We start from the raw sequence: 115,343 nt of genomic DNA, 5'->3' as shown, positions 1-115,343 counted from the left end.
TGCAGCCTTCCAAATTAATCAGCGTCGCTGAGCCGCAAGACGGACATAGATCAATCTCCTGATAGGAGGAGATCTCCTCCTTCTGTTCCTCGCTTTCCAACTCAGGAGAGTAATCAAACTCACTCGAACCGGAACTATCAGCCTCCACACTCACCGATGCCTCTGTCTCCATCCCGGCCGCTACGCTGTCCCCATGCATCTCCAGTGCCTTCGCGACCGCATCTGCGATCGACTCCACGCGGTTTACGCCGAAGCCGATGGCGCCGGAGCCTCCGATGCCCTTCAAATGCTTAATCAAAAGCCGGATCTTCTCGCCGTGATCGCCGTAGCGCAGGAACAACGAACAAACGCGTCCAAGCGCCTCCGCCATAGCGAATACATCAGAGCCTGCTTTGCCGACGTTCAGGAAAATCTCCGCAGGCGAGCCGTCCAAATCATTGATTGTAATATAAGCCATGCCGAACGGCGTATTAATCTTGTACGTCGCGCCGCGCAGCACCGACGGCCGCTTCTTGTACTGTCTGTCAACTCCCGGAACAGGCTTGGCGTCTGCCGCCGGCAAAGCCTCAGCTGTTACCGTCGCTTCCTGCGCCGCCCATACGGCTTCGCTTGGCGCTGCGGACACAGCTTCAGCAGCTTCTCTGTCAGACTCTGCGGCTTCTACCATTTCCGTCACCGGAGCTTCCACAGGCAGATCGTCTAGCCTCTCTTCGCTGGCAGTCCCTTTGCTGTCCTCGCTCTTATCGGCCGTAGACAGCACCTGCACATCACGGCTGCCGTCGCGATAGATCGTAACGCCCTTGCACCCAAGCTCGTATGCCAGCTCATACAGCCGCTCTGTCTCTTCCACTGTGAAATCAGCCGGGCAATTGGCCGTCTTGGAGATTGAGCTGTCTACCCAGCGCTGGATAGCAGCCTGGGTACGAATATGATTTTCGGCGGATAATTGCATCGCTGTTACGAAGTAGTCCGGCAGCTCCTCGCCGGGATGCGCATCCTTCCACTCCTGCGCAATCGGAACAAGCTGCTTGTCGAAGCCAAGTCGACTCTGGCGGAAATATTCGAAGGCAAAATACGGCTCGATCCCCGTCGACGTGCCGACCATCGTCCCCGTGCTGCCCGTCGGCGCTTGCGTAATGATCGTCACGTTGCGGATGCCGCTTTTCCCAATCGCCTCTCCTACTTCGGGATACGCCTTGATCATTTCTTTCATAAAGCCGCTCTGAACGTATTTCTCCCGATCGAAGGCAGGGAACGAACCTTTCTCCGATGCAATGCGGGACGATGCCACATAAGCTTCCTTCGCCATAAAGCCGTACAGCTTATCCAGGAACGCCAGCGATTCCTCGCTGCCGTATCGGATCTTGAGCTTAATCATCAGCTCCGCAAGTCCCATCGTACCGAGCCCGATCCGTCTTTCGTTTTTCTGATTTCGCTCGTTCTCCTCGAAGTGGTAAGGCGTCTTGTCGATGACATTGTCGAGGAACCGGACGGACCACTGCGTCACTTTCCCTAGCTCTGCCCAATCGACATCCCTTTTCCCTGCATCGTAGAACTTGGACAGGTTAATCGCGGACAAGTTGCATACGCCCCAACCAGGCAAGCCTTGCTCGCCGCACGGATTCGTCGAGACGATGGGGTTGAAGTACCAGCTGTTCGACATCTTGTTGTAACGTTCCATAAAGACAACACCCGGCTCTGCCGACTTCCACGCCGAGCCGATAATCCGATGCCAGATTTCCTTTGCCCGGAGCTTGTTATAGGTCACCACATTTTTGCCAAGGCTGCGCCACGCCTCCAGATCGCCCGTCCACACCTCGTCATAATCCGGGTCCTTCGTATCCGGGAAGACGAGCTCCCATTCCAGATCGCGCTTGACCGCGTCCATAAAGGCGTCGCTCACACAGACGGACAGGTTCGCATTGGTCACCTGGCCCATTGTTTCCTTCACCGTAATAAATTCAAGCAGGTCGGGATGCCAATCATTCAGCATCAGCATTAACGCGCCCCGGCGGCTGCCGCCTTGCTCAATCAAGCCCGTCGTATAGCTGAACAGCCCGCCCCAGGAGACTGAACCGCTGGAGCTGCCATTGACCCCTGCGACAATGGCTCTGCGAGGCCGGAGCGAAGAGAGATTCATGCCTACACCGCCGCCGCGCGCCATGATCTCGGTCATATCCGTGAGCGTATTCATAATGCCGCCCCGGCTATCATGCGGAGATGGAACAACATAACAATTGAATAAGGTGAGCTCATCGCTCGCCCCGGCTCCCGCTGCAATGCGTCCCCCAGGCACCAGCTTCCAATCATCCAGGATCTCCCGGAACTTCCGCTCCCACTCTACCCGCTTGGCAGGCGTACGCTCCACCGATGACATCGCTTCGGCAAGCCGGTCCCACATCTGCTCCGGCGACAGCTCGATGGGGTGGGTCAGCCGCATGGTCGTCGTCTGCAGCAGTTCGCCTTCACCAGTCTTCACGGTCACCTGCTCCCCATCCCGGCTGACAACTTCAACAACCTCCTTCACAGGAAATTTAGCATCATCCTTCAGCAGGGCAAGTACCGTATCCCCAGCTTTCACCCGACGCGCGTCTTCATGCTTGCGCGCATACCGGTCCAGAAAGATTTTTTCGCTCAAACCTGTTAATCTCCGCATTTCGATTCTCTCCCTTCACACCTATGAATCACACTATAATCAACATATTGTATGTAAATAAGATTATAACACACTATATATAGATATTCTTATGACAGAACCGTGAATCTTATTAATATGTCTCCGGAAGGCTATACTAATGACAACTAATCGCTGCAAGTAGTGAAAGGAGCACTAACATGACCTTCGACTCTAAGACGCAGAGCACAGCGGACAACGATTCGACATTCGCAAGACGCAAGCTGCATCCGCATGTCGACCTGCAGATTGACCGCTCCTGGTTTGATGAGCTTCAGCACCGGATGAGCCGCAACGGCCCTTGGGATGATTGGACACTCTACCAGCTGGCTATGGAAGCAGAGCAAGCGAAGCGGGTTGAGAGCTTCGAGCAGCTGCAATGCCTTCGAACCCTGCCATCCTTCGAACCTATGCCCCATCAAATCGATACAGCCAGCAAAGTGCTGCACGAAATGGGAGGCCGGGCCATTCTGGCCGACGAGGTAGGCCTCGGCAAGACGATTGAAGCCGGGCTGGTGCTGAAGGAATATATGGTGCGCGGTCTCGTGAAACGCGTGCTTATTCTTGTACCCGCCTCCCTGGTGCTCCAATGGGTGAGAGAGCTGAACCAGAAGTTCGGCATTTCCGCCGTTGCCCAGAAAAAAGAACATACATGGGGCTATGACATTGTCGTCGCCTCGATGGATACAGCCAAGCGTGATCCGCACCGCGAGCGCGTGCTTGGCACCGATTATGACCTCATTATCATCGACGAGGCTCACAAGCTGAAAAATAAAAAAACGACCAATTACCAATTCGCGACGCAGCTTCGCAAAAAATATTGCCTGCTGCTGACAGCTACGCCGATCCAAAACGATCTGGACGAGTTGTACAACCTGATTACACTGCTGAAGCCTGGTCAATTGGGCGGGCAAAGTGATTTTGCCGCGAATTTCGTAGTCGACAAACGGCTCCCGAAAAACGAAGACCAGCTGCAGGAAGCGTTGTCCTCTGTCATGATTCGCAACCGGAGAGGCGATGGCGGCATTCATTTCACCAAGCGCTTCGTCAAAAATATCCCGCTCTCCCTCTCTCCAGAGGAGAAAGCGCTCTACGATGCCGTAACCGGCTTCGTGAAGGAACGTTACGACGAAAGCGGCGGTGATCTGACCAGCATGCTGTCGCTTGTGACGCTGCAGCGTGAAGTATGCAGCAGCAGGGATGCTGTCTTCCTTACCTTAGTCAATCTATTCAAGAAAACAACGGAAGACTCCCCTCTTCGTCCGAAGATTTGGGAGCTGGTAGAGAAAATTAAAGGCATCACGGCCAATACGAAAGCCGAAAAAGCGATGGAACTCATCAAGGAAATGAATGAGAAGGTCATCATCTTTACGGAATACCGGGCGACGCAGGAATATTTGCTGCAGTTTTTCCGCTCCCACAATTTGATGGCCGTTCCCTATCGCGGCGGCATGAACCGGGGCAAAAAAGACTGGATGATGGATCTCTTCCGCGGACGCGCTCAAATTCTGATTGCAACCGAAGCCGGCGGTGAAGGAATCAACCTGCAATTTTGCCACCATATGATCAACTTTGACCTGCCTTGGAATCCGATGCGGGTGGAGCAGCGGATCGGCCGCGTCCATCGACTTGGACAGACTGAGGACGTCAAGATTTATAACCTGTGCACACTAGGTACAATTGAAGAACATATCGTTAATCTGCTGCATGAGAAAATCAATCTATTCGAGCTGGTCATTGGGGAGCTGGATCATATTCTGGAGAAGCTGGAGGGCGGCGAATCCCTGGAGCAGCGGCTTGCCAAAGTATTGCTGGAATCCGGCAACGACCAGGATTTGAAGCGGCAATTAAACTCTTTGGGCAGCTCAATCAGCCAAATTCGCAACGAAGTGAAGTCATCCGGCAACAACCCTTATTCCGCCGGCCCTGATCTTCTGGTGAAAATGGATAAGCTCGGTCAGTCCGTGGAGGTGAAGCCGTGAACACGAAACAGATTCATAAGTATGTGAACCGTTATTTGGAGGCGACGGACTGCTCTATTATTGAGAAATCGCCAGCCCACTTTACCGTTAAGCTATCTCCGGATGCTGATCGCGAGCTCACCAATCGGCCCTATTATTGGAGCTTTGTGGACCGGGTAGGCGCGGAACCGGAGACGATGACCTTCCTGTTCGTCACAGATAAGGAGAAGTATGAGGCAGGACTGGTAAGCGAAGCTCCGCCAGAGAAAACGGAAGCGCCTGACAGCCAAGCCGCTGCTGCCGATGCAGCTCTTGTCCGCTCCTTCGGCTTCATCAACAGCTCGGTCACTGCGCCGCGCATTCCCAGGCAAGACGTCTACTTCGGCTCGCAAAAGCTGGAGCAGCTGTTCGGCGCCGCGAAGTCCCGCGGAAGCTTCGTTTATTTGTTCCAGGAGCCGGACAAGCGGGGAGCAAGCCCGTTCAGCTCGACACCCTATACCGCATGGCTTGGCGTCAACATACGGGTGGAATTCGCTTGCGACCGTAAACGCGAGGAAATTCACAGCCTCGGTGTATCGCTTGTAACGGGCTATTGCGCCGATCACTTCCATGACCGGCTGCTGGAGCTGCGGCTTACTCCCCGCCTGCCCGCCAATATTCATGTGACGAAAAACGGGATTTCGTTCGCCAAAGCGCAAGCGATTGTAGAGCAAGCGCTGGAACGCAAGCTGAAAAACTATGATTATACGTGGGCAGGAGACGCCTCCGCCAGGCTGCAAGAAGAGCTGGATCGAATCGACGCTTATTACAAGACGCTTCTGCAGCATGCGACAGATGAGAACAAGCTTGCCATTCAAGAGCAATACGAGCAGCGCCAAGCCGAGACAAGGTGGCAATTCGAGCCGAGAGTGACGGCTTCCGTCATTAACTGCGGCGTTTTTCATCTGGAGGGGATCGATTGAATAGAAATAGACGGGAATCGCATCTTTGCGGCAAAAAAACCTTCAATATTCATCGTGCTGCGCGACAGGTTGCAACAGCCTTCTTCGAGCCCGTCCGCTACACTAAGTATTGAGGTGATGACGAAATGTCAAAAATCGTATCCAAATCATGGATCGCAGCTCTACTAATCCTCTGGTGTCTTGCCGCAGGAATCGGCAGCTTTCAGGCTGACGCGTCGACGACCGGACAAGCATCCGATTCGGCAAGCTCTGATGTGCAGAAACAAGCAAAGTTCTGGGTGGACGAGCTTTCAGCCAAACCCGGATACAAAAGCTGGCAGGGGACAACGATCTCCGTATCTCCCCTTGGTCCAGGTACACATAGCTGGCTTGCCGTTATTCAAAATACCACGCAAGCTTCCGTCGGATATTTGGTCATACATGCGACGGAGGAAGGCAGCTTCCAACTGGGCGAATACGGTACTGGTTCTTACCCTTTATTCAATGAACAATCGCTGCAGCTCTCGCTGCTGCAGCTTGAACTTATATATAAGCAGATCAAAGCGGAGCGCGTATACACTCATCCCCTTCATGCCGCCTGGCGGATCACATCCAAATCGAGGGTCCATTACGCCGATGCCGTATCGGGAGAGCAGCTTCCTGTCAGCAAGGATGACGAATGGAATCAGACTGGCGAGGATAATAATTCTCTGCCTGCAGGCTTGACTGAAGCCCAAGCAAAAGTGAAAAAGTCTACCGTGATCCCCTCTTTTAATCCATATGGCCGGCTGCCGTGGCTCACGAAGGCACCTATATCGTTCACCGATCAGAAATATTCCGCATTGTTGAAGTGGATTGGAGAAAAGAAAGAAATTCGTTATACAGTGGAATCCTATGAGGGCAAGCTGCTTCAAGTGTGGTCGATTGTGGGCTATGATACGTGGGAAGGCGGCCAGCTTTATCTTGCCTTAACCAAGGAAGAGTCAGATGACCGCCGTTATATGCCAATTGATCTTCTAACGAAGCAAGGGAAGTTTTATCGTTAAGAATTACGCTCCGTACGGTTTTTGCTGCGCCACCAGATAAGCAAGCTTGCAGGTCCCCATCCGAACCAGCGCGTAAGCCAGGGCTCTCTTAACGCTTTGGCTGTTGTTCGTGCTTGCTTCCGTTCTTCAGCAGGCGTCTCTATATATTGCACCAATTGTTCGGTCATATACTTAACCAGATCATTGCCTCCCGCCATATCCGTCACCTCCCGTAATGTCTTGCTATCTAAAGCTTTCCCCATTCTTTTTGCGCCTAACCATGCATGAGTTTACCTCTGAATAGCCACGATAATGTAAAGGCAGGCTAGTTCGTCATGGTGGACTGATTGGTGAATACAAACAGAATGCGGGAGGCTGCAATCATGTATCGGTTGCTTGTCATAGGTTTTATTGCGCTAACATACGCGATATGGGGATATGCCCCTGCGGCTAGTGCTTCACAAGAAGATCGTTCCGAACGTTATGACGAGGAGCAGAACTGGACGCTCCCTCATACTACCGTCATTATTGATGTGGGCCATGGCGGCATTGACGGCGGCGCATCGCATGGCTCTACCCTGGAGAAGGATATTAATCTTGCTGTCGCAAGCAAGCTTTATCTCATGCTGAGAAGCCAAGGCATTCCCGCCATCATGAATCGGACGGGCGACTATGCGCTCAGCGAAGAGAACAGATGGCATAATACCCGCTCGCGCCATCGTAAGGATTTGTCCCAGCGCAGACAATTAACCGAAGAGATTGGAAGCGAGCTGCTGGTCAGCCTTCATGTGAACGCCGCGCGAAACAGCACGAAGCGCGGGCCGCTTGTGCTGCATCAGAATGCTGGGGAAAGCGCCTTGCTGGCCTTCTGCCTGCAAGACGCGCTGAACAGACAGCAAGCAACCCTCGGCCTACCACGGCTTGGAGAGCCTTTTTATTTGCTCCGGCGCGTCGACCAGCCCTCCGTCATTATCGAGATGGGGTTCATCAGCAATGCGGAGGACAGAGCGATGCTGACCAACCCGGCTAAGCAGAATGAAATCGCACATGCCATCGCTTCAGGGATTCGGCAATATAAATGGGTCGCTCATTGAACCGTTCACCATATCGGATAGCTTCACGAAGGTAGCAATATCCTGCATTCGAGGAATAGACTGCTTCAGCACGGAAGCGGTCTTCTTGCCCGGTGGGCCGACATGGCCGATCGTCACGGCGCTATCATGGGTTTCCAGATGCTTGCGCAATACGGATACTTGCTTCGAGATATGCTGCTCGGTGTACACATCATCGAGAAACACATCGTTCGAGAGCAGCGTAATGCCGACCTCCTCGGCAATCTTCGGCACAACCGTCTTGAATGTCGTGCGACTGTCCAGGAAGAACAAGCCGCGCTCCTTGCATACCGTCAGTACGACGCGCATAATGCGCTCGTCCGCTGTTATTTTGGAGCCCATATGGTTGTTCATCCCGATAGCGTGAGGCACATTGTCGATCGCTTCCTCAACCCGTTTTCGCACCTCTTCATCGTTGAGATCCGCTGTGATCGCACCTGGTCCAAGCCACTTCTTCAGCCCTTTGTTCGGCTCCATCGGCATATGTACAATTACATCATGTCCAAGCTGGTGGGCAGCCTCCGCATCCTCTTTGGTCGTTGGCATGAACGGCATAACGGCAACGGTGATATGCACCGGAAGCTTCAGCATCTCCTCTGTGCCGGGCATTCCGTTGCCGAAATCATCAATAACGATAGCCAAACTCCGGCTGTCTGCAGCTTTGCTCCCAATCTCCGCCAACCCTTGAATAACGGAAGCGTCAGCTCTTGCAGGTGCCGTCAACGATGCCGCAAGCATCAGTAAGCCGATGAACCACTTCACCAACAAGCTTGCTTGAATTAGCTGCTTTCGTTGTCCGTTGTTCCGGTTCATTTTCATGAGCAAGACTCCTGTTCTTTAAGTATAGGTTCTGCAATGTCTCGCTTATTATTTCCTTTACAGGAATGAATTATGAAAAGCTGGCTTGTTTGAACTAAGGGACTAGACTGAAAATTTAAACTTCAGGCAAATGGTTGACTTGTCCTCCAATAACATGCGACAATAAGGTTCGTCAGTAACATATGCGGTCGTGGCGGAATTGGCAGACGCGCTAGATTCAGGTTCTAGTGGTGTAACAGCCGTGGAGGTTCGAGTCCTCTCGACCGCACCAACCATGCATGATAAGCTCATCCATTGCGGAGACGCAACCGGTGAGTTTTTTTGTGCTTTTATTAGATCAGACTCAGCCACTCATATCGCATGTTTTTTTATTTCGGTCCCAAAAGAGCAGCTTGAAATTATTTATATTCGTTGACTAATTTTACATCATTTGCTAGATTTAATTTGAAGGTGAACGCCTCTTCATCCCCTTGCTGGCCAGCATCTGTCTAGACATCCCCTTCAGATATCGGATTGGAAAGGACGATGATCGATGAGAACCAAAAGAGCTATGCTGACCATGCTGGCAGTTATAATGGCGTTTATATTAGCAATGCCCGCTTCCGCTTCGACACCTGCGCTGCAATACCCTTATGGCTATACCCTTGTAGGCGGAGGAGATCTTACGATTACCGGCTACTCGACACGAGGCGCTTATCCGGGTGATAATGACGTTAAGCTTTACAAAGGCAGCTCTTTGTACAATCAAACAAGTATGTTTGGAATCGGTCATTTCAGCTATACCTATCATAATTTGCCGCAAGGCACGTATTACTTCTTCTTCCCCGGCCAGCCATGGTCCATTTCCGATGTTACCTTTACGTTTAACTAATGCTTGAACCTTGCCCGGGAACTTTGCTCCCGGGCTTTTTTGCTTCCCGACTATTTTTAGTATCAGGAAATAAATGCTTGACCTGCATTCAAGCTTTATGGTAAGATCATTTTCGTTGACGTCAAATGACATGCGGTCGTGGCGGAATTGGCAGACGCGCTAGATTCAGGTTCTAGTGGTGTAACAGCCGTGGAGGTTCGAGTCCTCTCGACCGCACCATAACGTAATCAACAGGTTTCCAATCTGGCTTCACCAGATCGGGAACCTTTTTTGTTACTCTGAGAAACTCCCCCTCCTGTCAACGCCATCTAGCCTCTTGTTTTGATAAATAAAAAAGGCGCTAATCATTTAGCGCCTTCCGTTCGATAATCCAATTGGACTAACTTCCGGGGTAATAGTATACGTTTGTTCCACCTTCTCCTCCATAACTGTAGTAACGCATAGGATCGTCATCCTCCAGAGAAGCATCACGTATCTTGCCCCACTTCATATTCGATACCAAAAAGGGAATTCCATCTCTCTGCTCATCATTTTCCACAGGACCATACTTGTTATAAGAAAAGTTCTCAGCTAATAATAGCCCCTCATTAAGTCCAATTGTGTATAAGTCAGCGCTCTTGCCCCCATATTCAGTAAGCTCACGATACGATACGGCCGGGAAATCCCGTATTGCACGGAATAGGTCGATCAGAGCATAACCGGTAGTCGGATGAGGGATTTCATTTGGTAGCCCTTCAAATTTAATTTCATTTCGGTATAAGATATGAAGCTCCCCGCTTGGAAGAATTTGCAGTTGATAGGATAAGCCAAGATTTTTTTCGGGTACACGGATCGTGAAATTGGACGTTAAGCTATGCCATTTCATATCAAGCTCTTGTTGATGGGGATGATTATATAATACAACCCTGAACGTATCTGCTTTTGTGACAATCGGAACGGCATTCGGATATCCAATTGCGAACAGGATCTCGTTGGTTAGCGTTTCGGGATCTATATGGTCTGCATGCGTATAAGGAAATGGAATAGTTGTTGAATGTGCGTTACTGTTAACCTTCACCGCCCAAACAGATAGACAAACTGCAAACAAAATGAAAACAATCCAACCGCTTGTTTTATGGAATATTTTCTTTACATGCACAGGAATCCCCCTTTGCCAACATGCAGCAGACCTTTTTTCCATTCATCCCTATTTTGAAGCAATTACCAATGAATGTAAAGTTAAAAACGTTCATTAGAAGCAGTAAGTTGATAAAAGTTAAATAAATAGCGCAAGCTTTGCGGCTGACATCGCCTGAAAGCTTGCGCTATTTTCATTCCTAGCATGGGGGCTTTGCTCATGTGCGCCGCTATTCTCCGTAACGCTCCAGCACCCGATAGATTGCATCTGTGCCGAAGTCGATTGCGTTCACCGGAATACGCTCATCCGCCGCATGAATCAGCTTGGTGAACTGCAGCTCCTTGGGCAGCGGCATGGGGAGAAACCCGTAGGTTTGAATGCCGAGCCTCGCAAATAATCTTCCGTCCGTTCCCCCAGGCAGCAGCATCGGCACCGGTACAGCCTCCTTGTCCGCTTCTTTCAAGACATCAGACAAGAGTCCGAACATACCCATATCAGGAGCGGCAGCACAGGGATCATGGCGAAGCACTTCAAGCTGGATAGACGTATCTAACACATGCTCATACAGCTCCTCGATGAACTGCTCTGGCGTTACGCCCGGCAGCGTTCTGCCGTCCAGCTCGACCGAAATTTCGCTGGGATGAACGTTAATCTTCTCACCGCCGCGAACAACGGTAGCGTTCACGGTATTGCGCAGAAGCGGGGCAAACATGCTCCCTTTCTCTCCCAGCAGCTTCAAGATCACATTGCCCAGCCGCGGCCGCAGCAGCCCCTTCAGGAGCAAGGCTGGCAGAATCGGCAGCGCAGCAGCCATGCCTTCAATCATATATCGGGCTGCCGGATGGGGGCGAATCGGCAGCTTGTTCTGGCTCAGCGACTGAAGCATCCGGCCAAGCTGCGCCATGCAATCGGCGCCTGATTTGCCCATCGAGCCGTGCCCGCCGTCTCCGCGGATCGTCGCTTTCAGCCAGCAAAGCTGCTTCTCCGCCACCATAACGGGATAAAAGGTTTTTCCGAGCGCATGGAATGAAAACCCGCCAAACTCGCCAATTGCGTAACGGACATCCTTAAAATAGTCGGCATGTTGGTTGACCAGAAAGGAGGCGCCGTATTCGCCGCCTGCTTCCTCATCGCTCACAATCGCCAGAATAAGGTCGCCGCGCAGCGGCAGCTTGCGGGCATGTGCCCGAAGAAAGGCGGACACCAGCATCGCCACGCCACCTTTCATATCGAGCGCGCCCCGTCCCCAGACGAAGCCGTCATGGATCTCTCCGCCGAAGGGGTCCCGGCTCCACACTTGCTTGTCGACACCGACGACATCCACATGACCGTACAGCAGCAGCGGAGGAGCAGCTCCGCTGCCCTTCAGCCTTGCCAGCAGATTGGGCCTGCCGGGATCCAGCGCTTCAATCCGCGTCTCGATGCCCACATCCTCCAGCAATTGCCGGATATACATGATGCATGCGGCTTCCTCTCCCGGCGGATTGGTCGTATTGAAGCGGATCAGCTCCTGCAGAATTTCGACGGGAGCAGGCAGTGATGCGGAGCTGTCGCTTATATCTCGTTCATCCCAATCTAGAGCTTGCCGGATCACTATACCCAGCTCCTTCCTATTGAAGACTGCTTGCATATTGTGGTGCGTAAGATGATAAGTCTGGCAGCTCATGCAATCCGAACTCATCCCGCAGGCTTGCGAGCCGCCGCTCCCTCTCTTCGGCAGGCGCGCCTTTGGTGCGGAACACCGATTCCAGCATCAAGAGCGACTCTGCCACATGCTCTTCCAGCACTCGCTCGTCCGTCTCGCGCAGCCGCTCGATAAGCTGCTGCACCTTGCGGTAAGGTGCAGCAACGCCTTGCTCGTACTCATCAGTATTCCAGTTCCGGTTGCGGATGCAGGTAGCAATCGCGAGACAGCGATTCAGCAGCTCAATCGAATAAGCGCTTTTTTGCCGGCTCGCCGCCACCAGATGCGCTTCATCCTCCCTGTCATCGAATGCAAATACGCTTAGACGATCCGATTGCGACAATCGCTTTAACACCGTGCCCGGCCCAAGCTCGACAGCGGCAGTAATATGATGGCTCTGCAGAAACTGGACAACCGCTATCCAATTAACGGGGTCAGTCAGCCCTCTCGCCAGCAGCTCTGGAATTTCACCCGCATTCCCGTAAGGCAAGCCTGTCAAGGAAGATACTACGGGAAAGCTCAGCTCTCGGAAGGAAATACGGCTCAGCTCCTCAGCGAATTGTGCTGCGGCAGGCGCCATCAACGGACTATGGAACGGCGCGCTCACCTGCAAAGGAATGACAGAGGCCCCGTACTGAATCAGCCTCTCGGTCGCTTCCTTGACCGCCTCCTGATGCCCGGATATGACCGTTTGCTTCGATGAATTCAGATTGGATACCACGACGACGCCATTGCCGCCCGCAGCATCTGAGCTGATGACCGAGCAAGCAACCTCAACCGTTTCAGGGCTAAGACCGTTTACAGCTGCCATCGCACCGATGCCCGAAGCCGCAGCCCCCTGCATCAGCTCTCCACGTCTGCGCACAAGCCTGAGCGCATCCGGGAACGCAATGGCTCCCGCACAAGTTAATGCCGTGATCTCGCCCAGGCTATGTCCGGCTGCCAGCACGGGCGCATATCCCCACTCCCTGCAGTACACGCGGTACATCGCTACCCCAAGCGCAAGAATAGCCGGCTGGGCATTCTCCGTCTTGGTCAGCTCAGCCGTCGGCCCCTCAACCATCAAGCGATCCAGCCGCAGCCCAAGCGCTTCATTCGCTTCATCCATCGTTTCTTTGACGATCCCGTAGCGCTCGCTCAGCGATTTCCCCATTCCGACGCGCTGTGAGCCTTGCCCCGGAAACCATATCGCATGTTTGTCCAGCATCATCCGTCACGCTCCTTCCGGGATCATAGTAAGGCAGGAACCTGCGTTAGCGTCTTGTTCAGCAGCGCCACAACATCCTTTTCCTGCTCATGCACAAAAAAATGTCCGCCTTCGAACAGAAACCGATCGCAGCCTCCTGCCGCATAAGGCTCCCAATCGCTCAATGAACCTTTCACCGTGCTGTCTGTCTTGCCGCTAAGTATCGTCAGCCGGAGCGGCAGCGGCTTCCGCGGCTGAGCCTCGTATTCGCCAACCAGCTTGAAATCGGCTCTCAGGATGGGCATGAACAGCTCCAGCAGCTCACGATGCTGGAACAGCTCGGCGGGCATCCCGCCAAGCCCCTTCACCTCTTCCAGAAACGCGTCATCCGGCAGCTCGTGTATGCAGCGCCTCTGTTCATGCTCGCAATGAGGCGCGCCTCTGCCCGAGAGAAAGGCCGCGACTGGCAGCGGCCTATTCTCCTCTCTCAGCGCATGGAGCAGCTCGTAAGCCAGCAAGCTTCCCATGCTGTGTCCGAATAAAGCATACGATCCGCCGCCAAGCGCCGCTTCCCGCACCAGGGGCAATACATCCTGTACAGCCTCCGCTACATTCCTGTAGAACGGCTGCCCCATCCGGCTTCCCCTGCCCGACAGCTCGACAGGGACTAAACGCACGGAGGGATGAAGCTTTCCCGTCCAGCGTTTGTAGACTTGAGCGGAGCCTCCTGCATAAGGCAAACAAATTAAAGTGACCATCATAACGCCCGCCTCTCGGGTAGCATGATTGAACGATTGATCTTAAGCGCCTGCAGCAAGCGTTGCCCAGAACGCTTTTTCTTTTGCGAACAAATCGTTTGCCAATTCCAGTTCTCTTCCGCGCTCGAAATCGCCGGTCACAAACCGGTCCTTCACCAGATCCCATCCGTCGCGAACTACACCGAGCTGTTCGGACAACGACTGGCAGAGCGGCTCGCTTATCAGCTTCTTCTCCTGCATGGAACGGAGCAGCGAGGTGTTGGCGACATGCCGGTTGCATATAATGTTAACGCCGACTAGGCCGTACGTCAGATGGGCTTGCTTCTTCTCCGGGTCCGGATCTACATTCCACATGCCCTCAATCGAAAATGCGCCAAGCTCCTTCACAAGCCGCTCCGCATTTTCTACCACCTCGGCCAGCTTCAGCTCGTAGGGTTGAATATTGTCCTGTAAATTGTATACGTAGTAGGCTGGTCCCATGTAGTTCGGATTCACATTGTACTCAGCATTGCCATACGCCTTAAGCAGCCTTTCCGACGGCACTTCATGCTCCTCGTATCCCGCTAGCGTATCGTCAATGACATAGAAGGTGCCGCGTTCCTCGTCATATCCGTTAAACAGCGAATAATGATACCAATGAAACTTCTTCCATGCCATGCTGCCCGGCAGCCAATCATATAAATCGACGTTTACGCTCAGATTTCGACCACCCCGCAGCATGTCCCTAATTTCCTCCAACACCGTGTCCTTGCTGCGGAAATGCCCGGGCTCAATAAAGCGGATCGCTTGCGACAAAGGAAACTTCGCCGGATTATCCAGGTAATACAGCGTGTCGATCGTCGGATAGCGGAAGTCCTTGTCCGTTGCGGCCTCCCACGGATAATAACGGTAAATATTCAGATAAGCCGCATCCCTGTAGCTGGGCTCCTCCGACACCGCAATAGAAAACGCCTGATTTAGCATACAGTTCATCCAAAACTCGTTAAATGGTTTTCTCTCCATCGACTGCTTCATGTCTTGCCGCCTCCTTCAATTCAATGGATAGGTTCAGCCCCCGTTAGGGCCTGCTAGAATTGCGCTGATTTTACGGCTTCCGCCGCCTTCGACCATGGCATGTACGATTGCTAGATAATCATCTATCATCGCTTGTGCCGTCTCTCTCCGGAAGAGGCTGGTTGCATACTCCAATACGAATCCGATGGCGCCATCGCGATCTCCCGCTTCAAGCGTCAAATCAAATTTACTGACCCCCGGGTCAAATTCCTTCGGCTCAAATTCGATTCCGCCCGAGCGGTATGCGACACGGTCCATATTTTGCAGGATAAACATTGTGTCGAACAACGGATTACGGCTCCGGTCTTGTTCAAGCTCCAGCTTTTGCACCAAATCCTCAAACGGGTAATCCTGATGCTCCAATGCCCGCAGTACATCCTCATGCAGCTCGGATAGATAATCGCCAATCGTTCTGTACGCCTCCGGGAAGCTGCGAATAGCTACCGTGTTGACGAACATCCCGATCAGCTCTTCCAGCTGCGCATGATTGCGTCCCGCTACCGGCGTACCCACAATAATATCCTCTTGCCCGCTCCATTTGCTCAGCATGAGCGAATAGGCTCCCAGTAATACCGTATACAATGTCGTGCCGCGCTCGCGCGCATACGTCCGCAGCTTGTCGGACATCTCCGCATCTAACGTGAACAAAATCAGATTGCCCTCGAACCGCTGCAATTCCGGCCTTGGCGTGTCCGTCTTCAGCTCCAGCGTAGGCAATTCGCCGTCGAACGCCTCCAGCCAATAACGTTCATGTCCCTTGTAAACTTCGCTGCCGATTCTGCTATCTTGCCATACCGTATAATCACGATACTGAACGCTGAGCTCCGGCAATTCGTTGCCGCCGTACAGGCTCGTCAGCTCCTTCAGCAGCACGCTGACCGATACGCCATCGGTGATGATGTGATGCATATCCAACAGCAGCAGATGACGCTCTTCGCTAAGCTGGATCAACCCAGCCCTGAACAACGGAAGGCTTCCCAGATCAAATGGACGGATAAAGCGCTCCATCAGCATGCTGATTCCGTTATCAAACCCTTTATCTCCGCCTTCCGCAAGCAGCTTGACTGCCGCCATTCTCAGCCTTGCGTTGCGCTCCAGTGTAAAGACCGGCTCCGCATGCACACGCTGACGGAACTCGTCCTCCTCATGATGGAACGTCGTCCTCAGCGATTCATGACGCTTCATGATTGCGAGGAAAGCCGCCTCCAGCCGGTCCACATCAAGCTTTCCTTGCATATGGACGGCGAACGGAACATGATACATCGTCGCCTCGCCCGATATGAGCCCCATCATATATTGGCGGCGCTGCGCCCGGGACATCGGGTAGTGCTCTTGTTCGGGCTGCTTCGGAATGCGTTCGCCCGCTTCTGTTCCGCTGTTGTCCAGCAAAGCGGCCAAACCTTCCAGCGATGGATTCATGAATATATCGCGCAATGTCACTTGCAGGCCGAATCGTTCCGCAATGCGGCCCACCATGCTAGCCGCCTTCAAGGAATGTCCGCCAAGCTCGAAGAAGCTGTCTTTGGCCCCGATTGCATCGGTCCCCAGCAGTTCCCGCCAGATCGCCGCCAGCTTGCGCTCCGTATCCTTCGACAGCGGAGCAAGCTCTCGCTTGCCTGCATCAGCCTCTCCTGGCTTCGGCAGCGCCCTTCTGTCGATCTTGCCCGTTGGCGTAAGCGGAATGGCATCCAGAAACATCATAAAGGCCGGTACCATATACCCTGGAAGCTTATCCCCCAAATAATCGCGCAGCGTTCCGATCATCCTGCGGGTGTGATCGTCCCCTTCCGACTCCGCAGCCTGAGGATTATTCAGGACGATATAGGCGCATAGCGCATAATCTCCGTCCTCCTCCTGGAAAGCCGTAACAACCGTTTCTTTCACTTGCTCGTGGCGCAGCAGCAGCTGTTCAATTTCCCCGATTTCAATCCGATGACCTCTGATCTTGACTTGAAAGTCACGGCGGCCAGCGTAGACGAATTCGCCGTTTTCAAGCCTGCGGCCGAGGTCGCCCGTACGGTACATCCTCTCGCCCTGCGCATAAGGGTTCGTCACAAAGGCGACATCCCACTCCGGATGGCTAAGATACCCTCGTCCGACGCCAGCGCCGCCAATGCATATCTCGCCGACAACGCCTGTCGGCTGCAGCTTCAATCCCTCGTCAAGCACCATCATGACGGAGCCTTCAATCGGGGTTCCGATCGTAATATCCTCGCCTTCGGTCACTTCGCGGATCGAGGTCCAGACCGTCGTCTCCGTCGGTCCGTACAGATTAAACAATCGGGCTCCCGTTGTAGCGCGCAGCCTGGCCAGCAAATCCGCTGTCAGCGGCTCCGCGCCGATCATGAGCACGCTTAGTCCCTGCAAGCCGTCGGTTTCACCCGTTTGGTTCCTCCACCATTTGAAGCGGGATGGCGTTATTTGCACCACATCCACCCCATGAGCAGCGATTAATCCTTGCAGCAGGATGGCATCATTGCGCTCTTCCTCACTTGCCAGTACGATCCGCATTCCCAGCGTTAGCGGAAGCAGATTTTCCACGACGAAGATATCGAAGGAGACCGATGCCATCGCCAGAATGCCCTGTCCCCGCTCAAGAGGAATTCTGTCCTTGAAGCCGCTGATGAAATGGGACAAGCCGCGATGCTCGATCATCACGCCTTTGGGACGTCCGGTCGAGCCTGACGTGTACAGCACATAGGCCAAATCCCCAGGTTTATTAAGCGGCTCCGGGTTGCCTCTGTCCATAGCGTAAAGCTCAGGGTCGTCCAAGTACCACTCGACAATCGCCCCGGATACCTGCCCGGCATACGCTTTTTCGGTCAGCAGCAGCGCTTCTCCGCAATCCTCCAGCATCCAGTCGATTCTCTCCTTCGGATACGCCGGATCAATAGCTACGTATGCGCCGCCCGCTTTCAGCACGCCGAATATGCCGATGAGCATAAGCGGACTGCGGTCGACCATTAGCGCTACAACACGTTCCGGCCCTACTCCCTGTGCTCTAAGGGAATGAGCCAGCCGATTCGCACGCTCGTTCAGCTCGGCATACGTCACCGTTACTGCGCCGAATTGAATCGCTGGAGCATCCGGCGTACGCGCAGCTTGGCGCTCCACTTCCTGCACAATTCCGATCCATTCTGCCGTAGCTTGCGGTACCACCCGGGCGCTGTCTCCTTGCAGCTCCGATATCCCCTCTTGCGCTTGTTGTTCCATCCAGTCATTGCTCCTCTCTCTGTCCGCGCCCAGTACCGGCACGCTCCTTCCAGCTAATACCGCCAACAGCTGCTCGCGCTCGTCCGCACTAATCAGCTCCAGCTCGCCGATCGTCCCGTCCCGATTGCCGCACATCTCCCGCAGGAGCACAGCATAGCTTCCCGCCATGCGGCGGGCCGTGTCCTCATGGAACAAATCCAATGCGTACTCCAGCTGCAGCTCAATCTCATGCTCCTGCTCCACCGCTTCCAAAGTCAGGTCAAACTTGCTGGTTCCGGCATCGAACGGCATCTCGCCAAATACGACGCCATCCCCCTCCATGACAGCACGATCCATATTCTGCAATACAAACATGACATCAAACAAAGGATTGCGGCTGTTATCCTGATCCAGCTTCAGCTTCTCCACCAGCTCCTCGAACGGATACGCCTGACGCTGAAGCGCCTGCAGGACATGATCATGCAGCTCTGCCACATAATGGCGCACCGTTTTGCCGTTTTCCGGTCGTGTTCGCAGCGCAAGTGTATTGACGAACATCCCGATCATGCCATGCGTATCGGCATGCTCCCTGCCTGCTGCGGGCGTGCCGACGATCACCTCGGACTGGCCGCTGTATCTCGCCAGCATCGCGGCAAACGCGCCAAGCAGCACCGTATATAACGTCGCCCCGGATTCCCGCGCCAGCTTTCGCGCCATCGCTGTTGTCCCGGCATCCAAGGTGAACGCAAGCCTGTGGCCTCTATAACTTTGCATAGGCGGCCTTGGACGATCCGTCTGCAGCTCCAGCACTGGCAGCTTGCCCTCGAAGGTATCCAGCCAGTAGCGTTCATCCTCCTCATAGACAGAATCCGCAAACCTGGCTTCCTGCCATACCGCATAATCGCTGTACTGCACACGAAGCTCCGGAAGAGCGCGACCGGAATAAAGCTCCGTCAATTCCTTCACCAATAGGCCGGAGGACACGCCATCCGTCACAATATGGTGAATGTCCAGCAGCAGCAGATACTCTTCTTCATGATCCAGCCGCATCAATCCCGCCCGCAGCAGCGGCAGCTGATCCAGACGGTACGGCCGCTTGAACGCCTCCATCAGATCCGTCACCGGCATCTCGCTTGGCCGGTCTTCACTAACCGCGCCATCCACGGACCATACTGCTTGATGCAGCCTTTCCAGATGGAACGAATAAGGCTCATGCACCACTTGCATGAACTGCTCATCGGTCAGATGAAATGTCGTCCGCAAGCTCTCATGCCGGCTAATGAGCGACGTGAATGCCGCTTCCAGCCGGTCTGCATCGAGTCTTCCCTGCAGCCGGATAACAAACGGTACATGATACATCGTGGCTTCACCGGCCAGCAGCTGCATCATATATTGCCGGCGCTGGGAGCGCGACATCGGATACCACTCGCGGCGCTCCACCTTTGGAATCGGCTGAATCGCTTCTGCGGAGATGTCCTGCTCCTGCAGCCACGCAGCTATGTCCGCAATCGTCGTGCGATCGAACATGACGCTGAGCGGCACTTCAATGCCTGTAGCCTGCTGCAATTTCCCTGCGACAACAGCGGCTTTCAGGGAATGGCCCCCTAGCTCGAAAAAGTCGTCGTAAATGCCGAACGGCCCTATTGTATCGCCAAGCACTTCACTCCATATCGCGGCAACCCGCTCCTCCGCCTCGTCGCGCGGCAGCTCCAGCTCCGAACGCTCCCGCGTCTGGGCTTCCGGCTCCGGCAAAGCGCGCCGGTCTACTTTTCCATTCGGGGTAAGCGGGATTGCATCAATCGCCACGACATAAGCAGGAATCATCGCTTCCGGGAGCTTATCCTTCAGCTTCCTTCTCCACTCTCGCGATGGTAGCTTATCGGAAGCTACCACATACGCGCATAGCTCCTTCTCGCCGTGCTCGTGCATGCGGACCACAACGGCCGCATCTTCCACTTCGGGAAGGGTGAGAAGCTGGGAGCGAATTTCGCCCATCTCGATTCTGACGCCCCTGATTTTGATTTGCTGGTCGGCACGGTCCACATACATGGCGTTGCCGTCCGGCAGCCACTTCGCAATATCTCCGGTGCGGTACATCGCGCGTCCTTGCTGCTCCGGATGAGGCAGGAATCGGCTGGCTGTCATTTCCGGATTATTCATATAACCGTGGGCAAGGCCGTCCCCGCCAATATACAGCTCTCCGGCTACGCCGAAGGGAGCGAGCTGACCGCCATATCCATAAATGAAAATCTGAACGTTATGCATCGGCCCGCCAATCGGCACATAACCGCCGCGGTAAGCGCCCGGCTTATAAACATACATATTGGAGCAGACCGTCGCCTCCGTCGGACCGTATCCGTTAATAATGCGAATAGCGGGATTCAGCCCCGTATACAGCGCAAGCGTCTCGTCCTTGATCGGCTCTACGCCAACGAGCATCTTGTCCAGCTTAATGCCGCCGTCCTCTTGCTCTAGCAGACGGGCTACCTCTTTCAATAGAGAAGGAGGGATGTAGGCAAAAGTAATTTGTTCCTCCGCTATAATCGCAGCTATCCTGCGCGGATCAAGATGCTTCGGCTCAGGATAAAGCACCGTGCAGGCGCCGAACATAAGCGGCATAAACAACTCCGCTACGCTGACATCAAATGAAATGTTAGTCAGGCTTAATGCTCTGTCCCCCGCTCCATATTGCCCGTCAAAAAACGTCCTCAGCGAATGTCCGAAGTTGAAGAAGCTGCGGTGCGGCACAATAACCCCTTTCGGCTGACCAGTCGAGCCGGATGTATAGATCACATACATGGGATCATCTGCGCTTGCCGCATTTTGCGCCAAAGAGATCAAGGCATGTTCTTCGTTCGAATACAGGGCTTCATCCGCCAAATCCAGCATGTGAAGCGCTGCAGGCACGCAAGCTGCCGCATCGGGACAAGAGCCGTCTGTGAATGCCAGCTCCGCGCCGCTGTCCGACAGCATATAACGGATGCGCTCCTCTGGATAATGAGGATCCACGGGCAGATAAGCGCCTCCCGCCTTCATGACGGCAAGCATCGCAGTGAACATCGGTATGGACCGCTCCGCCATAATCCCGACCACGCTGCCGCGTCCAACGCCTTTGGCACGCAGCGTTCGGGCAAGCGCATCCGTACGGGCATCCAGCTCCCGATACGTCAAGGCATCTCCGCCGAATGATACGGCCGGCAAGTCGGGTACAGCTGCCGCCTGCTCCGTGAAGACTTCATGCAGGCATCGCGGCGGCGGAAATTCCGCTTCGCGCCTCCCTACCGTAAGCAATTGCTTGCGCTCTTCTTCCGTCTGCATGACCGCTTCGCCTAGCGCAGCGCCCGGCTGGAGCGTCAAGCTGCGCAGAAGCTGCACATAATGCTTCATGAACCGCTCCGCTGTCGCGCGGAGGAATAAATCTGTATTAAACTCCACGACAAGGCGCAATCGATCGCCATTTTCCACTGCTTGAATCATCAAATCGTATTTGGCCGTGCCATGCTCGAATCGCTTATGGCGGTACGACAAACCTTCCGTTGAAGAAGCCGGAATGCCTAAGTTTTGCATGATAAACATCGTGTCGAACAACGGGCTTCTGCTGGCATCCCTTCTATCCATCCAATGCGTCATTTCCTCAAACGGATAATCCGCATGCGCATACGCTCCGGTGGCTATCTCTTTCACTTCATTCAAAAAAGCTTTGAACGGCTTATTCGCCTCGGGATAAGCGCGCAGGACCAGTGTGCCGGTGAACATGCCCGCCACCGCTTCCAGCTCGCGCCTCGACCGTCCCGCAATCGGCGTTCCTACTGCGATATCCTCGGCGCCCGTGTAGTGGGCGAGGAACGTGTAATACGCCGCCAGCAGCACCATAAACGGCGTTGCGCCCGACTGCGCAGCGAGGCTTCGTACTTCCGCCATGAGATTGGCATCCACATAAAGCTCGAACGTTTCACCTCGATTGCCTTTGACAGGAGGACGGGGAAAGTCGGTCGGAAGTTCCAGTACCGGCCAGTCTCCCTGGCATTGCTCCCTCCAATATCGCTCCGCTGCTTCGGCAGGTGGCCTTGACTCCTGCCACACTGCATAATCCTTATATTGCAGCTCAAGCGGCGGCAACAAATGACCTTGGTATAAGGCCATCAGCTCTGACAGCAAAATGCCCGCGGACATGCCGTCAGAAGCAATATGATGCATATCCAGAAACAGCATATGCCGCTCCGGTTCCAGTGTCAGCAATGCTGCGCGCAATAACGGCGCCGTATCGAGCTTGAACGGCTGGTACAGGTTTTGCAGCACACTGCCGGCTTCCTGCTCCTCCGCTTCCATGCGAACTAATTGAAATGGGATGCTGGCGTGAACACGCTGCCTGATCTGTCCGTCTATCACATGGAACGTGGTCCGAAGCGTTTCATGCCGCTCCACAATGATTTGCAAGGCGGTCTCCAGCCGGTCCGCGTCCAATTCCCCGGCCAGCTCCAGCAATTCGGGCAAATTATAGCTTCGGTCATCCGGCATCGCTTGCTGTTGCAGATACATGCGCTTTTGCGGTGAAGAAACCGGATAATGCTCTTGCCAGTCGGCCTTCGGTATGGCTTCGTTCTCAAGCCCGGCGACAGATGCAACGGTGCTTTCCGATCCAAGGCCAGAAGGTTCCCCGCCCGCAATAGCAGCATTCTTCTCCCGCAGCCGCTGTTCAATAACTGCTGTAAACGCAGGCAAATCCGAATGGGCCAGCAAATCCACGACCTGGATGCGGACACCCGCAAGCTCGCTAATCCGGTTCACAATTTTGAGCGCGATGATAGAATCACCGCCAAGATCGTAAAAACCGGCATCCGCAGGCATTTCGGCGTAGCCGAGCAATTCTCCCCATACATCCGCAACAGACTGTTCCCACTTCAGGCCGGAACACACTCCAGTTAACATCACACGCTTGCCGCTATGCTCAGGCTGTCCCTGCTCCGCTTCCAGTGCCGCTTGCCATCTGGCAAAGGACTCCTCCATCTCCTGCCTTAGCTGCTGGGGCATATCCTCGATCAGCCACCTGTCACTCCACATGGCCGACGGCGTTCGAAACGCTGCTGCATGCGGATCCTCCTCCACCCAGCAACGATGAAGATCGAACGCATAAACCGGGAGCGACAGCCTTTGTCGGCGTTTTCCCTCATAAACTTTCTTCCAATCGATGGCATGACCGGCAGCAAAGCGACGGCCGAGCTCCGCGGCTTCCAGCTCCCGTTCGTGCTCATCCTGCTGCCTGCGCAAATCCCCGGCCGTCTGTGAATCCGCTACGCCGTAATAGACGCGAGGCAGCGCAAGCTCGGACAGTTCGCCTTCGGCTGCGGCATGCAGCGCTTGCGCAAGCTCTTCCCGGCCGCTCACCGCAATGGCAAGCCGGTAGCGGTGCGCGCCTCTGCCTACCGCCAAGGTGTAGCAGACATTGGCAAGGTCCCAGCTCTCATCGTCGTTGTGCTGTGCAACCCAGTCCCGGTACAGCCGCACAAGCCGCTCCAGTGCCGTCTTGCTATGAGCAGACAAACAGAACAGCTCTGTCCCGGCGGAATCCGGTTGCAATGCGGCAGCTGTCACAGCTTGCCTTGTCCCGATTCCTCCCATGCCACCTCGTCCCGCTTGCCGCTTAGCCGGAGCTTCCTCCAGAATGACATGGCAGTTAGTTCCGCTCATGCCAAACGCGCTGACTCCGCATCTTCTGGCTCCGCCGTCTTCCGTCTCCCATGGGCTTAATTCGTCATTCACATACACCGGGGAATCTACAAATGGAATTTTGCGATTGGGCGAACGGTAATGGAGCGTAGGGGGAATCTGCTTATGCACTAGCGATAATATCGCCTTTAGCAGACCTGCAATGCCTGCCGCATGATCCAGATGCCCGATATTGGTCTTCAGCGAGCCGATCGCGCAAAACTGCTTTTTATCCGTATATCTTCGGAAAGCGCGCGTAAGGCCGTCGATTTCGATCGGATCGCCCAGCGAAGTTCCTGTGCCGTGAGCTTCCATATACGTCACCGTCTCGGGATCAATGCCCGCATCCTGCCATGCGCGTACAATGACGTCTTCCTGCGCCAGCGCATTCGGCGCAGTGATGCCGACCGAGCTGCCGTCCTGATTCATCGCGCTGCCTTTGATGACAGCATAGACGTGATCCCCTTCCTCCAAGGCTCGGGCGAGCGGCTTCAGCAGCAGCGCCACAACGCCGTCGCCGATTCCGGTGCCGTCCGACGACTCATCGAACGTTTTGGCCCGGTTGTCGCTCGATTCGATGCCAAGGCGAATGCCCGTATCCATCGGCAGCACATTCAGCTTCACGCTGCCGGCTATTGCCGCCTCGCATTCGCCGCTGCGAATGGATTGGCAAGCGAGATGCAGGGCCACCAGCGAGGAAGAGCATGCCGTATCCACGCTGATCGCTGGCCCCCGCAAGTTAAGCAGATAGGAGATTCGGCTTGGAATCATAGAGCTTAAATTGCCGGGAGCCGCCATGGATAAAGCGTCCGGGTTCAGCGTTTCAATCAGCCGCTTATAATCATGAAGCGCATCCGCGTTATGCCCGATGAAGATTCCGGTACGCGAGCCGTGCAGCGAATCTCCGCCATACCCCGCATCCTCAAGCGCCTGCCAGGCTGTCTGCAGAAACAGCCGCTGAGCAGGGCTCATTAACGACGCTTCTTTGGGTGAAAGCCGAAAAAAAGAATAATCAAAACCAGATATATCGTCCAAATACGCTCCGTCAAAAAAGGAGATGGAGCCGTATTGCGCCTCCATGAGGCGCAAATACGGCTTCAGTTCCTCCTTGCGTGATTCAGGGAATCCGCCTACAAGATCTCGCCCGCTTCGCAGAAGCTCCCAGAAAGCCTCATGCGATTCTGCGCGCGGCAGCTTGGCGGATATCCCGACAATGGCAATATCCTTGAGGGAAATATCGGAGATGGAACCTCCACTCCGCCCTTTCCGCCCGGATGTGTCATACTCTTTTTTGGCATCCAGCAGATCCAGTTGAAACATGGCGCCAATCCCTCCTAGCTAGTAGTAGTACCGCTGATGGCTTTTCCCTTGTCCACGCTTCTATTAGACCGGCGCAGCAGCAAGCCTGCATGCGCGACAATGCCAAGCCCGCTAATCAGGGCCAGCAAGCCGAGCGTGCCGGATGGCCAATCGCCAGACCATTTCAATAGGATGTAGAGGCTGCCCGTACTGAGGATATGAGCCGCAAGCGACGCCCAGAGCGAATGCGATCCGGCGCGGACAATGCCGTATACGACAGCGCCTAACGCGGCGAACGCCCCCACCGTCACATTCATAAATACGGCGCCGAACAATACGGCCTGAATCAGAATCGTCCACGTCACGGACAAGCGCTGCCTTAAAGTATGGAAGATCATCCCCCGGAACAGCCATTCCTCCAGCAAGGAACCGAGCAGCAGGCTGCCCAGCAGGAAGATGATGAATCGACCTCCGGCTACGAATGCGACCAAATCCGCAATCGCCGGGAAGTTAACCTTGATCCAAGGCAACCGGGTAAACGTGGTGATAAACAGACCCAGCCATATCCCTGTTCCGGCGGCTAGCCAGAACGAACCGCTGCGCGGCGGGACAAAGCCCAAATCCTTTAGCGTCATTTTTTGCCATCGCATTATCGGGATGTATACCGCCAGCACGATGATATTAGAGACAATCAGCACAATGCCGGAGTTGTTCACGATCCAGTCGTGAAGCTTGGGATCGCTGATCCAGTTGTACATCGCTTGATTGACCAGCATCACGATCGCCGCATAGATGACCAAATACAGCACGGCCTTTGCCGCTATCAGGAAACCCTTCAAGCCGATGTCACCGCCTCGTCAGGCAACGACGCGGCAACCCGTCCGCGATGCTTCACGGCGAAGAATATACCGGCTGCAATCATAACGGCCGCAATGGCCATGACGACAGACAGGACGGCTACATTGTCCGACTCGGGCCCGTAATGCCATAGCAGATATTGGCTGCCCTGACAGGCGATTTGCGCAGCAATCGGCGCCCATATGGATTTGAACCATACGTACAGCAGCGCGAAAATAACCGCTCCGAGGAACCCGTACAACGACAGCGGGATATCCCCGAAGAAAAACAGGGCTCCATACAGCACACCTTGAATGCCGATTGCCAGCCAGACCGGAAATACGCGGCTGAACTCATTCATCAGAACGCCTCTGAACAACGTTTCCTTGTAGATGTTGCCGAGAATTAAGAAGGTAAAGAACACATACCATTCCGCACGATTCAGATAATCAAACAGTTCGCGGAATTGATATTTATCCGACGCGATTGCAGGAAGCTGGGAGAAGGCGACGGTAAACAGACCCGCTCCAAGCCCGATCCACAAGGCGATCCCGACCGATCTGCGATCCATGACGCGGAACTTGGCGGCCTTGAACAAATTCCCTTTGAACAAAAAGCGCCAAGCCAGAACCATTAACGGCAGACCTACAATATCATTCAAAATAATGACCGTAACCGTGTTTCGCTCAAACCATGGGCTTAACGGATAAATGTAATCAAAAAACAGCGTCGTAACGGTGAAGAACCAGGCAAAATACAGGCCAATAATGACCACAACGCGAGACAGCATAATTCCCCAAGGCTTCATATCGTTAGATCCCCTTCCTTACCGGCGGCGCATCTGCCGTCAGCGTATGAACTGCGTGCCCATCCTTGCCGCTGCCTGAGGTCCGCCATACATAGAGGGAGCCTCCCAGCAGTGCAGCCAAGAACAATGCTGTAAGGATATACAGCGCAACATCGCCCAGCTTGTCGTACCATTCGTAGAATCCAACGTATTTGAATAGGAAAATCGTGCCCATAGCCGTGTTCTGCACCAGAATCGGCGCCCATAAGGACCCCGTACGCAAATACAGCACGCCGTATATCAGTCCCGATCCGATACTAATAACCGAAAGCACAGCGCTAGGCTGGAAATAAGCGTAGGCCGCGGCTTGCAGCACCAAGGCAACATACAAAGGCATGATTCTGCGAAGCTCGCCAAAGATAAGACCCCTGAACAAAACTTCTTCGAATGCCGGCGCAATCAAGCCCGCTCCCAGAATGACATAAAGAATCGAATCGCCTCTGATCAAATCGTCGACCAGAAAAGGGATGGACGGGAATAGATTCGCAATGTCGTCAATGACGATAAGTCCAATGCTGAACAAGCTTCCCGCCAGTCCTAACCCAATCATCAGCAGAACGCGCGAGGCGCTTAGCTTCTTGAAGCCTGCGGCGCGGAACAAATTCCTCTCCGCATTCGGCCAGATCCAGGCCTTGATTCGAAAGATGAGCATATACACCAGCGTAATGAGCGTAAATAGCACGGCCATAAACATAGCCGGGTTGCGGTCCAGAAACTTGGCGAAGGACAATGTCACTTCGTAATTGTAAGTGGAGCGAAGCAGATAGAGCAGCGCATAAAAGACCCCGAGATACAGCGCAATATTCCCTATCATCGTTAAGACTTTTTTCACAGGAAAGCTCCTTTCTTCCTTCTGTATTGAAATTCTCTGGGGTCCGGTGCAACCCGGCTATGCCGTCTTATCCCCCTGTAGCGGCGCTATTTGCTGCGGCCCGATATTGCTCGACAACCTTGGAGAGCAGCTCCAAGTAATCAGAGGCAAAGTCCATTACCGTATCTCTCTCCAAGCGCCGGGCATTATAGGACCATATGCCGCCGATTTGCGGCTCTCCCGTGTCGCTTGAAGCAGTATCTTCCCCTATATACAACACTAGATCAAATAACTCGAAGAGCTCCTCCTGCTCTTGGAAGCCATGCCGCGCTCCCCCTGCGAATAACGGGAACAGGGCAAATTCATGCTCAGCTTGCGAACGTTTCTTGATTTGCCGTACTGCATAAGAATCGCTCGCAGCAGCCTGCTGGCCTGCAAGGCGCAGCAGCAGATCAAAGTCGCGAACCTCCCCAAAGTCGATAGCCTTTGGTGCGATCAGCCCTTTGTCCGTCATCCAAGGAAGAACAAGCTCCGTTAGGCCGGATTGCCCTCGCCAGAAATACAGGTAAACGGCGAATGCGGCGGCTTCCACCGACAATGATTGAGCCTTCGCAAGCTCAGCTAACCCTCCCGCCACAGCTTCGTCCAGCACAAACCGGATGCTGCCGGAGCGCTCTGCGGCATAGCCGTCATTCGCGAAATCGCGGGACATCGGCAGTCCGCTCCATTCCCAGCTCGCCAGCTCGCGGCTCTTGGAGTCCAAGTAGGCCGCAAGGGAGGCGATCGTCGGATACGTGAACAAATCCGTTACGCTTAATGCGCCGGGATATCGCTCCTCCAGCCGTTGATGCGCACGCACCAGCAGCAGGGACTCTCCCCCGACATCGAAGAAACGATGATGAATGCCGAAGTCGTCTCGCTGCAAGAGCTCGCGCCATATCGCAGCAATGGCCTGCTCGGTATCGCTTGCCGCTTCCGCAAATTCCACTCCGCGGTCTGCCGCAATCTCCGGCTCGGGCAGCGCCTTCCGATCAACTTTGCCGCTGTGGGACAGCGGCATGGCCGAAAGCTCTACCACGACCGACGGAACCATGTAATCCGGCAGGTGAACCGCCGTAAAGTCTCGCAATGCCTGATGCTCCGTTTGTTCGTCGCAAACGACATAGGCGCATAAATATTCGCTGCCGCTAGCCGCCGTCCGCTTCATAACGACCGCTTCCGAAACTGCTGGATGGCGAAGCAGCACATGCTCGATTTCTCCGCATTCAATGCGCAGGCCTCTCAATTTCACCTGATGGTCGATCCGTCCCAAATACTGAATCGCCCCATCCGGCAGCCATCTGGCAAGGTCGCCGGTCCGGTACATCAGGCTGCCCTTCCGGAACGGATTGCGGACGAACCTCTCTTCCGTCAGATCCGGCCGCCCTATGTAACCTCTCGCCAGGCCAACGCCGGATATGCATAGCTCCCCGGCTATGCCTACGGGCTGAAGCGCCATCGCTCCACTCACGATGTAGAGCGCGATGTTGTCAATCGGCTTGCCGATCGGCACTTGAATCGGAACAGGTCCGGTGGAGCAGTCATAATACGAGACGTCAACCGTCGCTTCCGTCGGACCGTACAAATTAATTAGCTTGGCTCCGAACGGAACGCCGATTCGCTCGCGGAACCGCTCCGCCTGATCGGCGGTCAGCGCTTCGCCGCTGGCGAATACATGCGTCAGGCTCTCCATCCTGGCCTCGCCGCGCAGCAGATCGGGATGCTCCAGGAACAGATGGAGCATGGACGGCACAAAGTGCATCGTTGTCACGCTGTGGCGATTGATTGTGTCCAGCATAAGCGCCGGGTCCTTCTCGCCGCCCGGAGGCAGCAGCACCAGCCTGGCTCCAGCGAAGCTCCACCAGAACAGCTCCCACACCGAAACGTCGAACGTAATCGGTGTTTTCTGCAAGATCACACTGCTTGCGTCCAGCCCGTACTCCTTCTGCATCCAGCCGATTCGGTTCACGACGGAATGATGCTCAATCATGACGCCTTTGGGCTGTCCGGTCGAACCCGACGTATACAGAACATACGCAAGCGAGCTGGGATCATGCAGCTTCTCCACCGGGGATGCGTCCCGCTCCAGCGCAATCGCCTCATTCACTTGCAGCACAGGGATAGAATCGCCCAGTCCCTCTGGCGTTTCACCTTGAACCAAGGCAAGCTTGGCGCCGGAATTGTCCAGCATGTACTGGATTCGCTCCTGCGGCAAGCCTGGAGCGACCGGCACATAAGCGCCGCCTGCTTTCAGCACGCCAAAGATCGCTATCATCATCGTCAGGCTGCGGTCCATAACGACCGCCACACGCTCCTCGCGCATGATGCCTTGCTTCCTGAGCGCTCTGGCCAGACGATTCGCTTGCTCGTCCAATTCCGCGTAGGTCAATTGTCCGTCTTCCGCTTGAATCGCAACCGCCTGCGGCGTCTCTGCCGCCTGCTCCTCCATATAAGCTTCAACCGTCAAATGGCTTGCATAGGGAACTGTCGTCCCATTGAACGCTTCCGCTTGCTCCTTCGCCTCCATAGGATCGAGCAATCCGATTGTTCCCAGCGGACGCTCCGGCTCAGCAAGTGCAACTGTCAATAGACGCAAGTACCAATCAGCCATTCTCTGTATGCTGTCTGCGTTAAACAGCGAATCTGCATATTCAATCGTCAAAGCGATTCCTTTGGCGCCTTGGTCCGCGATCTCAAACGTTAAATCCAGCTTCGATACGCGATTGTCCGGTACTTCAGCCTCGAATTGCAGGGAGTCGGCAGCCTTCTGACCGGACTCCGAATGCTGCATGACAAACATCGTGTCGAACAACGGATTACGGCTTAAATCACGCGGCACATCCAGCATGGTCACCATATGCTCAAACGGGAGCATGCCGTTGTCCAGCGAGGCAAGAGCCGCTTCCTTCAGCTGCTCGGCAAATGCTCTGAACGGAAGCTCGCCAGTCGGCCTGCTGCGAATCGGCAGCGTATTGACGAACATGCCGACCAAAGCTTCGGTGCCGGGATGGAAGCGTCCGGCAACCGGCGTTCCGACGATCAGATCGTCTTCTCCTGTCATCAGATGCAGCAGCGTGTGATAGCCTGCAAGCCAAATATGAAACGGCGTCATTCCCCATTGCTCCGCTTCGGACTTCACTAGCCCGGCAAGCGCTCCAGGAATCGGAAGCGCAAGCTTGGCTCCGGTGAAGCTTTGCTCAGCCGGCCTTGGATGATCGGTTGGCAGATGAAGCACGGGAAGCGTACCCGACAGCAGGGAGACCCAATAGTGCTCCTGTTGCTTCCTCTCGTCTGAAGCCATCCACTCCTGCTGCCAGACGGCAGCATCCTTGTACTGAATGGATAGCGGGGCCAGAGCTTGGCCGCCGTACAATTGCTCGAAATCACGTGCCATGACGTTCATGGACACCCCGTCAGCTACAATATGATGAATATCCAGCAGCAGCGTATGGCAGCCAGCGCCATCCGTGGCCAGGAACGCCCGGATCAGCGGAGCCTCGCGCAGATCAAACGGCCGAATAAGCTCACGGGCCCAGGCATCCACATCCATATCAGCAGACAGGCGTTGCAAATCCAGTTCAATCGAAATCGAATCATGAATACGCTGCATCGGCTTGCCGTCCACCCAATCAAAGCTGGTGCGCAGCGGCTCATGACGGTCGATCAGCCCTTGGATGGCTTCCCGAAGCCGATCCGCGTCCAGCAACCCGTTGATCCTTAACATGAGCGGCAAATTATACGCCGTGCTCGCAGGATACAGCTGCTGCAGGACAAACAGTCTGTTTTGCGCCAGCGATAACGGATAATGCGTCCGGCTTGCCGCCCGTACAATTACGGCAGCTGCCTTCTTCTCCGCAGCGTCGATACGGCTAGCCATATCGCGCAGCACCGGTGCCTCGAATACATCCTTCATCGCATACGCTACGCTGTAGCGCTGCTCGATTAGCCCCGCCAGCTGTGCGGCGCGCAAGGAGTGGCCGCCCAACTGGAAGAAATGATCGTCTCTGCCGATAGTGCTGGCAGATGCGGCAGCTTCATCTCCGTCCGTGATACCAAGGACGTTGGTCCATAGCTCGGCTAGACTGACTTCCGTTGCGGTAGCCGGAGCTTCGCCAGAGGATGCTACCGTCTCGGCAAACAACGGCTGTGGAAGCCGGCCCCGGTCCGCTTTGCCGCTCGGGCTAAGCGGGAAAGCTTCCAGAGCTGCAAAATACGAAGGCACCATATAGTCGGGCAAAAGTCCCTTAAGCGAGGCCCGCAGCGCCGACTCATCCGGCATGATGCCACCCGCAGTGACAAGATAAGCGCAGAGCGCCGCCTCGCCAGCCCGGTCTGCAACAGCCATCACCACGGCGTCGCGAATGCCTTCTTGCATGAGCAGCGCATGCTCGATCTCGCCGCATTCGATGCGCAATCCGCGCAGCTTGACCAGATGGTCAAAGCGTCCCAAATATTCAATGGTGCCGTCCGGCAGCCATCTTGCCCGGTCGCCTGTTCGGTAGAGTCTCTCGCCATCGGCAAACGGATTCGGAACGAAGCTTTGCTCCGTCAACTCCGGCCTGTTGCGGTAGCCGCGAGCAAGACCAACGCCCGCAATGCAGAGCTCGCCGGATACGCCGAGCGGCTGCGGCCTCATTCTCTCGTCCACGATATGGAGCGAGATGTTATGGATCGGCTGGCCAATCGGAACCGGTCCCGATGCGTGGCCGGTACAATCGTAATAGCTGACGTCAACTGTCGCTTCCGTCGGACCGTATAGATTAATAAGTCGGGAGCTATGACCTTCCAGCTCCATCATGCTGTAGAAGGCTGAGACATGCGCCGGCTTAAGCGCCTCTCCGCTTGCGAAGACAAACCTCAGCGTTCGTAACTCGCTGCCTCGTCCGGTATCCCTCACATAAGGCAAGAAGACGCCTAGCATAGACGGAACAAAATGCATAACCGTAACCGCTTGCTCCTCGATCACGCGCAGCATGACGGACGGCTCCTTCTCCCCGTGAGGCTCCAGCAAATAGAGCGAAGCGCCGGCAAAGCTCCACCAGAACAGCTCCCATACCGATACGTCGAATGTAATTGGCGTTTTTTGCAAAATCACATCATGCTCGTCCAGCGGATATGCCGCCTGCATCCAGTGGAGTCGGTTAATAACCGACCGATGCTCCACCATCACGCCCTTGGGCTTGCCGGTAGAACCCGATGTATAGATCACATAAGCCAAGTTGTCCGGCCCAGCCGCTTGTGACAACGGCAAGACAAGCTCTTCTCGCTCTGATGCTGCCTCATCCGCAAGCGCATCGAGGTCCAGCACCTCTCCATGGAATGCTGGAAGGGTGTGCGTCCATCTGGCTCCTGCAAGAACCAAATGAGCTCCGCTATCCTCCAATATGCCGCGAATCCGCTCCGCCGGATGCTCCGGGTCGATCGGCAAATAAGCCCCTCCCGCCTTCAGCACCCCCATAATCGCAACCATCATCGACTGCGAACGGTAGGCAGCAATCGGTACCACCGTTTCGACCGTCACACCTTTGCTTTTGAGTAGAACAGCCAGGCGCTCCGCCCGATCATTCAGTTCTCTGTACGTCAGAAAGCCTTCACTTGACTTTACTGCAATCCGGTCCGGCCACCGCTCCGCCGACTGGGCGAACCAGCCATGAATCGTCCCGTCCTGCGGATAGGGATGCGCGGTATCATTCCATTCAGCAAAGCTGGCCTTATCCGCAGGCGTCGCCATCGACACATCGCCGCAGGTTAATTCCGGCTTGGCAGCCGTCTGCTCCAATAGGTGCAGCAGCCGATGCGCCAATCGCTCCATCGTGCTTCGGTGAAACAGCCCCGTATTGTATTCCAGCTCTGCCCTTAAAGCCCCATCGCCGTCATTGTAGATATCCAGCTTCAAGTCCAGCTTGGACGTTCCGTGGCTGACAGAGAGGGGTTCCATGCTCCAGCCGTTGCCGCGAACAATCAGCTGATCGTCCTCAAATTGGTTGTGGACGATCAGCATCGTATCGAATAACGGGTTGCGCGACGGGTCATGCGGAAGCTTGACCGACTCCATCACCCGCTCAAATCCGATATCGCCGTGCTCGTAAGCGGCAAGCAGCCTCTCATGCGTCTCGCTTACAAAATCCTGAAAAGCAAGCTCATCGGCAACTGTCATCCGAATCGGCAGGAACTGATTGAACATGCCGATCATCCGGGCCGTATCGGGATGCGTTCTTCCCGCAGCCAATGAACCAATAATGAATTCATGCTGATGCGAGGTCCCCTTGAGCAGCAGCGCATAGGCCGCAAACAGCAGGCTGTTCAAGCTGGCGCCGGCTCTCGACGACATCTCCTTCAGCCGTTCCGCCAGCTTGGACGAAATGCTGAACGTATACGTATCTCCAGCAAAGATCTGACGCTCGCCGCGCGGATGATCAAGCGGCATATCCAGCAGCGGCAATGGACCGGCAAGCTGCGCCGTCCAATAGGCAAGGTCTGCCTTCTCCCGCTCCGAGCCGAATTGCCGTTCAAGCCATGCGGCATAATCCCTGTAATGCAGCGTAATCGGAGCAAGCTCTGCTCCATCGATCAATGCCGCCAGATCCTCCAGCAGCAGCTTGACGGCAATGCCGTCCGCCACAATGTGATGAAGATTCAGCAGCAAATAGGCATCCTCCCCATCCGCTGCAGGACGGCAATAACATGCAGCCAGCACTGGAGCTGCAGCCAGATCCAAGGGGCGGTAAAACCCGCCGAAGCATTCCTCCAAGGACTGATAAGAGAGATCGGCCCTTTGCAGCGCGAATGGAGCATTGGATTGAACAATTCCACTTGGAACGCCGTCTATGAACCGGTATGAGGTGCGCAGCGGTTCGTGACGGGCAATCAATGCACGTATCGCCCCCTCAATCCTGGCCGCTTCCACGGTGCCAGACAATCTGAGGGCGAGCGGTATATGATAGGCCATTCCGATATTCGCCATGCCCTCCGCCAAAAACATGCGCTGCTGCGGCGGACTAAGCGGATAAGAAACCGCCTCGGGAATAGCGGTAATGGGCTCATAGACTTCCGTTGCCGCTTCGTCAATCCAGGCCGCCTGCTCTCGAACCGTCGGCAGGGCGAATACTTCCCGAATCGGCATGCGCACCCGGCAATGCTTGTAGATTCCCGCTGCCAGTGCGGCAGCCTTCAAGGAATGCCCCCCATGCTCGAAGAAATCATCCAGCGCACCGACCTGATCGGCATGAAGCACCTCTTGCCATAGGCTCGCAACGATTCTCTCCGTCTCCGTAGCCGGCGCTTCATAAGGAACGGACCGCGTTGCTCCGGCAATGATATCCTCCGGTGCAGGCAGCAGCTTCTTGTCCACCTTGCCATTGGCATTAAGCGGAAGCTTCTCCAGCGGGACAAATGCGGACGGAATCATAAAGGACGGGAGCTTGCCCGCCAATTGACTCCGAATGTCCGGCTGCGCCTCAGCTTGCTCTGCAACGACATACGCGCATAGATACGGCGCGCCTTCGCCCTCCACAAGCACCACAACCGCTTCCTTGATACCCGGACAGTCTACTAATCGGCTTTCGATTTCGCCCAGCTCGATCCGGTAGCCTCTCAGCTTGACCTGACTGTCGATCCGGTCCAAAAATTCCAGATTGCCATCAGGCAGCCTGCGCACCAGATCGCCGGTTCGGTACACAAACGACCCTTCTCGAAAAGGATGCGGCTTGAATTTCAAAGCGGTCTGCTCCGGCAAATTCACATAACCGGCCGCCACTCCGTCTCCCGCTATCCATAACTCGCCCGGCACAAGCGACGGCAGCAGTCTGCCGCTCTCATCCAGCACAAGCGTCTCTGAACGGGCAATCGGCGCGCCGATCGGCACCGTAGCCGCCGACTCACCGTCCCAGTTCTCCGCAATCGGATAACAAGTGGCGAAAACTGTCGTTTCCGTAGGTCCGTACACATGAAGCAGCACACCTGGCCCCAGAGCCTGGAGAGCCTTGCGGATATGCCGTACAGAAGCCCGTTCCCCGCCAAACAAGATGTGGCGCAGGCTGCGCAGCGACTCCAGTCCATGATCAACTAAAGTATTAAATAATGCCGTCGTTACAAAAAAGACCGTAATGCCCCGAGCTTCGATCAGCTCGGTCAGACGCAAAATATCGGCTACTTCCTCTTCGCCGACAAGCGTCAGCTTGGCTCCGTTCAGGAGCGCTCCATATATATCAAACGTTGATCCGTCAAACGCATAATTCGATAGCTGCAATAGCGCATCGCTTTCAGTGATGCGCACATAATCGGTATGGATAGCAATTCTGGACACATTGCGATGTGACGTCATAATTCCCTTCGGCCTGCCCGTCGAGCCGGAGGTGTACATCATATAAGCCAAGTCGTCCGCAGCTCCGTCAATGGCCAAGTTATGGCTGGACTCGCCGGCCCAGCTCGCACCCGCCTCCTCCAAGTCGATGACACTGATGCTGTCATCGGCTAACCGGGCGCATAGCTCCCTTGTCGATGCCGCAGCCACGATAGCCCGAGCTTCTGTATCCTGCAGCATAAACCGCATCCGATCCTCGGGATATTGCGGATCAATCGGCACATAGACGGCCCCAGCTTTCAACACAGCAAGTATCGCCGCAATCATATCGCGCGAGCGCTTCATCAGAAGCGCGACCTTGAAGCCCGGCTGAACGCCGCTTCGCACAAGTGCATGCGCGATTCGGTTGGCTCGGCCGTTCAGCTCGCTGTAGGTATACGATTGCTCGCCCATCTCTACGGCAATACGATCCGGAATGAGAGCCGCCTGTCGCTCGAACAGCCTGTGCAGCGACAGCTCCTGCGGAGAAGCTGCGCCTGAGCGGCTAAGCTCCAGAATATGCTCTCTCTCTTGACTGCCGAGAGGATCGAGCTCGGCCAATGTCATTTGCGGCTTGGCAGCAACCGCTGCTGCAAGCGCTACATAATGCCGCGCCAGCTGCTGGGCAGCCACCTCGTCGTACAAATCAAGCGCATATTCCAGCGTGAAGGCGATGCCAGCTCCGGTATCAATGCATTCCCAAGTCAGATCGAATTTGGCCATCCCGGTATCCATCGCTCTTGGCGCATAAGCCACATCCCCGCTCCGCCATTCGGGCAGCTCCATATTCTGCAGCGTAAAGACCGTATCGAATAGCGGATTCCGACCGAACTCCCGTCTGGCATTCGCCAGCTCTGCAATGTCCTCGTACGGCACATCTCCATTACCGATAGCCGCAAGCACCTCACCATTAGCGAGCTTCAGCCATTGATTGAATCCTGTATCGCCTTCAGCGCGCAAACGGATCGGCACCATATTGACGAACATCCCGACCATGTGCTGCTGCTCCAGTCGCATCCGTCTTGCAGCCGCCGTTCCGACCACAAGATCGGATTCGCCTGTATACTTCGAAAGCAAAGAATAATAAAGCGAAAGCAGCACCGTGTACAAGGTAACGCCTTCGCGTTCAGCCAACGCCCGAAGACTTGCCGCTAGCGCAGGCTCAAGCTCGAATCGCTCAATAGCCCCCCGATAGCTCGGAGACTGCGGTCTTGGGCGGGTAGTCGGGATGACCAGAGACGGCACTCCGTCTTGATAGGCTTCGCGCCAATAACGCTGCTGGCGCTCCAGCATGCCGCTGTCCCTGCCCGCTTCCTCCCATAACGCGATATCCCCGCTATGGATCGTTAAGGGCTCAAGAACCGTCCCGTCATAGAGCGCCGCAAGATCGCGCATCAGGATGCCCATCGACGTGCCGTCGGTAATGATGTGATGCATGTCCAGCAACAGCAGGCTGGATTCCCCTTCCCGCTGCACCAGCTCCATACGGAATAACGGGGCTTGCTCCAAACGGTATGGCTTCAGGAAACCGCGCCGCCGCGCTGCCAGCTCCGATTCAGACCAGCCGCGACCGTCAACCATCGTAAGCGGCAGGCAGACTTCTTCTTCGATGCGCTGCATGACAGTGTCTTCCTCCATGAAGAAGGAGGTTCTAAGCGCCGGATGCCGGCGGATAAGCGCTCTCCACGCATCGCCGAATCGATCTATATCCATCGGGCCGCTCACCTCAATTGCAAACGGCAGGTGGTAATTAAGCAGCCCCGGATTCAGTTCTTCCAAAATATACAGCCGTTTTTGCGCGGAAGTCGCCGGATAGTACGCACGCTCCGCCGCTTTGGTAAGCGGCAGCGTCACAGCCTTGCCAGCAGCCCCGCGCTCCTTCGTCCTTTGGTCCAGCAAAGCAGCCAGCGCCTCCACCGAATCATGCAAAAACAATTCGGTGAGCGTAAGCTCGACTCCGAATTGCTCTTGAAGATTGGCAGCAGCATAAGCCGCCTTCAGCGAATTGCCCCCTTGCTCCAGGAAGCTGTCTGTCCGGCTTATATAATCCTTCCCCAGCACTTCGCGCCATATGGACATGACCTGCTGCTCGGTTTCCGTCACGGGTTCCAAGCCGGAATCCAGGCCTGTTCCCTCCCCGGAGGCTTGCGTCATCTCAAGTGCGGCTGCCGCTTCGAACTCCGCAATTTCTGAGAGCGCCTCTGCGAATGCTCCTTCCTGGAGCGCTTCAGCGAGTACGTAACGCTGAATTTTGCCAGAGGTTGTTTTCGGTATGCGCCGGATCGGCACAACAAAGGCTACCTCCAGCCCGGCAGCTCTGTTCAGCAGCTTTCTCACATCGGCTAGAAGCGGCAAAAATCCGCTCGTCTTGCCGCGGTATTGAACAAATACCGCGATTGCGTCCCGTTTAGTCGTTTCATCCTGAACGGCGGTGATCGCCGTTTTCCCTATTTCGGCTCCTTTTAGAACACTAATCAACGCCTCCAGGTCATGCGGATAAACATTTTGCCCGTTGACGAAAATGACGTCCTTCATACGGCCGGTCACATATAAACGTCCATTCAGCATGAAACCCAAATCACCGGTATTCAGCCAGCCCTCTGGCGAGATGATTTGTTCATTTACATCAGGACGCTTATAGTAACCGGCGGTTACGTTGCGCCCTCTAATATGAATTAAGCCTACGCTTCCAGCTTCCGAGAGCTCTCCAGTCTCCGTGCAAATTCGCACTTCGCACTCCTGTACAGGAGAGCCCAGCTCGACGATCTCAATAGCGGCATGATCATCCGGCCCGGATAACTGCACGGGCTCGCCAATCGCAAGTGATTTGCGTTCCAGCCTAACGGTATTCAATGGTTCTTCGATGCCCGGAAAAGTAACGGCGAGACTCGCTTCCGCCAGCCCATACACCGGGAAGATACAATTGTGCTTTAAGCCGTACGGCTGCATCGCCTCCAGAAAATCGCGGCAATGAGCGGCCGAGATCGGCTCCGCGCCGTTGAAGATCAGCCTGACGCATGACAAATCCCACTCCGCGGCGCCTTCCGGCTTCCAATGCTGGAGAAAGTGCACATACCCAAAGTTCGGCGAAGACAGGCAGGTCACCCGATGCCGGTTCACCAGCTCCAGCCACTTCATCGGATGAAGCACAAATGTCGAGGTTGGCAGATGAAGCTGATTCATCTCGCAGAGCAGCGGAGACAGATGGAATCCGATCAGCCCCATATCATGCGTCAGAGGCAGCCAGCTAAGCGATGAATCCTGTTGCGTCGATTGCGCGCCATTCTGAATGGCACGCATATTGGCTAGAAGGTTGCCGTGCGTCAGCACAACTCCCTTCGGATCTCCGGTAGAGCCGGAAGTGAATTGGATAAAGGCGATGTCCGTCTCGGCAGCATCATGGTGCTCCGCCTGCAGCCCGTTTAAGTCCGAGGCTGCCTCCAGCAATGCCGCAATCGACAGGCTGCCGGCTTCCAGCTGCGCTGCCAATTCTTCCTCTCCCTGCTTCAAAGCGTAGCTTTGAATACCGGGCCAAAGCGCTTCATCGCAAAGCAATCTCGGCGATTCCAGCTGCTTCCATACCTGAATCAGCTTATGGCGGCCTTCGTCCGTCCGCGCCGCTGTTACTGGAACAGGGATAATGCCTCCTAACACGCAAGCCCAGAACAGAACGATAAACGGCTCGTTTTCTTCCGTCTGCATAACAGCAAAGTCTCCTGCCCGAAGACCTTGTTCATGAAGCGCATGCAGCGCCCTGCTAGCTGATGCCAGCAAGCTGCCATAGGATAAAAAGCGTTCTTGGCCGCTTTCGCAAAACCGAATTCCCGCTTCACTTTGTTTGCGCTCCTGCAAAACGGCGGTCAGATTACGGATGGTTTTCATATTTGGCATCCCCCGATTCGACTTTTTGTCACACCGTTGTGGAATGCAGTTCCTGATACTCCTCCGTTACGATCCGATTCTGGTCGTCCATAATGACGACATGCGGACGGTATGTGCGCGCGACCGATTCCTCCATCATCGCGTACGAGATAATAATGACGCGGTCCCCTGGCTGTACAAGCCTGGCAGCTGCGCCGTTCAAGCAAATCATACCCGAGCCTCTTGGCCCTGTTATCACATAGGTTTCGAGTCTGGCTCCGTTATTTATATTGACCACTTGCACTTTTTCGTTCTCCAAGATGTTCGATGCATCCAAAATATCTTGATCAATCGTAATGCTTCCTACGTAATTCAAATTCGCCTCCGTAACAACTGCACGGTGGATTTTGGACTTATGCATCTCTCTGAACATGAATACACTCTCCTTGTGGGGTGGTCTTTAAAAAGAATCCTAGCCTAAATAAACCTCTTATAACGAACGTTGGTATCCAAGTATTCTTTGAAAAGAACAATCAGTATACAACTATCCATTACTTCTCTCTGTAAAAAAAAATGACAACAAAAACATAGCGGGTGACTGCATAAGGATGGGTTAATCATACTAAGCCGGTGAGTTCATGCTGGTGAGAGGGTCGTGCTGAGTCAGTGGGGTCATGTTGAGTGAAAATGCTGAAAGTGTCAACGTGGAGTAGGTTCTAAGCCTTCCAAAAGTCTTAAGATAGCAGGTTCCTGTAGGGAGAGCATAACAGTGTAATTGTGTGTAGCGGTAATGAGTTAAAGCGTGGTTGCAAAATAAAAAACAATTCCCATGAAGTTGTCAATGTGCGGGTAGCAGATGCAAAAAATGATACATATATCAGAAAAATGATATATACCCACGAAAATTCTTGCATCCTTACCCCTATAGTAGAGCTAATTGTCCACTTGCGTAAGGGTGATAATTGTATCAAAAGAGGGGGAAATTCTATTATTTTCAAGTTCGGCCTACCAAAGGTTTAGAGCCTTGCGCAAAAAAACGTTCCCTCTTCTGTTGGAAATCAGCAGCTTGCCATACAGCAACAAATTAAAGATCGTAACTTTGCAGCGAATGGACTGGCGGCAATATTGCAGCGCCTTTTTGCGCTCGTGGCGGTTCAAATAACTAAGCGTGTAATATTTGCTGGCGATGCCGATATCAATATACATGAGCTGCTTCGATTTGTGGCTGATCGAGTCGGATTGCACAACAAGCTCGCGAATATGCTCGCGCACCTTGATTGATTTGAAGCTAAGGCCTTCGATTTTGGCATAGATTTCCTCGTGGAGATGAATCGTATCCGGGTCCAGCAGCCAGCGATCGCAAAAAAAGTAAAGACTGTCGGGCGACTCCTGATAGACGGAATGAGGCTTCGTCTGAAGCGCGATCCGGTATCTGTCAAAAAAACGGAGCAGATAGGTTGTATCCTCTCCCAAATAAAACTGCTCGTTGATCAACCCGATTTCGTCCAGCAGCTCCCGCCGGAACACCATCGTATTCAGCTGAAAAAAATTGCGGGTATGCGACAGAAACGCTTCGAACAGCCCTCTCTCGCATATAATGATGTTGCCGTCGTTCTGCGTTTCAAACGATGTCCTCATCTTATTCAATAAATTTCGTTCCACCGCATTCTCGAAGTTGTAGGACTCAACCTCTCCATGGCGCTCCACCCAAAGCGCAAAGGTAACATGGGCTTTCGTAAGGGCGTGTACATTCATGCTGTCGCCCAGATGGCAAGGAAACCATGCGTCATCGGAATCCAGAAAGGCCAAGTAATCCCCCTTCGCCTCCAGCATGCCCGTGTTCCGCGCACCTCCGGGCCCTTTTGCCCGCTCATTGCGTACGTACCGAATTCTGGGGTCCTTTAACATCCATTCCCGGATAACCTCTTCGGTATCATCCGTGCTGCGATCATCCACAACGATGAGCTCCCAGTTCGAATAAGGCTGACGCAAGATGGACTCAATGGCGCCTGATATCACCTTTGCCCGGTTATAGGTGGGCATCACGATGCTTACTAATTGCTCCACTAATTCAACTCCCTTCTTTCATTATTGGCGCTCCTAAATCATCGTCAGTGTATATGCGAGAACAACTAGACGTCAAGTCCAGTTCTTATAATTTTTAGTTAAATTGCACAAAAAAGGAGCGGACGGATGAATGATCCGCCTGCTCCTTTTTTCATTTTTCACTCATTTTTGGTGGAGAGATACGCTGCTATACATCATACTCCAGCTGCTTTTTCGCTTGCGCGATGAAGTCGAGCGGAGTCGGAATCGACTCTCGTTCATATTGAATCGCGCCAATCTTCAAATTAAGCGAAACTTTATATTTCTCCGATTCCATTTCATTCAACTCATCCACTCGCCGCTTCAACCGATCGATGACCATCTGCGCGCCAGGACGATCCGTGAACAGCAGCATGCCCCACGTCGGATGCTCCCGATTCAGCATATACAAAGCATCATTGGTCCGAATGCTGGTCTGGCTAAGCTTCGACATGTCCTGAATCGCCTCGGTCAGCTGATCCTCGCTAATCATCCGCTTGATCTCGTCCCAATACTTCACCTGAATAACCAGAAGCGTAAGCGGAATATCATAACGTAAGGACAGCGCCATAAAGATCGTCGCATCGTTCTGGAAGGACAGGGTATTCTTGAGACTCGTATTTGCATCGACTGTTGCAAGGGAGGAATTGTTTTTAAGCAGCTCCTCATTCTCGGCCTGCAGTCTCTTGCTCGACATCGTGATCATCCATGTAGCCAGTGTAAACACCGGCGTCATAATCAGCCAAAAGTAATTTTGCGAACCAATCAGCCCGCCGACTATAACGGTCTGATACAGTGTAAAGGTGCCGTAACCGAATATAAACAAGATGTTAAGAATCAAGCCGGTCGTCACCGTTGTAAAGTACGTAATAATCGCAATCAGAAACGCTACGTTCAAGAATATTATGTTTTGCAAATACAAATCGGGGTCCCGGGCCGTAAAGACAACCGAAACAAAGCAAGCTGCGAACAACAGCATAAACGCCGCGTCCGAAACCATGCTGCTCTGGAATCGCCTCATTCTACATTCCCCCGTTTCTTTCTATATTTCCGAATCATCAGAATCAAGGAGACGAGAACGAACAGCAGCACGAGTACCAGGATAACCATAAAGCTCAGCACATCGGACCGGTCCATAATATCGCTAATGACAGACGGCGACTCAGGCGCTGCCGCTTCCTTGAAGCGGAACGGCCGCACGGCTCCATCCTTATCCGTTAATACGCCATCGCCGTATACCTTCCACAGCAGCCCTTCCGTTGAAACCAGCTGCGAAGCCAATTCATAATACTCCGGGCTGTAGCCTGTCACCGCGAGCATCCCGTTTCGGTCATCATAAGGGGAGTTGATCAGCTGTAATGAACCAACCCGTTTGCCATAATCGATGTCGATGCTCATTTTCTCATTGGAATGAAATCCCTTGCTGTTCGAATCAAACCGGAAATACAAGGATTCATTATTCGATTGGATGACACGATTGTTCTCATAGCTGCCGATGGCAATAATCTGCTTCCCGGACAGCTCCTTCTCTCCCGCTTCATCGCTGTAGAATTGAATGTCTCCTGTATTGGTTTGGGCGAATTGGCCCAGCAGATTGAATACATTCGCAAGCGATTGGTAGAGATAAGCGTCCTTGTCCTTCGGCAGTACGACTGCTACCTGATTATAGCTGCCGTCTCTAACGAACGGATACGGATAATTGTCGAGCAGCAAGTCGGCCCGGTCTTTTGTATGAAGCTGGAGCATGGATTCCTTGTCTACAAAAGCCCACGGCATCTGATCCTGCTCTTCAATACAGCCCGGGTTCGTCATCTCCAGATCAAACGCGACTTTGACGGAGAAATTGCCAGAGATGTTCAGGTTTTTCGGCACTTGCAGCGCCATGTGATCGCGATCAGCCATCTCCATGGACAGCTTCTTGCTGCCGATTGGCGTATCGTTGATATAGACCGTTACCATGGAGCGGTCAAAGTCGAGATTTTTGGCATAACGGAAATCCAGGCTTAGCTTGCTGGCATCCGCAATAGAACGGTTGCCGGGCATGGAGACAAAATAGACCTGCTCCCGATGGCGCGCGCCTGTCAGCTGATCCCCTGTTTCGGTCAGCTTCACATTTTTGCTAATCTCAACAGCCGGCGTTTCTACCTCTGTGGAGGCATCAACCAGCTTGGAAGCGCGGTCCAGCTGCTGCAGCAGGGATTGATTGGCCGCCAGTCTGCCTGCGCGAACCAGCAATTCCGCATCATCGGACGTAATGACCAGCGCCGATGTATTCCCTAGCTGCACGACTTGAATAAGGGCTTTCCCCTGCATGCTCTCCCGCGTAATGAGCTTCTTGATGTCATCGGGCAGATGATCATAGAGTGCAACAACGACGATAGCGCTCTTGCTCTTCACGCTGTCTGCGCCAAGCTCAAGCAATGGAACGACATTTTGCTTAAGCGGATTCGCTTTGGCCAGTCCGGATAAAGCGTAGGCCGCCGCTTCCAGCTCTGCCGGAACGCTGTCTGTTGGCACGACAATGGCATTTTTGCCATCGTTCACGGTATCCAGTCCTTTGAAATGGACATTGAAATCACGAATCGTGCCTTCCATTGGCTTTGTCTTGTATTGCACCGCTATTCTGGAACTATCGAACAGCTGCAGCCAGCTGTTCTTCGTATCGGTGGCCCAACAGACAAGCTCCGAGCCTGGCTTGACGGTCTGAATATTGCCTTGTACCGTCAGCAAATTGGACCCTTCCAGCAGAAATTCTAACGGAACATTGACCGTCAAATGCTGCTTCTCCTGATCATTCACTTCCGGACGAAACGAATGAAACGGCTTCCCGTTCATCAGCAGCGTCACGCTGGACGACTCGTCCTGTGTCAATGGCGTTGCCTTATAATCCAAATAAAGATCAACCGTCTCTACATTCCAGTACGACTCCAGCTGGAAGTATTGCTGGCTAGTGGCGAAGCCGCCCATCATGGACGCATTCGCAAGATTGCTTCCATAGGTCTTCGTTGCATTCGCATTTGCAATTGCATTCTCATTCTCGCTTGTGACTGTCGTTGCGGACTGCTCGGCTGAGGCCGGCGCAATCATGGCAACAAACAACTGCAAAGCTATAAGTGCTGTGAGCAATAAACGTTTATTCACCTTTTTCCCTCCGCATTAGAAACGTTCCGTCTTATACCATTTGGCCTCGCGTTTGAATATGAGGTCCTTTATGTATTGGTACAGACCATAAGCCGCCACGACCATCCACATCTGGCAATACGATATGTACATAAGCATGATGATCCACAGATTGGACAGCCTCATCTCCCCCTTCTCCGTTACGAGGGTGATATATGTGCCGATAATAAATAGAATGATCGCCAGCAGCCACAGGAAGGAGCTAAAGCTCGCAATCGTGGTTGTCACATACCCAAGCGCATGCAGAATGAGCAGCGTATCGGACATAATGAGCGATGTGAGAAGCAAGAAGTAAATCGAAAGAAAATATAAGATATCAAAATGAATGTTGCGGGCGGACTTATCGAACAACAGCGGGATGTTTTTCACAATGACGTATATATTGCCCTTCGCCCACCGAGTTCGCTGCTTGAACCATACTTTGACCGTCTGCGGCTCTTGTTCCCATGTGACGGACTTGGGCTGGAATTTGATCTTGTAGCCCATCATGTAAATGCGGAAGCTGATCTCGGTGTCCTCGGCAATCGCCTTTACATCCCAGCCGCCTATTCGTTCGACAATCTCGCGGCGCATAATAAAGTTTGTGCCGGGAATGGTACACAGCTTGAACAGCTTCCACCGGCCCGCCTGCGCCATCCATTGGAATGACAGCGTCTCTACGTTAATGAACCGCGTGAGCAGGCTGGCGTTGCGGTTGCGCGTTCTGAACTTCCCGATTACCGCTCCCAGCGACTGATCGTTCATAATTTCCGAGACGAGGTACAATAACGCCTTCCGCTCCGGCGTATTGTCAGCGTCATAGATTGCGATCAGCTCGCCTTTACTTTGTGCAAAACCAATATTGAGCGCATTGGATTTGCCCTTCCCGCCTGTCACCGCATCCGTATTAATCACCTTCAGATTGCGTTCCGGGTGCATCGCTTGCAGCTCGGCCAGCAGCTCCCGGCTGTTGTCTGACGAGTTATCATTAATAACGATAATCTCATACCGGTCATGCGGATAATCAAGGCTCAGCAAGGATTCTACGGTTTTGACGATAACCTTGCCCTCGTTATGAGCGGGAACCATGATAGAGACGAATGGCGCTTCGCCCTTAAGCTCGGGGACCGGCTTGTCTTCCAGCTCGATATAATACAGATAGCCGGCGATGATCAGCACAACATTGACCAGCAAGAGCGACCAAATGCAAATGACCGATATGAGCATCAGAATGTCGGCAAGTGTCATAGGCGCCTCCTTATTACGTACTTCCGCTTGTACATCCGGTAGCCGATGATCAGGAAGCAGCCGAAGATGAATAGAGAGAGCAGAATGAGTACGATTAAGATTTTGTTTTGCATAGTAAACAGTTTCTCGAAGCTCTTCTCGCCCTTGGCGATGTACTCGTATTCCGAGCTGATCAGCCTGTCTGCCGCGTTAAGCGTTACGGCTTGTCCATTAAAGTACAAGATTCCGCCGCGTGAAGAAATATCATGCTTCTCTGTATGGACCGCATGGCTGATATTCTTATAATCCCCAAAAGATGTCCATTCCTCCATCAGCTGATCGATGGTCGCTTCCAGCTCCTCTTCATCGGACGGGAAATCCAGCACAAGCGCCGTATCCATCGGCAGCGGGTCCAGATACAGATCCTTCCGCTGCAACTGCTCGATTCGATTCATGTCGACCGTATACAGCGATGAAGAGAACGCCTTCGACGTATCCACTCTCGCCATATGCTTGATCTCCTCGTTAGGAAACAACACGCTGGAATCGAATGCGCCCATCCCTTTTGTGTTGTAGTGCTGATCATACACCCAGTACATCTCCGCCCCGACGCCTAATGGCGCAATGCCGTAGTCCGCCAGCACATTGATGAATTCCGCCATCTTCAAATCCAGTGTTGTCATATCCTGGCTGATCGTTGCGGATACATTCGGAGCCTGGACCACAACGCTGCCATTGCGCGACTGGACATGCTTCAAGGCTTCCAGATACCGCTTCATGGCAGGATAATCCGTGTTGCTGAACACAGGCCGCACGCTTACGATAAAAGGAATGCCCGCATCATAGAGCGAATCTGCCAATCGAACAAGCGCCTTCAGATCCGAGAATGGATAGATTTCAGTGAACAGCACATACAATTGCGTCTGCTTCTCCGACTTCAGCCAATCCTTCAGCAGGTAGCCAAGCGCCAACTCGCTTAGATTGCCTTTCTCGTAATGAGGAATATAAGCCGTTGATCCATTCCGAACGCCGTACGGATGCGTCCCTTGCTGACCGTCCATCGTAATCGTGCCGTAGCCTACCCCGTCATAAGAAGCAATAAAACGGCCGCCGCCCACCTTGATGGAAGACTCTGTAAGCTGTCCGATGGACAGCGACACCGTCTCCTTGGCCCGCGACTCCTCCTTAAGCTGAAGCGTGGCGCGCTTGGAGTCCGGCAGATTAGCGCCGATATGCAGGTAGGCCCCTTGATAAGCGGACAAATCTTGCAGGAAGCCAGTACTGCCAGCAGACAGATCATTCCGATTCCGCACGCCAATCACATACTCGTATGAAGAGATAGAACCCTGGACATATTGACCAAAGGACTGCACCGTGGCGCTAGCTCCGAACGCGGCTACCATGCGTTTCAGCGCCTCAATGTTGCCTTCTTTCGCGCTGCCCAGCGCCAGGCTGTCATATACAATCAGCACATGCGCCGGCTGCTTCTCATCAGACGCGGCAGCCACCACTCCGGGGACTGCCAGCGAGAGGCATAGGATGAGCATGATAAACTTAACAACGATTGAACTACTCAGCCCTGACTGTAAAAACGGAATGTCCAGCTCTCGCAGTCTGCGCCATTCTTGCATGCCGAAACCTCCTTTCCTTATCCATCCGTTACGCCACCGCCTCGTCCTGCTTGCCCCACAGCCGCTTACCGATCAAATCGGCTATCAGCAAGAAGGTAACCAGGTCGAACGTAGCGGTAAAGTGGAAGAGATGCTTCGCAAGATCGGCATCGCCTGCCCCGATAATCGACACGAGCACGCCGGACAAGCCCATCAGCATTAACATCAGCACAAGCCCCAGCCGCAGCTGCTGCCGGGCATTTCGCGTCCTCACAGCATGTACGAACGTAGGCATATAGAAGCCGATGACAACAGCCATCCAGATGATGACAAAGCCGAAGGTCTTCGGCGCCAGCGCATCCTTCATCAGACTGTAGCCTGAGAAGAAGGTGGTGTGCTCGCCAAATTCACGTCCCTCTGACTTCTCGAAGTTTCCCATTGCCGGAGGGCGTATCGTAAACCCGTTGCGAGCTGCCAAATTTAACATTTTGACCGCTTGGTCGGGGTGGGAAATATAATGCGTCAGAATGGACCCGAAGCCATATTTGCTGTAAAAGTTGTCTTCCAACAGTTGTGAATCCACATCGACCGTTGTATAAGGAAGATAATGTATCGTCCCGTTTAACACGGCATACTGCCGGTCGATGCCGAATCCCTTCAGCGTAGCTTCCGGGTCTTCGGAGTAAAGCAGCACGCCTCTGGTCATGGCATGGTATTTGTTGATATTGACGAATTCCTTCGGAATAAGCACATACGTGCCGACCCCGACTACGAACAAGCTGATCAGCGCCGTCCAGGTAATAAGGCGATATTTCTTCTCCTTGCGGATAAAGACCAGCACAATGCCCAGTACGGCCACAATCAAGCCAACGGGCGCGTTCTGCTGTTTACTAGTCGTCAGAATAAGCGCACTGATAACGAAGATGGCCAGCAGTACATAATCATTGTATCGTTTGCGCCAGAGCAGAAGTCCTGAGGCTAATACGAGCAGCGTCATGATCCACACAATGCTTTCGCCAAAGAAAGAGTTGAAGTACGCCGTATAGCCTGTGTCCGCGAACAAGAAGACCGCTAGCGCCGCAATCAGATAGCCTCGCTTGGCCGGCAGCTTCCAGGTCAACGCTTCAACCAGCAAATAGACGGCTGCCACATATAGAAGCAAGTAGATCGCTGCCTGAAACCGGATATCAAACAACAGACTGCTATTGAACCATTGATTGACGATAATCGCCATGCGTATAAATAGGGATTGCGATGAAAACAGAGATGCGCTGTTCTCATTAAAATATTGGAAAATACCGTATTCCTTAACGAAATAACCCAAATACTGCTGATCGTAATCCGGCGCACTAAAGTACAGACCATTGCTGTATATAATACGGAAGTAGTCTCCATTGTCTGCCATGCCAATGAATGGCGGGACGAACAACGCGAGAGTCGTGATGATCAATACTCCCAATGCCGCCACAACAGATGGTGTTCCGAACCGTACCAGATTACGGCTGACTGAACGGACGAACATCGCTTCACAGCCTTCTTTCTATTAATAAGTGTACGCCAGCAGAGCCATTAGATTATCGAACGAATAGGCTTGCCCGGATACGGTATCGCCGTAAGCGCCGTATAACGGATGGCTGGTGTCCTGCACCTTGAACTCATGCATTCTCCGAATGCTGACATCATAAAGCTCCTGATCGTCTATCTCGGCCCCGATCATAGCCGTAATGGCGTAAATCGCGGTAGATCGCACATCATTCGTCGGCACACCATCCCTTGTATACTGACCATACAGATTCCCTTCAGCAACACGTTCCTTAATGAATTCGATGCTTGCCGCCTGATGACGCCCTGTCTCCGCCAGATGCAGAATCGTAAGCAGCGATTCCACCGTATTGATCCCCTCTGATGAATAGCTGCCGGCGCTATAATCATAACGGGTTTCATAGAATGGAAACGCGTCGGATAAATAGCCATTCTGAATAATGTCGTTCATTCCGGAGATTAGCCGCTCCTTCTGCTCATCCGGAATTTCCAGCAGCCGCAGTGTCTCCAGATCGAGATAACATAACGTAACAAAATCATTGGTCACGCGATACGCTTCATCGTAAAAGTCATACATTCGGCTGCTTTGCACATTATAAGTTATAAACCGTTCACCGTAAGACTTCGCTTCCTCCCGGTATTGGTCTGTGCCAAACACCGTCTCCGCTTCGTACAGCGCGCGAATAAGACGCAGATCGTCAACGGCTGCATTAAGTGTATATACCTTTTGATGTACAGGACTGTATCGGTAGCTGAAGCCGGTATCGAGATCAAACGTTGCCTTTGCTTGCTCCCATGTCCGATCGAAGGCTTCCTTCTGCCCTGTCCGGGCATAATAACGCAGCAGCATTCCGGCCGACTCGCTCAGTGCCTCATGTCCGGTTGCGGCAACCTCCGACTGGCCGGTGTCCTTCCAATTCGTATATACGCCATATTCGCCCGTCATCTGTTCGGCAATGAAAGTGTGCAGTGCTTGCGCTTCCTCCTTCCATTCAGCGGGCTGATGATCTACTTGAATCTCCTTCGATGGGGTGTCAGCCGCATCGCGTTCTGCAGCACACGCGGTTAACCCTGCAAGAAGAATGGAGATCATAAGTAGCAATACATTCCGTCTGTGCATGTGAAGCCATTCTCCTTACTTCATACACTCGCTATTATTTAACTCAAACAATTATTGAATGTTGAAATTTATCTATCACAATCTGATAGCCAATCTATCAATATCGTCTAGTTAAATAGAACTAGATTCCATCATACTATAGCTCTACAGAAATGTCGAATAATTGCCAGTTATTATATAACCTATCCAATTTTGTCGATAGAATTATACGGATTTACAAGTTTTGCTGGTTCCTAATCATTAATGGAACGAAGGACTTTCCCTTTTGATCATCTTCGCTCTGTGATACGATAAAATGACTTTCATCCGTCTATCTATCCTTCCAAAGTTATTTATAAAGTAGGTGTTCAGCATGTGGAAGCCCGATCGCGATAGCCCCATTCCTCTTTATCGTCAAATTGCCGATCATCTGCAGGAGATGATCGTACACGGAGAATATCCGCCAGGAAGCCCGCTTCCTTCCGAGCGAAAGCTCGCAGAACAGTTCGGCGTCAATCGAAGCACCGTCGTGCTTGCCTATGCCGAGCTTCGCTCCCTCGGTCTCGTTGAGAGCCGCCCCGGCAGCAAGACTCAGGTCAGCTCTGGCTGGAACCAATCCGCAAGCCGTACGCCGGAGTGGCACCGCTATGCCGAGAGTGGAGGCTTTCTTCCCAACCTGCCTTTTTTGCGGCGAATTCGGGATGCGCTGGCACAAGACGAAGCCATTATCGATTTTGCGAGCGGCAAGCTCTCCACCGATCTGTCGCCCATTCGGGAAATCAATGAGATCATGCATACCTGCACGTATCATCCCGACAATGGATCTGACGTTAGCCAAGGGTTCCCTCCCCTTCGCGAGGCGCTCGCAGCCTTTCTGGAGCGCAACCGTGGCATTCGGACCTCTCCATCATCCATTCTCATTACGAGCGGCTCCCAGCAATCGCTATACCTGATCTCGCAATGCCTGCTGTCTCACGGAGATGCCATCGCGGTCGAGACGCCGTCGTTCACCCGTTCGCTGTCCATGTTCCAATCAGCCGGGCTGAGAATCTATCCGCTCCCGATGGACGAGCACGGCGTCCGTCCCGAGAGCATCCGCGAGCTGTACAGCCGTCATCGCATCAAGATGCTTTTCGTCAATCCCAACTTTCAGAATCCGACAGGCACAGTGCTTCAAGCGGAGCGGAAGAAGCAGCTTTTGGATACGGCAAGCGAGCTGGGACTTCCGATTGTGGAGGATGATCCTCTCAGCCTGACGGCTTATAGCAACGACTATCCTTTGCCGATTAGGGCTGAGGATGCTTCATCCAACACACTGTACATCGGCTCTTTCTCCAAGATCGCTGCCGCTGGCTTGCGCATCGGCTGGATTGTAGCTCCCAAGTCCGTTATTGCGCGCCTGGCCGACGCCAGAAGGCAAATGGATATGGGATTCAGCGTCATCCCTCAGCAGATCGCTGCCTCCTTCATCGAGTCGCAGCTGTTTCAACCGCATATGGAACGGCTTCGCAGCCAATTGCAGCTTAAGCTGGATACTTTGGTTGCGGCGCTGCATCGGCATATGGATGGACTCGTTCATTTTTCGGTGCCGCAAGGAGGCATGCATCTCTGGTGCAGGGTCGTCCCCCAGGTCCATGACGGACGATTGCTGGACGAGGCGTTGAGGCGCGGTGTCGCTTTTGTTCCGGGGAGCGTGTACGGAGCCGAGCCCGGCTACATGCGGCTTACCTATGCGAGACCCCGGGCTGAAGAGATAGAGGCAGGGGTCGTAAAGCTGGCGGAGTCCCTCCGGGCAGTGATGGAATGACATGCAGAAACGATTAATCCCGCAAGAAAAGGGCAATGCCAGATCGTTAATGACCTGGCATTGCCCTTTGTTATGGTCTGCCGACTGCTTCTGTCCGGCAAGTCATCCTATTGTTGTCGGCTATTTGCCCTTGCGAACGAGCAGGATATACAAGAAATAAGGCGCTCCGATCAGAGCGGTTATAATACCCGCCGGTATTTCGAGCGGCGGATGCACGATGCGCCCCAGCATATCTGCCGTTGCGACGAGCACCGCCCCGATCATAGCAGCGACCGGCACGGCATACCTGCTGTCAGACCCGACGAGCAGCCTGGCCAGCGGCGGAACAACAAGACCGACAAATCCGATTGTTCCTGCAATGGCAACCGAGCTTGCAGCCAGACCAACCGCAATAGCCAGCAGGGCAATACGTGCAAGCTGTATACGCATGCCCAGACCCTTCACTGTATCCTCATCCAGCTGCAGCGTATTTAAGAGCCGATAACACATGAGCGTTAATAAAACGCCCACTACTGTCCAGGGCCAGAGCAGCTCTACATGCTGCCAAGAGCGCGCATACAAGCTTCCCTTCAGCCATACGAGCGCCTGAGAGGAGGTAAGCGCGAACTTGACGATCATAAAAGTGATGAGCGCCTGCAAGCCCGTCGATATCGCCACGCCCGTCAGGGCCAGCCTCATAGGGCGGATGCCTCCGCGCTGATACGAAACCAGATAGACCAGCGTCGCGGCCAGAATTGCTCCGGCAAACGCAGCAAGGGGCAGGATATGCGCGCCTAAATGCGGGAATACCAGCAATACGATTACAGCAAACAATCCTCCACCGGCAGAGATGCCGACAATATCGGGCGCGGCAAGCGGATTCCGGGTAATGCCCTGCAGAATAGAGCCCGAAACCGCCATATTAACGCCGACAAGTATGGCGATGAGAAGCCTAGGCAGACGGTACTTCAACACAAGCCATTCGCCAGAACGCAGCTCCTCTATTATATCGGCTACCGGTGTGCTGACTGCTCCAAGACGGAGGCTGAGCACAGCCACAACGAGCAGAATTACCGATAGCCCTGCCATTATAATCAGAAATTTGCTCCTTCTCATGATCGTCCCCCTTCTCTGCGGCGGCGGAGCAAATAAAGAAAGAAGGGTACGCCGAGAATAGCGGTTATGATGCCTACAGGGATATCCGCTGGATAGAACAGCCACTGCGCCGCAAAATCCGCGGATGCCAGAAGCAGCGCGCCCAGCAAGGCGGATAATGGGAGCATGATGCGATAGCTGATCCCGCCCAGCCGCCTCGCCATATGGGGCACGATTAACCCGATAAATCCGATTGGACCGGCAACAGCAACCGCGCTGCCGGTTAAGATGATAATAATGAAGCCTAATATCCCCCGGATGCGTCGTACATTGACACCCAATCCGCTCGCAATCTCTTCTCCTTGCATGAGCACATTCAGCGTATTAGACAACAGGAATGCGACAATGAGGACAGGAACGCCAAGCAGCCACACCAGATAATTATCTCTCCACTCCGCCCCGGACAGCTTGCCCGCCATCCAATATAATATTTCGGTAAGCTGGGTTTCGAACAATAAAATAATACCGGTCGTCAGCGCGCCCATGAAAGCACTAATCGCTACCCCAGCCAATATAAGCCTGGAAGGATCGCTTCCGCTAAAACGAGAAAAGAAGTAGATTAAGGTACCGCTTGCTGCTGCCCCGCACAGTGCCGCCATTAGAATGACATCCGCGCTATTGGCGCCCCCGATGACCATCAGCGCAATGACAGCAAAGCATGATGCCCCCTGGTTCAGCCCCATAATTTCGGGATCGGCAAGAAAATTGCGGGTCACTGCCTGCAACAGACAGCCCGCAATCGCCAGAGCTCCCCCGAGCGACACCGCAAGCAGCAGCCGGGGCATCCGAATATGCCAAACGGTATAAGTAAGCAGCACGTCCTGCGAATCGGCGGCAGGAAAGAAAAGCGGCTTCCAGGCAAAGCCGTTCACCTTGAACGTAACTGTCAGACAGGCCACTCCAACCAGCAGCAAGGCCAGGATGGCAAAAAGCAGCCGCAGGGAACCTGCTGACTGCAGTCCCCGCCGCTCTTTGTTCATGATGCTCATCTATTCAATCTCCTTACTTGCAAACCTATTCTGCTTTCAGATGGAGAAGAAGCTCGTCCAAGATATTGTTCGCTGCGATGGGCCCGCGGCCGCGCGCCCACAAATTACGGTCAACCTCGATAAAGTGTCCGTCCTTGACCGATTTCAGGTCTTGATACAGCGGATTGGCTTTCAGCTTTTCTGTGCTGTCTCCGTAGACCATAATATAGTCCGGATTGATTTCATGCAGACGCTCCAGCGTCATCTTGCTGCCTTCGCCCTTCCCTTCCAGCTTGGAAATTTCTCCATTGAAGGCATAATCGGCTCCGGTGCTGCTCAGCAGCGAACCGACAAAGGAGTCTTTGATCCATACCGTGAACTCATCGTCAAAAAATCCGGCAACGACAATGGAAGGCTCGCCTTCGATTTGTCCTTTCACATCAGCAATTTTGGCTGTCAGATCGGAGATGACTTTCTCCGCTTCAGCTTGCTTGCCCAGGAGTTCGCCGATGCTCTTGACGTTGTCCAGCACCTGCGTGTAGCTCGCGTCGTCGAATGCAACCGTTGAAGCGATGCCTTCAAGCTCGGTGCGAATCATGCTATGGCGATCCACGCTCGCGATGATCAGATCCGGCTTCAGAGATTGAATGACTTCCAGGTTAGGCGCCTTGCGCTCGCCGACATCGGTTACGTCCGCTTGAATCGAGCCCTGCAGGTATTCCGGGATCTTCGTTGTGCCTACACCGGCATTGCCGGCAGGCACGACGCCGAGGCTTGTTAATGTGTCAATAAAGGAGAAGTCCAGCGTTACGACCTTTTGCGGCACTTGGTCCCCTTCCCATGTTCCCCATTCATGCTTGATGCTGCTTCCCTTTGCAGCTCCGCTATCCACCGTCTTGCCTTGATTTGAGCCATTGCTTGCCGCTCCCGTGTTTTTGTCCGACCCACAAGCCGATAGCACTATACTGAACGCTAGCATAATGATCGCGAACATTTGAAACTTGCGCATACATTGCTCCCCCTTGGTTTCACCGTTAATGATTATTATTCTCAGTTACCGATTGTAATAGAAGGATCGCGCTTTGACATCATCCAGTTTTCATCAATCGATACCATCCAGTTAGTTTATGAGACTGAATGTACCGGCTTGCCTGCTTGTTTTAGCTGTTGCTCACTACATAAACTGGCCTTTATGACTTGGATTCATGCTCCTCTTTTTATATAAAAATAATGCTTGACCCGACTTTCTCATTGTGATATATTATTTCATGTTGACACAACAACATGCGGTCGTGGCGGAATTGGCAGACGCGCTAGATTCAGGTTCTAGTGGTGTAACAGCCGTGGAGGTTCGAGTCCTCTCGACCGCACCATCTTAACAACGGACAGCTCTTACGTTTCCTACCAAGGAAATTTAGGAGTTTTTTTGCATTTGGAATTCAATATCGTATTTGATGATTTCCCTTCTTCATGAGAATGGTTCGGCTTCCTCGTTGGCCTACTGTAACCGCTACTTCCCCACTTTCAAAATCGGCTGTTGATGGCCAAAAGTTTCCTTCGTGATAAGCGATCCCGTTCAGTATTAGAAAAACGCGATGACCGCCCCTCGGATCAGAACCGGCAGCGGTCATCGCGTTTTCATTTTAAAGCTGTTGGTTCATGGGTTATAACATCCGCTAGTTTCATCCCATTCCACAAAGCCTGGAAAGCTTGCTCCTCCACCTGGAAGAAAACCGGCGCGCCAACATACATCACATAGTTGCCCGGGAACAGCCACAGTCGCACTTCCGTTCCGTCTTCCAGCGTCAGATACAGCATCTTTTGCAGCTGCTTCTCCCGATCATAGATCCCTTCCGCATTCAACCGATCCCGGTCAAACGGTTTTGCTTCGTACAAAGCCGCTACAAATTGATCAATTATCTCATCTGCTGCAAGCTCCCCGTACTCCGGTTTACTGTAGTCCCAGGCATCAAAAGGCTGCCAAGCTACAGATTGTACACGATCCTTCAGCTTCAGCTTTCCAATCAGGTCTTCCCCTGTCCGAATCGTAATCCCATTCAAACACTCGTATAGTTCGGCATAGATCTCACCGTTCTCTTCGTGATAGGACATAATACGAAAGCTCTGGTCATATCCGTTCACCGCAAATATATCCGTTACTCCAATCGTGGAAGCCAGCTCTTCATAATCGGTTTTTTTGCTCCACTCGTCGATACCGCCCTTTGTCCGTCCGAGCCGCTCGCCGCGCAGCAGCTTGGCGTCGGCAGGCGTCATTCGGGTGCTCGTCTGCGTGTAGATATTGCCTTCATAGACGATCAGCCCGATCATATCTGCCAATGCGTTGCTTTTCTTCGGCAGCTTTATCTTGGGGATGACGACTGCATCCGATACGGGTTGTACAATCATATCCAGTGTATTCAAGCGTTCTGATCCATACTGAGCTACCGCCCAGACGACCAGGCATACCGCTGCCAAGGAAGCGGCACCATAGGTGATAAAGCGGCGTTTGCGCTTCTTCGGTGCGCCGACTGCCCCTTTAAGCCGCTCTTCCATCCCTTGGTCCGGCACTATCGATTCCATCGCATCTTGATAGTCTTGCCGATTCATCATTACACCTCTCCTTCCCAATCCAGCTTAAGCCGCTGCCTGCCGCGGTTCAGTCTCATCTTCGCCGCCGACTCGCTAATATGCAGGATGCCGGCGATTTCCTTGACGCTATATTCTTCATAATAATAAAGATGAATAACGGTTCTGTAGCGGAAAGGCAGCGCAAGCACCAGCTCCACTAACGGATGCGCCGGGCTATTGCCGCTGACATCCGGCAACTCCGCTTTTTTGACCACGCGTCTGAACCAGGCGCTGCGGCGGATATTCCGGCAATGATTCGTCATAACCCGAATTAGCCATGCCTTCTCATGCTCGTCATCCCGAAATACCGGAGCGTGGTACAGCAGCTTCATGAACGCCTCCTGCATCGCTTCCTCTGCATCATGCGGATGGCCCAGATGAACCATCGCCAGCTTATACAGCATAATGCCGTGTTTCTTATAGCTCTCTGTAAAATCCGCGCCCGGCCGGAGCGAGTTGCTATGCATAGTGGAGCCCCCTTTCCCTAAACACAACTATAGACGCCGATTGGTCACATTTCGATACAGAATAATCCCGTTTATACAAAAAAAGCTTTCCCCGCGACATACATCGCAGCAGAAAGCTTGGGTTGAACATTCCTTTTTAGTCAAACAGATCGCCGAATACGTCCAGCACCGTCTTTTTCTTCTTATACGGCCTGCCGTATTTGTCATAGCCGTATTGGCCTTGGTTTTTGCCGTAGCCTGCTTGCGGGTAGCCCTGGTTGTACGGCTGCTGGCCGGAGCCGTAACCGCCCTGTGGCTGTCCATAGCCTGGAGCGCCCTGCGGTGGTGCGCCATACCCGCCTTGTTGCGGCGGCTGCCCGTAGCCAGGCGCCGGTTGGGACGGCTGCCCCCCGTAAGCGCCGGGCTGTTGCTGCGCAGGATTGCCCGCTGCTGGATCCACATGCAGATGTTGCTCCATCCGTTCATAGTCCTGGCGAACCTCGCGAACGCCTTGCATCAGCTTCTCCAATTCGCCCCGGTCAAGCCATACGCCCTTGCAATCCGGGCAGACGTCGATCAGAACATCATCCTTGACGACTTCTCTCATGCGTACATCTTCGCATACTGGACACTTCATACGATCACTCCTGTTTTTGATCTACAAAGCTTTATACGGACGGCGGAGACATGCGTTCCTCCGAGATCGGAATATACCGGTAGGACCTGCTCAGCTTGACGACACGGCGGCTGCGTTTGCGTACCAGAACAGTAGTCTCGTCCCATGCAACGACGATCCCCAGCACGTCATTAGCCTCTATCTCGTCCCGCACAACTCTGACGGTCTCGCCGGATTGCCGGAATGCGTCCAATTGCTCCTCTGACACCATAGACGAACTTGTCCTCCTTCTCATGCTGTGTTACCAAACATGCTTACAAATTCCATTATACTAAAAAAACCTCGACATTCACATTATGCGAATCATCGAGGTTTCAATATGCTTTCTTGCCCTATCCTTATCCGACATGTTCCCGGTTCGTCTCGTACCATTCGTCCAGCACGCGCGAAGACATCACACGTTTGCCGATATATTCGGCTTGCTTCTCGGTGAACTGCTCCTGCCAACCGACAGACAACTCTTCACAAAGCTTCACGATTGTAAGCAATTCTGACCAGGCAACATAACGTTTGTACCAGAAAAACTGCGGATGCTCAATCATATAAGGGTACAGATCATCGAATTCCGTATGCTTGCAATCCAATGCTCTCTCAAAATGTGTCTTGGCATCGGTCAGTTTCGACTGTAAAAACTCAGCAGACATATTCCCCATCACTTGTGCCTCCCCTCGATCACTTACCTTTTATTATAAGCGAAATTATCGCCCGGGAAAAGAGTTTTACTACTGGTACATCTTACTCAAATTTGATTTCTCCATTGTCGAGCGAAGCGATTTTCACCAGCGACTCCACCCGAATGCCTTGCTCCCGCAGCGTTCTGGCTCCTGCCTGGAACGACTTCTCCACCACGATGCCCATGCCGACCAGCGTCGCGCCGGAACGCTCGATAATTTTGATCAGTCCGCGCGCAGCGTCTCCGTTGGCGATAATATCATCAATAAACAGCAATTGGTCGTCACTCGACAGAAATTGCTTGGATACCATAATGTCCGTGACTATGCCCTTCGTGAAAGAAGGCACACGCTCCATATAAACATCGGGATCCGCGATAAGGGTCTTCTTCCTTCTTGCGAATACAAGCGGCACGCCCAGCACGTAAGCTGCAGCGAATGCGGCCGGAATACCCGATGATTCCACTGTAATCACTTTTGTAATTTTCTGTTCCGCGAATCTTTTGGCGAATTCCTGTCCCATCTCCATCGTAAGCGCCGGGTCAACCTGATGATTGATGATGGCATCCATCCGCAGCACATCGCTCGACAATACCGACGACTCTTCCAATATACGTTGCTTTAACTTTTCCATTCGAAATAACCTCCGCCAAAAATTCCTTTTCGATAACGTACCACACGCAAGGCAAAAAGCGCAACCTGATATGTCCAGATTGCCGGCTATACGAATTTGACGCTCACTGACTCCCCGAAAGATGAGAACCATTTAATAGAGAAAAAAAGCAACTTTACCCCAGGTTGCAACGTTTATATATACATAGAAACAAGATTCGGAGGAGCGCATATGAACCTATTTCGGAACGCTCATCACTACCATAGATTACTGCTCGTGCCAGCCCTTGCGCTGACCGTCAGCCTCACGGCCTGCCAAAGCCCTGACAAGCTGGGCGAGAGCAAGCCGCAGCAGAACGAGAGCATCGTCATCGACAGTCCTCAGAAGTCTTATGACGAGAAGAACGGAGCAACAGCTCCGCCTGCTACGCATCATCCGGACCGCGAAGCTTCGACGGAAACCTCATCACTGAACAAGACTGGACCCGGAAATTCCGGCAAGCCCGATGAGTGGAGCTTGGACGAGCCGCGGCTGAAAGGCATTGCGATTGGCGACAGCAATGAGGTGATTCACCGCTACTTCGGCCAAGCGGAGGACAGCTACCATCTCGAAGAAGAAGCGGAATCCATACACGTACTGGAGTATGACGGGTTCTCCATTGGCCTTGATCAAAGCGGCTTTGTGCATTTTGTCGAGGTATTCGGAGCCGATACGCTGGCCGGCCTCAGCGGACTTAGAATCGGCGATGATCCAGATAAGGCGCTGAAGGAACTGGGCAAGCCCGATTCCAGATCCGATTATCTCTTTATCTATGACGCCGCAGGCGCCACGCTCAAGCTGGACGTCAATCCCGATCGGGACGAAATTGTCGCAATGAAGCTGATCGCACAGGGTTAAGCCCGGAAGTATCGGAAGTTGCATATGGAATTTTCCAATAATTATGTCATGCCTGTCCCCCCTTGGACATACCTTCTTAATAGAGAAGGCAGTCGATCGGAGGAAGGGTACGATGCAGAAGCGGACAGGCAAAGTATTGCAGATAGCTTCAACCTATATGGGAACCATTGTTGGTGCAGGTTTTGCCACCGGACAAGAAATTTTGCAGTTTTTTACAAGATTCGGCTACTGGGGATCGTTAACAATCGCTTTGGCAACCGTCCTGTTTATTTGGCTAGGTACCAAGATGATGCTAATTGCCAGCGAGATTCGCGCGCGCTCGTACGAGGATTTGAACAAAGTGCTGTTCGGTGATCGATATGGGCGCCTGATCAGCCATTTCATGCTCGTGATTCTGCTTGGCGTCACCGCTGTGATGCTGGCAGGCGCAGGCACAATCTTTTACGAACATTGGAACATTTCCTATCAGGCTGGTCTCCTCATTACGATTGTGGCCAGCTTCTTTCTTCTGCGCAAAGGCATGAAGGCGATTCTGACCGTCAATGCGATCGTCGTGCCCGTTATGCTCCTATTTACCGTGCTGGTTATGATCGACACCTTCCGGACACCTGGCTCGGACAAGTTCATTACCCTTGTCACCGATTATTCGCCTTGGGCGGCATGGGCCTCCCCTTTCCTCTATACCGCCTTCAACCTCTCGCTGGCACAAGCTGTGCTCGTCCCGCTAGGCGCAGAAATTCGCGATCGAAAAACGATCGTTATCGGCTCTTGGGTCGGTGGGATCGGCATCGGCTTTATGCTGCTTGCCGGCCATATCGCCTTGTCCGTTCATATGCCCGGCATTCAGCAATTCGCAATCCCCATGGGCGGAATCGCCAGACAGCTGGGCCATTATGTACAATTCATCTATATTTTCCTCATCTTCGCCGAAATTTTCACTACCTTGATCGCCGATATATACGGCTTGACGCTGCAGCTGCAAGAGCGGATGAAATGGTCGCGCGAGCTGCTGACGCTTGGCGTGCTGATCATCTGTTATTTGGCCAGCCAGATCGGCTTCGGCCCTCTGCTCTCGACGCTGTATCCGCTATTCGGCCTCATCAGCCTGGGCTGGCTGGTGCTTATTATACGCAAAAGAGTCGCCTACCGACGAACGTAGGCGACCCTCTAAGGAGCTATCCGCTAACTGCGACAGCTGTATCGAGACCAACAAGCTTGGCTCCCGGACAAGCGGCCAGCAAGGCATCACGGGTATGCTCCTGGCAGGTAAAAAATACAATCTGGCGCTCTTCGGACAGCTCCGCCACTAATGCGGCGGCAGCCTTTAACCGGTTGCCGTCGAAGTTGACAAAGAGATCGTCCAGCATGAGAGGGAGCTTGGCAGCTTGCGAGGACTCCTTCGCGAGTGCGAGCCGCATGGACAGATAAAGCTGCTCAGCCGTCCCGCGGCTTAAGAAGCCGCTGTCCAGCACCGTGTTCTCCCTGTCCTCGACCCGAATGCCTGAGCGGCTTGGATCGGCGCTGACTCTCACATAACGGCCCTCCGTCAGCTTGTTCATATAAGAAGAAGCATGGCGCAGGACGATCGGCTGTTTCTCCTGTTCGTAGATGCGCTTCGTACGCTCAATCAGCGATTTGCTTACCGATAAGACCGTATAACGCTCCATATCAGCGTCAAGTCCGGCCAAAATCATCTCGCGCTCTGCAACCAAACGCTGGCGCTCTCCTTCCTGCAACAGCTGCTCCATTGCCGCGCCTAAAGCGCCCTTTCGTTCCAGCAGCTCCTGATGAGCCTGAATCAATCCGGCCTCTTCCTGCCGCAGCCCCTCCAGACGGCTCAATATCCTCTCCTCATCAGCATGAGTTAAAAGCCGTTCCACCTCTTCCCATTCCTCGCCTGCAAGACCCGCCGTAAGCTCCAATTGGAGCCTTCGTCCCTCATCTGCAAGCCCCGTCCATAGACGAAAATGCTCAAGAACGGCCGCATATTCCGCTTCCAGCGCAAGCCCCGCTTCACCGATCGCCGCGCTAATCGCTTGCCCAATTGCGTCAAGCTTGCTCTCTTCATCAGCCAGCTCCAGATTCAGCTCGCGCACCCGCGCCTCCAAGACTCCGGCTTCCCTACGAATATCAGCATGCCTCCTGCACTCGGCCAGCAGCGCTTGCAAGCCAAGCGCCGGATCTTGCCGAAGCAGCCGCTCGGAAGATTCGACACCTTCGCATAGCTGCACTGCTTTTTGCTCATACCGGGACAGCTCCTTGCACGACTCTTCTCGGCGTATCGTCATTCGGTCGTAACGCTTCAGCTGCTCAATCGCCGACTCAGCGAGCTCGAAGACTTCCAACGCCGCCGACGGTGACAAGGTGCCCGGCAGCGACCGTACGGCCAGCCACTCTCGCCATTGCGCGGAGAAGTCCTCCGAACGCCGCTTCAACTCGCCCGCCGCAGCCGCGCGCTCGCTGGCCGATTCCCGGTGGCGCGCCAAACGGCTCTCCGCCTCGTCATGCTTCATGCACCAGATCTCATATTCACCTAAAGCTTCAATACGATCCTGCACGTCTTGCCGGATCATCGCGCGGAACATACTGCCGGAATGGCTTAATAGGCTTTGGCGAAACTGCTCCAGAAACGCCTCCGTCCGGCTGTCCGCCTCCTTCGTCATACCGGCAAACGCCTCGCGCACCCGCTGCTCGCCTTGTCCGACCGGACGGCGGCGACCTCTCCCGCTAGCTGAACGAGCCTTGGAATCCGCAGCCGAGCTTCTAGACCGCAGACTAATCATTAAGCCAACGAAAATCCCGCCCGCTCCGACAGAGGCTGCCCCGCCAAGCAACGTCGCTTCGCCCAGCCAGCCAAGCGCGGATGCGCCGCCAAGCACAATAGCGGATATTGCCGCAATTACGGCCCCAGCCACCCCTTTGACCGAAGAAGCCTTGTGAGCTCCGTAAGTGCCAGTCTGATCGCCAGTATCTGGTCCAAGCTGAAGCTCCCACTCTCTCAGTGCATCGTCCAATTCATTCCAGGCTGCCATCAAGCTGTTCTTGGAGGTTGGATTGAATGCGAATCGCCCTTTCTCACTAGGATGAAGAGCTCCTTTCGCCTGTTGCATCCGAGTTTTTGCTTCGTGTTGCTGTGTAACCATTTCTTTCTCCTGCAGGCGAAGCGCATCAAGCTCGGAGGCCAGACGTTCCTCTTGCCGAAGCAGCGAATGTGCACGCTCCTGCATCGTGCGCGCGAAGTCGCGGTCCGCAATGGTTACGTTCAGTTCACGCAGTTGACGCTCGGTCCACTCTGGCGAGATGCTCATGACCAAACCGCCGATTGTCTCATCCAGCATCCCCAGTTCGTTATCCCACTCCGACACTTGTTCCTTTAATGCATGCATTCGCTCCGCGGACTGCAGCGCAGCTTCCGTGTCTACCGTCCTGGCAATCAAGCCATCGTCATAACTTAAATCAGCTAGCTGGCGCTCCAGTCTTCCGGCCTCCTGCTTCAAGGCATCCCTTTTCTGTTCAGCCTCCTGACGCTTGTTCAGCCATTCATGCCAAGCCTGCTCAGCTCCGAGGGGAAGCGATTCCGTGTAACGATACTTCTCCGCCTCTCCCACCGCCTGACACATACGCAGCCAAGCCGACCTGGATGCCAGCGCCTTCTGCGTATATCTAAGCTGCAGCTGCAACTTTGGCAGTCGATCAGCTATAGCCTCCAGCTTCTGCACAGCTGCTGCCTCATGTTGCTTGCACTGATTATAGCTTTCTATGCCGTCTTCAAGCCGTCTCCATTCCGCCTCAAGCTGCTCCAGCTTCCGCAGGCCGGCATTCATCCGCTGGTTGGTCCCCTTGGGCTTGAACAGCTGCTCCAGCTCCTGAGTAATTTCTTTCTCAGCAGCCGCAACCGCCCCGCCGCTCTCCCAACCAGCCTCATAGAGATGACGGCCAAGCTCTGCACCTGACAAAATGCCCACTTCCTGAAGCTCCGTCAACGTTACCGCAAACAATCCCCGGAACAACCGCTCCTGGATGCCGCCCAAATATTGTCCTTCCCATTCCTGCTGTTCCATCATCCGTTCCTCAAGGCTTGCGGGCTCATAGGCCGTTCCCCAAGAATCGGACGCTTCTCGCAATCTCGGCTTGCCGCCCGCTTCATCCGCATGCCGGAGCACATAATAGGATTTCCCCATACCATCGCGGAACAACAGCCGCCCGCCATGCCGTCCCCCATACAGCGGTTCAGCTCGAAGAGCGGGATAAGAGCGGCGGGCAAAGCCGTACAGCATCGTTCTCAAAAAACCGAATAACGTGCTTTTACCCGCTTCGTTCGGTCCATATACGACGATAACCGGCGCATCCAAATCCAGGCGCCGGTTATGAAACCTTCCGTATCCATCTATGAAAGCTTCTTGCAGTCTCATTCCGCTGCCTCCTACCTGGCTGGATTAAGGACATCTCGCTTGCCGTTAAGTACGGCGATTATGTTCATCATGTCCGGCAATGAGTCCCAAAGTCAGTTCCTTCGCCTGCTGAAGCCATTCCTTCTGCGGCGTATCCCACTTCTCCCGGCCAATCCGATTCAGCCTGGGATGATCGGTCATATCCGCAACCGCTTGTCCAGCCAGCTCCCGCCATTGCTCCTCGTTCTGGAGGAGTCTTGTGCTCAGCCGGAGCAGCTCCCCGGCAAAGCTGTCTTCGTGCTGCAAGACCTGCCAATCGATCGGGGTACTCGTAGACGACGACAACCCGTAGACATAAATCCAGCGCCCGTCTGACAGCTTAGGCCAGCTCTCTTGCAGTTGTTCAAGCCATGCTGCCAGCGATGCAGGCTGGCTAACCGTCCGGTGAAGCTCCCCGCTGCCTGTCAGTCGCAGCCGCAGCATCAAGGAAACCCCTTCTTCCTTCTCTTCGTACTGTGCCACTCTCCGTTCCAATACTCGCAGCAGCTCTTGCTCCGTCACGATGTCTTCGATCGATACCTCTTCCTCTAGCCATCGCACCTGGTCCAGCGGCATAAAACGCATATCCACTTTTCTTGCTTCCGACACATCCACCACATAACAGCCTTTGGCCCCGGTTTCCTTCGGGTTCCGGCCTTGAAGATTGCCGGCATAAACAATATGCGGGTATTCGTGCAGCAGCTCACGCTTATGGATATGTCCGAGAGCCCAATAATCAAAGCCGCTGCCAATCAACCCCTCAAGCGTACAAGGCGCATAGGGGTCATGCGAAGCATTGCTCCCGACGTTGCCGTGCAGCAGCGCAATATGATAAGGCGCTTCGGGCGCTGTCCGATAAGCAGCAGCCAAATTGCGCGTCTCGGCACGCTCCCCGTAAGACATGCCGTACACATACGCAGCCAGCTCACCTGTCCTCCGGTAAGCCGGTATCCCAGACGGCCTGGCCGCGCCAAATATATGCACATTCGGCGGAAGCTCCATCTGAGCCCGCTTGCCGCCCAGATGATCATGATTGCCGTGAATGGCATAGACCGCTATCCCCTCCGCTGCAAGGCGCTTCCATTCCTGAAGCAAGGACAGCTGCGCGCGCAGGGAGCGATCGGCCTCGTCGAAGAGATCGCCGGCAATGACGATAAAATCCACTTCCTCCGCTATCGCAAGATCCGTCAGCTTCCTCAGGGCGGCGAAAGTCGATTCCGCCAGCCCTTTCCTGACCGCTTCCGGCGCCTTCGACAGCCCCTTGAACGGACTATCCAGATGCAGATCGGCTGCGTGAATGAACCGAAATGACACACTCATACCGTCACCAGCCTTTTATTATGCAAAAATAATGATATGGATTTTGATTAATCAGAAGCTGCTCCAGCAGCAACTAACAGGCAGCTACTCGGGTTTGACTCCCGCATTCACTTCGTTGTATACCTTCTTCAGTTGGGAGATAACGCGCTGCAGCGAATATGCCTTTTTCGCCTTGTCCCAGCCGGATCGGGCTAAGTTATAGCGATATGTTGGATCGACTACCACCTTCTCCAGCGCATCAGCAAGCGCACCCGGGTCTTCAGGCGGTACAAGCAGGCCGTTCACACCATCCTCAATCTGCTCTGCGATGCCCCCGACATTCGTGCCCACAAGCGCCAGCCAGCATAATGCAGCCTCGGCAAATACCGAGCCGAATGCCTCAGCGCGCGAAGGCAATACGAACACGTCAAAAAACGGCATGAACTCTTCGGGATGAAGCATGTAACCGTAGAAGATAATGTCGTCATACAGATCGAGCTTCAGAGCCAGCTCCTCCAGCTCTTCGCGAATGGGTCCGTCGCCAATAATATGAAGCACGAACGGATGACCTCTGCGCTTCAGCTCCGCACATGCATGAAGCAGCACATCGATCCCTTTGGCAGGGACAAGACGGCATACCGTAATTAATTGCGTCACTTCATTCTCATGAGCGATCGGCTTGAATCTTTTCTCATCAAAGCCGTTCGGGATCACTTTAATGCGCTCGGCATGATCGATGTACGGAGAAATATAGGTGCGGAACGATTCCGATACGGTCATCAGCTTGTCGGCCTTCAATTCCAACTCACGGTATATGGAAGTCAGGAAGCGGTGCTCTATGCTGCCCTCTTTAATCTTGCCATTCAGCATAAGCTCTCGCTCATAGCTGGAGTGAAGCGTCATGACTAGCGGAGTGTCGGGAAACAGGTCTTTCATGACCATTGCGGCGATGGGATGATGCGCATGAATAATATCGTAGGGCTTCTGGATGCGCATACGCGTCCACCATACGTAATCTTTATAGGTTTGGATATATTTATCGACGAGCGGATTGCCGATATAAGGGGTATGATCGAATGTTCGGAACGAGACCTCTTCCTGGCCTTTGTTTCTGACCCGCTTCGGGAGGGAGAATAATTCCATCCCCCATCCCAGCTTGTGGAAGCGTTCCTGAATGTAAGGGATCATGGACGATACGCCGCCGGGCTGTTCCGGAGGAAAAAACAACGCTTGCAATATATTCATTTGTTCCAGCTCCTGATAGGTTCTGAAGCGGTGATCGCTTCGAATGCTCGTTAACTTCTAGCTTCAACATCTACTGAAATATGATATAATAGAACGTATGTTTCTGTAAAGTTTGCTACTTATCCTACAATATTGGTGGTCGGACGATGACAATCATGCAATGGCTGACAGGCCCGAACGGACAATTGTTTTCCTCTTCATCAGTAATCGTCATTCTGATTCTGATGCTCTTCATGTCAATAAAGCTATACGTAAGCTATCGCAACAAGCATACCTACAGGCTGCTTATCACAGCCATAATGCTCAGCATTGTGCGGCAAGGCGCATTAGTTGCCCTGGCGTTCCCGGGATGGAATCTCTCGCCGTGGCTCTACTTGCTGTCGGATGTGCTGCATATTGTTTCATTTATTATTATAAACTTTGTGTTCATGAAATTATATACTTACCGTTCCGCGCAGCTTCGGATTGTTCCGTTCGCCCTCATGTCGCTCGCCACCGTAGGTTTGGCGGCCATTCAAGTCGCCATCCAGCCGTTCGAGGGCATGGACCGGACAGCGGGGGACTTCGCCTTCCCGATGCTTGATGTGTACAGCATCGTCGTTACCCTCATTATATTGCTTGCAACGCGAAGCGCCGACATGAACAGCAAATATTATACGGGGCTTGTCGTCTTTTTCATCTACGAGCTGGCACGCATCGCCGAAGGCTACGTATTCCACGGGTCCCAGCCATGGCTGATTCTGCTTTCGATGCTGATGCCGATTCTATACTTCTCGCTGCTGTTCATGCTGTTGTTTGAATGGGTCATTGAACGGCTGATGTCGACCTATCAATCTTCGATCGTCGACGGCTTGACAGGGCTATACAATCGTCGTCACTTTCATTCCAAAGCGGAGGGCTTGCTTGCAAGCAGCAAATCAGTGGCTGTCATCTTCTGCGATATCGATAACTTCAAGAAGCTGAACGATACGCAGGGCCATCACAAAGCAGACGGAGTGTTGAAGCGCGTAGCCGAATCATTAAAGAGGAATCCAGCGGCATCGGCGCTGCCGGGCGGTACGGCGGTGAAGAGTTGCTGGCCTGCATTGGCACGGACCGCGTCAAGCCGGAGATCGTCGCAGAATCGATACGCAGACGCGTAGAAACGGAGACGATCGTCACGATCAGCGTCGGGTTCAGCACCACCAAAGACACCTCCTCCGTCCAGGAGATGGTCAAGCTTGCGGACGAGGCCATGTACTACTCCAAGACCAACGGCAAAAACCGCGTCACCGCCTATAAAGCGATTCCCGCTTCCAGAAAGGGAATGAGTGTATAACGAAGACAGGGAAGTATCCGCATGGTTGATCCATGCGCGATGCTTCCCTTTTTTGATACAAGCTCAGTTATCTTACCGATGGTCTGTTTGTATGAGCGAGAATGAATAGGAATGAGGCATCCCTATTATTTCGTGCCATTGCTCCGTTACAAATCCACTCACTACGCCCTCAATATGTGAATTTTTACATAATTGTGCAACAAAATAAGAGCTCGTACCGTTCCTATACATAGATTAATTCTATATACTAGTGCTTCCATATCATGAATGGATGCTCAAGGAGGACATGGCATTGAACAGATTTGGTAAGATAGGGATCGCTTGTTTGCTTCTGCTCGTATTTCTTGCCCAGGGCTGCTCTGCGATAGGAATCGGCAAGAAAAAGCCGCCGAACATAACCGTCAAAGTAATCGCGGAGCCATTGGAGCGATTCACCAGCTTCGAGCCTTTGCTGCGAGAGAAATTCCCACATATCACATTTGAAGCGATAGACCCTATTAAAGAGGTAGGAGAAAATGTAAATATTTCGCCTCAGGATCAACTGAAAGCAGTCATTGCACTCGTAGAGGATACGGATGCAGATCTTTTTCTCAACCTTTCTCCGGATGCTTACATAGAGGAATATCCACTGCTTGATCTGGCTCCATTGCTTAATGTTTACGGGATTGAACTAAACAATCATCAAAAAATACTGGCCGACCAAGCAACAAGACCCGATGGCACCTTGACTGAATTGTCTCCTACGTTTAATAAACGTGTATTGTTTATAAATGGGAAGCTATTGCGCGAACTCAATGTGGATGAGCCGGAAAGTCCGATGACTTGGGAAGCATTCAGACAAGCAGTCTCATCGGTCAAAGAGCAGTATCCCGAAGTGAAAAGTTATATGGCAAACTTGCCGCAATTCTCAGGTTTAGTATGGGTCGGACGCACGATTATGGGCTGGAACGTCGTCGAAGATAGCCAGTTGACGCTGGATCGTCCGGAATGGCGACAATTGTACGAACAGCTGTATGAGGATGGAATGAAGGAAAGTTTTTTAGAAAACAAAACATATTCCCCGCGCACCTTTGACAATACAGGACTATTCATCTCCGGAGCCCATTATATCCGAGAACTGATGAATGGAGGTCTATCGCCGGAGGACTGGTCGATCGTCGAACTGCCGCGCGACCCTATGAACCAATACCGTGTGCCGATCTCGGCAACGAATCCGTTTGCCATCCATGCGGAGAGTGAATATATCGACGAACTGATGCAAGTCATTGCCTATCTCATGAGTGAAGAAGCGGCCGCGCGGATTGATGCTGAAGTGATTGGCGGGATTGGAGCCAAGGGCTTTGGGGCGACGCAGAATCCATTTGGTTTTGTCACCTATCCGGATGCGGTTTCATTTAGTCCCTTCTCGGCTGACGTGATCTTCGAGACGAACGGCGCTGCTCCGCCTCTATCGACTGTTACCTTTACCGGTGAAGCGTATTGGCAACTCAGCAATGTGTTCGCGGAGCAATTCGAAGCTGTTGCCAAAGGCACCATAACGTTCGACCAAGGCTGGGAGCGCGTCCAAACAGCTATTCAAGAGATCAACAGCGATCCGAGCAACTTTACCGCTGCTGATTAGCCAGCGTTACACGCCTGGCAAGCTCGCTGTTGCGCTGTAAGCCGAGAAACTCGGCTTACAGCTGCTTTGCGAGCTCGGTTCGGCTCTCCAAGCCGAGAAATTCGGCTTGCAGTTGCTTCGCGAGCTCGGTTCGGCTCTCTAAGCCGAGAAACTCGGCTTGCATCTGCTTTGCGAGCTCGGTTCGGCTCTCTAAGCCGAGAAATTCGGCTTGGAGCTGCTTCGCGAGCTCGGTCAGGCTCTCTAAGCCGAGAAACTCGGCTTGCAGATGCTCTGCGAGCTCGATCCGGCTCTCCAAGCCGAGAAATTCGGCTTGCAAATCCCTTCCCAAGCTTACTCTGCAAGCTCGCCTCGAAGCACCGTGACGGCTTGTCCGGACAGAAGGACGCGCTCGTCCTTCACCTGTACGCGAACGTAGCCGCCACGTTCGGATGCTTGGTAGCCGGTCAGGTCATTCCGGCGGAGCCTCTTGCCCCAATACGGTGCCAGCGCGCAATGCGCCGAACCCGTCACCGGGTCCTCGTTCACGCCGATTCCGGGGAAGAAAGCGCGTGAGACGAAGTCGTAGCTTGCGCTCTCTCCTCTCTGAGCTGCCGCGCTTGTCACAATGATCCCTCTGGTCTGCAACATCTTCAGCAGTTGAAAATCCGGCTGCAAGGATCTTACCGTTGCTTCACTATCCACCTCGATCAAGTAGTCCATCCGATTACGGCCGACATAACGCGGGATAAGTCCGAGCGCTTCAATCAATTCCTTCGGCGCCGTTACCGGCTCTACCGGTTCAGCAGGAAAGTCCATATTCGCCCACTCCCCGTCCCGTTCCACCGACAGGATGCCGCTTTTTGTATGAAAGACAGCCTTTTCACTCTCTGAGAGCACGCCAATATCCCATAATGCATGAGCGGCCGCAAGCGTCGCATGTCCGCACAAGTCGACCTCCGCCTTTGGCGTAAACCAGCGCAGCCTGTACCCCTCATCTCCTGCCCATACAAAAGCCGTCTCCGACAAGTTCATCTCCGCTGCAATCTCCTGCATTCGCAAGTCCGGCATCGCCCCCTCCATTACACAGACAGCCGCCGGATTTCCTTTAAAACGCTCATTAGAAAACGCATCTATAATATGCAAAGCCGTTCCCATGCCACGACCTCCTTTTCTTATGTAATCAGCATCCATTTCTCTATAAAAAAGAAAAAGAACCTGCTTGTCGCAAGCTCTTCGTAGCTTTAGTCTTTCAGCGGAATCAGAAGCTCGACCGGCTCTTCCTCCCAATGCTGCTCATCGATATAGAACAGCTCCAAGGAGACGGCTTGCTCGTTCTTCTTAAGTCCCTTTTCGTTCATCCAGGCATGCAATTGCTCATACCCTTCGCCAATCCGCTTATTGGAGCTTGCAACCATGGCATAGCGGTGGCCAGGGATGGTGAGCTGCACCATGCCTTCCGGCACTTCATCCAGATGTTGAACCTCATAGCAAGCCCAATACGTAGCAAATGCTTCATTCCCAAAGTTAGGGCTGTACAGCACAGTCGACTTCACATTATCGTTCAATTCATGCTTTCTGGCGAGAAACTCGGTCTGCAGCCGGATCGCTTCATCCGGGAAGGATGAATACGGGCCGCAATAACTGATTCCAACGAGTTGCAAAGCAGGCTTGATGACAATCGAGCAGTTTTCCACGCTTTGTTCCTCCTTAACGTTTTGTCGAACAAAACCGGTGTCGAAGGGCATTGGCTGGTATCGGACAGTTCTCTTGCTTGGCTTCATCACCGGAACGATACCGTAGGATGAGCTTTCACAACGCTAGTGTAGCATGTTTTCCCAATTAAAGGATAGTTATTTCGAAAATAATCATTTGAAACCTTCGTGAACGAACCTGTATTCGGCTAAAATCAAAATCTAATCACATTCCAGCCGCTTCATGAAATCTTCAACCGCGCTATAACCTTGCTGCTTCAAATACCAGTTATTCGCCGCCGCTTCGATCAAGCCCGCCACATCGCGGCCCGGCTGCAGCTGAATTTCAAAGTGAGGAATTTGGACACCCATATAGTCCACAAATTGCGGCTCCAGCTCCAGGTCGTTGTTCAAATCGTTTTCGCGCCACCTAGTCAGCTCGATATCAATTGTTATACGCGTCTCGTCCTGGAATGCCTTGCGGCCGTACAAACGGACCACATTCACGAGCCCCACGCTTCGCAGCGCAAGAAATTCCTTCGACTTCTCGTTGTGGCTGCCCAGCAGCGTCTGCGAGCTCAGCTTCTTCAGTACCACGATATCATCGGCGACAAGCCGGTGCCCGCGACGGATCAGCGTATGAGCGGTCTCGCTTTTGCCAACGCCGGACTTGCCCCGCAGCAGGATGCCGATGCCCGATACGTTCAGACAGACGCCGTGTACGGCGATCTCGGGCGCAAGCTCCTTCAGCAGATAGGCATCCAGCATCCCCACAAAAGCGGCGGTAGGCTCTTGCGTCCGAAGCAGCGGAATACCCTCCTCCACGCAATGCTTCGTCAGGTATTTCAGCCCCTCCTGACCGGAGGTCACAATAAAGCATGGTGGATGATACTTGACGATATTGCCGATATGGAAGTTGCGTTCGTCCTCCGTCAGACGGTGAAGATACGTAATTTCTTTTTTGCCCAAAATTTGTACATGCTCCTGCGGGAAGAAATCAAAGTATCCCATAAACTCCAGACCCGGCCGGTAAGCGCGCGCCTTCATGATATTCCGATCCAAATGCTCGGTGCCTACAAGCACCTCAAGGTTAAAGCGCCTGGCCAGCTCCTTTACGGCAATAGACTTCATGTTCCCGTCTCCCCTCTACGCTTACAACGATTCTCCCCGCTCATCTGTAGACAGCAGCGTGAGCGCATCGCTCCCCTGAATGAATAATTGCTGCTATCACCAGCTTACTAGAGAACCTTCCGCCTTGCAAAAATCGCCCCCGCCTTGCCAAAAGGCATAGTCAGGAGCGATCCTATTTGATCCTATGAGTCAAGCTTTCGAATTAGAAGTTAAAGACGAAGTCATCGTCGTTCAATGGCTCGACGTGAATCGTACGTACGTAGCCGTTGCCCTTCTTGGAGAAGAAGTCATGCTGCTTCGTATGCGTGCTTATGCCATTGAATACGATCGGGTTGACCGGTTCCTCCGGAAAATGCGGCTCCATGCCAAGGTTCATGAGCGCTTTGTTCGCATTGTAGCGGACATAAGCCTTCACTTCCTCTTCCAGGCCAAGCGCGCCGTACAGGTCGTCCGTATAGACTACTTCATTCTCGTACAGCTCGTTCAGAAGCGCATAGACTTCAACTTGCAACGAGGCCTGCTCCTCCGGAGTGAACGTCGCGAATAGCTCTTGAGCAAGCACGCCGACATACAGGCCGTGGATGCTCTCGTCGCGCAAGATCAAGTCGATGATCTCGCCGCTGCTTGTCATCTTGCCTTGGCCCGCCAGGTACAGCGGATAGAAGAAGCCGCTGTAGAACAAGTAGCTCTCCAGGAATACGGAGGCCGCCATCGCCTTGTACAGCTCTTTCGGGCCCGTAATGTTCGTATACCAGGAGGCGATCAGGTTCGCTTTCTTCTGCAGCTGAGGATTCTCCTCCACCCACTTGAAGATCGCGTCGATCTCTTCGCCGGAAGCCAGCGTCGTGAAGATGCTGCTGTAGGACTTGGCGTGGATTTGCTCCATCATGGACATGAAGGAAAGTACAGCCTTGCGCTGCAAGCCGTCCACATGCTCCAAAATTTTCGGCATGCCGACGCCGCCTTGTATCGTATCAAGCAAGGTCAGGCCGCCGAGCACGTTTTTGTACAGCGTGCGCTCGTCGTCCGTCATTTGCATCCAGTCCATTTTATCATCGGATAACGGAATTTCTTCGTCCGTCCAAAATTGCATCACGTTCTGCTGCCAGAACGTCAGCGTGAAATCATCGTCCGGGCGATTCCAGTTAACTGCTTTCATAGTAGGCATACTCCTTCTTTGCTACGTAATCTTAATACCTTGATAAGCCGGATTAAACGGCGCAGCTTGTGCATTCTTCGACAGACAGGCGCTTCGTCCGTGTGTAGTACAGGGATTTCAGGCCTTTCTGAGCGGCATAGACGTAGAAACGCGCCAGTTCACGAGTTGTGACGTTGCTGTTCACGTGCAGGACGCTAGAGATGCCTTGGTCAATATGCTGCCCGATCTCGGCGATCAGGTCGATCAGCTTGAACTGATTGATGTTGTACGCCGATTTGTAGTAGAAGAAATTATCCTGCGACAGGTACGGCATCGGATAATAGGTCGTCGAGTTTGCGTAGGTTCGCGTCTCGATATGCTCGACGATTGGCATTACGCTGGATGTCGCGTTCTGAATATAGGAAATGCTTTGCGTTGGCGCAATCGCCAGACGGTAAGCATGGTACAGGCCATGCTGCTGCACCTTTTCCTTCAGATCTGCCCAGTCCTGCGGGGACGGAACATAGATACCCTCGAACAATTCCTTCACACGATCCGTTTTCGGACGGTAATCCGTCTCCATATAGCGCGTGAAGTACGTACCCTTCGCATATTCGGAACGCTCGAAATTTTTGAATGTAGCGCCGCGTTCCTTCGCGATCTCCATGCTTTTCTCCAGGGAGTAGAAGTTCATCATCATGAAGAACGAATTTGCGAAGTCTTTTGCCTCATCGCTCTCGTAAGCGATTTTGTTCTTCGCCAGATAGCCGTTCAGGTTCATCGCGCCGAGACCGACGGAGTGAAGCTCCTCGTTCGCTTTGCGTACGCCTGGTGCGTTGTCGATCTTCGACAGGTCGCTGACTGTGGTCAGCGCTTCGATGCCGACATGGACGGATTCTTTAACTTTTCCGCGTTCCATTACATTTACTATATTGAGAGACGCCAGGTTGCAGCTGATATCGCGGCGAATGACGTCGTCGAAGCCGTAGTCGTTAATTTCCGATGTTTCTTGCAATTGGAAGATCTCTGTGCACAGGTTGGACATTTTGATCGAACCGATATCCTTCAGCGCATGCACGCTGTTGGCGTTGGATTTGTTCATAATGTATGGATAACCGGATTCCAATTGAATGGAAGCGATCTTCGTCAGCATATCGCGCGCGTTCATGACCGTTTTTCTCGTCACTTGGTCGTTCGCAAGCAATTCTTCGTACATCTCGTCCATATCCATGTCGTCCAGATGCTGGCCATATGCCTTCTGTACCGAATATGGTCCGAAGACGACAAGCGGACGATTCTGTGCAGCCAGTTCATAGAATTTGTTCGGAATGATCAGGCCGATGGACAGGGTCTTAATGCGGGATTTCTCATCCGCGTTAATTTTTTTGCAATCCAGGAACTCAATAATATCCCAGCCGAAAATGTTGTAGTAGCCCGCTCCGGAGCCTTTGCGCTGACCCATTTGGTCCGCGTAGGAGAATGCGTCCTCCATCAGCTTCAGCACCGGCATAATGCCTTTCGCCGCGCCTTCTACGCCTTTGATCGGCTCGCCGCGTCCGCGCAGCTTGGACAGGTTGACGGCTACGCCGCCGCCGATTTTGGACAGCTGCATGCATGTCCCAAGCACATAGTTAATGGAGTTGAGGGAATCGTCCATCTCCAGCAGGAAGCACGAGACCATCTCGCCGCGGCGGCTCTTGCCCGCGTTCAGGAACGTCGGTGTCGCCGGCTGCAGGCGCTGCTCGATCATCGCCTCTGCAATGCGAAGCGCGCGATCGGCATCCCCTTCGCCCAGGTTCAACGCTACGATCGCTACGCGATCAGCATATTGCTCCAGATATTGAGCTTTGTTGTTCGTCTTCATCGCATAGTCCTTGTAGAACTTGGACGCCGCCATATACGATTGGAACTCGAAGCCGCTGTTTGCCGTCAGATTGAATACAGCTTCTACTTGCTCGTATGTATATTTTTCAAAAACGTTATCATAGTAGTCGTTTTCGATCAGGTAGTCCAGCTTCTCGCGCAGGGAAGCGAATTTCACGCTTTTCTCTTCCACTTCCGCCATGAACGCCCGTACCGCCTCTTTGTCTTTCTCCAGTTGGTAGAATCCGTCCGCTCCGCGCTGCATTAACTCGTTATTTAATTCAATATGCTTCAATTGCCTGCACCCTTTCGACAAAATGTAACGTATCTTGACTCGTTCCCGATAATTCAAACTTCGATATGACAGGCACATGATACTTCTGTGAGATCGTATCCGCACTCTTCGCGAAACCCGGTCCCCAATTGCGATTGCCGCTCGCGGATACCCCGCGCAGCATATTATGGTTCATCTCGAGGAAGGAATTGACCTTCTCCGGCACTTGTCCGAACCCCGTTGTATAAGTGACCAGCACGAACGGCTCGTCTACTTGATTCTGCTCGTCAATCGGTACTGCACGCATATTCAGTTTTTTGATGAAACGTTTGACATTGCCCGTTTTGGAATCATAGACAACTAGCACCGCACACCCGCTCCCTTACTGAATTTCAGCAATCAAAAAGCGCTTCTGACCGCCGCTAGCAGGCAGACGCGCTTCGATACAACATACTAGTGCTAGATGTTGAAATTCATGATATGCATCAACATCTAGTTGCTGTTTTTGATTTTACATCAAGATATAGGTCTCGTCAATGAAAATTATGGAGAAACTATGAATCGATTTTTGAGAGCTTTTTAGGCGCACTCGACTATTTTAACAGATACGGCTATGATGGGATAGTGACATTTTATAGCTTATCTTGGAGGTACCCATGGAGAACAAATTAACAACGGAAGAGGCCCGCTTGGAGCTGCTCCAATTGCTTCGTGAAGCCGGCCGCGAACAATCGGGACTGCTGCCCTATCTCTCCGATCTGGAGGCGAAATGCAAGCGTCTGGAGGACGAGAACCGGAAATTCAGGGAGGCAGCCGCGCGAAGAGCGTCGTCTGCCGCGTCGATGAACAGCCGCCTCAAAGATGCGCTGAGAGAGTAGCTCTAGCGACATGTGATATCGGCCAATCGTGCATGAGCTTTTTTAGCTGTCGAATAATGGCGAATTTTCTTTAAAGTTTATTAATAGAAGAAACATGACGCGATTCGGCTTGGATTTTCCTTGTTCGACAGTCCTCGGCATGAGACGGCCCCGGGGTCATGGGACCATTCGCATGACGCGCTAAGTGGCTGCAGACGACCTTCAGAATGATCCCCCTATTTACGAGTGGCAGTGAACGCTGCAAGCATCTACAGAGGTACTGGGGCGTCTTTCGAGGGATACGCCGGTCATGTTCAGCACTTCCCTTTATTCATCGAAAAAGCCTCCCTGCGTCATGACCCAGGGAGGCTTATTTATGATTTATTTGATTGCCGCAAAAAACAATCGTTCCGAATTCGCGTCGGCAGGCTTCAGCTCGAAGTCCGCATAACGATCTACCGTATCGAAGCCTGCTCGCTTTAAGGCCGCTTCCACCCAATCAGGATCATAGGCGCGCTGCCTGTGCGTCTCCTCGAAGCGATAGAAGGAGGCATTCCGGTCACGGGCGAAGATCGTCAGATTATGCTCGATCTGGCAGCGGGATTGCTCAAAATCGCATGTCCAGATATACGCAATATCCCGCTCGTCCAGGACGAACGGCTGCTCCTCCGCATAACGGACGAATTGCTTCGGCGGATGCATGTCGAACAAGAACGATCCGCCAGGCTTCAGCGCGGCGAAGGTAGCCCGGAAAGCCGCCTCCACATCCGCTTCCTCCGTCAAATAATTCAGACAATCGCAAAACGAAATTACGGAATCTACGGGCTCCGCCATCTCCCAGCGGCGCATATCCTGCTGCAGCCAACGGATCGTGCCCGTACGGGGCCGTATCGCTTGCTGAGGAGTCTCCTCCCACTTGCTGCGTGCGACAGACAGCATATCAGCCGACAGATCGATGCCGTACACATGAAAGCCGGAGCGAGCCAGCGGAATCGACAAGCTTCCCGTGCCGCAGCCCAGATCCACGACGGTTCCCGGCATGCCGTAGCGCGACCAGCCTGCCCGGGCAAAGCCCAGCCATTCAGCATAGGGCATATCCTCCATCAGCTGGTCGTACACGAGCGCGAATTGCCCGTACGATTGGCTCACTTCTCCACTCCCTCTGCGTCCGCAGCCGGTTCGCTAGGAGAAGCCAGATAGGTCCAGCTGCCCTTCTGCGTGACAAGCCCATCCTTCATCAGCTTGCCGAGCGCCCGCTTGAACGCCGACTTGCTAATGCCGAATCGTTGCTTGATCGTCTCCGCCTCTGTCTGATCAGAGTACGGCATGCCGCCGCCCGGCCGCTCCCTCAGGAAGGCAAGCAAGCGGTCAGCATCCTCCACCCGTCCTACTTCCTTGCGTTCGGTCATGGACAGATTGACACGGCCGTCCTCGCGGATGAAAGTGACGCGAGCGCGTACGCGTTCGCCGAGCCGCAAGGCTCTTGTGCGATCGGGGCTTGGAATAAGTCCATACACGCCGAAGCCGATAACGCCTCCGTCCACCATAACGAACGAGCCCATCTGAAGCGACTTGGTCACCCAGCCCTCTACCCACGTATTGCGCCACGCGTCAGGCGCATGGAACACTAGCGGAGACAGCTCTTCCTCAAAGGCAATCTTGGCGACCAGCCTTCCGATTTTGTCATGCTTCATGACGACGTATACCTCGTCTCCAGGCAGCGGACGGTAATTGATGCCCTCAGGCAGCTCCGACAACGGCAGCAGCAGATGTCTGCCTAGTCCCATCTCCAGAAAACAGCCTAGCTTCGGATGTACGTCCACGACACGCAGACGCGCCAGCTCGTCTAATTGAAGGAGCGGTTTCTTCATCGTAGCAGCAATCCGGTCTTCAGAATCGTAATAGATGAACACCTCAACCGAATTGCCAACCTGAGGCTTCGAGCCGACCAGCTCCGTATAATGAAGCAGTACTTCCGATTCGCCGTCGCTCAGGAAGTACCCGTACGGAGACACCTCTCGCGATATTTTGAGCGTATATGTCTGACCGGCAACAAGACTCATGCGAATTCCACAACCTTAGCGTCGGACCACAATCTCTCGATATTGTAATATTCACGCTCTTCGCGATGGAAGATATGGACGACAACATCGCCCAAATCGATAAGTACCCATCTTGCCGAGTCCATGCCCTCCACGCCGCGAATGCGCACGCCGGCGAGATCCGCCTGCTTGCGCACCTCTGTCGCAATAGCTTGCACCTGAGTGTCCGAGTTGCCGCTGCAGATGATGAAATAATCTGCAACGAGAGAAATATTTTTCAGATCCAGCGCAATAACGTCCATCGCTTTTTTATCTTCAGCGGCTGTCACCGCTATTTTCATTAATTGATTGGATTGTACAGCCATCATATACCTCCTTTGTCATTTACGCGTGCAATTCTTCAATTAGCCCATTGCGGGCCTCAATCGTCAGCGGGTAGATCCGTTTGCCCTTGGCAATCAGAAATCCGATCGTCCCGTCTAGTCCAGCCAGCACCGCTCTCTCCAGATGCTCCTCGCCAAGCGCCCGGATGGCATCGACTCCGGGGAAGTCGCGTCCCGGCTCGATATAATCCGCCAGCCATACGATCTTCTCCAGCTTGCTCATGCCTCTGCGCCCGGAGGTATGGTAGCGGATCGCATCCAGCACGCCGCCGTCTGTCACGCCAAAATCGCGTTCAGCGACCCACGCCCCGACTACCGCATGCCATAGTTCTTTATCGTAGCCAAGAACCTCTTGATCCAATCCATTATCCCGAATGGTATTGCCCTGGCGCTCAATCGGCCAAAACTTCGCAACATCATGAATGATGGCGGCAAGCTCCGCGCGCTGCGGATCTTCTCCGTACCGGAGAGCAAGCGCTATGGCTGTCTCCATCACGCCTTCTGTATGGCGCCAGCGGCGCTCAGGCATCTCAGCGCGGACCCGCTCCATGATGAGTTGTCGATCCATACAGACCATGCCTCCTTATATAGTCGCGTACAGGCTCCGGCACGAGATAGCGGATCGACTTCCCCGCCATCAGCCGTTCGCGGATCGCAGTCGACGAGATGCCGATCTGCGGCATTCGGGCCAGCTGAACCGACTGTTGCAAGTAAGGCGGAAGCGAATCCGTCATTGGCTTCTCGTCCGGACGCTCCAGACCGATAAAACCGGCCATGGACGCAAGCTCCCCAATACGATGCCACTTCGGCAGATCGTTAATACGGTCGGAGCCGATAATATACGTAAAGGAATAACCCGGATGCTGCTCCAGCAGCTGCTTCACTGTATCGTAGGAGTAGCTGGTGCCGCCGCGCCTGATCTCCATATCGAGCGCCCGGAAGCGCCCTTCTCCCTCTACAGCCAACCGCGTCATCTCGAAGCGGTCTCCAGCCGATGTGGAAGGAGCCGCTTCCTTCAGGGGCGGATCTGCGGTCGGAATGAACCATACCTCATCCAGATTCCCCTGCTCTCTCGCCGTCTCCGCGGCAAGCAGATGACCGATATGGATCGGATCGAACGTTCCGCCCATGATGCCAATTTTCCTCATGGCCGCTCCCTCCTCCGATATATAGCCCCTATAAGCTCTATATGAACCATGCCGGTTCGCAGCCGACTCTTTAGGCTCTTGGAAGCTCTATCTTTTTGTGATCCTTGGATTCCTTGTACAGCACGATCGTCTTGCCGATCACTTGGACAAGCTCAGCGCCTGCCGCTTTAGCAACTTCTGTTCCGATTTCCTTCGGATCATCGAGGCAGTTGTTGAGTACCGACACTTTAATGAGCTCTCTCGTCTCGATCGCTTCTTCGATATGGCGGACCAAATGATCGTTGGTGCCGCCTTTGCCGACCTGAAAGATCGGTTGTAGATGATGCGCTTGCGAGCGCAAATAACGTTTTTGTTTGCCAGTTAGCATAATGGTATCCTTCTTTCGTCTGCATCAGTCTTGCTATCATTTGAATTTTATTGTGCGATAAGCCCGCTTGTTGTATCACTGAAGCGCAGCCAGTACCTCTTCCCTCATCGCCGCAACCGGCGCAGGCTGGCCCGTCCAATATTCGAACGCATAGGCTCCTTGATAAATAAACATGCCAAGTCCGCCATGTGCGATGCAGCCTTGCTGCTCCGCTTCAAGAAGAAACCTGGTTTTCAGCGGATTGTAGATCAGATCGCTCGCTACAGCGCCCGGCTTCAGCCAGTGACCAGGCACGGGAGACTGATCCACCTGCGGGAACATGCCGACCGATGTCGTATTAATGACAATGTCCGCCTCTCCGCAAAGCTCCTCCAGCTGATCATTGGAAGAAGCGTCAAGCTGCACGCCGCCGGCTTCCAGCGAAGCCGCCAATTCTTCCGCCCGCTGAACGGTGCGGTTCGTAATCGTAATCCGTGCGGGCTTCTCTTGCAGTAAGGCATACACGATGCCTCGCGATGCCCCTCCCGCACCGATCACGACGACCCGCTTACCTTCTATAGAAGGGGCCGCTTCTTCCTTCAAGGAGCGGACATAGCCAATACCGTCGGTATTGTATCCGGTAAGACGGCCATTGTCATTCACAATCGTATTCACAGCACCGATCGCTCTGGCGCCTTCATGGATCTCATCCAGCAACTCCATCACCCGCAGCTTATGCGGAATCGTCACATTGACACCCCGGATGCCCATCGCTCTTACGCCGCGAATGAAATCCTCCAGCTTATCATCGGTAATGTGAAAGGCCGCATACGCGCCGTTGACGCCCGTCTCGCGGAACGCCCGGTTCATCATAATCGGCGATTTCGAATGGCGAATGGGATCGCCAATTACGCCATACAGCACGGTATGGCTGTCGATGCCTGGTCTTGCGATATGTCCTGTCATGGCCGTTCCCCTCCTAAGCGCATGCCTTAAATCATGGAATCGCGAAGCAATACCTTGACGCCTTTCGGGGCGTAAATGTCAACGAGCGCGCCTCGGGAACCATTGGCTTGAATCCAGCCGAGTCCGGAGATGAAGATATCCTGCCGTTCCCCCTGCCGTACCCTGAGCGAATGCCTTGTCCACTCCGGTATTGTCTCCAGTTCCGCCGTTGTCGGCGTGCCCAGCAGCTCTCCTTTATGGTTGTCGTACAGATCGTCGGCACGCTCCAGCTTCGTACGATGCACATTCAGCGCATTCGACAGATAAAGCGTAAACGACTGGCGCTCGCCCTCGACAAAATCGAAGCGGACCAGGCTTCCGATGAACAGCGTCTGCTGTTCATTCAATTGATAGACAAGCGGCTTGATCGGCTTGTCCGGCATAAGCGTGCCCAGGAAGCTGCGCGGTACGACCTCAGTCATGCGGCTTGTATAGACAATCCCTGGCGTATCGATAATCGCTTTGCCATCCTCCAGTGGAATATGGACTGCATCCAGCGTAGTACCCGGATAACGGGATGTCGTAAGCTCGCGCTCCATATCGCTGTAATCGCGGATCAAGCGGTTGATCAGCGTCGACTTGCCGACATTGGTTGCACCGACCACGTAGACGTCACGTCCCTGACGATGACGGTCAAGCGACTCGATGATATGGTCGAATCCCATATTGCGCTTGGCGCTGCACAGTACGACATCGACCGTTCGGAGCCCTTGCGCCTTCGCCTGCTTCTGAACCCAGTTGCGGAGCCGGTTCAAGTTCATGCCCTTTGGCAGCAGGTCGATTTTGTTCACGACGAGCAGCACCGGATTGTTGCCTACAAACCTCTGCAAGCCCGATATCAAGCTGCCTTCAAAATCGTACAGGTCGACAATATGCACCACCAGGCTGTCGGTCGAGCCGATTCCCCCCAGCAGCCTCAGGAAGTCATCCTGATCAATGGCGACCGATGAAGCTTCATTATAATGCCGGATACGGAAGCATCGCTGACAGATGATCGGCTCCTTCGCGATTGCCGTTTCCGGGATATAACCGGCCTCTTCCGGATTGCCGGATTGCAGGCGCACGCCGCAGCCTGCGCATGATTGCTCCGTATGTTCTCTAAGCTGCCCTTCCATTACTTCGTTCCCTCCTCATACCACAAGCCGCGCTTTCTTAACCGTGCAAGCGCAAATCTCTCCAGTCCTCTGTTCACCTTCGTCATGACGCCTTCGTCGGCTGGTGAGATAGGCGCCACCAAAATCGTATAAAGACCCATTCGATTGCCGCCGAGCACGTCAGTCATCATCTGGTCGCCTATCATGACCGTCTGCTCCGCTTTAAGACCCAGCATAGCGAGTGCCTTGCGGAATGCGGCTTGCGTCGGCTTTCTGGCTGCGTGCACGAACGGAATAGCCAGCGGGGCAGCGAACTGCCCGACTCTCGTCTCATTATTATTGGACACGATGACGACCTTGAAGCCGGCCTCCCGCACCTTGTCCAGCCATATGACAAGCTCCGGCGTGGCAAGAGGCTCCTTGGCGCCGACGAGCGTATTATCCAAATCTGTAATAATGCCGCGCACACCTTGGGCATGCAACACATTCAAATCAATATCATACACCGAATGAACGCGCATATTCGGCAATAATCTCTCGAACATAACCGATATCCCTCTGCTTTCTGCCTGCTATCTTACGAAACTATACCATATAAACGGAATTTGTTGCAAAGAAATACCGCCTGTCAGCATTGCTGTCAGGCGGTAGTCCATGCAATCGCGAATCTGGATCAAATTACTTCAATTCGCCAATCAAGTATCGGACTTTATTCGTATAACGCTCCACGTCTTCCTTCGTTGCGCCTGCAGCTCCGTACTTCGCTTTCTCAAAGCCGTCCAGCACGGTGCGGAAGTCTCCCTGCAGCCGCTTTTGGCTTTGCGACCAGCGGGCTACTGCTTCACGCAAGGTCTCATGCTCTTCCCGCTTCATGCCCCGCTTCTTGCAGAAGCGAATCAAACGGTTCGCTTCCATCACAATCTGTTCGTTTGTGCTCAGATTACCGTGCCTGATTTTGAACCAGGCCATTGCCATCTGACGACGTTTTACAATCAGCCAAGCCGCAGCAGCAAGAACCAGCACCGCCAGGCTCACCAATCCCCATACGCGGCTTGGTCCGCCGGATGTTTTCACAGCGGCATCAGGCGTTTCCGACAGCTCTTCCTCAGGCATGGAAAGCTCAAGCTCTTCGCCTTCCGGCGACACATAAGGGAAACGGAAGCCGGACGTCGGCTCGAACGGAATCCAGCCGAAGCCCTCGAAATAAATTTCGACCCAGGAATGCGCATCCGAATTGCGAACCGTATATGTGCCTGCGCCTGTCGGATTGTATCGCTCGCCTTCCAGCATATTTTCTCCCGGCGGCCCGTAGCGGTCCACCGGGAGGATGCCAGGCGTAAAGCCCTTTACCCATCGGCTGGGCAAGCCGACGCTTCGGGCCATGACAGCCATCGCGGTCGAGAAATAATCGCAGTACCCTTCCTGGAGCTCGAACAGAAACCCGTCAACGAAGTCTACACTGTTGCCTGAAAGCTTGGATAAGTCCGGCTTATTATTGTAGATATAATTTTGCCGCAAGTATGTTTCGATCAGCTTGGCGCGGTCATAATCGGTTGTGCCATCTGCCGTTATATCCTCAGCGAGCTCCCGTACCCGATCAGGCAGGCTGGTCGGCAAGCTAAGATAATATTGGTCAAGACCGCTCGGCAGGCTGGCTTCCGCAGTACGGAGCCCCTCTTCATCCAGCGAGACGACGGATGAGGTAACCGAATAAGACTTCGGATACGGCAGCGACTCATTCCATCTCAGCTCCCAATGCTCCGGCGACCAACGCATTGCATTCGACATGACGGCTTGCGTCTCATCGTTGATCCAATTGACTTTCGAGACGGGAGCCGCGCCGAACAGAATCGGATAAGCATCCTCACGCTCCAGTGTTACAACCTGATGCACTTCCGTAAGCTGCGCCCGCTCCCTGCCAGCTCCGTCGGAGAGCTGCGCTTCCGGAATGACCCGGTCGCCGTCGAGTATCAGAGCATTCCTCCAGCCTTGGCCGGTATACTCTCCCAGCGTCTCCCCGCGCCAATAGCTTCGCTGCGAAGTCGACACCGTCATCATCGGGGAGAAGTCATAGTCGAAGCCTCCGCCCAGGATGTCGTCGTTCCGGCTGTATCCGGAACTGGAATTGCCTACCTCAGCGGTATAATCGTCTCTTTGCAAAGCCTTGTCTCCCAGGAAGACTTGAACCTCTTCCCCGCGCGCTTTTTTCCAGATCGTATAAGGGTCCTGCAGCAAAGGAGAGATGGAAGGCACATTCAGCGCAATCACCAGCAGCACCGACAACACAATAACGGCGGGTGTGAACACCCGAATCGGATACTCCAGCAGCTCCTTCAAGCTCTCGGGATGCGTCCGCTGAAGCCTGTCCAGATGATTCAAGACGAGCCAGGCCAGGCCTATAAATACGACGACGGCGACATTATCCCAAAGCCATATCGGCGTAAAGGAATCCGCGACCGTCAAGACCATAATGCTCGCTCCGATAAAACCGAACATCCTTGGCCGGGTTACGGTCCAAGCCGTGAATAACGAATGGATCACGAGCAACGACAAGCCGATCCATAGAAACGGATGAAGCCCAGCCAGCATCTCTCTGAACCACCAGCCCCATTCTCCGGAACTCTCCGCAGGTGAAGCCGACCATTCCATTCTCGCGAATCGAAAGGTGATGAACACCGTAGCCGCGAATTGAAGCAGCAATCGAATGATCCGTCCTTTTAAAGGAAGAACGATATCGATTAAGGTCGCGACCGCGAGCGTATAATAGGCAATCTTGAATGATTCCGGCCACCAGTAATTTTCGAAAATGGACAGCGAGCTTATAAGAATAACCGCTACGAATAGAGAAACGAAACGATCATACCAACGGAGCTTTAAATAAGAAGCGATCCAGAACGTCAGCTTTTTCATGCGATCCCGCTCCCTTCAAGCGCTGCGGGAAGGTCTTGCAGTCGCTTGATATCGTAGACCATCCAACCCCGGCTCTCCAAAATGCGCTTCCAGGCGACATTCCCGCTAATTCGATTCGCGGATGATCCAATATGAATGAGGCACGGAGTCACCCCTTTGCGCGAGAGCCATTCCATACTTTGAATGACTTGCTCGCCGGTCTCCGAGGAGATCACAATCGCAAAGCAGCCCGGCTCTACAGCGGACTGCGCTTGCTGCAAGGAGGCATACAACGGATGGGGGGCGTCCGCATCGACGCTCGTCAGATGCTTCAATACCAAGTTCCGTTGATCTGCACCCGACTTCGGCGGCAGAATGGTCGTCTCTTCCCCTACCGACAGCAGTCCCATCGCCGTGTCATCCCTGAAGCCGTGCTCTATAAAGGAGGCCGTTACGGAGACGGCAAGCTCGAAGCGCTCCGCAACTGCTCCTTCTTGCGCAGTCAGATGACGATCCAAGATGAGCAGCGTCCGCGGCAGCGACTCCCGCTCGAATGCTTTCGACTTCCATTGGCCGGTCTTGGCCGTCGCGTTCCAATGGACGCGCGACAGCCTGTCGCCGTGATGATATTCGCGCACGCCGTTAATTTGCGTCGTCTCCTTCGCGGATCTGGACGCCGTTGCATGAGAGTAAGGCCCGCGTATGCCTTGCCGGAATCCGTTCCATTGACGAAGCGGAACCGTCTGGGGCAATACGCTGAATGCCGCATCCGAACGAAATTGGCCCGTATGCTCGAACAAGCCGAATACATCGTAGGACAGACATTCCGTGTCTCTGAATTGATAGTTGCCGCGCGCAAGCGGTGGCGTACGATATATCACTTCCCCGCTGCGCTTCCAGTTCGGCACGAAGGAAGTCTCGAAGCTGAGCGTCTGGCCGTTATGACGAATGAGGCCGTCTCTTACGATCACGTAAGGAAGGGGGAAAAACCCCGGAATCCTCACATTCAAACTTACATCGAGCGCTTCGCCTGACGTGATCGCACTATGGCCGGACGCGCTATGTCCGGAATACGATCTAATTCCTGCCACTTTATTAATGCCGCTCCATCGGCCAAGTATCAAATAAGCCAGAAGCATGTTCAAAATGATAAACAGCATAAATGCCGTCTTGCCGCCCTGGAACAGGAAATAAAATAGACTGCAGCCATAGACGAAGGCGACAAATTGCCAGCGGTATTGTTTAGCTTTCGTCGCATGAATCCTCATCGTATTAACGCTCTAGCCGGACTGGCACTTTCGTCGATTGGACGAGCTGGCTGACGATATCCTCCCCGCGCAGCCCGTTCATGCGTGCTTCAGTCCGCAGCAATAATCGGTGGGAGAGTACATAGGATGCGAGCGCCTTCACGTCATCTGGCGTCACATATTCGCGCTGGCGAAGGAAAGCATGCGCTTTCGCCGCTTTGGTCAAGGCAATCGCTGCCCTTGGACTCGCGCCCAGCAAGATGCTGGAGTGCTCGCGGGTCCCCCTTACAAGCTCAATAATATAGTTGCCGACTGCATCATCAACATGAACCCCGGTTACTTGCCGCTGAATGCTGATCATATCGGCAATATCCAGCACAGGCTGCACCCGGTCGGACGGATGGTCCCCGGAGCCTGATGTAATCATGCGACGCTCGTCTTCGGCGCTTGGATAACCAAGCGACAGCTTCATCATGAACCGGTCAAGCTGAGCCTCCGGCAGCGTGTAAGTGCCTTCAAATTCAATCGGATTTTGCGTTGCCAGCAGAATGAAAGGCCGGGGCAGCTCATACGTATCGCCGTCCACGGTAACATGGCCCTCCTCCATCGCTTCAAGCAGCGCGGATTGTGTCTTGGTCGTCGCTCTATTAATCTCGTCCGCAAGCAAAATGTTCGTCATGACAGGGCCGGGACGGAACAGAAAGCTCTCTTGCTTCGGATGATAAATCGAGACGCCCGTTATATCGGTAGGAAGCAAATCGGGATTGCACTGTATCCGTCTGAATTGGCCTCCTATTGACTTTGCTAGTGCTTTGACAAGCTGTGTTTTGCCGGTACCCGGCACGTCCTCAAGCAGCACATGACCGCCTGCCATGACTGCGATTAGCAATCTTTCAATTTCTTCATGTTTTCCCAGGATACAAGTATCTAAGTTTCGGAGAATCGAGGTGCATAATTCCATGTCAGCCGTGCGGATATCCATGTCATAACCTCCCGGAAATATAGTTCTGAGATAATAGTACCATTTTACAGTAACGCATTGATGGAGCACAAATTGCGGCGCTACAAAAAATATTGGAGAATCCCACAGGATCATCCAATTGAAGAGCCCGTTCCATTTGCCTAACGCCTAGCAAACCTCGAACACAAGCTCCATTGAGAGTGGATTGCCGATTACTCATCTTTCGCTTGGCGGTACTGAATCGATTGAGTATGCATTTCATACACATATTGACTCTTGGCAGGAAGAATGGGTTTTAGCGGGCTTTCGCTCGAAGAAGCCGACTTCTTGCCCGTCTTCACTTCATACGAGTAATAGAGGACATTCGTCTCTCTTAACTCTTCGCCCCCTTGAAACTCATATTCCCTGATCACTGCTGTACGATCGTTTTGCCATCCTATTACTTCGATGCTCCTGCCCCTGGGCGCTTGCAGCTTGCTTATCGGCTTGGCGTTCTTGTCCAAAAAATCAATCTGCTGTGCGGCAATACTTAAGAAATCGATATCAATATCCTTCACCCATCTGTCAGCCGCATCAGCCGACTCGACCCAGGCTATCGTACCCTCTTCATTCCACTTCGCCTTTTCGCTTGGCACATAGCGGTCATCCGGCAGTTGATAAGCTCCCTGCGCCTTTCCGCTCATATCATAGAAAGTTAAAGCTCCGCTTTCGTCATCAAAGGCAAATCGGTCCATGGCCGGCGATACAAAAAGTGACGGATACCCGGTCGTGGAATGAGGGATCACTCTAAACGGCTCATTCAATCGCTTGTACGTTTCATTCTGCAGATTAAACAGCCAGATTGTTCCTTGGAAGCTTTGGAGAAACAGCATACTCTCCTCTTCTTCCCATCGCTTTTGATAGATCGTGTCATAAGGCTCCATCTCCGGCCAAATATCGGATTGTAACCGCTCCATCTGACCAGTATCCGAGTGCAGAGCTGAAAGATGGACCTTCACACCTTCATCCGTAACCTCGGGTTCAAGAAGAAGCACGCGATCCTCGCCGAGCTTGCCGATGATACCGGAATTGTTATTAAAAAAATTATGGCCCGGATGATTCGATCCCGAGACGGTCTGGACGAACTGAATGTCTGCCGTTCCTGCTGCCGGATCAATGGCAATAAGTGCGTCGGTCAAGTTGTGATCGCCATAAAAGATATTCAAGTATTGGAAGATGCGGCCTTGCAGCTCGACAGAAGCCTTTTCGTAAAAGTAATAGCTTTCGCCCATCCCATTGAGCTTCACAAGCAGGCTGCCATCCTGCTGCTTAGTTGGCGACAGTACCAGATTTATTTCGCTAAGGGATACCGTCGGTTCTACTTCAGGTGCAGGCTGCGCTCGCTCCTCAACCGGCACCAGACTGCTCGTAGGCTGAACCGCCTGCTCTTCACCGCCGGTGCAAGCACTAAGGACAAGAGTCCCAAGAATCGCGAGCAGGATCAGCTTGCACTTGAACATGACATGCATGACAAACACCTCCAAACACTAGACGAAAACTTCCTGAAAAGGTTGCCAAATTTTCCAATTCACCGCAAATCCCGCTAGGACTATGGAACGACAACAACCTGTTGAGCAAGCTCAACAGGTTGTGAATGTTTTTTTGAGTAAGTAAGCCCCTCATCAGCCCTTGGGCCGAATAATTAGAGCTGCAAGAAACGAGAATATAATCGCGGCCGATATGCCCGCACTCGTCACTTTGAATATGCCGGAGATGACACCGATCCACCCGGACTTATGAAGCTCCGTAAGCGCACCATGCACAAGCGCGTTACCGAAGCTTGTAATGGGAACGGTAGCGCCGGCACCTGCAAATTTGATGAGCGGCTCGTAGAGATCCAGTCCGTCAACGATTGCCCCGATGACGACAAGGGTAGCCATAGTATGCGCCGGCGTCAGCTTCACCACGTCGAACATCAGCTGTCCGAGCACGCAGATCGCGCCGCCGACAAGGAAAGCCCATAGAAAGATCATCGTTATAGCTCCTTTCCTGCAGCAATGGCTACCGCATGGGCAATGCCGGGGATGCTCTCGCCTTGCTGGAACGATAAGGGAGACAGCAGCGCGCCTGTCGCGACGACAAGGATTCGCTTCAGCTCTCCCTTCCGAATACGCTTCAGCAGATGGCCGTAAGTGACGACGGCGGAACAACCGCAGCCGCTGCCTCCCGCTTGCACCTTCTGCTTCTGGACATCGTAGACCATCAGCCCGCAATCCTGGAAGAGCGTATTGTCCATCGGAACGCCATTCTGCTTCAGCAAGTCCTTGGCAATGGGATGTCCCACCCCAGCCAAATCACCTGTGACGATCAGATCGTAATCGCCGGGCGAGCGGCCTGTATCATTGAAGTGCGCCTGGATCGTATCGACCGCCGCAGGCGCCATCGCCGCCCCCATATTGAACGGGTCCGTAATGCCCAAATCCACAACTTTGCCAATGGTGGCGCATTCGATAACAGGACCATCGCCCGACGCGGCTACAACGGCAGCACCTGCGCCCGTTACCGTATATTGCGCGGTCGGAGGCTTCTGTGAGCCGTATTCGGTCGGATACCGGAATTGCTTCTCCGCTGTACAATTGTGACTGCAGGTGCCCGCCATAACATGTGTTGCGGCTCCGCTATCCACCAGCTGCGAGGCGAGCGCAAGCGACTCCATAGACGTGGAGCAAGCCCCGAATACGCCTAGATAAGGAGCGCCAAGCGACCTTGCAGCAAAGCTGTTGCTAATGATCTGATTCATCAGATCGCCGCCAATGTAGAAGTCAAGCTGGCTTCGCTCCAGCTTGGCATTCTGGAGCGCGAACTCGGATGCCTGTTCAAGCAGCAATCGCTCCGCCTTCTCCCAGCTCTTCTGCTGCATATCCAGCTCCGGATGCACGAGATCGAAGTCCGCAGCCAGAGGACCGTCTCCTTCATCCGGCCCTACGACCGTCGCGGTACCGATAATAACCGGCTTATTGTCAAACCACCAGGTTTGTTTGCCACGAAGCATGTTATTGCCCCCCGGTGCCCAGTATCAAATGAACAATGCCGACGAAAAACGCGGCCACGGTGCCGAATACGATAACCGAACCGGCAAGCTTGAACATATTGCCGCCTACACCCAGCACAAGTCCTTCGCTGCGGTGCTCCAGAGCGGCCGAGCACATGGAGTTGGCAAAGCCTGTCACCGGTACGGCCGATCCCGCTCCCGCGAATTGGGCCAGCTTGTCATAGACACCGAGGCATGTCAGGACTACGGAAATAAAGATCATAACAGCAACGGTGGGATTGCTGGCATCCTCCCGCGACATGTCCATCAAATGAACGAACAATTCCGTAATCACTTGGCCGATTACGCATATGAACCCGCCGATCAGAAAAGCCTTCAGGCAATTGCCCGGTATCGATCTGGGCGGCTCCTTATCCTTCGCATACGCTTGGTATTCCTTTGGCGACATCGCCATTTTCTTGTATCGTTCTGCGTTTGGTTTCTTCGGCGCCAAATGAGCTTCCTCCTTTACCGCCCGCGGGTTCCCGGACTCCCAATCTGACATTGGGACAGCTGTCTGCTTACGCCAGCTATCGGGCCGCTAAGCTTCCTTCCGTTTCATTATTTGTTATTTGCGGGTCTGTTATGCCAACTGTTATGCTCGAAATGCAAATGCCCCAAGATGTGGGCCATCTTGGGGCATTTCATGTTCATTATTTGTTTATAAATGCGAATCCATTGCTTATCATTTCAAATCAGGCATGAAGACCGGCAGCCGCGAACACTTTATCAAAGCCTTCCCTCGACCGCTTCGCCAGTTCCTTTGGCGTGCCAGCTGGCGGTACCGAGGAAAGAATCTCCTGCGCAACATGCCCGTCGTAGCCGATATGCTCCAGCGCTCTCAGGAAGGATGGCAGATCGATCACGCCTTCGCCCGGATAGAGGCGGCCGTTGTCCAGCGCTTCCTCGACCGGCACGTCTGGCGCATCATTCAAATGAACATGAACGATCTGAGTACGGAGCAGCGCCTCAATATCCGCTGCGCCAAGCCCGGTAGTATACCAATGATAGGAATCAAGCAGCAGTCCGACATTCGGCTCTCCGATCGCGTCAATCCAGTCCAGCGTCTCATCCATCGTCCAGATGAACGGATTGGCCCATCTCGTGCGAAGATGATGCGGCCCTACGAATTCCAAGCCGAGCGAGATGCCGTAATCAGCCAGCAGCACGGCGCATTCGCGCAAGCGGCGAGTCGCGACCGCCATGAAGTGAGCGGCCTTCTCATCAGTCGATGGAAGAATATAGGTACAGCAGCTTGCGCAGCCAAGCTTCTTAGCCGCTGCGGCATACGCGGCCAGCTTCTCCAGATCCTCCAGAAACTTCTCTTCCGCGGCACGCCATTCCACCGGCAACCCGAAGGAAGCCACCACGACGCCATTGTCGCGCAAAAGCTGCTGCGCCGCTTCCTCTCCGCATTCCTCCACCAGCGCAAGCGGGTCAAGTTCCACTGAATGGAATCCATGACTCCCTGCGAGCTCAATCAGCTCGCGCTGGCTCCCAAGTGTCCCTAATCCTGCTTTCGACAGTCCTCTAAGCATGATGCTGTCCTCCCTTGTGTCCTGCTCTCTATTTGTCTAGATCCCAGTTCAGAATAACCTCATGACCCGTACGGGACGATTCGTAGATGGCATCCAGAATCAGATTGTTCGTAAATCCGGTCAGCGCCGATGTAATCGGCTGCTTGCCCTCGCGAATGCATGCCAGGAAGTGCTTGCTCAGGCGCGCTCTCTCGCCTTCATCATTTTCCGGCTTGGACAGAAGCGTCTCCAGCGGACGGTCGAATTTCTCCGTCAGCAGCTTGCCTGTTCCGCCTTTGTAGCTAGCGCCGCCTTCGGAGCCCATCAGGTGGATGAACGGCGTGTTGTCCGTATCCATATGGACCGCCCAGCTCACTTCCAGGGACAGCGTGCTGCCGTCTTCCATCTTGATCAGGGCAGTCGCCAGATCCTCTACGTCATAGACGCCATTCCAGTCCGGTGTTCCCCAGTTGCCGATGCCTTTGCGGCTCGGACCGAATTCCGCATAGGTTGCGCCGTATACCGATACCGGCTTCGGATTGCCCATCAAATACAGGGCCAGGTCGAGCATATGAACGCCGATATCGATCAGCGGGCCGCCGCCGGATTGATCCATGCGTGTAAACCATGTGCCCCAGCCCGGAATGCCCTTCCGGCGGAACCAGCCTGTTTTGGCCGTATAAATTTTGCCAAGCTCGCCGCGATCGACCTGCTCCTTGATCGCCATGGGTACTGCTTCCCATCTCATCTGATGGCCGACCATCACGATCCGATCCGACTCTCTGCTCGCTTTCAGAATTTGACGAGCCGCTTCGCTATTTATACCCATCGGCTTCTCCAGCAGCACATGCTTGCCCGCTTTCAGCGCGGCAATAGCCAGTGGAGCATGATGCTGGTTCGGCACTCCGATAATAACGGCATCTACATCGTCACGAGCAATCAATTCCTCAGGCGTGGCAACCACTGCGCCAATACCGTACTGGGCTGCTTTCGCTTCCGCAAGCGGCAAGTACGCATCCGTAATAGCCGTAATTTCGCATTGATCCGCCAGCTTGGAGAACTCCTGGGCGTGAACGCCGCCGATATTGCCTGCTCCGATAATGCCGATTCTGATTGTATGGATTCCCATTCTAAGTAGCCTCCCGAATGAATGTGGTGTATGAACTATTTTTATAATCGCTTACGATCTTTATGTTAAAATAAATAGAGCATAAAAGCGTGCTTGTTTTTTCGAAATATATCTCATTTTTTCGGAGGCTCGACGATTCTATGACGTACTTTCCCGATTATTTCAAAACTTATCCCAACATGAATACGTCAAGCCCCCTCCATATTAGCTTGAACACGCTGCCCAGAGGCTTCCGGCCTCATCGTCACGACTTTCTGGAATTCTCTTATGTCATGGACGGCACGGGCTCCGAAGCGATTAACGAGAAGAAGCATCCGATGTCTCCCGGCACCTTCACCTTTGTGCTTCCTTATCAGGTCCATGAAATCTTTACGACGGAGGGCAGCCAGCTGCAGCTGTACAATTGCAACTTCAGCATGGAGCTTCTGATGGAACCTGGAACAGGCGAGGGCCTGCACACGCTGATCGATCTGGGAGGCGATATTCCCTACGTTCAGCTTAACGGCGCGGAGAACGAGCGCATGAAGGGCCTTATTGAAGATATGTACCGCGAATATCAAGGCCATCAGCCCTGGAGGCAAACCATGATTCAGTTGCGTCTGAAGGAAATACTCGTGCTGTTCGACCGGGCGCGCACCCGTTCCCAGCCTGACATAACAGAGACCTCCTCTTCCAGAAAGGGAGCCTCCCTATGGCCGATCATCCATTATATTCACAAACATTACCAAGACGACCTTGCCTTGTCCGACCTGGCAAAGCAATTCTCCATGAGCATGTCCCGCATCAGCGAGCTGATCAAGGAGACAACGGGGCAAACGTTCGTCCATTTTCTGCGCGATCTTCGCATCCGGCATGCGTGCGGCTTGCTCGCATCGACGGACATGAGCGTAACCGAGATTGCGATGGAAGTCGGCTACGGGTCTTACAAAACGTTCTCGCGTGTATTCCGCGAGAGCCGCGGCCTCGCGCCCAAGGATTATCGCAAGCTGAAGGGCACTCAACTGCCACAGCCGCATTAAAATAAGCCGCATCCATCCGGCCTCACGGTCGAATGAAATGCGGCTTATTAGCGCTAACGATCAACTTTCCCAATTCACAATGATGCTTACTGTCATTACCAAGACGAATATCACATACAAGACGAGTGAAATAATCCGGATCGTCCGTCTGTTCATACCCCCGCTCCTCCCAGGTTCGCATCGGTCCTTATCTTTATCCTATGCGGGCCATGACAGTTGCGGAGCTTGTTTTTTACAAATCGCCCAATCTCTCGGAGACCAGCTCGGCCTTCCAATCCAACTGCGTGCACATTTGGAGCAATCTGCGGATATCATGGCGAACCTCGATTCGCTTCAGCCCCGCTGCCTGGGCTTGTTCTATGGCCCATCTCATCATATAGACAAGCGTATCCGCTTGCGCTTCCTTGGCGCCATGCTCGTGAATAATGAGCGTATCTCCGCTTTCATACGCACGGGCATAACCCCAGTAAGACCCTTCAAATTCACGAGCGCCAAACCATTCCCGCGCTCCGCGTGACGGAAGCGGCTGCTCCAGCTGCTCTTGCCACTCTTCGATCGTAGATGCGCTGTTCACATGGCGCTCCACGCCCCATGATGCCACCTGCGCGGTCAGCTCTGGCAGCACAACGTCAACCGAATACCAGTCTTGCGGCGGATATTCGAGCGTCTCAGGCACGTCCACCATGATCTTCCAGCTTCTATAAGAAGGCTTGACGCCCAGCGATTCCATCATGGTCGGCATGCTAACAGCCCTCAGCTCTTGCTGCTTCGCGACATCGCTGATCAGCTTAAGTGAACCCGGCGATCCAATCGCGATATCGTTGCTGTGCATAACAACAATCGTGCCGTTCTTCAATTCGGGAATGATCACCTTCGCGATCGCTTCGGCAGAAATCCCCGACCAGTCAAACGATTCTACGCCTTCGATATCGACATATCCCGCTTCGTCAAGCCATTGCAGACGTTCATCGTCATAACTTGCATAAGGGAACCGCATGTAAGCGGGACAAGGCAAGCCTGTCGCTTCCTGATAAGCCAGTTCAACCGCTTTCAATTCCTCCATGAAAACATGCTTAGGGATTTGCGCCATACGGCGATGATGATAGGAGTGCGGTGCCAGCGCATGCCCGCGCCGGATGATTTCTTTTGCCCTCTCGGGGTAACGATCCATCCACTCGCCTGTAAAGAAAAACGTCCCGACTGCTCCCTCTGCCTCTAGGGCATCCAGCCATATGCTGATCGGAAGACGGCCAGGTCCGTCATCAAAGGTAAACGCGTAATAACGGTCATGTTCCGTTCCGCTCATTATGATTGTTTCGTTCAAGCTGTCCCTCTCCCTTGAGATGAAATCAATATTTTCAGCTTGATTATAGCCCAAGGGAGTGGACAATGCTATCCTGTTGCAAGACTATAGTTTGATCCTACGCTCAATCAGGTAGATAGTACCATAAACCAGGCAAAACAATACGCCAGCCTCAAATGCAAGCGTCAACCACTCAATGGAGTTAAAGGAACCGAAGGTCAACGTCATGCTCCCGTTGCCGGACTCAATTGGACTGAGACGGATAAAGCCGTATACTTCGCTCGTCGAGAATAGAATATCCTCCAGCCATGGGATGATCGTAAAGATAAGAATACATACGATGATCCCGAGGAATGTCCCGCCCTTGCCCTCCACAATTCGCGAGAAGGCCATGCAGAAGAAGATGACCATCGTCGTAAAAACAGAACCCCATATAGCTAATACGATGGAGATTGCGATTTCACCGGCTGTCAGTTGTTCAATGAGCAGCCGCAAAAACGATGTCTTGTCGTACAGCGAGGAAAAAACGGCATCAAATGCTGCAAACAGCAAGAACAATACAATGGTTAATCCAAACATCAACACAAGAGGCGATGCGATCGTATAAATCGTCGGAAGCGGCAGCAACCGTCTGCTGTAAGCTTTGATATTGGCCATGAACGTCTGGCAAGCCATCAAAAAAACGAGTAAGGCGCTAAAGAAAAAGAGCATGCACGCGATGACAATAACGAATTGCTCATTCCATCCGTTCCTCCAGCCTACAACTATATTGACGATTTGCGCGACGAGAAGAATAACAAGTCCCGCCAGCGTCATCGTCGCATTCCGCTTCCAATCGTATTTCAGCAGCTTAAGCATTAAGCATACACCTCTTTGAATAAGTCAACGACGCTCTTGCCGTGCGTCATCCGTATTTGATCCACTTCTTCATGCAAGGCAAGCTGTCCGTTCTTAATGAATATCACCTCATCAAAAATTCTCTCTATATCCGTTACTAGATGAGTCGAGATAATCAGGCAGCTGTTCTCGCTATAGTATTGGACTATCGCGTCCAATATCTTCTCCCGGGCGACGGGATCTACGCCTCCGATCGGCTCGTCTAGCAGATACAGCTTGGCGTTGCGGGAGAGCGCCAGCGTAAGCTGAAGGCGCTCGTTCATCCCTTTCGACAGCGACGTGATCTTCTCGCGATCCGCAAGTCCCATGAACGAGATCATTTCCTTCGCCTTGGCCATATCAAAGTCGGCGTAAAAATCCCGATAGAAAGAGATGGCGTCGCGAACGCGCATCCACGGCTCAGTCAGCGGCTTATCCGGCATGAACGACGTCATCGCTTTGGACTGCAGCCCAATGGGTTCCCCGCATATCCGCGCCTCGCCGGAAGTGGGATGAATGATACCGGAAGCGATTTTCATAATCGTTGTTTTGCCGCTGCCGTTGCTGCCGAGCAGGCCAATAATGCGGCCGGCTTCGGCTTTGAACGAGATCCCTTCAAGCGCCGACTTGGAGCCGAATCGTTTGCCAATGGATTTCATCTCCAATATGGGCTCCATTCTACGCTTCCTCCTTGTCTTTATCCGGCTGTACGGCGCCCTCGACGAGTGCTACGATATCGTTCTCCGCGAAGCCCAGTTCTTTCATTCCGCTGACGAAACGGCCCAGCAGCTCTGATGCCATCTCTTTTTTCATTTGCATGATTGTCGACTCCTCATCCGTTACGTAGCGGCCCAGGCCGCGCTTCGTTTCTACGATACCTTCCCGCTCAAGCTCCTGAAAGGTGCGCTGGATCGTATTAGGGTTGATCTGCAATTCGGCGGCCAAGTCCCGCACAGATTCAATCTTGTCGCCGGGACCCATCTTGCCGATGACGATCTGCTTCTTGATATAATTCATGATCTGAATGTAGATGGGGGCATTATTATCGAACTCGATAGTCACAATGGGCCATGCTCCTTTTACGATGCCCTGACTCATGGTACTAGGACACATCGCGTTTTCTGAAGATGAAGAAACTTGCAATCAAGAATACAATGAGATAGACGGCGATAACCGACGCCGAGAACGTAAGCGTCATGCCTTGAGGCATAGTCCCGCCATTCTGATAAACGGACAGATCCACGTTCGGGAACAGCGTATACTTGATAAAGGCGTAGCGGTTAAGCAGCATCGACAATATTCCGCCCGCCATAACGCAGAACATGGAGATACCAACTGTAGCGCCGCTCGATTTGGTCAAGACGCCCACCATAAAGGTCAGTGTAACAAAGGCAATGGTATATACCGCCAAGTATAGCGTATTTTCTCCAATAAGGGACCAGGTCTTGGCATCCCCTCCGCCAAAGCCAAACACAATAAAGCCCGTAATAAACGCCATCGCCAGCGTAGCGGCGATTAGCACGATGGAGAACAACAGCGTGACGGCATACTTGGATGCCAATATCTTCGAACGGCTCTGCGCACGGATGAGCAGCAGCTTGATCGTACCCATCCGGAACTCCGAAGGTACAACGTTGGCAATTGCAATGATAGCAATCAGCGGCAAGATTTGTCCAGCGCCCATCATCGATCCGAACAAGGCTGCAAAGTCAAACGCACTATCGATTCCGCCCATCGGGTAGCGGTGAATGAAATACCCGCTTATCCCCAAAAAGAGCGCCATAATGCCAAAGTACACATAAAACGATTTCTTCTTATATAATTTGATCCATTCGTTCGTAAGCAAAGCTCCAAAGTTACGCAATGCGGTTCCCCTCCGTCCATTTCATAAATTCATCTTCAAGCGTTGATTTCATCTCTTCAATCCGGTATAGCCCGACGCCGCCGCCAGCCAGCGAGGCAACAATCTCAGGAATATCCTCATGACGAATCGAAAGTGTGATGCGGTCCACTCCCGCCTCTTCAATCGCTTGCAGACTATCGATCTTAAGTCCGTTCAGGATACCTCTCGCCTGCTCCGTATTGGACACCTGCAGCGCAAGTCTGACGGAATTGCTGTCTTGTTCCTGCTCTCCTCCAATCGATCTGACTGTGATGAGCTTGCCCTCTTGGATGACAACGACCCTGCTGCACATCAGCTCCATCTCGGAGAGCAAATGGCTGGATACCAGTATCGCAATGCCTTCCTTCTCCGCAATGCTCTTCATATATTCGCGCATCTCGCGAATACCCGCCGGATCAAGTCCGTTTGTCGGCTCATCGAGGATAAGCACGGACGGACGATGCAGAAGCGCCTGCGCGATGCCGAGCCGCTGTCTCATGCCTAACGAATAGGCTTTAACCTTTTTGTCCAAAGCATTTTGCAAGCCGACCAGCTTCGTAACCTCCTGAATGCGGGCTTCCGTCACGCCTTCCGACATTCTGGCGTACTGCTTCAAGTTATCCATGCCGGTCATGTACGGATAAAACTCCGGATTTTCAATAATGCCGCCAACATGCCGGATGGCCCGTTCAAAGTCGGTGCGGACGCTATGTCCTCCGATATGCACATCGCCTTCCGTCATGCCGATCAATCCTACAATCATGCGGATCGTGGTTGTCTTGCCTGCTCCGTTAGGCCCAAGCAGCCCGACAATCTCGCCCTTGGCAATCTGGAACGACAAGCCGCTAACCAATGTTTTGCTGCCGATCCGCTTCGTCACACCGTTTAACTGAAGAACGGAAGTTTGCTGTCCTTGCCCGTTTTTCCCCGTGTTCATGTGTTTTCTCCACTCCTATTATTGTTCTCTTTGTATTAGCGTATTAGTGTTATATCTGAATAGTACACTAAGACATTAGTATTGTAAAGAGGATTTTTTTCGCCAGCTCATCGATAGCACATTTGCGATTAACGTTTCCTCGCAACACTATTCCATCGTTTATGCTCTCCTCACTCGATAAAGGTTCCCTTTTGCTTGTCGATCTGTAGGGATCGATATATACTCGATTAGAAATTACATGAAGAATATGGGGGTTATTGCCCATGAATACGAACCGATCCATTCTTATTATCGAAGATGAACAAGATATCTCACGTGTGCTGAGAGACTATCTGGTAAAACAAGGCTTTGCCGCCGATACCGCAGACAACGGCGTAGAAGGCATGCGCATGCTGGCCGCCTCCGCTTACGATTACGTCATTCTCGACATCATGCTGCCTGATATCGACGGCATTGAGCTGTGCCGCCGCATTCGCGAGAGCAGCCAGGTGCCCATCCTGATCTTAAGCGCGCGCGACAGCAACACGGACAAGGTGCTTGGACTCGGCTTCGGCGCGGATGACTATATGACGAAGCCCTTCTCGCTAAGCGAGCTGGTTGCACGGATTCAGGCGCACTTCCGGAGATACGACAGCGTAGTAATGCCAAAACAGCCAGCCGGAAGCGCCCTTCAAGCAGGTCCGATTACGATTGACCGCAAGTCTTACCGTGTGACGCTGCATGAGCAAGAGGTGTCCCTTTCTGCCAAGGAATTTGAGCTGCTCTACCACCTCATCAAACATCGCAATCAGGTTTTTTCCAAAAACCAGCTGCTGGATGCCGTGTGGGGGTACGGTGTCTACGGTGACGAAAACACGGTTACGGTGTACATACGCAGATTAAGAGAAAAGCTCGAACAGGACCCGTCTTCACCTAAAATGCTGAAGACCGTATGGGGAGTAGGGTATAAATTCAGCGAGGCTTTCGATTCGGAATAGAGGAGCTGCTTGAGAATGAATCCGTGGATTACAAGATGGCTGGCCGCTACGCTCTTGTGCTTAGCAGCCCTGGCAGGCAGCGCTATTTATTTGCTTCAGACCGGGCAGCCAGCCTCCCAAAGAGAACAGGATGCGCTTGCTCAAACCGCCAGAGTGAAAGTTAATGAATTGCTGCTATATCTGGAGCGGAATATGCATGAAATCCGGACAGGAATCTATGACGAAGAGCTTGCGATGCTTAGCCGGAACGGTGAAATCGACGTACTTGTGCTCGCATTGGACGGAAGCGTCTTATTCGACTCCACAGGCGAGGCAAATATGGCTTACAACCCGCGACTGCTGCTAACGTACGATCGACTCGCAAACGATGAAGATTCCGGGCGCTACAACATCGCGTACCCCATTATAGATGAACGGGAGGATACCCAAATCGGGAACGCGATCTTCTCCATGTCCCGGCTCTCCTTATCCTCCAGCCTTCCATCTCCAGTCTGGTTCGCCAGCACCCCCTATCTCCTGCCTGCTGTCCTGGCTATCTTATTGGCAGGGCTGCTCCTTCTTATGGCCTGGAAAATGCGCAATCGCATGATGAAGCCGCTTCTGAAGCTTAAAGATCATTCGGAGCAAATTCTTAAAGGCGATTACGGTGAGATAGCGAAGCATGATAAACAGGACGAGATCGGAGAGCTTTACGCTGTGTTTGACCAAATGAGAGCGGAAATCAAACATTTGGACACTAAAAGAATGGAGCAGGATCAGGCGCGCAAAGAGCTGATTACGAATATTTCGCATGACCTGAAAACGCCCCTGACCACCGTCAAAGCTTATATCGAAGCCATTCGCGAAGGCGTATGCCCCGACATGGAATCAGTCATGGCCTATGTCAACGTGATGAAGACGAACACGGACAAGATGTCTCGGCTAACGGAAGATCTGCTCCTGCATGCGCTCCAGGATCTGGGTCAGATCTCCGTCCACCTGCGGGAGCAATACAGCCTGGCATTATTCGAAGATATGATAAAACCGATTGCGCATTTCGCCCGGTCAACCGGCGTAATCATCCATGAACCCCGATCGATCCCGGATGTGCTGATCTCCGCGGACGCGCAGCGGCTGGAGCAGGTCATCGGCAATCTGGTCATGAATGCTCTGAAGCATACGAAGCCCGAAGATACCATTCGAATCGAAATTGAGCGAACTGCGGATGACCTCGCCGTTACAATCGCGGATACAGGCGCGGGCATCTCACCGGAGGATATGCCATTCGTCTTTGAACGTTACTATCAAGGCCGCTCGAACGGAGCGGAATCCGCTCTTCCAACCGATGGTTCGGGACTGGGGCTATCCATCTGCAAGCACATTGTGGAAGCTCATCACGGCATGATTTCCTTCCGCAGCGTTCGGGGAGAAGGCACCCGATTCACCTTCACCATACCGGTTCTGTAAGGATTTATTCATAATTTGATAAGGGGATATTCACGTTTGCTCTCTATACTGACTTTATCACCAACTAGGAGGGTTAACCGTTGACCAAGCAAGCCATCATACAAGCTTCCCATCTGTGCAAGACGTATACGACCGGCAAAGAAAATTATCATGCCATCCGTAATTTGGATATCGACATCTACGAGGGAGACTTCACCGTCATTATGGGCAACTCCGGATCAGGTAAGTCTACTCTTCTTTATCTGCTCAGCGGCCTCGACCGGCTAACGGCGGGAGAAGTCACGTTCAAGGGAAAGCGCATTGACCAATATAACGAAAAGGAGCTTGCCAAATTCAGAGCGGAGCATATCGGCTATATCTATCAGAGCATCAATCTGGTGCCGGATCTATCGTTCATCGATAATGTGGCGCTGCCCGGTTATGTGGCAGGGAAATCGAAATCCGCCGTCAAAAGCCGGGCGCTGTCTTTATTGAAAGCCATGGGCATCGAAGAGCAGCAGCACCGGCTTCCATCCCATACATCCGGCGGCCAGCAGCAGCGGGCGGCTATCGCTCGCGCGCTCATTAATGAACCGGATCTTCTATTCGCCGATGAGCCGACAGGCAGCCTCAATTATGCGCAAGGTGTCGCGGTGCTCGATATGCTAACGGAGCTTAACCGCCAAGGCCAGTCCATCGTGATGGTCACCCACGACATCAAGGCGGCATGCCGTGCCGATCGCTTCATCTATATCCGGGACGGCAAAGTAGGCGGCATGCTGGAGTTCGGCAAATATGAGCCTGCAGATACAGCCCACCGCGAACATCTTATTTTTTCGTATGTATCGGGGGATTAACGCGATGATGGCCATTTATACGCTTTGCCTAGCCCAGCTGAAACGAAAAAAACTGCAAAACATCCTGACAGTCTTGCTTATTATGCTCTCTACCCTGCTAATGTCAACCTCGATGATCCTGCTGGCGAATACGGATAATGTCTTCCTGGATATGCACGACAGAACCAATGGCTCGCATGAGCTGCTCCTGCTCGACCAAGGCATCCATCCTCCAGCAGACGTCCAGCAGTGGTGGTCGGAGCAAGCGGGCGTCTCCACTACGCCTCTGCTGCCCTATCAAACCATAAGCAAGGTGTCTATGAACGGCAACGTCATCTCTAACGTGTTCATCTATTTAATGGATACGCCTAACGTGCCTATAACGGTTGACCGTTTATTGGTTGCACACGGCGAAGAGAGCACCCAGCCAGCGCCAGGCACCATCTGGCTGCCGTCCTCGCTGGCAAACAAACAAGGCATTGAAGTAGGCGACCGGCTGGCGTTCGAAAGCGGCGGCCGCACGTTCGAGCTTTCCGTCAGTGCGATTGTCATTGATCTGCCGTACGGAGCGCCCTTCTCCACTTCATCCCGAGTCTGGATGAATCCGGCCGATTTCAAGAGCCAGCTCACAAGCGTTGCAGGCGACAGCTATATGCTGGGATTGCGATATGATGCTGCGGCAGACCGATCCGCGTTATGGGAGCAATTCGAAACATCGCTGAACAGCCCGTATATCGAAACCAAGCTGACTTATGAAGAGATGTCTTCCTTCTATTTCATCTTGAACAGGCTTATCGGCTACCTGATGATTGCGCTTGGTGCGACGATGCTGGTTATCGCTCTTCTTACAATCGGCTTTACGGTATCCGACGCCATCCTTACCCAATACCGCTCAATCGGCATTATCAAATCGTTAGGCATGACGTCGAACCGGACGCTAGCCGTATTCATGATGCAATATATCCTTCTTACGGTAGCTGCTGTCATCCCTGGACTTGCTCTAAGCGGCCTCATATCAGGTTTTATTATGGACGGGACCTTGTCCAATCTGAGACTGGATCAAGAAGGCCCTGTCTTCCAAGGAGGCGCCATGCTGTCCATCGGACTGCTTGTGCTGCTTCTCGTCAGCGCTTGTACCTTTGCCATCGTCAACAAATCCCGCCGCATCATGCCTGCACAGGCGATTCGTTACGGCATGTCAGAGGAAGACAACGCCCGCTTCAGCAAAAGACAGGCCGGATGGTTCCGGCTCGACCGCTTCTCACCTTCTACTGTGCTGGCGTGGAAAAATATACGGAGTCATCAAAAGGGCTCCTGGCTCATCTTCATCATCACATGCGTAACGGCCGCTGCGCTATCCTTCGGCTATACGCTAGTCAATAGTGTCGCTTCGATTGATCAGCGCGCAGGCGAATGGGGATATGATTCCTCGCATATAGCCGCCATCGCCATCAATCCTGCCTCCTTCTCCAGGGAGACGCTTAACGAAGCTCTGGCACAGGATAATCGAATCCGGTCATTCGCCTGGCTTTCGACGGTGAACGGTGTAGTCGTAACAGACAGTCCGATCAATATGAATATCAGTGTGCTGGATGGAAGCTTTGAGGAGACAGGACTGACTACTATCCAAGGCACTAATCCTCAGCTGCGCAATGAAATCGCGCTTGGCGTTAATGTAGCCCGGCAGCTGAATGTGGGTATCGGTCAACACGCAGAGGTCTACATCCAGGGCGTGAAGCGAACCTTTGTCGTATCCGGCATCTATCAAGCGATCGCCAATAAGTCCTATTCGGCGCGCATCTCGTCAGAAGCCATTCTTGATGGCAAAGGCGTCTCCAGCTTTAAGCCGGACACGGCATTTATTAACGTATTCGATTTGGAGCAGGCGGACAGCGTTGCCTCTGAGTACAATGAGCGATTCCAATCCTCGATGACGATTGTCACGCAGAAGCAGCTGCTGGATTCTGTCTTCAAGGAAGCGACAGGTTTGCTGCTTCTGCCGTTGGGCTTTATCGCGCTGCTGTTCATCGCGGTATCGGCCATTATCATCTACAGCACATGCAAAATTCAAATACGCAAAGAAAGCAAGACGTACGGCATCTACAAAACGATTGGCTGGACCTCGTCCCGTATACGATTATCCATCCTGAGCGGAATTGCTGGCTTAGCCTTTGCGGGCGCTATCGTCGGTGTTCTTACCGGAATTTTCGTACTGCCCAGCTCCATTGAGTCGCTGTTGCACGGTTATGGCATCCTATATTTGCCCATCGTGCTGGATTGGACCGGTATCGCCATTGCCGCATGCTTAAGCCTCATACCCGCAGCACTAGGCTCATGGCTGTCATCATCGCAAATCGCTTCTACCTCGCCTCGCAACTTAATCATAGACTAGGCAAATTGCGAGCAAGCCCTACAACCTATTAACAAAAGGAACCATCTGTTGCCGATAAGCGGCCAGATGGTTCCTTTTGTTCAGTCGTGGAGTTATGACTCTTCACGGTTCCTTCGTCTGAGCCCGGTCAACCCGAGCAAACCCAGCAAGCCTAGCCAGTTCCAATTGGGTCCCTTATCTGCCGCCGGTACGGATGTCATATGGTACGAATTCAAGTCTGAGCGTTGCTGGTAACCGGGACTCCGCAGTGCCTTTGCCCGCTCCGCTTGCAGCTGCATCTGCCTCACTTCCCTGGTTGTAGCGCCCGTGTCCCCCTCTGAACTTGCCGCATAGACAGGCGCTGCGACTGCAAGCATAAGTGATAAGCCGATCATATACAGCTTTAGCCTTTTCATTGGCAACCTCCACCTTCATATGGATATGCTCCTTAGCTTTCCTCTAATGGCAGACGCTATACACCATCTAGCATGATGCAACTGGAAGTTGACTGCATCAAAAACCAACTTTAGTATATAGTTATACATAAATTGCTACATCAGGAAGAAAATCAATGTAGTTAAGGGGGATTTACATCTTGCAATCATTACGTTTTATCGCACTTATGCTCATTGTCTCCATCATGGCCTCAGGATGCTCGCAAATCTCATTCAAGAAAGAGAAAGAAGTAGAATTGAAGATTTTCACGAGGTATGCCAGCGGCTACGGCTACAATGAGCTGATACAATTGGTTGAAGCCCGTTTTCCAAACATCAAGCTGAACACCCTTGTTCCCAAAGAGCCTAACGCCAGCGATGAAGATATCGTGGACTTGATTCTCGCGGAGAAGCCAGATCTCTATTACAGCTATGATCCTGCTAATTATACGGATGAGATTGATTTAATCGACCTCTCGCCCATTATGATCAAAGACCAAAACCAGCTAAGCGATATTCAACAGACGCTGTACAACCAAGCACTCGTCGATAACGGCAAGATCACGCAGCTGTCGCCTACCTTTAGCATGCCCGTCGTCTATATTAACCGCAGTATGCTCCAAGACAAAAATGTAGCCGAGCCCGGTCCGACCTGGACATGGGATGAATTCAGAGAAATAGCCGTGCAAGCGACTGACGCTTCGCTTCGTCGATATGGCTACGAGTTGAAATATTTCAACTGGTTTACCATTCTGGAATGGGCGGGAAAAGTGAACGGTCTATCCATGACAGATAACAATGGCCGGCTTATTCTGGATCAGCCGGAATGGGAAGCTGTGGCGATGCAAATTGCAGAGGATAACGTAAACAGCGTCATCCGCCAAACGCATATGAGCGAGGATAACGGAGAAACCGTTGCGCTCAAAGTTTCCATGTTGAACGACATCTTCCAAGAAATCGGCGATGCGCAATACGCGGATAAATGGCTGATCGCGCCTATGCCATATTTGCCAAGCAATGGCATGACCACCCCTTATTTCTTGCTTGATCCATTCGCCATCGACAGCCGAAGCGAACATGTGAACGAAGCGTCCCAAGTGATCGAATATTTAATGAGCAAGGATGCGGCGCCTGATCTGGCAGCCAAGCTTCCGCAAAGCTTCCTTATGTTCCCCGAATACAACAATACCGGCGAAATCTCAATTGATCATTTGCTGACCAGTCAAGGCACATGGGTTAGGGACGACTACAGTAGATATTGGGAATCAGTAGGACAAATCAGCAGATTGATCGATGATGAATTTAAAAGCTTAACCTCCGGTAACGTCAGCATCGATAATTTCTGGGCTAACATTGTTAGAGCTGCCGAACAAATCAATGCGGAGCTATAAGCGTGACCGTCTTGTCATGAGGAGATATATTTCACTGCTGTTGCTCGGTATTCTGCTTACCGCTGTGGCGTCGGCTTGCTCGAATGAACCAAAAGGCAAAAAAACCGAACCCGTTACCCTTAAAGCGGCAGTGGCATCCGAAAGCCAATTCGCCAAATTCAAAGGTTATTTGGAGGAGAAATTTCCGCATGTGACATTTGACGTCATCGGTGTATTGGATAGAGCTCAAGGAGAGATGATCGATCTGACGCTCAGGCAGCCGGAGGATTGGACCAAATTCCAGGAGCTGAATCGTTCCATTATCGAAGACGATCAACCGGACTTTTATTTCGGATACATCCCTGCCCCATATTCTGATCAGGTAGAGCTGGTCGACCTTAATCCGCTGCTTCAATTCAACCAGGTCACGCTGAATCCTGTTCAGCGCAGCCTCTTCGGATTGGACCAGTCGTTCGACAAAAAACTGGAAGTCATATCACCCACCTACATCAGGGATTTGCTCTTTATAAATCGAAAGATGTTCCAAAGCCATCATATAACAGAGCCCTCGTCGCATCTGTCCTGGGATCAATTCCGGCAGCTGGCGGAACCGTTCGCGAGCCCCCCTGTACAGTCGGGGTATATGCTGCCTTCCGTTGACCTTATCTCCAATCTGTACAGAATTTCTAATGTAATAGGACTTTCTGCCGTGGATGAGAACGGACAAGTGGTGATCCACCAAGAGCCGTGGAGAGAGCTTGCAAGACAACTCGTCGGCGATCTGAAGAACGGAACCGCCAAGCTGGCCAGTGCACCAACTTCCGAAAGGCCATGGTCCCGAACCGCGATGTACATGGGATCGACTGCAGATCTTCACAAATTTGCATTAGGGAATGAAAATCCGGAAGACTGGACCGTCATGGCGTTTCCTTATTCTCCTGAAGCATACGACAGCGGATTCCATATGAGCGAGATCTTCTCGATCGACAGTTCCAGCCGCTATATTAATGAGGTTTGGGAAATACTCGAATATCTGCTTGGTGAAGAAGCTGCAATGGACATTACAAGCAGAAATCTATCTACTTACGCAGTAACATATACCGAACATATCTTATCCAGCGGACTCCAGCTTGATGTGTTGAATCAAATAGGAGACCGGCCCACCAACGCGAAGCCTTCGTCCCCCAGCCGATTATCCCGTTCTGGCAATACGGCGTTATTTCAAGCGTTGAACCGGCAGTTAAACCTTGTCGTGAACGAAGACATTGGCCTGGACGAGGCTTGGGACCAGCTTGAAGTGATCGTCAATGAAATGAACGCGAATCCGGCTAATTTCGAGAATAATTCGGAATAAACAATTGTTCAATACCCGCTCCGGCGACACAGATTTTTATCATTGATAGATAGGGGGATAGAGATGAGTAAAAGAACCGCATATTGGATTTCTGCTGTATTGATTGCCGCGCTTCTGCTGCAAGGCTGCTCAGCTATTGGGATTGGAAAGAAAGAGAAGCAGAACATCACGCTCAAAGTGATGGGGCAAACCGATCTATTTACAAGAATGATGCCCCTATTGGAAGAGAAGTTTCCGCATATCAGCTATGAGATTATCGATCCAATGATTACGTTAAAGGTAGAGAAGATACCTGTGGATGGATGGAACAATCGTATTGCCAAGATGATAGAAGAAGAAGATGTCGATCTGTACGTGAATTATCCGCCCGCAAATTATCTCGCAGATTTCCCGCTCGTAGATATGGCTCCGCTGCTGACAAGAGACCGTATCCAGCTGAATGACATCCAGCAATTGCTCGCTGACACAGCAGGAGGCAAGGACGGCAGAATCATTGAGCTCTCCAATGCCTTCAACCGGAATGTACTATTCATTAATCGGAACGTTTTCCGCGAGCTTGGCGTCCCTGAACCGCAAAGTCCCATGACCTGGGAGCAATTCCGTGAGTCAGCCTTGGCGCTGCAAGAGAAAGATGCAACTGTACACGGCTATGTCTTGAACGAGACATGGATGCAGCCTTTCTATTGGGTCGCGGATCATATCATGGGCTGGAAACAAATCGACAACGGACAGCTGCTCATTACAGGTCCCGAGTGGCGTGAGTTATTCGAGCAGTTATACGAGGACATGATGAAAGAATCGTTCAAAAGCCTTGGAGCCAGTCCAAAACGTGACCCGCAGCTCTCTGGCATGTATCTTACGTCTGCCTCCTTCGTCCACCAATTGTTGGTTGAACAAAAAACGACCGAAGACTGGACAATTGTAGAGCTGCCAAGAGATCCGTCACATACTCAAATGACGCCTTTCGCAGCGACCAGCAGGTATTCCATCCATGGCGAAAGCAACTATACCGAAGATGCTTGGGCAGTCATCTCTTATTTAATGAGTGAGGAAGCAGCGGCCCGCCTCGTAGAAGAGCGTCTTGTCTACGGCTTTGTTACTTATCCGAATCTGATGTCGATCGGGGATTACCCTATAGAACCCATCACTGCCATCAACGGAGAGCCTTGGTCCCCTGCTGCTGAGTCATTAACCGAGGACGCCCATCGCATCTTGACCGATAGCTTTAACGGAAATTTTGAAGCGGCGGCCAAGGGCATGCTTACCTTCGATACCGCATGGGCGAGCGTCGAGAAAAAAGTGCAAGAGCTGAATGCCGATCCGAACTCATTTGAACAATAATTTTGCAACTATTCCATTTGATGCTGTGTTCTATAGGTGGAGACCCCATTTGACGGGAGGAATCATTTCATGAAGAAGGTTTGGAAATGCGTGCCGCTTCTGCTGCTCGCTGCACTTCTTATGCAAGGCTGCTCCAGCATAGGTATTGGATCAAAGGATAAATCCAAGGTTACGTTAAAAGTACTGGCATCATCCAGTCAATTCAACGCGTACGTGCCATTATTAAAGGAAAAGTTCCCTCATTTGTCCTTTGAGGTAGTGGATGTGAACGGCAAGCTGCGGGAAGAGAATACACCAGCGACTGAGCGGGAAAGTCGTGCGGTCCAAATCATCGAAGAGGAACAGCCCGATCTCTACTATAGCTTTTCGCCCGAATACTATACGGAGGAATCCAGACTTGTCGATCTGTCCCCCCTGCTGGAGCGGGATCACGTTCAATTAAATGAGATTCAGCAGCAAGTTGTCGCCTCTACGATTGATTCGGAGGGTGTGCTGACCCGCTTATCCCCATCTATTGACCGTTACGTGCTCTATATCAACCGCAAGCTGTTCCAGCAACACCATATTGCAGAACCAACCGCTCCTGTGAGCTGGGAGCTCTTCCGCGAGACAGCTCTAGCCTTGAAAGAAAAAAATCAGAGCTTATCCGGTTACGAAATGAGCGCTTCCTGGTGGTCCTACTATCCTATCCTCGTAGGCGAAACGATGATGGGACTCCGCTGGATTGAGAATAGCCAATTAACGCTGGATCGGCCGGAATGGCGGGCTATAACCGAGCAGCTTATCGAGGATTACAGCAACCAAGTCAGCAAAAATGACGGCTATAACCCTGACTTTAAAGAGCGCTCGCGTACAGGCATGTTCGTAGAGAGAGCGAGCTACGTCCACAATCTGCTCTCCAACAACGCCACGGCTGAAGGCTGGTCTATGATTGAATTGCCGAAAGGACTAGGATATACAGGACCTGCCCCTTACTTACTGACTGCTGCGTTGTCGCTGGACAAATCGAGCAAGCATATCGATGAGGCATGGGAAATAATCGTCTATCTGATGAGCGAAGAAGGCGCATCGTTGATCAGCTCCCATTCCCTGTCGAGCGGCTTCGTCACCTACCCGCAATTCGTCAATATCGGCGACTTCCCCACCGATGTGATCTACCAGTCGGAAGGCAGGGCCGCCCCTAAATCGGTCGAAACGCTGAAGCAAGCCGCTTACCTGCAATTTGATAGCATTTTGCAAAAGCAATTAGGCGCTGCGGCTTCCGGTTCAATCACCTTCGACCAGGCATGGACCGAAGTCGAAAACATCGTCCGCGAGCTGAACGCCGATCCGGCGAATTTTATAACGAGAAGCAATGGCTGAACGAACAAGGGACGCTTAAGGGCAAGCCGTAATGGCTTACCGTTAAGCGGCCCTTTCGATTAGGCTTGCTACGTCGACAGCATCCACCAGTAGACAGGCAGCATCAACAACGTGGAGATGATGCCTGCGGCTGCCATTGCGAAGCCGCTTACGCTGCCCTGCAGCTCGGAAGTTTCCATCAGGCGCGCAGTCCCGATCCCGTGGGAGGATGTGCCGATGGCAGCTCCTATGCCGATATCCGACTTCACGCCGCATAGCCGAAGAAATGTCGGTCCCGCCAAGCTCCCGAATAGCCCGGTAATAACTGATATGGACGCTGCCAGCTCCGGAATGCCGCCAAGCCGTCTCGCAATTTCCATCGAGAATGGTGCGGACGATGACTTGGCAATAGCGGAGAACATCAGCTCCATGGAGGCGCCCGTCAAATAAAAGAGGCCAGCCGTCATGCCAGCTGATACGATTGCGCCTAGCGTAATGCCTGTCATGACCGGAGCAAGCTTGCTTCGGATAAGCGATGCATGCTTGTATAACGGCACGGCTAGCGCAACTGTCGCAGGACCGAGCGCCCAACTGAGCCACTCGCCGCCGATGCGGTAGTCCTCATATGGAATGTCGCTTATGAGCAGAATCGCAATAATAGCGGCAGCCGTGAACATTAGCGGGTGTACCCAGCGGTGTCTTGCCTTCAGTTTGACTGCACCCCAATATAAACTGATGGTCAGCGCGATACCCAAAACCGGACTATGCAGAATGGGACTCAGTAGCGTCATGCTGTTCCCTCCTGACAGGCCAAAGCTTAATCGCAAGTCCTGCTGCCAGCATCGTCACCAGCGTGCCGAACACAATGCTGGAGCCGATCGCCAGCCACTCCGACTGGATCTGCTTGGTGATGACCATCGTACCTACAATCGCGGGGGCAAACAGCAAGCCCATATGCCGTATTGCGATCTTAGAGCTTGCCTCGACCCACTCCAGCTTGATCCATCCTAGAAACAAAGCGGCTGCAAGCAGCCCCAGCCCGATTACATTCGCAGGCAGTGGAATGGACAATCCCTTCTCCAATGCCAAACCCATCAAATGAAATGCAATAAAAATGGCGAAACCCCTCATCCGTAATTCCCCTTCTCGTTGTCTGCCTGATCTATTTATTGTAGCAAGGATAAGCATGCGTCAACACCCCTTCGCTTTACATCTTCATTCCAGCGAATGGACTTTTTCCCCTAGACATGAAAAACTTCAGACACGCACGTCGGCGAGCCTGAAGCTGTTTTCCATTCCATTCCTAAGTCATATTCTGCCCTGCTATCTTCTTAATTGAAACCGCTGAACCAGCTCTTCCGTATCCTCCCACGGAATCGGCCGTATCCATTCGCTTTGCGTAAGTAGGCTGTCGATCTGGTCTGCTCTGACGGTCCATGTTAACGGGATATCCGCCTTTGCCGCATACCCCGCAGCGAAATACACTTCAGGACCGGCTCCCGTCAAGTCGGCCAAAATATAATGGCTTTCAGCGAGTGCTTCAAGCAGCTCGGAATCTTGCTTGCGCAAGCTCGACGGCAATAGCAGGCGGGTATCGTAGCCGCACTGCTCAAGGCCCGGCAGCAATTGAGCTGACCATTCCAAGCCAATCTGCTCGTCTCCGACCATGACGCTGAACAGCTTGCGCTTGCCGCCTCCCGAGAAAGCCGCCGCCTCGCTCCAGCCCTGATCCGTCAGCTTCAAGATGGAGCCTTCTCTGACAAGCAGTTCCGTCTCCCGCAGCTTCTCCATAATATAGACAAACTCCTGCAAGTTCGTGGAATACGTCAAATTGTAACTTTTGGATAACGGATGCAAATTAACAGGCTCCATTGCCGCTTCCGTCCGGCGGTACAAATATTGGAGAAGTCTCTTCTCCTTCTCCTCCGTCGTCATCGGGATATCGGGATCGACCATCATCTCTTCTATCTTGCCCGGTGTAAGCAATAGTCGCTCCCCATTCTCGGCCCGCTCGCGAATATAGGCCGATACGATAGGCAGCACCTGCCGTTTCTTGGCGTAGGAGAACGCCTGGATATGCGAATAAGCATCTTTGCTCAAATGATAATACGTAGTGGGCGCGCACATGCACCCCGAATAACGATCGAATTCTTCATCCTGTTTCATATCAATCAGTTCGTTGCAAAACAAACAATGTTTCTTCATTCCTGTTCACCTCTCTTATACCCTTCGGAGAAGATCGACAAATTGAGGGCATCTCTTCAGTTCCAATTCCTGTATGGAGAGCTCATCATCAGAAACAGCCTCAATCTGGGATGTTACCGATCCGTTAAAAAAGCCTTCCTAAGTGGAAGGCTTAAACATGTGTATGATTGGCAGCTCATGATAGATAGGCCTTACTTCTTAGTATTCAAAGGTCCGCCCCATGCCATAATGCCGCTCGATAGATGCCCCATATTGCGATAGCCCAGCTTGCTCAGAATTCTCGCTGCTTTCCTGCTCCTGAGACCGCTTTGACAATAAAGGAGCACTTTGTGGTCCTTCGGGACTTCCGTCAGCTTGTCCTGCAACTGGGACACCGGAATGTTGACTGCATTCGGAATATGGCTAGCTTGATATTCATGAGGCTCTCGGACATCAATGAGCAGTGCATCTGTATGATCGACCAGCTCTTGCTCGAACCGGATCGGACTCATATTTTTCAGTCCCCTTGCCGTTCCGAATCGGTTCCATAAAAAGAAGCCTATCACCGCTGCGATCAGAAGATTAATGATTGTTGCGCTATCCATGCGTTATCCTCCGTCTTGATGTTGTTGTTCGTTTTATCACCTTGCTGCAATACGCTCGACATATACCCCTAAGGGTATGAAACAACTATAAACTACCTCTAGTTAGGAGTCAAGGCGGGGCTTTTGGGTGTCAAGTAAGAAATAGCTCGCTGAATCAATTGTTGATTCATTAATCTGATTGTCTCATCCGTATAATACGCCAAATGAGGCGTACAGATCACATTGGGCAACTGGGAAAGCCTCGACTCGGTTACCGGCTCTTCTGGAAATACATCTAATCCCGCCCCATACAGCTTGCCCTGCCGGAGCGCATCTTCCAATGCAGCGTAATCCATTAATCCTCCCCGAGCCGTATTGATGACGATCGCTTGCGGTTTCAGCAGATTAATCATGGTTTTCGTCAGCAGCGGACCTGTTAGCGTTCGAGTAGAAGCATGCAAGGTCACAATATCTGCTTTGGCTAGCACATCTTCCAGGGGGAGTCTGCCTGTTTGCTCTGCATGATCCTTGTTTCCGGAGGCAATTACAATATTCATGCCTAATGCATGACCTAGCGTTGCGACTCGTTCTCCGATTTTGCCGTAGCCGATGATGCCAAGCGTTTTACCCTTCAACTCATAGCTGGGCCGCAGCCCCTCTCTCCATCTCCCTGAGGCGACATTCGTATGATAAGGAAGCAGTTGCTTGGCAATAGCCAACAGCAAAGAAATCGTAT

General features: G+C 53.0%; 89 protein-coding genes, 3 tRNA genes and 1 pseudogene (2 of these 93 running past the window's edge). 23 read left to right on the top strand and 70 right to left on the bottom strand.

The features are described from left to right. On the bottom strand, positions 1 to 2,656 hold the 5' portion of the coding sequence (locus tag AC0YNW_RS02260) for an adenosylcobalamin-dependent ribonucleoside-diphosphate reductase (RefSeq protein ID WP_475830596.1). Its footprint begins 38 nt before the window's first position; only the first 2,656 of its 2,694 coding nucleotides appear in the window; the start codon lies at positions 2,654 to 2,656; its stop codon lies beyond the left edge, outside the window. A gap of 179 nt (positions 2,657 to 2,835) precedes the next feature. On the opposite strand from AC0YNW_RS02260, the gene AC0YNW_RS02255 reads away from it, so the two are divergent. The 3 genes from AC0YNW_RS02255 (at position 2,836) to AC0YNW_RS02245 (ending at position 6,622) form a co-directional block, all read left to right on the top strand. Next, positions 2,836 to 4,656: a DEAD/DEAH box helicase gene (locus tag AC0YNW_RS02255; RefSeq protein WP_387472061.1), complete on the top strand. Its 1,821-nt coding sequence runs from the start codon at positions 2,836 to 2,838 to the stop codon at positions 4,654 to 4,656. Next, complete coding sequence (locus AC0YNW_RS02250) at positions 4,653 to 5,597, top strand: YqhG family protein (RefSeq protein WP_475830595.1); 945 nt, start codon at positions 4,653 to 4,655, stop codon at positions 5,595 to 5,597. The genes AC0YNW_RS02255 and AC0YNW_RS02250 overlap by 4 nt, the downstream gene beginning before the upstream one ends. A gap of 125 nt (positions 5,598 to 5,722) precedes the next feature. Beyond that, positions 5,723 to 6,622, top strand: a complete 900-nt coding sequence (locus tag AC0YNW_RS02245) for a hypothetical protein (protein ID WP_475830594.1) — start codon at positions 5,723 to 5,725, stop codon at positions 6,620 to 6,622. Here the strand turns inward: AC0YNW_RS02245 and AC0YNW_RS02240 are convergent. Then, positions 6,619 to 6,864, bottom strand: a complete 246-nt coding sequence (locus AC0YNW_RS02240) for a YqzE family protein (protein WP_387472068.1) — start codon at positions 6,862 to 6,864, stop codon at positions 6,619 to 6,621. The two genes, AC0YNW_RS02245 and AC0YNW_RS02240, sit on opposite strands and share 4 nt — an antisense overlap. A 120-nt stretch (positions 6,865 to 6,984) precedes the next feature. Here AC0YNW_RS02240 and AC0YNW_RS02235 point away from each other — a divergent pair, with 120 nt between their 5' ends. Further along, positions 6,985 to 7,695 carry an N-acetylmuramoyl-L-alanine amidase family protein gene (locus tag AC0YNW_RS02235; protein ID WP_387472070.1) on the top strand — a complete coding sequence of 237 codons (711 nt, stop codon included), beginning with the start codon at positions 6,985 to 6,987 and terminating at the stop codon, positions 7,693 to 7,695. On the opposite strand, the gene AC0YNW_RS02230 is transcribed toward AC0YNW_RS02235, so the two are convergent. Continuing rightward, the gene (locus tag AC0YNW_RS02230) at positions 7,660 to 8,532 is read right to left on the bottom strand and encodes a divergent polysaccharide deacetylase family protein (RefSeq protein WP_475830593.1); all 873 of its coding nucleotides are present in this window, start codon (positions 8,530 to 8,532) and stop codon (positions 7,660 to 7,662) included. The genes AC0YNW_RS02235 and AC0YNW_RS02230 overlap by 36 nt on opposite strands. Positions 8,533 to 8,716: 184 nt before the next feature. Here AC0YNW_RS02230 and AC0YNW_RS02225 point away from each other — a divergent pair. From AC0YNW_RS02225 to AC0YNW_RS02215, 3 genes are all read left to right on the top strand, one after another. Then, positions 8,717 to 8,803: transfer RNA gene (locus AC0YNW_RS02225), tRNA-Leu, on the top strand. A gap of 261 nt (positions 8,804 to 9,064) precedes the next feature. Then, positions 9,065 to 9,403 (top strand): hypothetical protein, encoded by a 339-nt coding sequence (locus tag AC0YNW_RS02220; protein ID WP_475830592.1) that lies wholly within the window; start codon positions 9,065 to 9,067, stop codon positions 9,401 to 9,403. Positions 9,404 to 9,535: 132 nt separating this feature from the next. Beyond that, a tRNA-Leu gene (locus AC0YNW_RS02215) sits at positions 9,536 to 9,622 on the top strand. A gap of 160 nt (positions 9,623 to 9,782) precedes the next feature. Here the strand turns inward: AC0YNW_RS02215 and AC0YNW_RS02210 are convergent. From AC0YNW_RS02210 to AC0YNW_RS02125, 18 genes are all read right to left on the bottom strand, one after another. Next, positions 9,783 to 10,541, bottom strand: coding sequence for a hypothetical protein (locus AC0YNW_RS02210; RefSeq protein WP_475830591.1), 759 nt, complete (start codon positions 10,539 to 10,541; stop codon positions 9,783 to 9,785). A gap of 208 nt (positions 10,542 to 10,749) precedes the next feature. Then, complete coding sequence (locus AC0YNW_RS02205) at positions 10,750 to 12,114, bottom strand: M20/M25/M40 family metallo-hydrolase (RefSeq protein WP_475830590.1); 1,365 nt, start codon at positions 12,112 to 12,114, stop codon at positions 10,750 to 10,752. A gap of 16 nt (positions 12,115 to 12,130) precedes the next feature. After that, positions 12,131 to 13,414 carry an ACP S-malonyltransferase gene (fabD, locus tag AC0YNW_RS02200; RefSeq protein WP_475830589.1) on the bottom strand — a complete coding sequence of 428 codons (1,284 nt, stop codon included), beginning with the start codon at positions 13,412 to 13,414 and terminating at the stop codon, positions 12,131 to 12,133. A gap of 20 nt (positions 13,415 to 13,434) precedes the next feature. Beyond that, complete coding sequence (locus tag AC0YNW_RS02195; protein ID WP_475830588.1) at positions 13,435 to 14,151, bottom strand: thioesterase II family protein; 717 nt, start codon at positions 14,149 to 14,151, stop codon at positions 13,435 to 13,437. Between the two features lie 39 nt (positions 14,152 to 14,190). Then, the gene (locus AC0YNW_RS02190) at positions 14,191 to 15,162 is read right to left on the bottom strand and encodes a cysteine peptidase family C39 domain-containing protein (protein WP_475830587.1); all 972 of its coding nucleotides are present in this window, start codon (positions 15,160 to 15,162) and stop codon (positions 14,191 to 14,193) included. A gap of 33 nt (positions 15,163 to 15,195) precedes the next feature. Further along, complete coding sequence (locus AC0YNW_RS02185; RefSeq protein ID WP_475830586.1) at positions 15,196 to 25,419, bottom strand: amino acid adenylation domain-containing protein; 10,224 nt, start codon at positions 25,417 to 25,419, stop codon at positions 15,196 to 15,198. A 14-nt stretch (positions 25,420 to 25,433) separates the two neighbouring features. Next, positions 25,434 to 26,237, bottom strand: coding sequence for a lysostaphin resistance A-like protein (locus AC0YNW_RS02180; RefSeq protein WP_475830585.1), 804 nt, complete (start codon positions 26,235 to 26,237; stop codon positions 25,434 to 25,436). After that, positions 26,234 to 27,043 carry a lysostaphin resistance A-like protein gene (locus AC0YNW_RS02175; RefSeq protein ID WP_475830584.1) on the bottom strand — a complete coding sequence of 270 codons (810 nt, stop codon included), beginning with the start codon at positions 27,041 to 27,043 and terminating at the stop codon, positions 26,234 to 26,236. Before AC0YNW_RS02175 ends, AC0YNW_RS02180 begins: the two co-directional genes overlap by 4 nt. A gap of 4 nt (positions 27,044 to 27,047) precedes the next feature. Then, positions 27,048 to 27,914: a lysostaphin resistance A-like protein gene (locus tag AC0YNW_RS02170; RefSeq protein ID WP_475830583.1), complete on the bottom strand. Its 867-nt coding sequence runs from the start codon at positions 27,912 to 27,914 to the stop codon at positions 27,048 to 27,050. A 67-nt stretch (positions 27,915 to 27,981) separates the two neighbouring features. After that, entirely contained in the window at positions 27,982 to 40,155 is a 12,174-nt protein-coding gene (locus AC0YNW_RS02165; RefSeq protein WP_475830582.1) for an amino acid adenylation domain-containing protein, read from the bottom strand. Between the two features lie 28 nt (positions 40,156 to 40,183). Further along, entirely contained in the window at positions 40,184 to 40,567 is a 384-nt protein-coding gene (gene panD / locus AC0YNW_RS02160) for an aspartate 1-decarboxylase (RefSeq protein ID WP_116042935.1), read from the bottom strand. 572 nt (positions 40,568 to 41,139) lie between these two features. Continuing rightward, positions 41,140 to 42,201 carry a glycosyltransferase family 2 protein gene (locus AC0YNW_RS02155; protein ID WP_475830581.1) on the bottom strand — a complete coding sequence of 354 codons (1,062 nt, stop codon included), beginning with the start codon at positions 42,199 to 42,201 and terminating at the stop codon, positions 41,140 to 41,142. Between the two features lie 187 nt (positions 42,202 to 42,388). Beyond that, a complete protein-coding gene (locus tag AC0YNW_RS02150; RefSeq protein ID WP_475830580.1) occupies positions 42,389 to 43,240 on the bottom strand; it encodes a diguanylate cyclase domain-containing protein in 852 nt (283 codons plus the stop codon). After that, the gene (locus tag AC0YNW_RS02145) at positions 43,237 to 45,360 is read right to left on the bottom strand and encodes a cellulose biosynthesis cyclic di-GMP-binding regulatory protein BcsB (protein ID WP_475830579.1); all 2,124 of its coding nucleotides are present in this window, start codon (positions 45,358 to 45,360) and stop codon (positions 43,237 to 43,239) included. The genes AC0YNW_RS02150 and AC0YNW_RS02145 overlap by 4 nt, the downstream gene beginning before the upstream one ends. A gap of 15 nt (positions 45,361 to 45,375) precedes the next feature. Then, a complete protein-coding gene (locus AC0YNW_RS02140; RefSeq protein ID WP_475830578.1) occupies positions 45,376 to 46,626 on the bottom strand; it encodes a glycosyltransferase family 2 protein in 1,251 nt (416 codons plus the stop codon). After that, positions 46,623 to 48,236 carry a hypothetical protein gene (locus AC0YNW_RS02135; RefSeq protein ID WP_475830577.1) on the bottom strand — a complete coding sequence of 538 codons (1,614 nt, stop codon included), beginning with the start codon at positions 48,234 to 48,236 and terminating at the stop codon, positions 46,623 to 46,625. Before AC0YNW_RS02135 ends, AC0YNW_RS02140 begins: the two co-directional genes overlap by 4 nt. Positions 48,237 to 48,264: 28 nt before the next feature. Continuing rightward, a complete protein-coding gene (wsfD, locus tag AC0YNW_RS02130) occupies positions 48,265 to 49,737 on the bottom strand; it encodes a glycan biosynthesis hexose transferase WsfD (RefSeq protein ID WP_475830576.1) in 1,473 nt (490 codons plus the stop codon). Positions 49,738 to 49,758: 21 nt separating this feature from the next. Then, a complete protein-coding gene (locus AC0YNW_RS02125) occupies positions 49,759 to 50,877 on the bottom strand; it encodes a hypothetical protein (protein ID WP_475830575.1) in 1,119 nt (372 codons plus the stop codon). Between the two features lie 352 nt (positions 50,878 to 51,229). On the opposite strand from AC0YNW_RS02125, the gene pdxR reads away from it, so the two are divergent. Further along, positions 51,230 to 52,663: a MocR-like pyridoxine biosynthesis transcription factor PdxR gene (gene pdxR, locus AC0YNW_RS02120; protein ID WP_475830574.1), complete on the top strand. Its 1,434-nt coding sequence runs from the start codon at positions 51,230 to 51,232 to the stop codon at positions 52,661 to 52,663. A 120-nt stretch (positions 52,664 to 52,783) separates the two neighbouring features. Here the strand turns inward: pdxR and AC0YNW_RS02115 are convergent, their stop codons facing one another. Genes AC0YNW_RS02115 through AC0YNW_RS02105 form a run of 3 tightly spaced genes read right to left on the bottom strand, consistent with a single transcriptional unit; the run spans position 52,784 to position 55,774 of the window. Beyond that, complete coding sequence (locus AC0YNW_RS02115; protein WP_475830573.1) at positions 52,784 to 53,758, bottom strand: FecCD family ABC transporter permease; 975 nt, start codon at positions 53,756 to 53,758, stop codon at positions 52,784 to 52,786. After that, on the bottom strand, positions 53,755 to 54,786 hold the full coding sequence (locus tag AC0YNW_RS02110; RefSeq protein WP_475830572.1) for a FecCD family ABC transporter permease: 1,032 nt from the start codon (positions 54,784 to 54,786) through the stop codon (positions 53,755 to 53,757). The genes AC0YNW_RS02115 and AC0YNW_RS02110 overlap by 4 nt, the downstream gene beginning before the upstream one ends. A gap of 25 nt (positions 54,787 to 54,811) precedes the next feature. Then, positions 54,812 to 55,774: an ABC transporter substrate-binding protein gene (locus AC0YNW_RS02105; protein WP_475830571.1), complete on the bottom strand. Its 963-nt coding sequence runs from the start codon at positions 55,772 to 55,774 to the stop codon at positions 54,812 to 54,814. 277 nt (positions 55,775 to 56,051) lie between these two features. Here AC0YNW_RS02105 and AC0YNW_RS02100 point away from each other — a divergent pair. Continuing rightward, positions 56,052 to 56,138 (top strand) — tRNA-Leu (locus AC0YNW_RS02100). Between the two features lie 265 nt (positions 56,139 to 56,403). Here AC0YNW_RS02100 and AC0YNW_RS02095 read toward each other — a convergent pair. The 6 genes from AC0YNW_RS02095 to AC0YNW_RS02070 all read right to left on the bottom strand — a co-directional run bounded on the left by AC0YNW_RS02095 (position 56,404) and on the right by AC0YNW_RS02070 (position 59,820). Continuing rightward, entirely contained in the window at positions 56,404 to 57,375 is a 972-nt protein-coding gene (locus tag AC0YNW_RS02095; protein ID WP_475830570.1) for a hypothetical protein, read from the bottom strand. Beyond that, positions 57,375 to 57,860 carry an RNA polymerase sigma factor gene (locus tag AC0YNW_RS02090; RefSeq protein ID WP_387472125.1) on the bottom strand — a complete coding sequence of 162 codons (486 nt, stop codon included), beginning with the start codon at positions 57,858 to 57,860 and terminating at the stop codon, positions 57,375 to 57,377. The genes AC0YNW_RS02095 and AC0YNW_RS02090 overlap by 1 nt, the downstream gene beginning before the upstream one ends. 136 nt (positions 57,861 to 57,996) lie before the next feature. Beyond that, a complete protein-coding gene (locus tag AC0YNW_RS02085; protein WP_387472128.1) occupies positions 57,997 to 58,476 on the bottom strand; it encodes a TFIIB-type zinc ribbon-containing protein in 480 nt (159 codons plus the stop codon). A gap of 31 nt (positions 58,477 to 58,507) precedes the next feature. Continuing rightward, positions 58,508 to 58,726, bottom strand: a complete 219-nt coding sequence (locus AC0YNW_RS02080) for a hypothetical protein (protein ID WP_387472130.1) — start codon at positions 58,724 to 58,726, stop codon at positions 58,508 to 58,510. A gap of 127 nt (positions 58,727 to 58,853) precedes the next feature. Next, positions 58,854 to 59,168 (bottom strand): hypothetical protein, encoded by a 315-nt coding sequence (locus AC0YNW_RS02075; protein WP_387472133.1) that lies wholly within the window; start codon positions 59,166 to 59,168, stop codon positions 58,854 to 58,856. 82 nt (positions 59,169 to 59,250) lie between these two features. Continuing rightward, on the bottom strand, positions 59,251 to 59,820 hold the full coding sequence (locus AC0YNW_RS02070; protein WP_387472135.1) for a xanthine phosphoribosyltransferase: 570 nt from the start codon (positions 59,818 to 59,820) through the stop codon (positions 59,251 to 59,253). 210 nt (positions 59,821 to 60,030) lie between these two features. Here AC0YNW_RS02070 and AC0YNW_RS02065 point away from each other — a divergent pair, with 210 nt between their 5' ends. Continuing rightward, positions 60,031 to 60,696 carry a hypothetical protein gene (locus tag AC0YNW_RS02065; RefSeq protein WP_475830569.1) on the top strand — a complete coding sequence of 222 codons (666 nt, stop codon included), beginning with the start codon at positions 60,031 to 60,033 and terminating at the stop codon, positions 60,694 to 60,696. A gap of 112 nt (positions 60,697 to 60,808) precedes the next feature. Next, positions 60,809 to 61,855: a YkvI family membrane protein gene (locus tag AC0YNW_RS02060; protein WP_387472140.1), complete on the top strand. Its 1,047-nt coding sequence runs from the start codon at positions 60,809 to 60,811 to the stop codon at positions 61,853 to 61,855. A gap of 16 nt (positions 61,856 to 61,871) precedes the next feature. Here the strand turns inward: AC0YNW_RS02060 and AC0YNW_RS02055 are convergent, their stop codons facing one another. The 3 genes from AC0YNW_RS02055 to AC0YNW_RS02045 all read right to left on the bottom strand — a co-directional run bounded on the left by AC0YNW_RS02055 (position 61,872) and on the right by AC0YNW_RS02045 (position 67,670). Further along, a complete protein-coding gene (locus AC0YNW_RS02055) occupies positions 61,872 to 65,108 on the bottom strand; it encodes an AAA family ATPase (RefSeq protein ID WP_475830568.1) in 3,237 nt (1,078 codons plus the stop codon). Positions 65,109 to 65,153: 45 nt separating this feature from the next. Continuing rightward, positions 65,154 to 66,446, bottom strand: a complete 1,293-nt coding sequence (locus tag AC0YNW_RS02050; RefSeq protein WP_475830567.1) for a metallophosphoesterase family protein — start codon at positions 66,444 to 66,446, stop codon at positions 65,154 to 65,156. Between the two features lie 84 nt (positions 66,447 to 66,530). Next, entirely contained in the window at positions 66,531 to 67,670 is a 1,140-nt protein-coding gene (locus AC0YNW_RS02045) for a glycosyltransferase family 4 protein (protein ID WP_475830566.1), read from the bottom strand. Between the two features lie 146 nt (positions 67,671 to 67,816). Between AC0YNW_RS02045 and AC0YNW_RS02040 the strand changes: the two are divergent. Together AC0YNW_RS02040 and AC0YNW_RS02035 are read left to right on the top strand one after the other, a co-directional pair. Beyond that, positions 67,817 to 68,988 (top strand): annotated as a pseudogene (locus AC0YNW_RS02040) (GGDEF domain-containing protein). 292 nt (positions 68,989 to 69,280) lie between these two features. After that, positions 69,281 to 70,609: an extracellular solute-binding protein gene (locus tag AC0YNW_RS02035; RefSeq protein ID WP_475830565.1), complete on the top strand. Its 1,329-nt coding sequence runs from the start codon at positions 69,281 to 69,283 to the stop codon at positions 70,607 to 70,609. A gap of 55 nt (positions 70,610 to 70,664) precedes the next feature. Here AC0YNW_RS02035 and AC0YNW_RS02030 read toward each other — a convergent pair whose 3' ends face one another. The 7 genes from AC0YNW_RS02030 to nrdI form a co-directional block, all read right to left on the bottom strand. Further along, positions 70,665 to 70,925, bottom strand: coding sequence for a hypothetical protein (locus AC0YNW_RS02030; RefSeq protein WP_475830564.1), 261 nt, complete (start codon positions 70,923 to 70,925; stop codon positions 70,665 to 70,667). 14 nt (positions 70,926 to 70,939) lie between these two features. Further along, positions 70,940 to 71,743: a PhzF family phenazine biosynthesis protein gene (locus tag AC0YNW_RS02025; protein ID WP_475830563.1), complete on the bottom strand. Its 804-nt coding sequence runs from the start codon at positions 71,741 to 71,743 to the stop codon at positions 70,940 to 70,942. 86 nt (positions 71,744 to 71,829) lie between these two features. Next, entirely contained in the window at positions 71,830 to 72,282 is a 453-nt protein-coding gene (locus AC0YNW_RS02020; protein ID WP_475830562.1) for a GyrI-like domain-containing protein, read from the bottom strand. 219 nt (positions 72,283 to 72,501) lie between these two features. After that, complete coding sequence (gene hprK / locus AC0YNW_RS02015; RefSeq protein WP_475830561.1) at positions 72,502 to 73,410, bottom strand: HPr(Ser) kinase/phosphatase; 909 nt, start codon at positions 73,408 to 73,410, stop codon at positions 72,502 to 72,504. A gap of 202 nt (positions 73,411 to 73,612) precedes the next feature. After that, the gene (gene nrdF, locus AC0YNW_RS02010; RefSeq protein ID WP_387472161.1) at positions 73,613 to 74,569 is read right to left on the bottom strand and encodes a class 1b ribonucleoside-diphosphate reductase subunit beta; all 957 of its coding nucleotides are present in this window, start codon (positions 74,567 to 74,569) and stop codon (positions 73,613 to 73,615) included. Between the two features lie 52 nt (positions 74,570 to 74,621). Then, positions 74,622 to 76,706, bottom strand: a complete 2,085-nt coding sequence (gene nrdE, locus AC0YNW_RS02005) for a class 1b ribonucleoside-diphosphate reductase subunit alpha (RefSeq protein WP_475830560.1) — start codon at positions 76,704 to 76,706, stop codon at positions 74,622 to 74,624. Beyond that, positions 76,693 to 77,052, bottom strand: coding sequence for a class Ib ribonucleoside-diphosphate reductase assembly flavoprotein NrdI (nrdI, locus tag AC0YNW_RS02000; RefSeq protein ID WP_387472164.1), 360 nt, complete (start codon positions 77,050 to 77,052; stop codon positions 76,693 to 76,695). The genes nrdE and nrdI overlap by 14 nt, the downstream gene beginning before the upstream one ends. A 289-nt stretch (positions 77,053 to 77,341) precedes the next feature. Between nrdI and AC0YNW_RS01995 the strand changes: the two genes are divergently transcribed. Then, complete coding sequence (locus AC0YNW_RS01995; protein WP_387472165.1) at positions 77,342 to 77,563, top strand: hypothetical protein; 222 nt, start codon at positions 77,342 to 77,344, stop codon at positions 77,561 to 77,563. 360 nt (positions 77,564 to 77,923) lie between these two features. Here AC0YNW_RS01995 and AC0YNW_RS01990 read toward each other — a convergent pair whose 3' ends face one another. From AC0YNW_RS01990 to AC0YNW_RS01905, 18 genes are all read right to left on the bottom strand, one after another. Further along, on the bottom strand, positions 77,924 to 78,646 hold the full coding sequence (locus AC0YNW_RS01990) for a class I SAM-dependent DNA methyltransferase (protein ID WP_475831253.1): 723 nt from the start codon (positions 78,644 to 78,646) through the stop codon (positions 77,924 to 77,926). Between the two features lie 41 nt (positions 78,647 to 78,687). Next, positions 78,688 to 79,605, bottom strand: a complete 918-nt coding sequence (locus AC0YNW_RS01985) for a CvfB family protein (protein ID WP_475830559.1) — start codon at positions 79,603 to 79,605, stop codon at positions 78,688 to 78,690. Next, positions 79,602 to 79,949, bottom strand: coding sequence for a ribosome silencing factor (gene rsfS, locus AC0YNW_RS01980; protein WP_387472862.1), 348 nt, complete (start codon positions 79,947 to 79,949; stop codon positions 79,602 to 79,604). Before rsfS ends, AC0YNW_RS01985 begins: the two co-directional genes overlap by 4 nt. A gap of 19 nt (positions 79,950 to 79,968) precedes the next feature. After that, positions 79,969 to 80,535, bottom strand: a complete 567-nt coding sequence (gene yqeK, locus AC0YNW_RS01975; RefSeq protein WP_475830558.1) for a bis(5'-nucleosyl)-tetraphosphatase (symmetrical) YqeK — start codon at positions 80,533 to 80,535, stop codon at positions 79,969 to 79,971. After that, on the bottom strand, positions 80,498 to 81,115 hold the full coding sequence (locus tag AC0YNW_RS01970) for a nicotinate-nucleotide adenylyltransferase (RefSeq protein WP_475830557.1): 618 nt from the start codon (positions 81,113 to 81,115) through the stop codon (positions 80,498 to 80,500). The genes yqeK and AC0YNW_RS01970 overlap by 38 nt, the downstream gene beginning before the upstream one ends. A gap of 70 nt (positions 81,116 to 81,185) precedes the next feature. Beyond that, a complete protein-coding gene (gene yhbY, locus AC0YNW_RS01965) occupies positions 81,186 to 81,482 on the bottom strand; it encodes a ribosome assembly RNA-binding protein YhbY (protein ID WP_387472173.1) in 297 nt (98 codons plus the stop codon). Between the two features lie 75 nt (positions 81,483 to 81,557). Then, positions 81,558 to 82,427 carry a shikimate dehydrogenase gene (locus tag AC0YNW_RS01960; RefSeq protein WP_475830556.1) on the bottom strand — a complete coding sequence of 290 codons (870 nt, stop codon included), beginning with the start codon at positions 82,425 to 82,427 and terminating at the stop codon, positions 81,558 to 81,560. Between the two features lie 26 nt (positions 82,428 to 82,453). After that, entirely contained in the window at positions 82,454 to 83,581 is a 1,128-nt protein-coding gene (yqeH, locus tag AC0YNW_RS01955; RefSeq protein WP_387472177.1) for a ribosome biogenesis GTPase YqeH, read from the bottom strand. Then, positions 83,581 to 84,105: a YqeG family HAD IIIA-type phosphatase gene (locus tag AC0YNW_RS01950; protein WP_387472180.1), complete on the bottom strand. Its 525-nt coding sequence runs from the start codon at positions 84,103 to 84,105 to the stop codon at positions 83,581 to 83,583. The genes yqeH and AC0YNW_RS01950 overlap by 1 nt, the downstream gene beginning before the upstream one ends. Before the next feature lie 133 nt (positions 84,106 to 84,238). Further along, a complete protein-coding gene (locus AC0YNW_RS01945; RefSeq protein ID WP_475830555.1) occupies positions 84,239 to 86,470 on the bottom strand; it encodes a transglutaminase TgpA family protein in 2,232 nt (743 codons plus the stop codon). Continuing rightward, positions 86,467 to 87,717 carry a DUF58 domain-containing protein gene (locus AC0YNW_RS01940; protein WP_475830554.1) on the bottom strand — a complete coding sequence of 417 codons (1,251 nt, stop codon included), beginning with the start codon at positions 87,715 to 87,717 and terminating at the stop codon, positions 86,467 to 86,469. The genes AC0YNW_RS01945 and AC0YNW_RS01940 overlap by 4 nt, the downstream gene beginning before the upstream one ends. Positions 87,718 to 87,721: 4 nt before the next feature. After that, positions 87,722 to 88,678, bottom strand: coding sequence for an AAA family ATPase (locus AC0YNW_RS01935; RefSeq protein WP_387472187.1), 957 nt, complete (start codon positions 88,676 to 88,678; stop codon positions 87,722 to 87,724). Positions 88,679 to 88,869: 191 nt separating this feature from the next. Further along, on the bottom strand, positions 88,870 to 90,165 hold the full coding sequence (locus tag AC0YNW_RS01930) for a hypothetical protein (RefSeq protein WP_475830553.1): 1,296 nt from the start codon (positions 90,163 to 90,165) through the stop codon (positions 88,870 to 88,872). A gap of 153 nt (positions 90,166 to 90,318) precedes the next feature. Continuing rightward, the gene (spoVAE, locus tag AC0YNW_RS01925) at positions 90,319 to 90,669 is read right to left on the bottom strand and encodes a stage V sporulation protein AE (protein WP_119798397.1); all 351 of its coding nucleotides are present in this window, start codon (positions 90,667 to 90,669) and stop codon (positions 90,319 to 90,321) included. Between the two features lie 2 nt (positions 90,670 to 90,671). Beyond that, complete coding sequence (gene spoVAD / locus AC0YNW_RS01920; protein ID WP_475830552.1) at positions 90,672 to 91,688, bottom strand: stage V sporulation protein AD; 1,017 nt, start codon at positions 91,686 to 91,688, stop codon at positions 90,672 to 90,674. Position 91,689: 1 nt separating this feature from the next. Further along, positions 91,690 to 92,142, bottom strand: coding sequence for a stage V sporulation protein AC (spoVAC, locus tag AC0YNW_RS01915; protein WP_475831252.1), 453 nt, complete (start codon positions 92,140 to 92,142; stop codon positions 91,690 to 91,692). A gap of 280 nt (positions 92,143 to 92,422) precedes the next feature. Further along, a complete protein-coding gene (locus AC0YNW_RS01910) occupies positions 92,423 to 93,265 on the bottom strand; it encodes a sugar phosphate isomerase/epimerase family protein (RefSeq protein ID WP_475830551.1) in 843 nt (280 codons plus the stop codon). A 28-nt stretch (positions 93,266 to 93,293) separates the two neighbouring features. Beyond that, entirely contained in the window at positions 93,294 to 94,373 is a 1,080-nt protein-coding gene (locus AC0YNW_RS01905; RefSeq protein WP_387472195.1) for a Gfo/Idh/MocA family protein, read from the bottom strand. Positions 94,374 to 94,513: 140 nt separating this feature from the next. Here AC0YNW_RS01905 and AC0YNW_RS01900 point away from each other — a divergent pair, with 140 nt between their 5' ends. Further along, positions 94,514 to 95,392, top strand: coding sequence for a helix-turn-helix domain-containing protein (locus AC0YNW_RS01900; protein WP_475830550.1), 879 nt, complete (start codon positions 94,514 to 94,516; stop codon positions 95,390 to 95,392). A 232-nt stretch (positions 95,393 to 95,624) separates the two neighbouring features. Here AC0YNW_RS01900 and AC0YNW_RS01895 read toward each other — a convergent pair whose 3' ends face one another. From AC0YNW_RS01895 to AC0YNW_RS01870, 6 genes are all read right to left on the bottom strand, one after another. Next, positions 95,625 to 96,716: a polysaccharide deacetylase family protein gene (locus AC0YNW_RS01895; RefSeq protein WP_387472200.1), complete on the bottom strand. Its 1,092-nt coding sequence runs from the start codon at positions 96,714 to 96,716 to the stop codon at positions 95,625 to 95,627. 84 nt (positions 96,717 to 96,800) lie between these two features. Then, positions 96,801 to 97,553: a hypothetical protein gene (locus AC0YNW_RS01890; protein WP_475830549.1), complete on the bottom strand. Its 753-nt coding sequence runs from the start codon at positions 97,551 to 97,553 to the stop codon at positions 96,801 to 96,803. Then, positions 97,553 to 98,248, bottom strand: coding sequence for an ABC transporter ATP-binding protein (locus tag AC0YNW_RS01885; protein WP_387472205.1), 696 nt, complete (start codon positions 98,246 to 98,248; stop codon positions 97,553 to 97,555). The genes AC0YNW_RS01890 and AC0YNW_RS01885 overlap by 1 nt, the downstream gene beginning before the upstream one ends. A gap of 1 nt (position 98,249) precedes the next feature. Continuing rightward, complete coding sequence (locus AC0YNW_RS01880; RefSeq protein WP_387472207.1) at positions 98,250 to 98,633, bottom strand: GntR family transcriptional regulator; 384 nt, start codon at positions 98,631 to 98,633, stop codon at positions 98,250 to 98,252. Positions 98,634 to 98,673: 40 nt separating this feature from the next. Beyond that, positions 98,674 to 99,435, bottom strand: coding sequence for an ABC transporter permease (locus AC0YNW_RS01875; protein WP_475830548.1), 762 nt, complete (start codon positions 99,433 to 99,435; stop codon positions 98,674 to 98,676). Next, positions 99,428 to 100,390 (bottom strand): ABC transporter ATP-binding protein, encoded by a 963-nt coding sequence (locus AC0YNW_RS01870; protein ID WP_475830547.1) that lies wholly within the window; start codon positions 100,388 to 100,390, stop codon positions 99,428 to 99,430. The genes AC0YNW_RS01875 and AC0YNW_RS01870 overlap by 8 nt, the downstream gene beginning before the upstream one ends. Before the next feature lie 263 nt (positions 100,391 to 100,653). On the opposite strand from AC0YNW_RS01870, the gene AC0YNW_RS01865 reads away from it, so the two are divergent. The 4 genes from AC0YNW_RS01865 to AC0YNW_RS01850 all read left to right on the top strand — a co-directional run bounded on the left by AC0YNW_RS01865 (position 100,654) and on the right by AC0YNW_RS01850 (position 106,020). Next, on the top strand, positions 100,654 to 101,367 hold the full coding sequence (locus AC0YNW_RS01865) for a response regulator transcription factor (protein ID WP_475830546.1): 714 nt from the start codon (positions 100,654 to 100,656) through the stop codon (positions 101,365 to 101,367). 15 nt (positions 101,368 to 101,382) lie between these two features. After that, positions 101,383 to 102,813: a sensor histidine kinase gene (locus AC0YNW_RS01860; protein WP_475830545.1), complete on the top strand. Its 1,431-nt coding sequence runs from the start codon at positions 101,383 to 101,385 to the stop codon at positions 102,811 to 102,813. A gap of 80 nt (positions 102,814 to 102,893) precedes the next feature. Next, positions 102,894 to 103,649 (top strand): ABC transporter ATP-binding protein, encoded by a 756-nt coding sequence (locus tag AC0YNW_RS01855; RefSeq protein WP_475830544.1) that lies wholly within the window; start codon positions 102,894 to 102,896, stop codon positions 103,647 to 103,649. 4 nt (positions 103,650 to 103,653) lie between these two features. Next, positions 103,654 to 106,020, top strand: a complete 2,367-nt coding sequence (locus tag AC0YNW_RS01850) for an ABC transporter permease (protein WP_475830543.1) — start codon at positions 103,654 to 103,656, stop codon at positions 106,018 to 106,020. Between the two features lie 92 nt (positions 106,021 to 106,112). Here the strand turns inward: AC0YNW_RS01850 and AC0YNW_RS01845 are convergent, their stop codons facing one another. Next, positions 106,113 to 106,415 carry a WGxxGxxG family protein gene (locus AC0YNW_RS01845; RefSeq protein ID WP_475830542.1) on the bottom strand — a complete coding sequence of 101 codons (303 nt, stop codon included), beginning with the start codon at positions 106,413 to 106,415 and terminating at the stop codon, positions 106,113 to 106,115. A gap of 179 nt (positions 106,416 to 106,594) precedes the next feature. On the opposite strand from AC0YNW_RS01845, the gene AC0YNW_RS01840 reads away from it, so the two are divergent. The 4 genes from AC0YNW_RS01840 (at position 106,595) to AC0YNW_RS01825 (ending at position 111,860) form a co-directional block, all read left to right on the top strand. After that, positions 106,595 to 107,824, top strand: a complete 1,230-nt coding sequence (locus tag AC0YNW_RS01840; RefSeq protein ID WP_475830541.1) for an ABC transporter substrate-binding protein — start codon at positions 106,595 to 106,597, stop codon at positions 107,822 to 107,824. A 16-nt stretch (positions 107,825 to 107,840) separates the two neighbouring features. After that, a complete protein-coding gene (locus AC0YNW_RS01835) occupies positions 107,841 to 109,157 on the top strand; it encodes an extracellular solute-binding protein (RefSeq protein ID WP_475830540.1) in 1,317 nt (438 codons plus the stop codon). 63 nt (positions 109,158 to 109,220) lie between these two features. Next, positions 109,221 to 110,498, top strand: coding sequence for an ABC transporter substrate-binding protein (locus tag AC0YNW_RS01830; RefSeq protein WP_475830539.1), 1,278 nt, complete (start codon positions 109,221 to 109,223; stop codon positions 110,496 to 110,498). 69 nt (positions 110,499 to 110,567) lie between these two features. Beyond that, entirely contained in the window at positions 110,568 to 111,860 is a 1,293-nt protein-coding gene (locus AC0YNW_RS01825) for an ABC transporter substrate-binding protein (RefSeq protein WP_475830538.1), read from the top strand. Between the two features lie 68 nt (positions 111,861 to 111,928). Here the strand turns inward: AC0YNW_RS01825 and AC0YNW_RS01820 are convergent, their stop codons facing one another. The 5 genes from AC0YNW_RS01820 to AC0YNW_RS01800 form a co-directional block, all read right to left on the bottom strand. Further along, positions 111,929 to 112,630, bottom strand: coding sequence for an LrgB family protein (locus AC0YNW_RS01820; protein ID WP_475830537.1), 702 nt, complete (start codon positions 112,628 to 112,630; stop codon positions 111,929 to 111,931). Then, on the bottom strand, positions 112,602 to 112,970 hold the full coding sequence (locus AC0YNW_RS01815; protein ID WP_475830536.1) for a CidA/LrgA family protein: 369 nt from the start codon (positions 112,968 to 112,970) through the stop codon (positions 112,602 to 112,604). Before AC0YNW_RS01815 ends, AC0YNW_RS01820 begins: the two co-directional genes overlap by 29 nt. A gap of 192 nt (positions 112,971 to 113,162) precedes the next feature. After that, entirely contained in the window at positions 113,163 to 114,044 is an 882-nt protein-coding gene (locus AC0YNW_RS01810) for a hypothetical protein (RefSeq protein ID WP_475830535.1), read from the bottom strand. Between the two features lie 191 nt (positions 114,045 to 114,235). Next, positions 114,236 to 114,628, bottom strand: a complete 393-nt coding sequence (locus AC0YNW_RS01805) for a rhodanese-like domain-containing protein (RefSeq protein WP_387472239.1) — start codon at positions 114,626 to 114,628, stop codon at positions 114,236 to 114,238. A 98-nt stretch (positions 114,629 to 114,726) separates the two neighbouring features. Further along, positions 114,727 to 115,343, bottom strand: the 3' portion of a protein-coding gene (locus tag AC0YNW_RS01800; protein ID WP_475830534.1) for an NAD(P)-dependent oxidoreductase. Its footprint extends 307 nt past the window's final position; the window shows 617 of its 924 coding nt (coding positions 308–924); its start codon lies beyond the right edge, outside the window; the stop codon is at positions 114,727 to 114,729.

This window comes from Paenibacillus sp. J31R120 (assembly GCF_056269225.1).
This window is presented reverse-complemented; position numbering and strand designations above follow the sequence as displayed.

Bases quoted from the DNA above. Each gene is read 5' to 3' on its own strand.
- yhbY (WP_387472173.1), bottom strand. From the start codon at position 81,482: ATGCTAACTGGCAAACAAAAACGTTATTTGCGCTCGCAAGCGCATCAT.
- AC0YNW_RS02140 (WP_475830578.1), bottom strand. From the start codon at position 46,626: ATGACACTTGCCGACATTCTGATGCTCATATCGGTCATTTGCATTTGG.
- AC0YNW_RS02125 (WP_475830575.1), bottom strand. From the start codon at position 50,877: ATGCACAGACGGAATGTATTGCTACTTATGATCTCCATTCTTCTTGCA.
- AC0YNW_RS01985 (WP_475830559.1), bottom strand. From the start codon at position 79,605: ATGAGTCTTGTTGCCGGTCAGACATATACGCTCAAAATATCGCGAGAG.
- AC0YNW_RS01810 (WP_475830535.1), bottom strand. From the start codon at position 114,044: ATGAAGAAACATTGTTTGTTTTGCAACGAACTGATTGATATGAAACAG.
- AC0YNW_RS02115 (WP_475830573.1), bottom strand. From the start codon at position 53,758: ATGAGAAGGAGCAAATTTCTGATTATAATGGCAGGGCTATCGGTAATT.
- AC0YNW_RS01885 (WP_387472205.1), bottom strand. From the start codon at position 98,248: ATGGAGCCCATATTGGAGATGAAATCCATTGGCAAACGATTCGGCTCC.
- AC0YNW_RS01990 (WP_475831253.1), bottom strand. From the start codon at position 78,646: ATGGAGGATATGCCCTATGCTGAATGGCTGGGCTTTGCCCGGGCAGGC.
- AC0YNW_RS01870 (WP_475830547.1), bottom strand. From the start codon at position 100,390: ATGAACACGGGGAAAAACGGGCAAGGACAGCAAACTTCCGTTCTTCAG.
- spoVAD (WP_475830552.1), bottom strand. From the start codon at position 91,688: ATGCTTCGTGGCAAACAAACCTGGTGGTTTGACAATAAGCCGGTTATT.
- AC0YNW_RS01970 (WP_475830557.1), bottom strand. From the start codon at position 81,115: ATGAGGAAAATTGGCATCATGGGCGGAACGTTCGATCCGATCCATATC.
- AC0YNW_RS01935 (WP_387472187.1), bottom strand. From the start codon at position 88,678: ATGGATATCCGCACGGCTGACATGGAATTATGCACCTCGATTCTCCGA.
- AC0YNW_RS02105 (WP_475830571.1), bottom strand. From the start codon at position 55,774: ATGCGCAAGTTTCAAATGTTCGCGATCATTATGCTAGCGTTCAGTATA.
- AC0YNW_RS02235 (WP_387472070.1), top strand. From the start codon at position 6,985: ATGTATCGGTTGCTTGTCATAGGTTTTATTGCGCTAACATACGCGATA.
- spoVAC (WP_475831252.1), bottom strand. From the start codon at position 92,142: ATGGCGATGTCGCCAAAGGAATACCAAGCGTATGCGAAGGATAAGGAG.
- panD (WP_116042935.1), bottom strand. From the start codon at position 40,567: ATGTTCAGAGAGATGCATAAGTCCAAAATCCACCGTGCAGTTGTTACG.
- wsfD (WP_475830576.1), bottom strand. From the start codon at position 49,737: ATGTTCGTCCGTTCAGTCAGCCGTAATCTGGTACGGTTCGGAACACCA.
- AC0YNW_RS01900 (WP_475830550.1), top strand. From the start codon at position 94,514: ATGACGTACTTTCCCGATTATTTCAAAACTTATCCCAACATGAATACG.
- rsfS (WP_387472862.1), bottom strand. From the start codon at position 79,949: ATGGCTGTACAATCCAATCAATTAATGAAAATAGCGGTGACAGCCGCT.
- AC0YNW_RS02095 (WP_475830570.1), bottom strand. From the start codon at position 57,375: ATGATGAATCGGCAAGACTATCAAGATGCGATGGAATCGATAGTGCCG.
- AC0YNW_RS01805 (WP_387472239.1), bottom strand. From the start codon at position 114,628: ATGGATAGCGCAACAATCATTAATCTTCTGATCGCAGCGGTGATAGGC.
- AC0YNW_RS01995 (WP_387472165.1), top strand. From the start codon at position 77,342: ATGGAGAACAAATTAACAACGGAAGAGGCCCGCTTGGAGCTGCTCCAA.
- AC0YNW_RS01930 (WP_475830553.1), bottom strand. From the start codon at position 90,165: ATGCATGTCATGTTCAAGTGCAAGCTGATCCTGCTCGCGATTCTTGGG.
- AC0YNW_RS01820 (WP_475830537.1), bottom strand. From the start codon at position 112,630: ATGACGCTACTGAGTCCCATTCTGCATAGTCCGGTTTTGGGTATCGCG.
- AC0YNW_RS01890 (WP_475830549.1), bottom strand. From the start codon at position 97,553: ATGCTTAAGCTGCTGAAATACGATTGGAAGCGGAATGCGACGATGACG.
- AC0YNW_RS02065 (WP_475830569.1), top strand. From the start codon at position 60,031: ATGAACCTATTTCGGAACGCTCATCACTACCATAGATTACTGCTCGTG.
- AC0YNW_RS01825 (WP_475830538.1), top strand. From the start codon at position 110,568: ATGAAGAAGGTTTGGAAATGCGTGCCGCTTCTGCTGCTCGCTGCACTT.
- hprK (WP_475830561.1), bottom strand. From the start codon at position 73,410: ATGAAGTCTATTGCCGTAAAGGAGCTGGCCAGGCGCTTTAACCTTGAG.
- AC0YNW_RS02185 (WP_475830586.1), bottom strand. From the start codon at position 25,419: ATGTTTCAACTGGATCTGCTGGATGCCAAAAAAGAGTATGACACATCC.
- pdxR (WP_475830574.1), top strand. From the start codon at position 51,230: ATGTGGAAGCCCGATCGCGATAGCCCCATTCCTCTTTATCGTCAAATT.
- AC0YNW_RS02075 (WP_387472133.1), bottom strand. From the start codon at position 59,168: ATGGGGAATATGTCTGCTGAGTTTTTACAGTCGAAACTGACCGATGCC.
- AC0YNW_RS02230 (WP_475830593.1), bottom strand. From the start codon at position 8,532: ATGAAAATGAACCGGAACAACGGACAACGAAAGCAGCTAATTCAAGCA.
- AC0YNW_RS02050 (WP_475830567.1), bottom strand. From the start codon at position 66,446: ATGAGTGTGTCATTTCGGTTCATTCACGCAGCCGATCTGCATCTGGAT.
- AC0YNW_RS02110 (WP_475830572.1), bottom strand. From the start codon at position 54,786: ATGAGCATCATGAACAAAGAGCGGCGGGGACTGCAGTCAGCAGGTTCC.
- AC0YNW_RS01905 (WP_387472195.1), bottom strand. From the start codon at position 94,373: ATGGGAATCCATACAATCAGAATCGGCATTATCGGAGCAGGCAATATC.
- AC0YNW_RS02240 (WP_387472068.1), bottom strand. From the start codon at position 6,864: ATGGGGAAAGCTTTAGATAGCAAGACATTACGGGAGGTGACGGATATG.
- yqeH (WP_387472177.1), bottom strand. From the start codon at position 83,581: ATGGAAGGGCAGCTTAGAGAACATACGGAGCAATCATGCGCAGGCTGC.
- fabD (WP_475830589.1), bottom strand. From the start codon at position 13,414: ATGATGCTGGACAAACATGCGATATGGTTTCCGGGGCAAGGCTCACAG.
- AC0YNW_RS01960 (WP_475830556.1), bottom strand. From the start codon at position 82,427: ATGACAGGACATATCGCAAGACCAGGCATCGACAGCCATACCGTGCTG.
- AC0YNW_RS01865 (WP_475830546.1), top strand. From the start codon at position 100,654: ATGAATACGAACCGATCCATTCTTATTATCGAAGATGAACAAGATATC.
- AC0YNW_RS02080 (WP_387472130.1), bottom strand. From the start codon at position 58,726: ATGGTGTCAGAGGAGCAATTGGACGCATTCCGGCAATCCGGCGAGACC.
- AC0YNW_RS02085 (WP_387472128.1), bottom strand. From the start codon at position 58,476: ATGAAGTGTCCAGTATGCGAAGATGTACGCATGAGAGAAGTCGTCAAG.
- AC0YNW_RS02135 (WP_475830577.1), bottom strand. From the start codon at position 48,236: ATGCAAGAATGGCGCAGACTGCGAGAGCTGGACATTCCGTTTTTACAG.
- spoVAE (WP_119798397.1), bottom strand. From the start codon at position 90,669: ATGATCTTTCTATGGGCTTTCCTTGTCGGCGGCGCGATCTGCGTGCTC.
- AC0YNW_RS02045 (WP_475830566.1), bottom strand. From the start codon at position 67,670: ATGAATATATTGCAAGCGTTGTTTTTTCCTCCGGAACAGCCCGGCGGC.
- AC0YNW_RS01910 (WP_475830551.1), bottom strand. From the start codon at position 93,265: ATGCTTAGAGGACTGTCGAAAGCAGGATTAGGGACACTTGGGAGCCAG.
- AC0YNW_RS02025 (WP_475830563.1), bottom strand. From the start codon at position 71,743: ATGGGAACGGCTTTGCATATTATAGATGCGTTTTCTAATGAGCGTTTT.
- AC0YNW_RS01950 (WP_387472180.1), bottom strand. From the start codon at position 84,105: ATGTTCGAGAGATTATTGCCGAATATGCGCGTTCATTCGGTGTATGAT.
- AC0YNW_RS01850 (WP_475830543.1), top strand. From the start codon at position 103,654: ATGATGGCCATTTATACGCTTTGCCTAGCCCAGCTGAAACGAAAAAAA.
- AC0YNW_RS02165 (WP_475830582.1), bottom strand. From the start codon at position 40,155: ATGAAAACCATCCGTAATCTGACCGCCGTTTTGCAGGAGCGCAAACAA.
- AC0YNW_RS01835 (WP_475830540.1), top strand. From the start codon at position 107,841: ATGAGGAGATATATTTCACTGCTGTTGCTCGGTATTCTGCTTACCGCT.
- AC0YNW_RS01830 (WP_475830539.1), top strand. From the start codon at position 109,221: ATGAGTAAAAGAACCGCATATTGGATTTCTGCTGTATTGATTGCCGCG.
- AC0YNW_RS01845 (WP_475830542.1), bottom strand. From the start codon at position 106,415: ATGAAAAGGCTAAAGCTGTATATGATCGGCTTATCACTTATGCTTGCA.
- AC0YNW_RS01860 (WP_475830545.1), top strand. From the start codon at position 101,383: ATGAATCCGTGGATTACAAGATGGCTGGCCGCTACGCTCTTGTGCTTA.
- AC0YNW_RS01815 (WP_475830536.1), bottom strand. From the start codon at position 112,970: ATGAGGGGTTTCGCCATTTTTATTGCATTTCATTTGATGGGTTTGGCA.
- AC0YNW_RS02070 (WP_387472135.1), bottom strand. From the start codon at position 59,820: ATGGAAAAGTTAAAGCAACGTATATTGGAAGAGTCGTCGGTATTGTCG.
- AC0YNW_RS02245 (WP_475830594.1), top strand. From the start codon at position 5,723: ATGTCAAAAATCGTATCCAAATCATGGATCGCAGCTCTACTAATCCTC.
- AC0YNW_RS02190 (WP_475830587.1), bottom strand. From the start codon at position 15,162: ATGAAGCAGTCGATGGAGAGAAAACCATTTAACGAGTTTTGGATGAAC.
- AC0YNW_RS01940 (WP_475830554.1), bottom strand. From the start codon at position 87,717: ATGAGGATTCATGCGACGAAAGCTAAACAATACCGCTGGCAATTTGTC.
- yqeK (WP_475830558.1), bottom strand. From the start codon at position 80,535: ATGGATCGACAACTCATCATGGAGCGGGTCCGCGCTGAGATGCCTGAG.
- AC0YNW_RS02150 (WP_475830580.1), bottom strand. From the start codon at position 43,240: ATGAGGCGATTCCAGAGCAGCATGGTTTCGGACGCGGCGTTTATGCTG.
- AC0YNW_RS01945 (WP_475830555.1), bottom strand. From the start codon at position 86,470: ATGAAAAAGCTGACGTTCTGGATCGCTTCTTATTTAAAGCTCCGTTGG.
- AC0YNW_RS02090 (WP_387472125.1), bottom strand. From the start codon at position 57,860: ATGCATAGCAACTCGCTCCGGCCGGGCGCGGATTTTACAGAGAGCTAT.
- AC0YNW_RS02055 (WP_475830568.1), bottom strand. From the start codon at position 65,108: ATGAGACTGCAAGAAGCTTTCATAGATGGATACGGAAGGTTTCATAAC.
- AC0YNW_RS02195 (WP_475830588.1), bottom strand. From the start codon at position 14,151: ATGATGGTCACTTTAATTTGTTTGCCTTATGCAGGAGGCTCCGCTCAA.
- AC0YNW_RS02255 (WP_387472061.1), top strand. From the start codon at position 2,836: ATGACCTTCGACTCTAAGACGCAGAGCACAGCGGACAACGATTCGACA.
- AC0YNW_RS02060 (WP_387472140.1), top strand. From the start codon at position 60,809: ATGCAGAAGCGGACAGGCAAAGTATTGCAGATAGCTTCAACCTATATG.
- nrdF (WP_387472161.1), bottom strand. From the start codon at position 74,569: ATGAAAGCAGTTAACTGGAATCGCCCGGACGATGATTTCACGCTGACG.
- AC0YNW_RS02175 (WP_475830584.1), bottom strand. From the start codon at position 27,043: ATGAAGCCTTGGGGAATTATGCTGTCTCGCGTTGTGGTCATTATTGGC.
- AC0YNW_RS02220 (WP_475830592.1), top strand. From the start codon at position 9,065: ATGAGAACCAAAAGAGCTATGCTGACCATGCTGGCAGTTATAATGGCG.